At 71.9% G+C, this 113,664-nt stretch carries 100 protein-coding genes, 2 tRNA genes, 1 other RNA gene and 1 riboswitch (2 of these 104 cut by a window edge); of the genes, 38 read left to right on the top strand and 65 right to left on the bottom strand.

The genetic code is table 11. The annotated features are described in order from the left end of the window. Positions 1-1,168, top strand: partial view of a transglycosylase domain-containing protein gene (locus tag DEJ51_RS12030; RefSeq protein WP_150257596.1) — the final stretch only. Its footprint begins 1,208 nt before the window's first position; the window shows 1,168 of its 2,376 coding nt (coding positions 1,209-2,376); the start codon falls outside the window, past its left edge; the stop codon is at positions 1,166-1,168. Positions 1,169-1,183: 15 nt separating this feature from the next. On the opposite strand, the gene DEJ51_RS12035 is transcribed toward DEJ51_RS12030, so the two are convergent. The 3 genes from DEJ51_RS12035 to DEJ51_RS12045 all read right to left on the bottom strand — a co-directional run bounded on the left by DEJ51_RS12035 (position 1,184) and on the right by DEJ51_RS12045 (position 2,361). Next, complete coding sequence (locus DEJ51_RS12035; protein ID WP_030158619.1) at positions 1,184-1,504, bottom strand: DMT family transporter; 321 nt, start codon at positions 1,502-1,504, stop codon at positions 1,184-1,186. 31 nt (positions 1,505-1,535) lie between these two features. Continuing rightward, positions 1,536-1,606: riboswitch (guanidine-III (ykkC-III) riboswitch) on the bottom strand. A 49-nt stretch (positions 1,607-1,655) separates the two neighbouring features. Further along, positions 1,656-1,997, bottom strand: coding sequence for a GroES family chaperonin (locus DEJ51_RS12040; RefSeq protein ID WP_150257597.1), 342 nt, complete (start codon positions 1,995-1,997; stop codon positions 1,656-1,658). Positions 1,998-2,040: 43 nt separating this feature from the next. Next, positions 2,041-2,361, bottom strand: a complete 321-nt coding sequence (locus tag DEJ51_RS12045) for a DUF3618 domain-containing protein (protein WP_190620902.1) — start codon at positions 2,359-2,361, stop codon at positions 2,041-2,043. Between the two features lie 104 nt (positions 2,362-2,465). Between DEJ51_RS12045 and bcp the strand changes: the two genes are divergently transcribed. From bcp to DEJ51_RS12065, 4 genes are all read left to right on the top strand, one after another. Beyond that, positions 2,466-2,933 carry a thioredoxin-dependent thiol peroxidase gene (gene bcp, locus DEJ51_RS12050; protein WP_150257599.1) on the top strand — a complete coding sequence of 156 codons (468 nt, stop codon included), beginning with the start codon at positions 2,466-2,468 and terminating at the stop codon, positions 2,931-2,933. A 134-nt stretch (positions 2,934-3,067) separates the two neighbouring features. After that, the gene (locus DEJ51_RS12055; protein ID WP_150257600.1) at positions 3,068-3,715 is read left to right on the top strand and encodes an HNH endonuclease signature motif containing protein; all 648 of its coding nucleotides are present in this window, start codon (positions 3,068-3,070) and stop codon (positions 3,713-3,715) included. Positions 3,716-4,068: 353 nt separating this feature from the next. Then, positions 4,069-4,203: an HNH endonuclease gene (locus tag DEJ51_RS35830; RefSeq protein WP_411757303.1), complete on the top strand. Its 135-nt coding sequence runs from the start codon at positions 4,069-4,071 to the stop codon at positions 4,201-4,203. Between the two features lie 49 nt (positions 4,204-4,252). Further along, positions 4,253-4,339 (top strand) — tRNA-Leu (locus DEJ51_RS12065). Between the two features lie 53 nt (positions 4,340-4,392). Here the strand turns inward: DEJ51_RS12065 and rdgB are convergent. The 4 genes from rdgB to DEJ51_RS12085 all read right to left on the bottom strand — a co-directional run bounded on the left by rdgB (position 4,393) and on the right by DEJ51_RS12085 (position 6,709). After that, on the bottom strand, positions 4,393-5,007 hold the full coding sequence (gene rdgB, locus DEJ51_RS12070; RefSeq protein ID WP_150257602.1) for an RdgB/HAM1 family non-canonical purine NTP pyrophosphatase: 615 nt from the start codon (positions 5,005-5,007) through the stop codon (positions 4,393-4,395). A 25-nt stretch (positions 5,008-5,032) separates the two neighbouring features. Further along, a complete protein-coding gene (locus DEJ51_RS12075) occupies positions 5,033-5,413 on the bottom strand; it encodes a hypothetical protein (protein ID WP_150257603.1) in 381 nt (126 codons plus the stop codon). 134 nt (positions 5,414-5,547) lie between these two features. Further along, positions 5,548-6,273 carry a ribonuclease PH gene (gene rph / locus DEJ51_RS12080; RefSeq protein ID WP_150257604.1) on the bottom strand — a complete coding sequence of 242 codons (726 nt, stop codon included), beginning with the start codon at positions 6,271-6,273 and terminating at the stop codon, positions 5,548-5,550. Positions 6,274-6,385: 112 nt separating this feature from the next. Further along, on the bottom strand, positions 6,386-6,709 hold the full coding sequence (locus tag DEJ51_RS12085) for a PTS glucose/sucrose transporter subunit IIB (protein WP_263411704.1): 324 nt from the start codon (positions 6,707-6,709) through the stop codon (positions 6,386-6,388). Positions 6,710-6,847: 138 nt separating this feature from the next. Here DEJ51_RS12085 and DEJ51_RS12090 point away from each other — a divergent pair, with 138 nt between their 5' ends. Together DEJ51_RS12090 and DEJ51_RS12095 are read left to right on the top strand one after the other, a co-directional pair. Further along, positions 6,848-8,149, top strand: a complete 1,302-nt coding sequence (locus tag DEJ51_RS12090) for a PTS transporter subunit EIIC (protein WP_150257605.1) — start codon at positions 6,848-6,850, stop codon at positions 8,147-8,149. A gap of 310 nt (positions 8,150-8,459) precedes the next feature. Beyond that, entirely contained in the window at positions 8,460-9,686 is a 1,227-nt protein-coding gene (locus DEJ51_RS12095) for a PTS transporter subunit EIIC (RefSeq protein WP_190620904.1), read from the top strand. 77 nt (positions 9,687-9,763) lie between these two features. Here DEJ51_RS12095 and DEJ51_RS12100 read toward each other — a convergent pair whose 3' ends face one another. After that, positions 9,764-10,516 (bottom strand): MBL fold metallo-hydrolase, encoded by a 753-nt coding sequence (locus DEJ51_RS12100; protein ID WP_150257607.1) that lies wholly within the window; start codon positions 10,514-10,516, stop codon positions 9,764-9,766. A gap of 195 nt (positions 10,517-10,711) precedes the next feature. Between DEJ51_RS12100 and DEJ51_RS12105 the strand changes: the two genes are divergently transcribed. Together DEJ51_RS12105 and DEJ51_RS12110 are read left to right on the top strand one after the other, a co-directional pair. Next, on the top strand, positions 10,712-11,131 hold the full coding sequence (locus DEJ51_RS12105) for a hypothetical protein (protein WP_150257608.1): 420 nt from the start codon (positions 10,712-10,714) through the stop codon (positions 11,129-11,131). Next, entirely contained in the window at positions 11,128-11,490 is a 363-nt protein-coding gene (locus tag DEJ51_RS12110) for a DUF488 domain-containing protein (RefSeq protein WP_223835770.1), read from the top strand. Before DEJ51_RS12105 ends, DEJ51_RS12110 begins: the two co-directional genes overlap by 4 nt. 171 nt (positions 11,491-11,661) lie before the next feature. Here DEJ51_RS12110 and DEJ51_RS12115 read toward each other — a convergent pair whose 3' ends face one another. The 7 genes from DEJ51_RS12115 to clpS form a co-directional block, all read right to left on the bottom strand. Continuing rightward, positions 11,662-12,612, bottom strand: a complete 951-nt coding sequence (locus tag DEJ51_RS12115; RefSeq protein WP_150257609.1) for a PLP-dependent cysteine synthase family protein — start codon at positions 12,610-12,612, stop codon at positions 11,662-11,664. Further along, the gene (locus DEJ51_RS12120) at positions 12,612-12,890 is read right to left on the bottom strand and encodes a MoaD/ThiS family protein (protein WP_109782449.1); all 279 of its coding nucleotides are present in this window, start codon (positions 12,888-12,890) and stop codon (positions 12,612-12,614) included. Before DEJ51_RS12120 ends, DEJ51_RS12115 begins: the two co-directional genes overlap by 1 nt. An 88-nt stretch (positions 12,891-12,978) precedes the next feature. Then, positions 12,979-13,086: a putative leader peptide gene (locus DEJ51_RS35730; RefSeq protein WP_314252769.1), complete on the bottom strand. Its 108-nt coding sequence runs from the start codon at positions 13,084-13,086 to the stop codon at positions 12,979-12,981. A gap of 77 nt (positions 13,087-13,163) precedes the next feature. Further along, complete coding sequence (locus DEJ51_RS12125) at positions 13,164-13,586, bottom strand: Mov34/MPN/PAD-1 family protein (RefSeq protein WP_150257610.1); 423 nt, start codon at positions 13,584-13,586, stop codon at positions 13,164-13,166. A 158-nt stretch (positions 13,587-13,744) separates the two neighbouring features. Next, a complete protein-coding gene (locus tag DEJ51_RS12130) occupies positions 13,745-15,184 on the bottom strand; it encodes an amino acid permease (protein ID WP_150257611.1) in 1,440 nt (479 codons plus the stop codon). Between the two features lie 318 nt (positions 15,185-15,502). Next, on the bottom strand, positions 15,503-16,105 hold the full coding sequence (locus DEJ51_RS12135) for a DUF2017 domain-containing protein (RefSeq protein WP_150257612.1): 603 nt from the start codon (positions 16,103-16,105) through the stop codon (positions 15,503-15,505). Next, positions 16,105-16,419 (bottom strand): ATP-dependent Clp protease adapter ClpS, encoded by a 315-nt coding sequence (gene clpS / locus DEJ51_RS12140; protein WP_030010601.1) that lies wholly within the window; start codon positions 16,417-16,419, stop codon positions 16,105-16,107. Before clpS ends, DEJ51_RS12135 begins: the two co-directional genes overlap by 1 nt. Positions 16,420-16,528: 109 nt before the next feature. Here clpS and DEJ51_RS12145 point away from each other — a divergent pair, with 109 nt between their 5' ends. Next, positions 16,529-17,857, top strand: coding sequence for a nicotinate phosphoribosyltransferase (locus DEJ51_RS12145; protein WP_150257613.1), 1,329 nt, complete (start codon positions 16,529-16,531; stop codon positions 17,855-17,857). A 177-nt stretch (positions 17,858-18,034) separates the two neighbouring features. Further along, positions 18,035-18,625, top strand: coding sequence for an isochorismatase family protein (locus tag DEJ51_RS12150; protein WP_150257614.1), 591 nt, complete (start codon positions 18,035-18,037; stop codon positions 18,623-18,625). Positions 18,626-18,664: 39 nt separating this feature from the next. Here the strand turns inward: DEJ51_RS12150 and DEJ51_RS12155 are convergent, their stop codons facing one another. Next, positions 18,665-18,967, bottom strand: a complete 303-nt coding sequence (locus DEJ51_RS12155) for a hypothetical protein (protein WP_033226620.1) — start codon at positions 18,965-18,967, stop codon at positions 18,665-18,667. Positions 18,968-19,079: 112 nt separating this feature from the next. After that, complete coding sequence (locus DEJ51_RS12160) at positions 19,080-21,434, bottom strand: immune inhibitor A domain-containing protein (RefSeq protein WP_150261850.1); 2,355 nt, start codon at positions 21,432-21,434, stop codon at positions 19,080-19,082. A gap of 472 nt (positions 21,435-21,906) precedes the next feature. Between DEJ51_RS12160 and DEJ51_RS12165 the strand changes: the two genes are divergently transcribed. After that, on the top strand, positions 21,907-22,221 hold the full coding sequence (locus DEJ51_RS12165) for a hypothetical protein (RefSeq protein WP_150257615.1): 315 nt from the start codon (positions 21,907-21,909) through the stop codon (positions 22,219-22,221). 82 nt (positions 22,222-22,303) lie between these two features. On the opposite strand, the gene DEJ51_RS12170 is transcribed toward DEJ51_RS12165, so the two are convergent. Together DEJ51_RS12170 and DEJ51_RS12175 are read right to left on the bottom strand one after the other, a co-directional pair. Continuing rightward, a complete protein-coding gene (locus DEJ51_RS12170) occupies positions 22,304-23,038 on the bottom strand; it encodes an RDD family protein (protein WP_150257616.1) in 735 nt (244 codons plus the stop codon). Between the two features lie 100 nt (positions 23,039-23,138). After that, entirely contained in the window at positions 23,139-24,716 is a 1,578-nt protein-coding gene (locus DEJ51_RS12175; protein ID WP_150257617.1) for an RDD family protein, read from the bottom strand. A 257-nt stretch (positions 24,717-24,973) separates the two neighbouring features. On the opposite strand from DEJ51_RS12175, the gene DEJ51_RS12180 reads away from it, so the two are divergent. After that, a complete protein-coding gene (locus DEJ51_RS12180) occupies positions 24,974-25,453 on the top strand; it encodes an SsgA family sporulation/cell division regulator (RefSeq protein WP_150257618.1) in 480 nt (159 codons plus the stop codon). Positions 25,454-25,530: 77 nt separating this feature from the next. Here the strand turns inward: DEJ51_RS12180 and DEJ51_RS12185 are convergent, their stop codons facing one another. After that, on the bottom strand, positions 25,531-26,913 hold the full coding sequence (locus DEJ51_RS12185; protein ID WP_150257619.1) for an FAD-binding oxidoreductase: 1,383 nt from the start codon (positions 26,911-26,913) through the stop codon (positions 25,531-25,533). A gap of 96 nt (positions 26,914-27,009) precedes the next feature. Here DEJ51_RS12185 and DEJ51_RS12190 point away from each other — a divergent pair, with 96 nt between their 5' ends. Next, positions 27,010-28,509: a tetratricopeptide repeat protein gene (locus tag DEJ51_RS12190; protein ID WP_223835771.1), complete on the top strand. Its 1,500-nt coding sequence runs from the start codon at positions 27,010-27,012 to the stop codon at positions 28,507-28,509. 131 nt (positions 28,510-28,640) lie between these two features. On the opposite strand, the gene hppD is transcribed toward DEJ51_RS12190, so the two are convergent. Beyond that, entirely contained in the window at positions 28,641-29,795 is a 1,155-nt protein-coding gene (hppD, locus tag DEJ51_RS12195; protein WP_150257620.1) for a 4-hydroxyphenylpyruvate dioxygenase, read from the bottom strand. Between the two features lie 141 nt (positions 29,796-29,936). On the opposite strand from hppD, the gene DEJ51_RS12200 reads away from it, so the two are divergent. From DEJ51_RS12200 to DEJ51_RS12210, 3 genes are all read left to right on the top strand, one after another. Continuing rightward, complete coding sequence (locus tag DEJ51_RS12200) at positions 29,937-30,416, top strand: Lrp/AsnC family transcriptional regulator (RefSeq protein WP_150257621.1); 480 nt, start codon at positions 29,937-29,939, stop codon at positions 30,414-30,416. 75 nt (positions 30,417-30,491) lie between these two features. Beyond that, positions 30,492-31,103, top strand: a complete 612-nt coding sequence (locus tag DEJ51_RS12205; protein ID WP_150257622.1) for an ArsR/SmtB family transcription factor — start codon at positions 30,492-30,494, stop codon at positions 31,101-31,103. A 184-nt stretch (positions 31,104-31,287) separates the two neighbouring features. Beyond that, entirely contained in the window at positions 31,288-32,622 is a 1,335-nt protein-coding gene (locus tag DEJ51_RS12210) for an MFS transporter (protein ID WP_223835772.1), read from the top strand. Here the strand turns inward: DEJ51_RS12210 and DEJ51_RS12215 are convergent. Then, the gene (locus DEJ51_RS12215) at positions 32,552-33,349 is read right to left on the bottom strand and encodes a S16 family serine protease (protein ID WP_150257623.1); all 798 of its coding nucleotides are present in this window, start codon (positions 33,347-33,349) and stop codon (positions 32,552-32,554) included. The two genes, DEJ51_RS12210 and DEJ51_RS12215, sit on opposite strands and share 71 nt — an antisense overlap. A gap of 169 nt (positions 33,350-33,518) precedes the next feature. Next, a complete protein-coding gene (locus DEJ51_RS12220) occupies positions 33,519-34,160 on the bottom strand; it encodes an IclR family transcriptional regulator (RefSeq protein ID WP_007264382.1) in 642 nt (213 codons plus the stop codon). A 372-nt stretch (positions 34,161-34,532) separates the two neighbouring features. On the opposite strand from DEJ51_RS12220, the gene DEJ51_RS12225 reads away from it, so the two are divergent. Beyond that, on the top strand, positions 34,533-36,425 hold the full coding sequence (locus tag DEJ51_RS12225) for a hypothetical protein (RefSeq protein ID WP_150257624.1): 1,893 nt from the start codon (positions 34,533-34,535) through the stop codon (positions 36,423-36,425). A gap of 59 nt (positions 36,426-36,484) precedes the next feature. Here the strand turns inward: DEJ51_RS12225 and DEJ51_RS12230 are convergent, their stop codons facing one another. From DEJ51_RS12230 to DEJ51_RS12245, 4 genes are all read right to left on the bottom strand, one after another. Beyond that, positions 36,485-38,269: a DEAD/DEAH box helicase gene (locus DEJ51_RS12230; protein WP_052874215.1), complete on the bottom strand. Its 1,785-nt coding sequence runs from the start codon at positions 38,267-38,269 to the stop codon at positions 36,485-36,487. Between the two features lie 136 nt (positions 38,270-38,405). After that, positions 38,406-38,819: a type II toxin-antitoxin system death-on-curing family toxin gene (locus DEJ51_RS12235; RefSeq protein ID WP_150257625.1), complete on the bottom strand. Its 414-nt coding sequence runs from the start codon at positions 38,817-38,819 to the stop codon at positions 38,406-38,408. Beyond that, on the bottom strand, positions 38,816-39,016 hold the full coding sequence (locus DEJ51_RS12240; protein ID WP_150257626.1) for a hypothetical protein: 201 nt from the start codon (positions 39,014-39,016) through the stop codon (positions 38,816-38,818). The genes DEJ51_RS12235 and DEJ51_RS12240 overlap by 4 nt, the downstream gene beginning before the upstream one ends. Positions 39,017-39,117: 101 nt before the next feature. After that, the gene (locus DEJ51_RS12245; protein WP_223835773.1) at positions 39,118-40,653 is read right to left on the bottom strand and encodes an MFS transporter; all 1,536 of its coding nucleotides are present in this window, start codon (positions 40,651-40,653) and stop codon (positions 39,118-39,120) included. A gap of 180 nt (positions 40,654-40,833) precedes the next feature. Here DEJ51_RS12245 and DEJ51_RS12250 point away from each other — a divergent pair. After that, a tRNA-Cys gene (locus tag DEJ51_RS12250) sits at positions 40,834-40,905 on the top strand. A 74-nt stretch (positions 40,906-40,979) separates the two neighbouring features. On the opposite strand, the gene DEJ51_RS12255 is transcribed toward DEJ51_RS12250, so the two are convergent. The 12 genes from DEJ51_RS12255 to DEJ51_RS12310 all read right to left on the bottom strand — a co-directional run bounded on the left by DEJ51_RS12255 (position 40,980) and on the right by DEJ51_RS12310 (position 54,655). Then, the gene (locus DEJ51_RS12255) at positions 40,980-41,528 is read right to left on the bottom strand and encodes a hypothetical protein (RefSeq protein WP_150257627.1); all 549 of its coding nucleotides are present in this window, start codon (positions 41,526-41,528) and stop codon (positions 40,980-40,982) included. Then, on the bottom strand, positions 41,525-42,241 hold the full coding sequence (locus DEJ51_RS12260) for a hypothetical protein (RefSeq protein WP_150257628.1): 717 nt from the start codon (positions 42,239-42,241) through the stop codon (positions 41,525-41,527). Before DEJ51_RS12260 ends, DEJ51_RS12255 begins: the two co-directional genes overlap by 4 nt. Before the next feature lie 136 nt (positions 42,242-42,377). Further along, the gene (locus tag DEJ51_RS12265; protein WP_150257629.1) at positions 42,378-42,806 is read right to left on the bottom strand and encodes a hypothetical protein; all 429 of its coding nucleotides are present in this window, start codon (positions 42,804-42,806) and stop codon (positions 42,378-42,380) included. Positions 42,807-42,856: 50 nt separating this feature from the next. Then, a complete protein-coding gene (gene mycP / locus DEJ51_RS12270; RefSeq protein ID WP_190620336.1) occupies positions 42,857-44,035 on the bottom strand; it encodes a type VII secretion-associated serine protease mycosin in 1,179 nt (392 codons plus the stop codon). Between the two features lie 21 nt (positions 44,036-44,056). Next, a complete protein-coding gene (locus DEJ51_RS12275) occupies positions 44,057-45,508 on the bottom strand; it encodes a WXG100 family type VII secretion target (RefSeq protein WP_150257631.1) in 1,452 nt (483 codons plus the stop codon). Beyond that, positions 45,505-46,062 carry a hypothetical protein gene (locus DEJ51_RS12280; RefSeq protein ID WP_223835774.1) on the bottom strand — a complete coding sequence of 186 codons (558 nt, stop codon included), beginning with the start codon at positions 46,060-46,062 and terminating at the stop codon, positions 45,505-45,507. Before DEJ51_RS12280 ends, DEJ51_RS12275 begins: the two co-directional genes overlap by 4 nt. 168 nt (positions 46,063-46,230) lie before the next feature. Continuing rightward, on the bottom strand, positions 46,231-48,519 hold the full coding sequence (locus DEJ51_RS12285; RefSeq protein WP_150261854.1) for a xanthine dehydrogenase family protein molybdopterin-binding subunit: 2,289 nt from the start codon (positions 48,517-48,519) through the stop codon (positions 46,231-46,233). Between the two features lie 53 nt (positions 48,520-48,572). Further along, positions 48,573-50,750 carry a (2Fe-2S)-binding protein gene (locus DEJ51_RS35515; RefSeq protein WP_263411705.1) on the bottom strand — a complete coding sequence of 726 codons (2,178 nt, stop codon included), beginning with the start codon at positions 50,748-50,750 and terminating at the stop codon, positions 48,573-48,575. Further along, a complete protein-coding gene (locus tag DEJ51_RS12295; protein ID WP_150261856.1) occupies positions 50,747-51,631 on the bottom strand; it encodes an FAD binding domain-containing protein in 885 nt (294 codons plus the stop codon). Before DEJ51_RS12295 ends, DEJ51_RS35515 begins: the two co-directional genes overlap by 4 nt. Before the next feature lie 319 nt (positions 51,632-51,950). Next, entirely contained in the window at positions 51,951-53,600 is a 1,650-nt protein-coding gene (locus DEJ51_RS12300) for a beta-N-acetylhexosaminidase (protein WP_223835775.1), read from the bottom strand. 181 nt (positions 53,601-53,781) lie between these two features. After that, complete coding sequence (locus tag DEJ51_RS12305) at positions 53,782-54,066, bottom strand: DUF3039 domain-containing protein (protein WP_030010729.1); 285 nt, start codon at positions 54,064-54,066, stop codon at positions 53,782-53,784. A gap of 28 nt (positions 54,067-54,094) precedes the next feature. After that, positions 54,095-54,655 carry a YqgE/AlgH family protein gene (locus DEJ51_RS12310; protein ID WP_150257632.1) on the bottom strand — a complete coding sequence of 187 codons (561 nt, stop codon included), beginning with the start codon at positions 54,653-54,655 and terminating at the stop codon, positions 54,095-54,097. Between the two features lie 263 nt (positions 54,656-54,918). On the opposite strand from DEJ51_RS12310, the gene murA reads away from it, so the two are divergent. Next, complete coding sequence (gene murA, locus DEJ51_RS12315) at positions 54,919-56,262, top strand: UDP-N-acetylglucosamine 1-carboxyvinyltransferase (RefSeq protein WP_150257633.1); 1,344 nt, start codon at positions 54,919-54,921, stop codon at positions 56,260-56,262. A gap of 489 nt (positions 56,263-56,751) precedes the next feature. Here the strand turns inward: murA and DEJ51_RS12320 are convergent, their stop codons facing one another. The 7 genes from DEJ51_RS12320 to DEJ51_RS12350 form a co-directional block, all read right to left on the bottom strand. Beyond that, complete coding sequence (locus DEJ51_RS12320; RefSeq protein WP_007264399.1) at positions 56,752-57,033, bottom strand: HU family DNA-binding protein; 282 nt, start codon at positions 57,031-57,033, stop codon at positions 56,752-56,754. A gap of 363 nt (positions 57,034-57,396) precedes the next feature. Next, positions 57,397-58,800, bottom strand: a complete 1,404-nt coding sequence (locus DEJ51_RS12325) for an NAD-dependent malic enzyme (RefSeq protein ID WP_150257634.1) — start codon at positions 58,798-58,800, stop codon at positions 57,397-57,399. A 458-nt stretch (positions 58,801-59,258) separates the two neighbouring features. Beyond that, positions 59,259-61,565 (bottom strand): HelD family protein, encoded by a 2,307-nt coding sequence (locus DEJ51_RS12330; RefSeq protein ID WP_150257635.1) that lies wholly within the window; start codon positions 61,563-61,565, stop codon positions 59,259-59,261. A gap of 103 nt (positions 61,566-61,668) precedes the next feature. Beyond that, on the bottom strand, positions 61,669-62,241 hold the full coding sequence (locus tag DEJ51_RS12335; protein ID WP_150257636.1) for a CGNR zinc finger domain-containing protein: 573 nt from the start codon (positions 62,239-62,241) through the stop codon (positions 61,669-61,671). A 188-nt stretch (positions 62,242-62,429) separates the two neighbouring features. Beyond that, on the bottom strand, positions 62,430-63,605 hold the full coding sequence (locus DEJ51_RS12340; protein WP_150257637.1) for a uroporphyrinogen-III synthase: 1,176 nt from the start codon (positions 63,603-63,605) through the stop codon (positions 62,430-62,432). 95 nt (positions 63,606-63,700) lie between these two features. Beyond that, a complete protein-coding gene (locus DEJ51_RS12345) occupies positions 63,701-65,071 on the bottom strand; it encodes a nitrate/nitrite transporter (protein ID WP_150257638.1) in 1,371 nt (456 codons plus the stop codon). Positions 65,072-65,167: 96 nt separating this feature from the next. Beyond that, positions 65,168-66,133 (bottom strand): LysR family transcriptional regulator, encoded by a 966-nt coding sequence (locus tag DEJ51_RS12350; RefSeq protein WP_150257639.1) that lies wholly within the window; start codon positions 66,131-66,133, stop codon positions 65,168-65,170. A 94-nt stretch (positions 66,134-66,227) separates the two neighbouring features. Between DEJ51_RS12350 and DEJ51_RS12355 the strand changes: the two genes are divergently transcribed. Genes DEJ51_RS12355 through DEJ51_RS12365 form a run of 3 tightly spaced genes read left to right on the top strand, consistent with a single transcriptional unit; the run spans position 66,228 to position 68,027 of the window. Then, positions 66,228-67,463 carry an MFS transporter gene (locus DEJ51_RS12355; protein ID WP_190620908.1) on the top strand — a complete coding sequence of 412 codons (1,236 nt, stop codon included), beginning with the start codon at positions 66,228-66,230 and terminating at the stop codon, positions 67,461-67,463. A 34-nt stretch (positions 67,464-67,497) separates the two neighbouring features. Beyond that, positions 67,498-67,773 (top strand): type II toxin-antitoxin system Phd/YefM family antitoxin, encoded by a 276-nt coding sequence (locus DEJ51_RS12360; protein WP_150257640.1) that lies wholly within the window; start codon positions 67,498-67,500, stop codon positions 67,771-67,773. Further along, on the top strand, positions 67,770-68,027 hold the full coding sequence (locus DEJ51_RS12365) for a Txe/YoeB family addiction module toxin (RefSeq protein ID WP_150257641.1): 258 nt from the start codon (positions 67,770-67,772) through the stop codon (positions 68,025-68,027). The genes DEJ51_RS12360 and DEJ51_RS12365 overlap by 4 nt, the downstream gene beginning before the upstream one ends. Before the next feature lie 55 nt (positions 68,028-68,082). On the opposite strand, the gene ssrA is transcribed toward DEJ51_RS12365, so the two are convergent. From ssrA to ftsE, 5 genes are all read right to left on the bottom strand, one after another. Continuing rightward, positions 68,083-68,471: a transfer-messenger RNA gene (gene ssrA / locus DEJ51_RS12370) on the bottom strand. 82 nt (positions 68,472-68,553) lie between these two features. After that, on the bottom strand, positions 68,554-69,039 hold the full coding sequence (gene smpB / locus DEJ51_RS12375; protein ID WP_053631578.1) for an SsrA-binding protein SmpB: 486 nt from the start codon (positions 69,037-69,039) through the stop codon (positions 68,554-68,556). 18 nt (positions 69,040-69,057) lie between these two features. Next, a complete protein-coding gene (locus DEJ51_RS12380) occupies positions 69,058-70,248 on the bottom strand; it encodes a S41 family peptidase (protein ID WP_150257642.1) in 1,191 nt (396 codons plus the stop codon). Positions 70,249-70,315: 67 nt separating this feature from the next. Continuing rightward, the gene (gene ftsX, locus DEJ51_RS12385; protein ID WP_150257643.1) at positions 70,316-71,287 is read right to left on the bottom strand and encodes a permease-like cell division protein FtsX; all 972 of its coding nucleotides are present in this window, start codon (positions 71,285-71,287) and stop codon (positions 70,316-70,318) included. A 17-nt stretch (positions 71,288-71,304) separates the two neighbouring features. After that, positions 71,305-71,994 (bottom strand): cell division ATP-binding protein FtsE, encoded by a 690-nt coding sequence (gene ftsE / locus DEJ51_RS12390; RefSeq protein WP_030011324.1) that lies wholly within the window; start codon positions 71,992-71,994, stop codon positions 71,305-71,307. 234 nt (positions 71,995-72,228) lie between these two features. Between ftsE and DEJ51_RS12395 the strand changes: the two genes are divergently transcribed. Then, the gene (locus DEJ51_RS12395; protein ID WP_150257644.1) at positions 72,229-72,420 is read left to right on the top strand and encodes a hypothetical protein; all 192 of its coding nucleotides are present in this window, start codon (positions 72,229-72,231) and stop codon (positions 72,418-72,420) included. Positions 72,421-72,592: 172 nt separating this feature from the next. On the opposite strand, the gene prfB is transcribed toward DEJ51_RS12395, so the two are convergent. Next, on the bottom strand, positions 72,593-73,702 hold the full coding sequence (gene prfB / locus DEJ51_RS12400; protein ID WP_150257645.1) for a peptide chain release factor 2: 1,110 nt from the start codon (positions 73,700-73,702) through the stop codon (positions 72,593-72,595). Positions 73,703-74,016: 314 nt separating this feature from the next. On the opposite strand from prfB, the gene DEJ51_RS12405 reads away from it, so the two are divergent. Further along, on the top strand, positions 74,017-75,018 hold the full coding sequence (locus tag DEJ51_RS12405; RefSeq protein ID WP_150257646.1) for an isopenicillin N synthase family dioxygenase: 1,002 nt from the start codon (positions 74,017-74,019) through the stop codon (positions 75,016-75,018). 114 nt (positions 75,019-75,132) lie between these two features. Here DEJ51_RS12405 and DEJ51_RS12410 read toward each other — a convergent pair whose 3' ends face one another. Both DEJ51_RS12410 and DEJ51_RS12415 read right to left on the bottom strand, forming a co-directional pair. Then, the gene (locus tag DEJ51_RS12410; protein WP_150257647.1) at positions 75,133-76,380 is read right to left on the bottom strand and encodes a serine/threonine-protein kinase; all 1,248 of its coding nucleotides are present in this window, start codon (positions 76,378-76,380) and stop codon (positions 75,133-75,135) included. A 160-nt stretch (positions 76,381-76,540) separates the two neighbouring features. Further along, positions 76,541-78,316, bottom strand: coding sequence for a serine/threonine-protein kinase (locus tag DEJ51_RS12415; RefSeq protein ID WP_150257648.1), 1,776 nt, complete (start codon positions 78,314-78,316; stop codon positions 76,541-76,543). A 436-nt stretch (positions 78,317-78,752) separates the two neighbouring features. On the opposite strand from DEJ51_RS12415, the gene DEJ51_RS12420 reads away from it, so the two are divergent. The 5 genes from DEJ51_RS12420 to DEJ51_RS12440 all read left to right on the top strand — a co-directional run bounded on the left by DEJ51_RS12420 (position 78,753) and on the right by DEJ51_RS12440 (position 87,990). After that, the gene (locus DEJ51_RS12420; RefSeq protein WP_150257649.1) at positions 78,753-81,680 is read left to right on the top strand and encodes an FtsK/SpoIIIE domain-containing protein; all 2,928 of its coding nucleotides are present in this window, start codon (positions 78,753-78,755) and stop codon (positions 81,678-81,680) included. Between the two features lie 95 nt (positions 81,681-81,775). After that, positions 81,776-83,134, top strand: a complete 1,359-nt coding sequence (locus tag DEJ51_RS12425; RefSeq protein ID WP_150257650.1) for an ABC transporter substrate-binding protein — start codon at positions 81,776-81,778, stop codon at positions 83,132-83,134. A 4-nt stretch (positions 83,135-83,138) separates the two neighbouring features. Next, positions 83,139-84,515: a carbohydrate ABC transporter permease gene (locus DEJ51_RS12430; protein ID WP_190620338.1), complete on the top strand. Its 1,377-nt coding sequence runs from the start codon at positions 83,139-83,141 to the stop codon at positions 84,513-84,515. Between the two features lie 155 nt (positions 84,516-84,670). Beyond that, on the top strand, positions 84,671-85,585 hold the full coding sequence (locus DEJ51_RS12435) for a carbohydrate ABC transporter permease (RefSeq protein WP_411757391.1): 915 nt from the start codon (positions 84,671-84,673) through the stop codon (positions 85,583-85,585). A 128-nt stretch (positions 85,586-85,713) separates the two neighbouring features. Next, positions 85,714-87,990 carry a bifunctional glycosyltransferase family 2 protein/CDP-glycerol:glycerophosphate glycerophosphotransferase gene (locus DEJ51_RS12440; RefSeq protein ID WP_150257651.1) on the top strand — a complete coding sequence of 759 codons (2,277 nt, stop codon included), beginning with the start codon at positions 85,714-85,716 and terminating at the stop codon, positions 87,988-87,990. Positions 87,991-88,065: 75 nt separating this feature from the next. Here DEJ51_RS12440 and DEJ51_RS12445 read toward each other — a convergent pair whose 3' ends face one another. Then, positions 88,066-88,701 carry a TetR/AcrR family transcriptional regulator gene (locus DEJ51_RS12445; RefSeq protein ID WP_150257652.1) on the bottom strand — a complete coding sequence of 212 codons (636 nt, stop codon included), beginning with the start codon at positions 88,699-88,701 and terminating at the stop codon, positions 88,066-88,068. Positions 88,702-88,838: 137 nt separating this feature from the next. On the opposite strand from DEJ51_RS12445, the gene DEJ51_RS12450 reads away from it, so the two are divergent. Further along, positions 88,839-89,753, top strand: a complete 915-nt coding sequence (locus DEJ51_RS12450; protein ID WP_150257653.1) for an ABC transporter permease — start codon at positions 88,839-88,841, stop codon at positions 89,751-89,753. Continuing rightward, positions 89,746-90,531 (top strand): ABC transporter ATP-binding protein, encoded by a 786-nt coding sequence (locus tag DEJ51_RS12455; RefSeq protein WP_150257654.1) that lies wholly within the window; start codon positions 89,746-89,748, stop codon positions 90,529-90,531. Before DEJ51_RS12450 ends, DEJ51_RS12455 begins: the two co-directional genes overlap by 8 nt. Before the next feature lie 175 nt (positions 90,532-90,706). Here the strand turns inward: DEJ51_RS12455 and DEJ51_RS12460 are convergent, their stop codons facing one another. The 3 genes from DEJ51_RS12460 to DEJ51_RS12470 form a co-directional block, all read right to left on the bottom strand. Next, positions 90,707-95,671, bottom strand: a complete 4,965-nt coding sequence (locus DEJ51_RS12460; protein ID WP_150257655.1) for an NAD-glutamate dehydrogenase — start codon at positions 95,669-95,671, stop codon at positions 90,707-90,709. A 367-nt stretch (positions 95,672-96,038) separates the two neighbouring features. After that, positions 96,039-96,746: an HAD family hydrolase gene (locus DEJ51_RS12465; protein WP_150257656.1), complete on the bottom strand. Its 708-nt coding sequence runs from the start codon at positions 96,744-96,746 to the stop codon at positions 96,039-96,041. Continuing rightward, positions 96,743-97,243 carry a DUF6912 family protein gene (locus DEJ51_RS12470; RefSeq protein ID WP_150257657.1) on the bottom strand — a complete coding sequence of 167 codons (501 nt, stop codon included), beginning with the start codon at positions 97,241-97,243 and terminating at the stop codon, positions 96,743-96,745. Before DEJ51_RS12470 ends, DEJ51_RS12465 begins: the two co-directional genes overlap by 4 nt. Positions 97,244-97,557: 314 nt before the next feature. Between DEJ51_RS12470 and DEJ51_RS12475 the strand changes: the two genes are divergently transcribed. Next, the gene (locus tag DEJ51_RS12475) at positions 97,558-97,995 is read left to right on the top strand and encodes an Rv3235 family protein (RefSeq protein ID WP_190620909.1); all 438 of its coding nucleotides are present in this window, start codon (positions 97,558-97,560) and stop codon (positions 97,993-97,995) included. A gap of 325 nt (positions 97,996-98,320) precedes the next feature. Here the strand turns inward: DEJ51_RS12475 and secA are convergent, their stop codons facing one another. Beyond that, the gene (gene secA / locus DEJ51_RS12480; RefSeq protein WP_150257658.1) at positions 98,321-101,119 is read right to left on the bottom strand and encodes a preprotein translocase subunit SecA; all 2,799 of its coding nucleotides are present in this window, start codon (positions 101,117-101,119) and stop codon (positions 98,321-98,323) included. Between the two features lie 240 nt (positions 101,120-101,359). Between secA and DEJ51_RS12485 the strand changes: the two genes are divergently transcribed. Together DEJ51_RS12485 and DEJ51_RS12490 are read left to right on the top strand one after the other, a co-directional pair. Then, the gene (locus tag DEJ51_RS12485) at positions 101,360-101,941 is read left to right on the top strand and encodes a GNAT family N-acetyltransferase (RefSeq protein ID WP_150257659.1); all 582 of its coding nucleotides are present in this window, start codon (positions 101,360-101,362) and stop codon (positions 101,939-101,941) included. Between the two features lie 9 nt (positions 101,942-101,950). Next, positions 101,951-103,123, top strand: coding sequence for a winged helix-turn-helix domain-containing protein (locus DEJ51_RS12490; protein ID WP_150257660.1), 1,173 nt, complete (start codon positions 101,951-101,953; stop codon positions 103,121-103,123). Between the two features lie 70 nt (positions 103,124-103,193). Here DEJ51_RS12490 and DEJ51_RS12495 read toward each other — a convergent pair whose 3' ends face one another. The 6 genes from DEJ51_RS12495 to mtrA form a co-directional block, all read right to left on the bottom strand. Next, positions 103,194-103,937, bottom strand: coding sequence for a response regulator (locus tag DEJ51_RS12495; RefSeq protein WP_150257661.1), 744 nt, complete (start codon positions 103,935-103,937; stop codon positions 103,194-103,196). A 216-nt stretch (positions 103,938-104,153) separates the two neighbouring features. Further along, complete coding sequence (gene hpf, locus DEJ51_RS12500) at positions 104,154-104,849, bottom strand: ribosome hibernation-promoting factor, HPF/YfiA family (RefSeq protein WP_150261862.1); 696 nt, start codon at positions 104,847-104,849, stop codon at positions 104,154-104,156. A 326-nt stretch (positions 104,850-105,175) separates the two neighbouring features. Further along, positions 105,176-105,913 carry a ComF family protein gene (locus DEJ51_RS12505; RefSeq protein WP_150257662.1) on the bottom strand — a complete coding sequence of 246 codons (738 nt, stop codon included), beginning with the start codon at positions 105,911-105,913 and terminating at the stop codon, positions 105,176-105,178. 63 nt (positions 105,914-105,976) lie between these two features. Beyond that, positions 105,977-107,854: an LpqB family beta-propeller domain-containing protein gene (locus DEJ51_RS12510; RefSeq protein WP_150257663.1), complete on the bottom strand. Its 1,878-nt coding sequence runs from the start codon at positions 107,852-107,854 to the stop codon at positions 105,977-105,979. Continuing rightward, a complete protein-coding gene (mtrB, locus tag DEJ51_RS12515; RefSeq protein WP_190620340.1) occupies positions 107,844-109,778 on the bottom strand; it encodes an MtrAB system histidine kinase MtrB in 1,935 nt (644 codons plus the stop codon). The genes DEJ51_RS12510 and mtrB overlap by 11 nt, the downstream gene beginning before the upstream one ends. A gap of 22 nt (positions 109,779-109,800) precedes the next feature. After that, entirely contained in the window at positions 109,801-110,490 is a 690-nt protein-coding gene (gene mtrA / locus DEJ51_RS12520) for a two-component system response regulator MtrA (protein ID WP_189747360.1), read from the bottom strand. A 313-nt stretch (positions 110,491-110,803) separates the two neighbouring features. Here mtrA and DEJ51_RS12525 point away from each other — a divergent pair, with 313 nt between their 5' ends. The 3 genes in view from DEJ51_RS12525 to DEJ51_RS12535 are tightly spaced (at most 7 nt apart) and all read left to right on the top strand, a layout consistent with a single transcriptional unit that may run on beyond the window. After that, complete coding sequence (locus tag DEJ51_RS12525; RefSeq protein WP_150257664.1) at positions 110,804-112,048, top strand: glycerophosphoryl diester phosphodiesterase membrane domain-containing protein; 1,245 nt, start codon at positions 110,804-110,806, stop codon at positions 112,046-112,048. A 7-nt stretch (positions 112,049-112,055) separates the two neighbouring features. Next, positions 112,056-112,736, top strand: a complete 681-nt coding sequence (locus DEJ51_RS12530) for a DUF4129 domain-containing protein (protein ID WP_150257665.1) — start codon at positions 112,056-112,058, stop codon at positions 112,734-112,736. Further along, on the top strand, positions 112,733-113,664 hold the 5' portion of the coding sequence (locus DEJ51_RS12535) for a DUF4350 domain-containing protein (RefSeq protein WP_411757304.1). 358 nt of this gene lie beyond the right edge of the window; only the first 932 of its 1,290 coding nucleotides appear in the window; its start codon is at positions 112,733-112,735; its stop codon lies off the right edge, out of view. Before DEJ51_RS12530 ends, DEJ51_RS12535 begins: the two co-directional genes overlap by 4 nt.

Raw genomic sequence — 113,664 nt, forward strand, 5'->3', positions numbered from 1 at the left:
CGCCGCCGCCGTCGAGAACGACTCCCGCACCCAGGACGGCCGCCGGATCACCCCGAACACGATCTACAACGGCGACAACAAACGCCCGGTCACCGGCGGCCGCATCCGCTTCGCCCCCGAGAACGAGGGCCAGATCTCCTACGGCAACATCACCGTCAACACCGCCACCGACCTCTCCGTCAACGCCGTCTACGCACAGATGGCCGTCGACGTCGGCACCGGCAAGGTCAAGAAGACCGCCATCGACCTCGGCATCCCCGAGAACACCCCCAACTTCCTACCCGGCCCCGCCATGGCCCTCGGCACCCTCCAGGCCAGCGTCCTGGACATGACCCAGGCCTACGCCACCCTCGCCGACCACGGCCGCCGCACCCCCTACACCTTCCTGGAGAAGATCACCAAGGGTGGCGACACCATCGGCCTCCCCCAGCGCACCCCCACCCAGGCCATCACCCGCGAAGCCGCCGACACCACCACGTCCATGCTGGTCAGCGTCGTGGACAACGGCACCGGTACGGCAGCCCTCGCCGCCGGCCACCCCGCCGCGGGCAAGACCGGCACCGGCGAACTCGACCGCTCCGCCTGGTTCGCTGCCTACACCCCCGACCTCGTCACCGTGATCTCCATGATGGGCCAGGACCCGGACACCGGAACCCTCGAATCCCTCTACGGCGCCCTCGGCGAACCCCGCATCGGCGGCGGCGGCTACCCCGCCCGGATCTGGGCCGCCTACACCAAGGCCGCCCTGGAAGGCACCGACCCCGTCGACTTCGACCTGGAACTCCAGCCCGGCGCCGCACAGCCCCCACCACCCAGCCCGGACTCCGACCCACCACAGGAAACCCCCGGTGAACCCTCACCCAGCACCCCCGAACGCCCCACCCGGCCCTCACCCTCCAACACGACGGGCGGCCGCAACCAGGGCGGACAGAACAACGGCGGCCAGAACCAGGGCGGCCAGGACAACGGCGGCCCCGCCAACGGAGGCCAGGACAACGGAGGCCAGGACAACGGCGGAACCACCCAGGGCGGCGACCAGGGCGGAACCACCCAAGGCACCCAAGGCAGCACCCAGGGCGGAACCCGAGGCGACAGCCAAGGCAGCGCACAAGGCACCGACGCAGGCCCGGCCGAAGGCCTGCGACCACCGTCGGCGTTCCTGGAATGACCGGAGCGAACCCGATCAGTGACCGGAGGTCGCCTTCAGCCCCACCACGGCCACCAGCAACAGACAGATGAAGAAGATCCGGGCGGCGGTGACGGGCTCACCCAGCACCGCCATACCGAGCACGGCCGCACCCGCGGCACCGATACCCACCCACACCCCGTACGCCGTACCGATCGGCAGGGTCTTCGCGGCATAGGACAGCAACACCATGCTCGCGACGATCCCGGCACCCGTGAACACACTCGGCCACAGCCGGGTGAACCCTTCGGTGAACTTCATACCGATCGACCAGCCGACCTCAAGCAGACCGGCGACGAGAAGAAGAACCCAGGCCATGACGGCACCTCCGAGACGACGAGCGATACGGGGTGCGTCGTCTTGTCCTACCCGGTACGGCGCGTCTCGTCGGGGTTCTCCCCCACCGTAGCAAAAGACGGCAAAAAGGGCCGGTGACCTCGGCCACCAGCCCTTGCCGTCCCGCGTCGGATCAGAGGTACAGACCCGTGGAGTCCTCCGACCCCTCCAGCCGCTCCGCGGCCACCGCGTGCAGATCCCGCTCACGCATCAGCACGTACGTAGCACCCCGCACCTCGACCTCCGCACGGTCCTCGGGGTCGTACAGCACCCGGTCACCGGGCTCGACCGTCCGCACGTTCTGCCCGACCGCGACCACCTCCGCCCAGGCCAGGCGCTTGCCCACCGCGGCCGTCGCCGGAATCAGGATGCCGCCGCCCGAGCGCCGCTCGCCCTCCGGCGAATCGGACTTCACGAGCACGCGGTCATGCAGCATGCGAATGGGCAGCTTGTCGTGGGTGGTGTTCTCGCTCACGCCCCGAACCTACCTGTCCGCGTCCGTCCCGTACCGCTCAGGGTCATCCGCGCTTGCGGCGCGCCGACACCACGAGCAGCCCGACCAGGCCCACCGCGACCAGCGCGACGGGCACGATCCGGTCCACCCGCGGCGCCCCGTCGTCGTGACGCAGGCCGTCCTTCAGGTCCGTCACGAGCCGGTTCACCGAGGCGAAGGCCCGCCCGGCGGTCTGGTCGACGGTCGAGGCGACCCGTGCCTTCGCGTCCCCGATGATCGTCTTCGGGTGCATCCGCACGCCGATCTCGTCGAGCGTCTCGGCGAGCTGCTCACGGCGGCGGACGATGTCCGCCTCGATCTGTGCGGGGGTCCTGGCTTCCGGCACCGCGCTGCCTCCGTCGTCGTGGTCCTGTGGGGCGTAGTCCGCCATGAACAGTCTGTCAGCTTAGTCTCATGGCATACCGATCCCCTCCCGAGGAGAGTGTCACGATGAGCGAGCGACTCCAGCCGGGCGACGCCGCCCCCGCCTTCACCCTGCCCGATGCGGACGGCAACGAGGTCTCGCTCGCCGACCACAAGGGCCGCAAGGTAATCGTCTACTTCTACCCGTCCGCGCTGACCCCGGGCTGCACGAAGCAGGCCTGCGACTTCACGGACAACCTGTCCTTCCTGACGGGACACGGCTACGACGTCATCGGCGTGTCCCCGGACAAGCCGGAGAAGCTGGCGAAGTTCCGCGAGAAGGAGGACCTGAAGGTCACCCTGGTCAGCGACCCGGAGAAGGAGACGCTGACGGCGTACGGCGCGTACGGCGAGAAGAAGCTGTACGGCAAGACGGTCACCGGGGTCATCCGCTCCACGGTGGTCGTCGACGAGGAGGGCAAGGTCGAGCACGCCTTCTACAACGTCAAGGCCACGGGCCACGTAGCCAAGATCATCAAAGACCTGGGCCTCTGACTCCCGCCCCACCCCACGCAGCGGCCCGCCCCATCCGGTGCGGGCCGCTCCGCTTATCGGACGTAACTACCCGCATATCGGTTCGTTAGCCCGTACGAGACCACGAACGCGTGGCCGGAACGGAGGGGGCCGGGGTGCCGATCAGCCCGTACACGAAGGAACGCCTCGCGGAGGCGGCGCGCACGTCGCGCACGTTGTCCGAGGCACTGGAGAAGCTGGGGGTCGATCCGAAGAGCGGCTCGCGCGAGTACTTACGCAGGCGCATGAACCAGCTCGGGGTGGACGTCTCGCACTTCGAGCGAGACGGGAACCGATGGACCCGCACGGTCCTAGAGGAGGCCGTCAGCACCTCCAGCAACATGTACGCGGTTCTGCGATACCTGGGACTCGATGCAGTGGGCGGACATCACACGCACATCAGCCGCCGTGTCCGCTCACTGGGCATCGACACCTCACACTTCACCGGCCCCTCCCGAACGGAGCGGATGAGGGTCAACCATCGGAAGCGAACTGCGGACGAGATCCTTCGCGAGGATCACTCACCTCACCCCACACGCACCCCTGGCAAGGCTCTCCGACGCGCCCTGCTCGACCTCGGCGTCGAGGAGCGCTGCGCCGATTGCGGTATCGAGGCCGTCTGGATGGGAGAACCCCTCCTCCTGGAGGTCGACCACATCAACGGCGATTGGCGTGACAACCGCGCGGAAAACCTACGGCTCATGTGCCCCAACTGCCACTCCACTACGGACTCGTACCGAGGCCGGGGCAAGAGGCGTCGATGAACAGCTGGCGCCACGACCGCCCGTCGCGAGAAGAGCTGGCGCAGGCGATCGCAAACTCAACCAGCATCGCTGGAACACTTCGACTCCTGGGGTTCCCTGATCACGGCGGGCAACGAGCCCACTTGCGTTCATGGATCGCCGAGGAAGCACACGACACCTCGCACTTCCTCGGGCAGGGGCACCAGCGCGGCAAGACTCGGCCCGCACCCCCCAAGGCCGCAGAGGAGATCCTCATCAAGCGGGCGGGAGGGGAACGGACGCGCACCCCGCTCCTGCGCCAGGCCCTTCGGGACATCGGAATCCCTGAACAATGCACCCGCTGCGGAAGCCCGTCGGAGTGGCACGGACGACCGATGACATTGGAGATCGACCACATCAACGGCGACAGGAGCGACGACCGCCGCGAGAACCTGCGACTGCTCTGCCCCAACTGCCATGCAACGACCAGCACCTGGTGTCGTGGAGGGCGCCGCATCCCCACAGGCTGATCTTGCTGGACTAGTCGCAACCGCCTGCCGCTATCATGGCAGGCGGCTAGCGGCGGTGGCGCAACGGCGACGCAGCAGACTTAGGATCTGTGGCCCGTGAAACGGCTTGAGGGTTCGAATCCCTTCCGCCGCACCAAGACGGCTTGCGAATCGAAGGTTCGATTCGCAAGCCGTTCGTATGCCCGGCGCTCAGCCCAGGAGGGCCCGGACGAACGGGACCAGGGCGCGGAAGGCCTGGCCGCGGTGGGAGATGGCGTTCTTCTCCGCCGGCGTCAGTTCCGCGCACGTGCGGGTGTCGCCCAGCGGCTGGAGGATCGGGTCGTAGCCGAAGCCGCCGGTGCCGGACGGGGTGTGGCGGAGGGTGCCGAGGAGGCGGCCCTCGACGACGCGTTCGGTGCCGTCCGGGAGGGCCAGGGCCGCCGCGCACGCGAAGTGGGCCGCGCGGTTCTCGTCGGCGATGTCGCCGAGCTGGGCCAGGAGCAGGTCCAGGTTGGCCTTGTCGTCGCCGTGGGTGCCGGCCCAGCGGGCCGAGAAGATGCCGGGGGCGCCGTGCAGGACGTCCACGCAGAGGCCGGAGTCGTCGGCGACCGCCGGGAGGCCGGTGGCGCGGGCCAGGGCGTGGGCCTTGAGGAGGGCGTTCTCGGCGAAGGTGACGCCGGTTTCCTTGACGTCCGGGATCTCGGGGTAGGCGTCCGCGCCGACCAGCTCGTGCGGCAGGCCGGCGTCGGACAGGATCGCGCGGAGTTCGGAGACTTTGCCCGCGTTGCGGGTGGCCAGGATGAGGCGGCTGGGCGTCGGGGTCATGCGCCCATTATCCCGGCCGTTCCGGTCAGCCCGGGGTGCAGACCTTGGAGATCTCGCTGGCCGCGTCCGCCACGGGCTGGATGTCCGGGACGCTGTTGCCGCTCTCGATCGAGGTGCGGACGTTCTTGACGGCGGAGTTCATCGAGTCGATGGCCTTGCCCAGGTCGGCGTTGTCCGTCTGGTCGCCGATCTTCTTCAGGTTCGACTCGATCTGGTTGAGCGCGTTCTGGGCGTCCTGGGGGCTGTTGCCCGCCTGGGAGACGGCCTGCTGGAGGTCGTTGGCGCCGTCCGTGATGGCCACGGCCGTGTTCGCGCAGTCCATGGCCGTGGAGATCGCGTCGCAGGACGTCAGGGCCGGGACGGTCAGTACGGCTGCCACGGCCACGGCCGCTATGCGGAGCTTCATGCGCTTCTCCCCCAGTGGGACTTCGGTTCGCCGACAGGTGCTGGACGGTACTGGACCGTACTGGACGGGCGCACGGGGGTGACCCCGTGCGCCCGTACCGGGAAGGACGCGGAACCGCGCGCCGCGGTTGCCGTCTACAGTTCGAGCGCGTTCCGCTGGATGGCTTCGAGGTCCGCGCAGCCGCCGGCGGCGAGGTCGAGGAGGGCGTTGAGTTCCTTGCGGTCGAAGGGCTCGCCCTCGGCGGTGCCCTGGACCTCGACGAAGCGGCCGTCGCCGGTGCAGACCACGTTCATGTCGGTCTCGGCGCGCACGTCCTCCTCGTAGCAGAGGTCGAGGAGCGGGACGCCGTCGACGATGCCGACGCTGACGGCGGCGACGGTGCCGGTGAGCGGCTTGCGGCCGGCCTTGACGAACTTCTTCTTCTGGCCCCAGGCGACGGCGTCGGCGAGGGCGACGTAGGCGCCGGTGATGGCGGCGGTGCGGGTGCCGCCGTCGGCCTGGAGGACGTCGCAGTCCAGGACGATGGTGTTCTCGCCGAGGGCCTTGTAGTCGATGACGGCGCGCAGGGAGCGGCCGATCAGGCGGGAGATCTCGTGGGTGCGGCCGCCGATCTTGCCGCGGACGGATTCGCGGTCGCCGCGGGTGTTGGTGGAGCGGGGCAGCATGGAGTACTCGGAGGTGACCCATCCTTCGCCGCTGCCCTTGCGCCAGCGCGGGACGCCTTCGGTGAAGGAGGCGGTGCAGAAGACCTTGGTGTCTCCGAAGGAGACGAGGACGGAGCCCTCGGCGTGCTTGCTCCATCCGCGTTCGATGGTGACCGGGCGGAGCTGTTCGGGCGTGCGGCCGTCGATGCGAGACATGGCTCCGAGCCTAGTCGCTGCCCGGGCGGGCCGGTGCAGGTGTGCGAAGACCCCGTCCGGGGCTTGCGGGACGGGGTCTTGCGGGACTTGGCCGGGGCCTAGCGGGTCCGGGTCACATCATGTCTTCGATGTCGGCGGCGATCGGGTCGGCGTCGGTGCCGATGACGACCTGGATCGCGGTGCCCATCTTGACGACGCCGTGGGCGCCGGCGGCCTTGAGGGCGGCTTCGTCGACGAGGTCCGGGTTGATGACCTCGGTGCGCAGGCGGGTGATGCAGCCCTCGACCTCTTCGATGTTCTCGATGCCGCCGAGCCCGGCGACGATCTTCTCAGCCTTGGTGGCCATGTGTTTCTCCCTGAGTGTTTCGAAGAACGAGTCTCGGCGGCCGGTACGTGGCGTCCCACCTGCACGGTCCGCTTTGTCACGGTAACGCACGGTTGGCCCATCTACGCGAGCGCATGACCGGCCCCTGCCGAATGATGACGATCAGCAGCAACCTACCCACAACTGGTCTACACCAGTGTGCCGTACGGCTTGCGGCAGCCAAAAACGGGCCGGTCAGGGAGGACGCCGATGAGCGCGAGCAGCGCCACCGCAGTGCCGCAGCCGAATTGGCGGAACACGGCGTTCCAGGGACTGCAGAAGATGGGGCGGAGCCTGCAGCTCCCGATCGCCGTGCTGCCCGCGGCGGGCATCCTGCTGCGGCTCGGGCAGCCGGACGTCTTCGGCGCGGACGGCCTGCAGTGGACGGACGTCGCCAAGGTGATGGCGGGCGCGGGCGGGGCGCTGCTCGATCCCGATCTGGGCCTTCCCCTCCTCTTCTGCATCGGTGTCGCCATCGGGATGGCGAAGAAGGCGGACGGTTCGACGGCGCTGGCGGCCACGGCGGGCTTCCTGGTCTACCGGGGGGTGCTGCACGCGTTCCAGAAGGCGTGCCCTGCGGGGACCAAGGACATCGGGGGTGGCTGCCTGGGGCCGAACGACACGTTCGTGGCGTACACGTACCAGAATCCGGGGGTCTTCGGCGGCATCATCATGGGGCTGCTGGCGGCCTATTTCTGGCAGCGGTACCACCGGGTGAAGCTGGTGGACTGGCTCGGTTTCTTCAACGGCCGGCGGCTGGTCCCGATCGTCATGTCGTTCGTCGCGATCGTCTTCGCGGCGATCTGTCTGTGGGTCTGGCCGCCGGTGGGCGATGCGCTGGAGAGCTTCTCCGACTGGTTGCGGGGGCTGGGTGCGTGGGGTGCGGGCATTTTCGGTGTGGCGAACCGGGCGCTGCTGGTGATCGGTCTGCACCAGTTCCTGAACGTGCCGATCTGGTTCCAGTTCGGGTCGTTCACGGCGCCGGACGGGAAGACGTATCACGGCGACATCAACATGTTCCTGCACGGTGACCCGACCGCGGGTCTGTTCCTGACCGGCTTCTTCCCGATCATGATGTTCGCGTTGCCGGCGGCGGCGCTGGCGATCACGCACTGTGCGAAGCCGCAGCGGCGCAAGGAGGTCGGCGGTCTGATGCTGTCGGTGGCCCTGACCTCGTTCGTCACGGGGATCACGGAGCCGCTGGAGTACTCGTTCCTCTTCGTCGCGCCGGCGCTGTACGCGGTGCACGCGGTGCTGACGGGTGTGTCGATGGCGGTGTCGTGGGGGCTGGGCGTCAAGGACGGGTTCAGTTTTTCCGCGGGCCTGATCGACTACGTCATCAACTGGAACCTGGCGACGAAGCCGTGGCTGATCATTCCGATCGGTCTGGGCTTCGCGCTCGTCTACTACGTGGTGTTCCGGTTCGCGATCACGAGGTTCGACCTGAGGACGCCGGGCAGGGAGTCGGACGAGGAGATCGCGGCGATGCAGTCGGAGACGACCAAGGCCTGACGGGTCCCCGGCAGGGTTACCGAATGGTCCGTCAAGGGCCTCCGGATCACGATCCGGAGGCCCTTCGGCATAGCTCCGGGCATGTGATCCAGGCCACAGGAAATCGAAGGTTCCTTATCTAACCCTCACCGTGTTACAACTGGTCTACACCACGATTGGTGTAGACCACGAGGGCCTGTCTGAGCCCGCGTACCCCCGTATCTGAGACGTCGCCGTCCCCCGTTTCCCTCTGGCGTCGCCTTGCCCACTGGAGGAAGTTGTGTCCACGGCTACCGCCCCCGCGGCGGAAAAGAAGAAGGGCGCTGGCGTGATGGCCGTCATGCAGCGCATCGGCCGGAGCCTCATGCTCCCCGTTGCCGTGCTGCCTGCCGGCGCGCTCCTGCTCCGCCTGGGCGCGGGTGACATGCTCGGCGACGCCGACGTCTTCCCGACGTTCGTCACCAAGATCGCCGGCTACATGGCCGCGGGTGGTGGCGCCATCCTCGAGAACATGGCGCTGCTGTTCGCCGTGGGCATCGCCATCGGCTTCGCCAAGAAGGCGGACGGCTCCACCGCGCTCGCCGCCGTGACCGGGTACCTGGTCTTCAAGAAGGTCCTCGCCACCTTCACCGACAGCAACCTGCCCCAGGTCGAGAAGGTCATCGACCACAAGGTCGCCCTGGTGGACGCCACGGTCGACGCGGGCGTCCTCGGCGGTGTCGTGATGGGCATCATCACGGCCCTGCTCTACCAGAAGTTCTACCGGACCAAGCTGCCGGACTGGGCGGGCTTCTTCGGCGGCCGCCGCCTCGTCCCGATCCTCTCCGCCCTCGCCGGTCTGCTCGCCGGTATCGTCTTCGGTCTCATCTGGCCGGTCCTCGGTACGGGTCTGCACAACTTCGGTGAGTGGCTCGTCGGTTCCGGTTCTGTCGGCGCGGGCATCTTCGGTGTCGCCAACCGTGCGCTCATCCCGATCGGCATGCACCACCTGCTGAACTCCTTCCCGTGGTTCCAGGCCGGCTCCTTCGACACCCCGACCGGTGCCGTCCACGGTGACATCGGCCGCTTCCTCGCCGGTGACCCGACCGCCGGACAGTTCATGACCGGCTTCTTCCCGATCATGATGTTCGCCCTCCCGGCGGCCTGCCTCGCGATCGTCCACTGCGCCCGCCCCGAGCGCCGCAAGGTCGTCGGCGGCATGATGCTCTCCCTCGCGCTCACCTCCTTCGTCACCGGTGTGACCGAGCCGATCGAGTTCACCTTCATGTTCATCGCCCCGGTCCTGTACGCGATCCACGCGGTGCTGACCGGCATCTCCATGGCCCTGACCTGGGCGCTCGGCATGCGCGACGGCTTCGGCTTCTCGGCCGGCCTCGTCGACTTCCTGCTGAACCTGGGCATCGCGGAGAAGCCCTGGATGCTGGCGGGCGTCGGTCTCTGCTTCGCGGCGGTCTACTACGTCGTCTTCCGCTTCGCGATCGTCAAGTTCAACCTGCCCACCCCCGGCCGCGAGTCCGACGAGGAGCTCGCCGAGCTGCTCAAGGCCGAGGCCAAGTAACCAGCCTCGTACGACCGAAGGAGCCCCCGCTCTCCCGGAAGGGAGGGCGGGGGCTCCTCGCACGTCGTGACCGGGGGTCAGACCTCGTAGACCGCGCCCGAGTACGCCAGGTCGACCCGGCCGTCGTAGACCGCGCGGGCGTCGGCGAGGTTCTGCTCGGGGTCGGTCCACGGCGGGATGTGGGTGAGGACCAGCCGCCCCACGCCGCCACCGCGCGCGTACTCGCCCGCCTCCCGGCCGTTCAGGTGGAGGCCCGGGATGTCCTCCTTGCCGTGCGTGAAGGAGGACTCGCACAGGAAGAGGTCGGTGCCGTCGGCGAGCAGGCCCAGCTCGGGGCAGGTGCCGGTGTCCCCGGAGTACGTGAGCGAGCGGCCGCCGTGCTCGACGCGGATGCCGTACGCCTCGACCGGGTGGGAGACCCGCTCGGTGCGGACCTGGAACGGGCCGATCTCGAAGGTCCCCGACTTCAGCGTGCGGAAGTCGAAGACCTCGCTCATCGAACGCTCGTCGGGCACGTCGTCGTAGGCGGTGGTCAGGCGGCGCTCGGTGCCCTCGGGACCGTAGACGGGGATGGTGCCGCAGCGGCCGCCCTCGTGCCGGTAGTAGCGGGCGACGAAGTACGCGCACATGTCGATGCAGTGGTCGGCGTGCAGGTGGCTCAGGAAGATCGCGTCGAGGTCGTAGAGGCCGATGTGGCGCTGGAGCTCGCCGAGGGCGCCGTTGCCCATGTCGAGGAGCAGGCGGAAGCCGTCGGCCTCGACGAGGTAGCTCGAACAGGCCGATTCCGCGGAGGGGAACGACCCCGAACAGCCGACGACGGTGAGCTTCATGGAGCGTGAACCTCCGAGGACGGTCCGTGGACGGAATGCGGGCCGTGCGTGCGTCGAGCGTAAGGCGCGAAACGTCCGGTCGCTCCTCCGCGGCAGGCCGTTGTGGGGGGAATCACCTGTGCTGTCACCCGGGGGAGCGACGGTGGGCACGGGCGTTGCCATGCCGGGGCCTGCCCGCGCGGCTACGGTCGAAGCATGGACACGTCCTGGTGGCCCGCGGTGGCCGCGGTGGTGGCCGTGGCGCTGCTGGTGCTGGTCGCCGGGGGCCGCTTCGGGCCGCCCCGGCGCATGCCGCCGGCGCACGGGGCCGGTCCGCCGCCGCAGCCGCGGGTGGGTGAGCTGTGGTCCCTGGCCGACGGCCGGACGTGCCTGGTCCTCGCGGTGGGTTCGGTACGGGGCCACCGGGCGCGGGTCGCGTGGATCACCGGGAAGTACGACGACCGGCGGGCCGGGGTGATCCCGCTGCCCCCGGGGACGGTCGGGGCGCAGGGCCGGGCGGGCTTCCTGGAGGCGGACCGGCCGGCGGAGGTGTCGTTGTGGGAGTTCCGGACCCGGTTGGGGATGCTGGACCCCACGGTGTGGGACGAGGTCAAGGGACTGGGAGGCGCGCGGTGACGCGGGAGCCTGTGATCCGCCTGCGGCGGGTGTACGACCCGCCGGAGCCGGCGGCGGACGGGGTACGGGTCCTCGTGGACCGGCTCTGGCCGCGGGGCCTGGCGAAGGCCGCGGCCGGGGTGGACGAGTGGCCGAAGGCGGTGACGCCGTCGACGGAGCTGCGGAAGTGGTTCCACGACGGGGGGTCGGCGCAGGAGTTCCGGCAGCGGTACGAGGCGGAGCTGGCGGAGCCGGGGGCGGTGGCGGAGCTGGCGCGGCTCCGTTCGCTGGCCGAGGCGGGCCCGCTCACCCTGCTGACCGCGGTCAAGGACCCGGGCTCCAGCCACGCGGCGATCCTGGCGGAGCGGCTCGCCGACTAGCGGTGCGGTGTGGTGCCGCTGCGCGGAGCCTCTCCCCGCCCCGCCCTTTCGCCGTTTCCCGGGCTCTGCCCGGACCCGCGCCTCAATCGCCGGCGAGGCTGGAAGATCAGCCCCGCCGGCGATTGAGGCGCGGGGGTTCGGGGGCGGCGCCCCCGCAGCGGCGCCGCAGGGCTACGCCCAGAGCTGGCCCTGGAGGACCTCGATGGCTTCCTCGGTGGTCGCGGCCGTGTAGACGCCCGTCGACAGGTACTTCCAGCCGCCGTCGGCGACGACGAAGACGATGTCCGCCTGCTCGCCCGCGGCCACCGCCTTGCGGCCGACGCCGATCGCCGCGTGCAGGGCGGCTCCCGTGGAGACGCCCGCGAAGATCCCCTCCTCCCGCAGCAGCTCCCGCGTCCGCGTCACGGCGTCCGCCGAGCCCACCGAGAAGCGGGTGGTGAGCACGGAGGCGTCGTAGAGCTCCGGGACGAAGCCCTCATCGAGGTTGCGCAGCCCGTAGACCAGGTCGTCGTAGCGCGGCTCGGCGGCGACGATCTTGATGCCGGGGACGTTCTCGCGCAGGTAGCGGCCGACGCCCATGAGGGTGCCGGTGGTGCCCAGGCCCGCCACGAAGTGGGTGATGGACGGGAGGTCCGCGAGGATCTCCGGGCCGGTGGTGGCGTAGTGCGCGCCCGCGTTGTCCGGGTTGCCGTACTGGTAGAGCATCACCCAGTCGGGGTGCTCGGCGGCCAGTTCCTTGGCCACCCGGACCGCAGTGTTCGAGCCGCCGGCGGCCGGCGACGGGATGATCTCGGCTCCCCACATGGCCAGCAGGTCGCGCCGCTCCTGGCTGGTGTTCTCCGGCATCACGCACACGATGCGGTAGCCCTTGAGCTTGGCCGCCATCGCCAGCGAGATGCCGGTGTTGCCCGAGGTGGGCTCCAGGATGGTGCAGCCGGGGTAGAGCCGGCCGTCCTTCTCGGCCTGCTCGACCATGTGGAGCGCGGGGCGGTCCTTGATCGAGCCGGTCGGGTTGCGGTCCTCCAGCTTCGCCCAGATGCGGACGTCGTCCGAGGGCGACAGCCGGGGCAGCCGGACCAGCGGTGTGTTGCCGACCGCGGCCAGCGGGGAGTCGTAGCGCATTACTTCGATCCGCCGGCCACGGCCGGGAGGATGGTGACGCTGTCGCCGTCCTTGAGGGCGGTGGAGATGCCTTCGAGGAAGCGGACGTCCTCGTCGTTGAGGTAGACGTTGACGAAGCGGCGCAGCTGGCCGCCGTCGACGATGCGCTCCTGGATGCCCTTGTGACGCGTCTCCAGGTCGGCGAAGAGGTCGGCGAGGGTCGCGCCCTCACCGGAGACGGCCTTCTCGCCTTCGGTGTAGGTGCGGAGGATGGTGGGGATGCGGACCTCGATGGCCATGGCTGTCTCCAGTCGTCTGGGAGTGCGTGAGAAGCGTGGGGAAGTGCGGCGCGCGGTTTCGGCCCTCCGCGCGGAAGGGCTCTGGTGCTCAGAGCGCAGGACAGATGGCGCTGGCGAGGCGGCACAGGTCGACGTGCAGCCGCGCCACGAGCAGCAGCCTGCCGGGCGTCTCGATGCTCACGTCGTGGGAAACCATGCGGTCATGTTAACGATTCCCGGTCCCCGGTTAGGAGTGTGATCCCGCATCATGGACGCCCGTCGCTCACATACTGGTCAGTAGGCGTCGACGACCTGCACTTCTTCCTCGGTGATCACTCCGTCGACGATCCGGTAGGAGCGGAACTGGAACTCCCCGAGGCCGTCCTTGTCCGCCGTCGAGACGAGCACGTAGTGCGCCCCGGGCTCGTTGGCGTACGTGACGTCGGTGCGCGAGGGGTAGGCCTCGGTCGCCGTGTGCGAGTGGTAGACGATCACCGGCTCCTCGTCGCGGTCGTCCAGATCGCGGTAGAGCTTCAGCAGGTCCTTCGAGTCGAACTCGTAGAACGTGGGCGAACGGGCCGCGTTGAGCATGGGGACGAACCGCTCGGGGCGGTCGGTGCCCGCCGGGCCGGCCACGACACCGCACGCCTCGTCGGGGTGGTCCTGGCGGGCGTGCTCGACGATCTGGTCGTACAGGGCCTGGGTGAGGGTCAGCATGAGCGACAGGATAAGCAGACGGGCCCTTCCGTACCGAGGAGTGGTACGGAAGGGCCCGCATGGTGGACACGAGGTCCGTGGGAGCGCGGTTCCCGGCCGTGACAGGCGGCCGGGACCCGCGGTCTCCGGGTGCCGCGAGGCGGTGCTGCGAGCAGGTGCTACGAGGCCTTGGTGAAGGCCGCGCCGCGCGGGTCGCGGGACTTCATGACCAGGTAGGAGACGCCCAGGATCAGGCCCCACAGCGGGGCGCAGTACAGCGAGACGCGGGAGTCCTTGTCGGCGCCCATCATCACGATGACCATGCCGATGAAGAGCAGCGCGAACCAGCTGGTGTACGGGGCGCCGGGGGCGCGGAACGCGGACTGCGGCAGCTCGCCGCGGTCGGCCTTGGCGCGGTAGCGGATCTGGCAGACCAGGATCATGATCCAGGCCCACATGCCGGAGATGGTGGCGAAGGAGACGACGTAGTCGAAGGCCTTGCCCGGGGCGACGTAGTTGATCCAGACGCCCACCAGCATCAGCGCGGCGGAGAAGGTGGTGCCGATGAGCGGGGTGCCGCTCTTGGTGAGCTTGGTGAAGACCTTCGGGCCCTGGCCGTTGAGCGCGAGGTCGCGCAGCATGCGGCCGGTGGAGTACATGCCCGAGTTGCAGGAGGACAGTGCGGCGGTCAGCACGACGAAGTTGACGATCGCGGCGCCGATGCCGAGGCCCATGCGCTCGAAGGCGGCGACGAAGGGCGAGACGCCCGGCTGGAAGTGCGTCCACGGGACGACCGACAGGATCATGATGAGCGCGCCGACGTAGAAGACGGCGATGCGCCACGGCACGGTGTTGATGGCCTTGGGCAGGGTCTTCTCAGGGTCCTTGGACTCGCCGGCGGTGACGCCGACCAGCTCGACCGCGAGGAAGGCGAACATCACGATCTGCAGGGTCATCAGCGTGCCGCCGATGCCCTTGGGGAAGAAGCCGCCGTCGTTCCACAGGTTGGAGACGGTGGCGGTGTCGGCGGCGTCGGAGAAGCCGATGGTGAGGATGCCGGCGCAGATCAGGATCATGCCGACGATGGCGGTGACCTTGACCATGGAGAACCAGAACTCCAGCTCACCGAAGAGCTTCACGGAGATCAGGTTGGCGGCGTAGAGGATGACCGTGAAGATCAGCGCGTAGGCCCACTGCGGGAAGCTGTCGTGGGTCCAGTACGACATGTACTGCGCGGCGGCGGTGACCTCGGTGATGCCGGTGACCACCCAGAACAGCCAGTACGTCCAGCCGGTGACGTATCCCCAGAACGGGCCCAGGAACTCGCGGGCGTAGTCCGAGAAGGAGCCGGAGACGGGGCGGTACATGAGCAGCTCGCCCAGGGCCCGCATGATGAAGAAGATGACCAGGCCCGCGATCGCGTAGGCCAGGATCAGGCTGGGGCCCGCCTTGGAGATCGCCTTGCCGGCGCCCAGGAAGAGGCCGGTGCCGATGGCTCCGCCGATCGCGATCATCTGGATCTGGCGGGCGCCGAGCGTGCGGTGGTAGCCCTCGCCGCCCTCGCCCTGTCCGCCCTCGCCGGGCGTGTTGCCGTGCTGCTCGACCTGCACTGAGGTCATGTCTGGTGCGCCTTTCTCCACTGCCGACCCGCGCCTTGACTGGCTGCGGATCGGGTCCTCGATCCCCCCGGATACGGATGGAGTTGCACCCGGCGGTCTGCCGGTTCAAGCGGGCCGGGAGACAGGGGTGGCGTCCCTTCGGCGATCGTGAAGATTTATCACGTGCTTACGGCTGCCCGAGGGGGAGGAATGTGGCGCAGGGCATCAAAAATTCACCCCAAAGGCATAGAAATGGATCAGATCACCGCATGGCGGTGATCTGATCGTTATCCGGATTTGAGCGTCCGCTGAGCGAACGGTGTTCCCTCTTGAGGTTTCTCAAAGGGTTTCGATCAAGGTTTCCTGGAGGCCGCCCAGCCAGAGGTAGGCCATCACCATCGGCTTGCGCGGGTCCTCGTCCGGCAGCCGGAACAGCATCGCGCTCTCGTCGTCCTCGGTGATGTCGAGCCGGGCCGCGATGGTCAGCCGCAGGTCGTTGAGCGCGCCCAGCCAGCGCAGCGGCAGCTCGCCGGACAGCTCCAGCACCGCCGCCCCGTCGCCCGCCGGGGTGAGGCCGTCCAGGCTGCGTACGACGGCGAGGGCGTCCGCGCGCTTGCGGGCGCGCAGGTCGTTCTCGGTGAAGCGGCGGAACTCCGCCGAGCGGGCCGCGATCTCCTCCGGGGCCACGCCCTCGTCGCCGACGCCGTCGGGGGCCCCGTAGGCGTCGGGGAAGAGCCGGGCGAGCGCCGGGTCGGACGGGGGCTCGGAGGGGCCCTCGGCGAACAGCGCGGCGAGCGGGTCGGCGTCCTCGGCGGGCTCCGGCTCGCCGGGGCCGATCAGCTCCAGCAGCTGGACGGCCAGGGAGCGCAGGATCGAGATCTCGATCTCGTCGAGCGCGATGGCGGCGCCGCCGCCCTTCAGGGACTCGAAGGTGCCGCCCATCAGTTGCGGTCCTGCGAGAGGGTCGCCCACAGGCCGTAGCCGTGCATGGCCTGCACGTCGCGCTCCATTTCCTCGCGGGTGCCGCTCGAAACGACCGCCCGCCCCTTGTGGTGGACGTCGAGCATCAGCTTGTGCGCCACGTCCTTCGAGTAGCCGAAGTACGCCTGGAACACATACGCCACGTAGCTCATGAGGTTGACCGGGTCGTTGTGCACCAAGGTCACCCAGGGGACGTCTGGTTCGGGGACCGCGAAGGTCTCTTCGGCGGATTCGGTGCGTTCGATCTCAACGGGAGCAACACTCACTCGTCCCATGCTGCCATCTCGACCGCACCGCCGCCCAAACAGGGGCCGAACGGTCCGGTCCCGCCACCGGCCACCCACATCTCGTCACTTTGACGAAATGTGCGCTAGCATCCCTGCCATGAACCCTGCGGACCTGGGCCTGCCGGTGGACGTGCCGTCGACAGCGCTCTTCACGGATCACTACGAGCTCACGATGCTGCAGGCCGCCCTGGCCAACGGCACCGCCGACCGGCGTTCGGTCTTCGAGGTGTTCACCCGGCGGCTGCCCGAGGGGCGCCGCTACGGGGTGATCGCCGGAACCGGGCGGGTGCTGGACGCGGTGGAGAACTTCCGCTTCGACGGCGCGGTGCTGGAGTTCCTGCGCGAGCGGGCCGTCGTCGACATGCGGACGCTGGACTGGCTGGCCTCGTACCGCTTCTCCGGCGACATCTGGGGCTACCAGGAGGGGGAGGTCTACTTCCCCGGCTCCCCCGTCCTGCGGGTGGAGGGCAGCTTCGCCGAGTGCGTGCTGCTGGAGACCGTGATCCTGTCGATCCTGAACCACGACTCGGCGATCGCCGCGGCCGCCTCCCGGATGTCCTCGGCGGCGGGCGGACGCCCGCTGATCGAGATGGGCGCCCGGCGCACGCACGAGCTGGCGGCCGTCGCCGCGTCGCGGGCCGCGTACGTGGGCGGCTTCACCTCGACCTCGGACCTGGCGGCCGGATTCCGGTACGGCATCCCGACGGTCGGCACCAGCGCGCACGCCTTCACCCTGGTCCACGACAGCGAGCGGGACGCCTTCACGGCCCAGGTGGACTCGCTGGGGCGGGGCACCACCCTGCTCGTGGACACGTACGACGTGGCCGAGGCCGTCCGTACCGCGGTCGAGGTGGCGGGCACCGAGCTCGGCGCGGTCCGGATCGACTCCGGCGACCTGCTGCTGGTGGCCCACCGGGTGCGGCAGCAGCTCGACGAGCTGGGCGCGACCTCGACGAAGATCGTGGTCACCTCGGACCTCGACGAGTACGCCATCGCCTCGCTGGCGGCGGCCCCGGTGGACGCGTACGGCGTGGGCACCCAGCTGGTGACCGGCAGCGGGCACCCCACGTGCTCGATGGTCTACAAGCTGGTGGCGCGGGCCACCTCGGCGGACCCGAAGGCGGCGCTGGCCCCGGTGGCGAAGAAGTCCTCGGGCGGCAAGACCTCCATCGGCGGTCGCAAGTGGGCGGCCCGCCGCCAGGACGCCGACGGCGTCGCGGAGGCGGAGGTGATCGGCGTGGGGCCCGTCCCCGCCGCCCTGGCCGACCACCAGCTCCTGACCCAGCTGGTCAAGGGCGGCGAGGTGATCGCCCGCGAGCCGCTGGAGGCCGCGCGGGACCGCCACCGCGCCGCCCGCGCGAGCCTCCCGCTCTCGGCGACCCAGCTCTCGCGCGGCGAGGCCGTGATCCCCACCGAGTACGTGTAGCCCTGCGGGCGCGCCCGGCCGAGGGCGGTGCGGCGCCGTTGCGGGGGCTCCGCCCCGGGCGCGGAGCGCCGTGCGGGGTCCGGGTCGGAGCCCCCGTTTCGGGAAGGGGTGGGGTGGGGGAAGAGCCCCCGCAGGGCCCCCGCCGCCGTATCAGCACATCGAGCCGAAGGACACGTCATGCACCGCGCACTGATCGTCGTCGACGTACAGAACGACTTCTGCGAGGGCGGCAGCCTCGCGGTCACCGGCGGAGCCGACGTCGCCGCCGCCATCACCGAGCTGATCGGGCAGGCCACCGCCGGGTACCGGCACGTCGTCGCCACCCGCGACCACCACGTCGACCCGGGGTCGCACTTCGCGCACCCGCCGGCCGAGCCGGACTACGAGACCTCCTGGCCCGTGCACTGCGTCGCCGGGACCGAGGGCGTGGGCTTCCACCCGAACTTCGCCCCCGCCGTGGCCTCGGGAGCGGTCTCCGCCGTGTTCGACAAGGGCGCGTACGAGGCCGCGTACAGCGGTTTCGAGGGCGCCGACGAGAACGGGACCACACTCGGCCAGTGGCTGCGGGACCGCGACGTCACCGAGGTGGACGTGGTCGGGATCGCCACCGACCACTGCGTGAAGGCCACCGCCCTCGACGCCTCCCGCGCCGGCTTCGCCGCCCGCGTCCTGCTGGACCTGACCGCCGCCGTGGCCCCGCACACGACCGCACGGGCCCTGGACGAGCTCCGTGCGGCCGGGGTGGTCCTCGTCGGCGGTCCGGCCTGAGGGGCGGTCCGCAAAGCACTGCCTGCCCCGCGACGCCCCCTAGGTGCCCAGCAGGGCCCGGATGGGGTGCCAGAGCTCCTGCGCCCGGTCCGGTGCGCCGCGCCACAGCAGGCCGTCCGGATGGTGCAGGACGGCCGTGACCTCGTCCGGCGTCGGCGGGTGCGCGTTGCCCCGCAGGTACACGGCCCGCATTCCGAGGTTCCGCAGCCTGGTCAGGGCGCGGGCCCGGTTCGCGGCGTGCACCAGCACGCGGACATTTCCACCTTCTCCGGACGGCCTCGGCAGTGTGAGCGCAACCACCACACTGCCGCCCGGCAACCTCACGAAACCTCCGCCTGGCATCGCTGTCATCTCCCCCGTCAATAAGACACTCGTACCGGGCATCTAAACGCGAACGGCCGCCGCCCGCTAGGGGGCGACGGCCGATCATGCTCTGACCTGCGGTTTTAACGAGTTACTTCGAGGAGGGGCCGACCTCGATGGTCATGACCTCACCGTCGTAGGACTCCTTCAGGATCTTGATCTTGGTGTTGGTGTCAGTGACCTTCACCGATCCGGTCGGGTTCTCGTCGTAGTAGTACTTGCCCTTGTGGTCGTCGAAGACCAGGTTCGCGGGCTTCGGCTTGAGGAAGAGCTCCTCGCCGTTCTTGTGCAGGGTGATCGCATCCGTCGAGTACGCGCTGAAGGTGGCGTCGTACGGCTGGATCTTGTTGCGGAGCAGGGTGCCGTCCGCCCACTTCATGGGCTTGGCGTTGGCGTCGATCGGCAGGATCAGGCCCTGGCCCGGGTGGACGCTGGTGTTGTTGTCCTTCTGGCTGGTGTCCCACTGCCAGATGAGCAGACCGTCCTGGTACGGGTAGTGCTCGACCCAGTCCGGCTTGGTGTTGCCGAAGCCGAAGTTGTACGGGCCCACCTTGAGGGTGGAGTCGTACGAGACGTAGCGGCGGTTCTCGGCGATGTAGCGCTGCGCGTACTCCTTGGAGAAGTCGGCGCCGATGCGCGAGAAGCCCTTGCCGGTCCAGCCGTTGTCGCCGTTCTCGGCGCCGTCGGTGAACAGCGCGGAGCCGTCCGCAGTCAGGGTGATGGCGTCGGCCGTGAAGCCCTTGCCGCCCGCGCCGCCGTCCGTCTGGTAGCGGAAGCGCAGGTCGACCTTCTTGCCCGCGTAGGCGTCGAGCGGGAAGTTCAGGTTCTTCCAGGCACCCGAGACACCGGTGAGCGACGGGCTGCCGGAGGCGTCGGCCGGGAGGGCCGTGCCGTCGGCGGTGCCGGCCAGAGCGGTCCAGGTGGCGCCGCCGTCCGTGGACACCTCGGTGTAGAGGTAGTCGTAGTCGGCCTCGATGTCCCACCAGCCCTTGAGGGACAGGGCGGCGGACTTCTTGCCGGTCAGGTCGACCGAGCGGGTCAGGGTGTTCTTGAGGTCGTCACCCATGTTGCTCCACCACTGGGTGGAGCCCTCGGCCGGCTTGACGACCTCGGTCTTGACCTGCTTCTTCGGCAGCTCGACGACCAGCGCCTGCTTGTCCTTGGTGTTGAACGCCGACACGCCCAGCTTGTGCGTGGACTTCGTCGCGGCCTTGGCCGTGTCGTAGTTCAGCCAGCCCAGCTGCAGCTTGTCCCAGGCGGTCATGTCGCCCGGGGTGTCGCCGATGGAGTCCTTGCCCTTGCCGAGCCAGGAACCGGCCGACATCAGGGACCAGAAGCCGACGCTATTGTCGCCGCCACCGGTGGTGTCGTAGAGGTCCGGCAGACCGAGGTCGTGACCGTACTCGTGCGCGAAGACACCGAGGCCGCCGTTCTCGGGCTGCATCGTGTAGTCGCCGACCCAGATGCCGGTGTTGCCGATCTGGGTGCCGCCGGCCTTGTTGTTGTCCGGGCCGGTCTTGCCCGCCGCGGTGCCGTAGGCGTACCAGCGGTGCGCCCACAGCGCGGTCGTGCCCTGCACGCCGCCACCGGCCGACTCGTCCTCGCCCGCGTGGACGATCTGGAAGTGGTCGATGTAACCGTCGGGCTCGTTGAAGTTGCCGTCGTTGTCGAAGTCGTAGCGGTCCCACTGGTCGTACTGGGACAGCTGCGCCTTGATCTGGGCGTCGGTCTTGCCGGCCTTCTTCTGGGCCTCCGACCATGCGGTGACGCCGTCCTTGACGGTGTCCCACACGTTGGAGCAGTTGGTCTGGCCGCAGTAGTTGGAGCCGTAACGGCCCTCGTTGTACGGGACCTTGACCCAGTCGGCGACCTCACCCTCGACCGAGTAGCGGCCCGAGGAGGTCTTCTCGTAGTAGGTCTTCAGCGAGTCCTTGCCCTGACCCGTCGCGAAGTACAGGTCCTGGAAGTACTGACGGCTGAAGTCCTTGCGCCAGGCGGTGCTGTTGTCCTTGGCACGGTCCGGCTGGGCGATCTGGTTGTGCAGCGGACCGGGGGTACCGCCGTACTTGGGGACCTCGGGCTTGGGGCCCGGGCCGTCCGGGTCGTACATGGTCGTGTTGTCGACCTGGTCGCCGAACTCGACGAGGATCGTGAAGATCTTGTCGGTCTTCTCGCGGCCGAGCTCGACGTACTTCTTGTCGTCGAGCTTGACGACCTTGGAGGCGCCGCGCTGCTCGACGCCCTTCTTGCCGGTCAGGACCTGGTCCAGGGCGGCCGCGCGCTGCTTGGCCTGCTGGTCGCTGAAGGGGCCCTTGAGGTCGTGCTCGACGACCTTGGACGGCGCGGTCGGGTCCTGCCGGTCGGCCGCCGGGGCGGCCGGAGCCTTGCCCTCGGCCTGAGCCGCGGTGACGGTGAAGAAGGTGGCGCTTGTCGCACAAGCGGCCATGGTCACGGTGACGGCGGCAGCGCGTATCGCACGCCGTCTGGCGGAATTGCTGGTCACTTGATGTGTTCCCCTCCCGCGGCCGCAACGTTGGTCGGAACTTCTCCATAGGAGCGGGGGGTTCCGCGCGGCGCGCGTCTCAAGTGACGACATTTGACCGGAGGGAAGCGAGAAAAGACAGACCTTGACTTGACCCTTACAACTGCACTATGCGGGCAGGGAGTTCCGCTATCCGGACGTTCCACAGCCATACGGGGCGAAGGGCCCTTCCCGACCCGTCGAGTGGTCCGTCCCGTCCCCCTTTCTCCCCCTGCCGTCGCCCGGAAAATGACCCCGTGCGCCCCCCGTGCTCCGGCACCGTGTGTTAGGTCACGCTTACCGGCGGTCCGACTCGGGCATCTCCCGTCATAGAGTCACTTGACGCGCGAACTGGTTGAGCCGACTCCCCCTCCCCTCACCGAGGACGGATATCGCCATGCCGCGTCCGACTGCCGCACAGCTCGCGTACGGGTCCGCCACGGTCGTCGTGTCGACGATCGCCATGCTGCTGCTCTCGCAGACGAGCACCGGGCTCGGAGTCGCGGTCATCTCCGCCGCCGCGCTCGCCCTGGGTCTCCTCGTCGCGCTCACCGTGCCCATCCCGCGGCGCCGTGGCCGCCACGCGGCGCGTACGGGGTCCTCCGCGACCGCCGGGGCCTCCGGGACCGCCGCGGCCCGGGAGGGCGCGGCAGGGGCCGCACGGGTGCCCGAGCCCCGGACGGCATCGGCCGAACACCCGGTACACCACTGACGGTTGACGCCCGACGCGGCGCGGGCGGCCTCCCCGGAGGGACGGCCGCCCGCGTCGCGATGCGTCATGTCTGCGCACCGGCCTATCTGTTGGCCTGGACCACCACGGTCTTGGCGACCTTGTCGTGCAGGCCCTGCTTGTACGGCTTGTCGACCAGGATCGAGACGACCAGCGCGATCGGCCACAGGCAGGCGCAGCAGATCAGGGTCGGCAGCCAGAGCACGGCGGCGCGCGTCAGGGAGGCGTTGGAGTTCGGCACGCTGCCGTCGTTGAGCATCGCGACGCGCAGGTTCATCGCCTTCTTGCCGACCGTCTGGCCGTTCTTCTTGGTGAACCACCAGTCGTAGCCGACGTACGCGACGATCGAGATCAGGGTCATGATCAGGCCGCTGCCGCTGTACGACTTGCCGACGACCTCGCTGATGTCCTCGCCCTGGTCGGTGTCGAACCGGTAGCGGTTCGTGCCGAAGGCCAGCTGGATGAGGGCCAGCGGGATGGCGATGATCACGACGTCGATGATGCGCGCGAGGAGCCGCTTGCCGAAGTCGGCGAGCGGGGGCATCCCGGCGAGCGGATCGGGCATGCCGTAGCCGCCGCTCCCGCCGTACGGGTCTCCGCCGCCTCCGTACGGGGGCGGCGGGGGCGGGTATCCCCCACCACCGCCGCCGCCGCCCGGGCCTCCGGGCGGGGGCGGCTGACCGCCACCGGGGGGCGGCGAGCCGTACGGCGAACCGCCCGACGGAGGCGTCGGTTCCTGGGGCTTCTTGAGGAACGGGTCGTCCTCGGGCGGCTGGCCCGGCGGCTGGTCGGTACTCATGGCCCGAGTCGAACCCGGCTCCGGCACCCTCGCAACGGGACCGCGTCCATTCGGGGGCAGACGCGGGGCCGGACTGCGGGGCCGGGCCCTCCGGGCGGGCTCAGCGGGCCACGTACGTGCCGGCCGCCTTGTCGTGCCAGGCCTGGCGGCGCGGGCGGTCCACGAGGGACCAGAGGCTGCCCGGGAGGCCGAGGACGGCGTACACCAGCCAGCGGCGCAGGGCCGCGCCGAAGGTGGGCGGGCGCAGGGTGGCGGTGGCCAGGACCCGGACGCCCAGCAGCTTCTTGCCGGGGGTGCGGCCCCAGCGTGCGGTGGGCAGCACCTCGTAGAGGATCCCGAAGAGGAGGACGGCGCCGACGACCAGGCCCAGCAGGCCGGCGATGGTCCCGTCGAGGAGCCAGACGGTGGTGGTGCGGCCGCTCGCCCGGGCGGCGTCCACCTTGGCCTCGACGTGGGCGGCGGCCTCGGGGAGGAGCCGCAGGGCGACGGCCGCGGCGACGGCCGCGTAGAGGAGCGAGTCCAGGGCGCGGGCCACGGCCCGGCGGGTGAACCCGGCGGGGCGCACGGCCCGCTCGGCCATCCGCTCGAACACCTCCCGGGGTGTACGGGCCCCCGCGGGTCGGGAGCCGGAGCCGCCCGGACGGTCCTCCTCGGGCCCGCGCGGCTCCTGGATGCGGGACTGCGGCCGGGGCTGGGGCTGGGGCTCCGCCGGGGCGGGCGCGTCGGGCCGTGCCGTGATCCTCGGGCGGACTCCGGCGGGGCGCGGGGCCCAGACCTCGGGGCGGTCGGCGGCCGGGGCGGCGGGCGCGGCGGGGCGCGGCCGGGACGGGGCCGGTGCCGGGGTGGGAGCCGGAGCGGGTGGGGCGGCGACCGCCTCGGGCCAGGAGGAGGTGAGCCCGGATCCGCCCGCTCCGCCGGTTCCGGGAGCGTCGGGCCACTCCGGGGCGGGGGCCGGGGCCGGGGCAGGGGTCTGGGTCCTTGCGGCCGGGGCCGCCGGTGCCGGGGCCGGCGGTGCCGGGGCGGCCGGTTCCGGGGCCGCCGGGGACCGCACCGACAGGATCCCGGCGGCGGCCTGCTCGGGGAGTCTCGCGGGGGCTGCCGCCGGGCCCGCCGGGGCCGCCGCGGCGGCCGCCGTACGGGCCAGGGAGATGCCCGCCGATCTCGGGGACGGTCCGGGTTCGGGTTCCGCTTCGGGTTCCGGTTCGGGCCGCGGCACGGACTGCGCGGCGGGTTCCGGACGCGGCGCGCTGCCCCACGAGACCCGGTGGTCGCGGGGCCCGCCGAAGCCGGCCTGGTGCACGGGATCGGCCTGCCACACCGCGGGCTCGGCGACGGCCGCCGGGGCGGGCGCCGGCGCGGCGGCCGGCTCCGGGAGCGTCTCGGTCGCGGAGGTCTCGTCGAGGAACACCGGCCCCGTCTCGTCCGTGCGCAGGGCGCGCCCGTCGTGCCCGCCGCGGACGGCCGGTGCGGCGACGGGTGCGGGCGCGGGCGCGGCGGGCACGGCGACGGGGGCCGGAGCGGGGGCGGCCTGCGCGGCGGGTGCCGGATGCGGGGCAGGGCGGCTCGTACCCGGAACCCAGGCCGCTCCGTTCCAGTAGCGGATGTACCCCGGGATGGACGGATCCGGGTAGTAGCCCTCGCGGGCCGCGTGCTCGCCGTCACCAGGGGAGGCCGTCATGTCCCCAACTCCGATCGTGGCTTGAGGCTTGTGCAAGGGAGGACCATAGCCAAGAACCGCCCCCCGACAGGTCCGGTAACGGGAGAATCCAAGCAAACGAGCGAACGTCACCCTGCACGACGGTTTTCGGTCAGCCGAAAGAAATCGGCCAATCTCCGCTTCGGGGCCCGAAGTCGCGTCATGCCCGGGCACACTGCCGCTCTCTCCGGGTGTGGGGCCCCGTCCGGCCCCGCGCACCGAACCGAAGTGAGGCCGTCATGCACTACCCCGTCATCGAGCGCGAGCTGGAACTGAAGCTGGTCCTGTCCCCCGAGCGCAGCATCCCCGTCCCGGCCCGGCTCATCTACCTCACGCACGACCCGTACGCCGTCCACATCACCTTCCACACCGGCTCGAACACCCCCGTCAACTGGACGTTCGCCCGCGAACTGCTCGTCGAGGGGGTGTTCCGCCCGTGCGGACACGGGGACGTCCGGATCTGGCCCACGAAGGTCGACAACAAGGCCGTGCTCTGCATGGCGCTCACCTCCCCCGACGGCGACGCCCTGCTGGAGGCCCCGGCGACCGCCGTGTCGGCCTGGCTGGAGCGCACGCTGCGCGTCGTTCCGCCCGGCACCGAGACCGAGCGCCTCGGTCTGGAGGACGCGCTGGCCGAGCTGCTCACGCCGACCCCGGCCGACGACCTGTGGCTGCGCGACCCGTGGCCGTCGGACGAGTCGGCGGACGGGGACCTGTGATGCCCGGCGGCCTCGGGCGGGGCGGGTGGGCTCCGGGCCGCCGCGGGCGTACGCCGGGCGGCCCGTGCCGGGAGGCGTCAGAAGAGCTTGCCGGGATTGAGCAGCCCGAGCGGGTCGAAGGCCTGCTTGACGGCCCGCTGCATCTCCATTCCCACGGGGCCGAGTTCGCGGGCCAGCCACTCCTTCTTCAGCACCCCGACCCCGTGTTCGCCGGTGATGGTCCCGCCCAGGGAGAGGCCGAGCGCCATGATCTCGCCGAAGGACTCGCGGGCCCGCCGCGTCTCGTCCTCGTCCGCGGGGTCGAAGCAGACGATCGGGTGGGTGTTGCCGTCCCCGGCGTGCGCGCAGACCCCGATGAGCAGGTCCTGGGCGCGGGCGATGGCGGCCGTACCGTCCAGCATCTCGCCGAGCCGCGAGCGCGGTACGCACACGTCGTCGATCATCGTCGCCGGCCGCAGCGCCTCCAGCGCGGGGAAGGACATCCGGCGGGCCTGGAGCAGCAGTTCGGACTCCGCCTCGTCCTCGGCGGGGACGACGGCGGTGGCTCCGGCGGCCGTGCACAGCTCGCCGACGGCCGCGAGGTCCCCGGGGGCGTGCGGGGTGTCGAAGGCGGCCAGCAGCAGCGCCTCCGTGGTCTCGGGCAGTCCCATCTTCCCGAGGGCGTTGACGGCCCGGACGGTGGTCCGGTCCATCAGTTCCAGCAGCGAGGGGGCCAGGCCCGCCTCCATGACGGCGCAGACGGCCTCGCAGGCCGCCGCGACGGAGGGGAACTCGGCGGCCAGTGCCAGCTGCCGGGGCGGCGCGGGCCGCAGGGCGAGGACGGCCTGGACGACCACGCCCAGGCTGCCTTCGGATCCCACGAAGAGCCGGGTGAGGTCGTAGCCGGCCACGCCCTTGGCGGTACGGCGGCCCGTGCGCAGCAGCCGCCCGTCGGCCAGGACCACGTCGAGGCCGAGCACGTACTCGGCGGTGACCCCGTACTTGACGCAGCACAGGCCGCCCGAGGCGGTGCCGATGTTGCCGCCGATGGTGCACTGCTCCCAGCTGGAGGGGTCGGGCGGGTAGTACAGGCCCTGTTCGGCGACGGCCCGTGAGAGCACGGCGTTGACCACGCCCGGCTCGACCACGGCGATCCGGTCGACGGCGCTGATCTCCAGGATCCGGTCCATCTTGACGAGCGAGAGGACGATGCAGCCGTCGGAGGCGTTGGCTCCGCCGGACAGGCCCGTGCGGGCGCCCTGCGGGACCACGGGGACGCGTAGGGCCGTGGCGGTGCGCAGGACGTGCTGGACCTGTTCCACGGTCCGGGGCAGGACGACGACGGCCGGGGTGCCGGCGGCGCAGAAGCTGGCCATGTCGGTGGCGTAGGAGGTGGTCACCTGGGGATCGGTGAGCAGGGCCTCGGCGGGGAGCCCTTCGAGCAGGCCGGCCCGCAGACGTGCGAAGAGATCGTCATCCATGGGACCAGCGTGGCAGCCGGGGCCATCGGTGTGAACACGGCCGCGCTCTCCTTCGGACACCTCGGCGAGCTCTTCATATTGACGCACAGTGACCCCATGGACCGTATCGACGAGGAATCGCAGACGCCGGCGCCGCCCGTGACCTTCACCGGCCGCAAGACGCTCGTGGCGGCCGCGGTCGCCGTGGTCCTGATCGCCGGGGCCCTGCTGATCCGGCCTGCCAGGACCGGGGACGACGCCCGTCCGCCGGAGCCGAGCGAGCGTGCCGCGTCGGCGGTGGGCATGGGCGCGCCCGCCGCCGCGGTGGACCTGACGGCGCTGGTGGCGGACCGGGAGAAGTGGCTCGCGGCGCATCCGGACGATGACGCCTCGTGGGCCGTGCTCGGCTCCGCGTACCTCGAACAGGCGCGGCGGACGGCCGAATCCGGCTGGTACCCGAAGGCGGAGAAGGCGCTGAAGCGCTCGCTGGAGATCCGGCCGGCCGAGAAGGGCAACTTCGACGCGATGACGGGCATGGGTGCGCTGGCCAATGCCCGGCGGGACTTCGGGACGGGCCGCAAGTGGGGCGAGCTCGTACGGGCGCAGGCGCCCAAGCGGTGGTCGGCGTACCCGGTGCTGGTGGACGCGTACACCGGGCTCGGCGACTACAAGGGCGCGCAGAAGGCGATGGAGCTGCTGCTGGAGATCCGGCCGGGTCTGGCCGCGTACGTCAGGGCCTCGCAGGTGTACCGGGACCGGGGCTGGCGCGAGGACGCGGTGGTGTCCATGGAGCACGCAGCGGGCGCGGCGAAGACCCCGGCGGAGAAGGCGTACGCGCTGTTCCGCCTCGGGGAGCTGTCCTGGGAGCGGGGCGACGCGGCCGAGGCGCTGCGGCAGTACGAGGGTGCGCTGCGGACGGATCCGGCTCAGGCGGAGGCGCTCGGCGGCCGGGCCCGGGCGCTGGCCGCTCTGGGGCGCGGCGGGGAGGCGGTACGGGACTACCGGCTGGCGCTGGGCCGGGCGGCGGTGCCGCAGCTGGCGCGGGAGCTGGGTGAGCTGCTGGACGCTCTGGGGCGGCCCCAGGAGGCGCGTGCCCAGTACGAGGCGCTGGCCACGATGGTGGCCCGGGACAGCGGGAACGGGGTCGACGACGCGGTCCTCCTCGGGCTGTACGAGGCGGACCACGGCGATGCGGCCGCGGCGGTGCGGCGCCTGTCGCAGGAGTGGTCGCGGCACAAGAGCGTGCAGGTCGCGGACGCGCTGGGGTGGGCGCTGCACCAGAGCGGCGAGGACACCGCGGCGCTGGAGTACGCGAAGAAGGCCATGGAACCTGGGCTGCGCAGCGCCGACTTCGCCTACCACCGGGCGATGATCGAGCAGGGCCTCGGTGACGAGGAGGCGGCCCGCCGCCACCTCCAGGAGGCCCTGCGGACGAACCCGCACTTCTCGCCGCTGCGCGGGCCGCTGGCGAAGCAGGCCCTGGCGTCGATCGCGCAGCTGCCGCCGGGAGGCCCGGAGAACATCCGGCCGACGGCTCCGTGGGTGGAGCCGGAGCTCCCGAAGGCGGCGAAGCCGACGCCGACCCCTACCCCGTCGCCGAAGCCGACGGGGCGCTGACACGACGGCGCCGCACCCGGGAACGGGTGCGGCGCCGGGCCCCCCTCGGGCCGTGTCGTGAGGACCCGCCGCGTGGTGCACCCGGGGAGAGGCGCGTGCGGCGCGTCGGAACCGGCGGGCCGGGCCGGAGGCTAGAGGTTGCCGCGCTTGTCCTGCTCGCGCTCGATCGCCTCGAACAGGGCCTTGAAGTTGCCCTTGCCGAAGCCCATCGAGCCGTGCCGCTCGATGATCTCGAAGAAGACCGTCGGGCGGTCCTGCACCGGCTTGGTGAAGATCTGCAGCAGGTAGCCGTCCTCGTCGCGGTCGGCCAGGATCTTCAGTTCGCGCAGCTCGTCGATCGGCACGCGGGTGTCGCCGACCCACTCGCCGAGGGTGTCGTAGTAGGTGTCCGGGACGGACAGGAACTGGACGCCCGCAGCGCGCATCGAGCGGACCGTCGAGACGATGTCGTTCGAGGCCAGCGCGATGTGCTGGACACCGGGGCCGTTGTAGAACTCCAGGTACTCGTCGATCTGCGACTTCTTCTTCGCGATCGCCGGCTCGTTGATCGGGAACTTGACCTTCTTGGTGCCGTCCGCGACCACCTTGGACATCAGCGCCGAGTACTCGGTCGCGATGTCGTCGCCCACGAACTCCTTCATGTTCGTGAAGCCCATGACCTTGTTGTAGAACGCGACCCACTCGTTCATCCGGCCGAGCTCGACGTTGCCGACGCAGTGGTCGATGGCCTGGAAGGTGCGCTTGGCCGGGGGCTCGACCATCGGGTCGACGGCCTCGTAGCCGGGCAGGTACGGGCCGGTGTAGTCGCCGCGCTCGACCAGCGTGTGGCGGGTCTGGCCGTAGGTCGCGATCGCGGCCAGCACGACGGTGCCGTTCTCGTCCTTGACCTCGTACGGCTCTTCCAGGCCGCGGGCGCCCTGCTCGACGGCGTACGCGTACGCCGCGCGGACGTCCGGGACCTCGATGGCGAGGTCGATCACGCCGTCGCCGTGCTCGGTGACGTGCTCGGCGAGGAAGCGGCCGTGGTCGGTCGTCGCCTTGATGACAGAGGTCAGCACGAAGCGGGCGGAGCCGTTGGTCAGGACGTAGCTGGCCGTCTCGCGGGAGCCGGTCTCCGGTCCGGAGTAGGCCACGAGCTTCATGCCGAAGGCGGTCGAGTAGTAGTGCGCGGCCTGCTTGGCGTTGCCGACGGCGAAGACGACCGCGTCCATGCCCTTCACCGGGAAGGGGTCGGCCTCACGCGCGGTGTGCGGGGTGGTTTCGAGGTTCGCCAGGGACTCAGTCATGAGCGCAGAGTCCCGCCGATCCACAAGCTGCGCAATAGTTTCCTCATTGACTGTACAAACTGCACAGGATGACCGCAGGCTGAGTGAAACATCTGTGCACTATGACCACCCGCGAGCACGCGTGGGCACCCGGAGGCATCCATGGGCATCGACGAACTCGACGGCCGGCTCATCGTCCTGCTCGCCCGCGAGCCGCGGATCGGGGTCCTGGAGGCCTCGCGGCGCCTCGGCGTGGCCCGTGGAACCGTCCAGGCACGCCTGGACCGGCTCCAGTCGAACGGGGTCATCCGCGGGTTCGGCCCGCAGGTCGACCCGACGGCCCTCGGGTATCCGGTGACCGCGTTCGCGACGCTGGAGATCAAGCAGGGGCAGGGGGCGGACGTACGGGCGCACCTGGACGGGGTGCCGGAGGTGCTGGAGCTGCACACCACCACCGGGCACGGGGACATGCTGTGCCGGCTGGTGGCGCGGTCCAACGCGGACCTGCAGCGGGTGATCGACCGCGTGGTCGGCTTCGAGGGGATCGTGCGGGCCTCGACGGCGATCGTGATGGAGAACCCCGTACCGCTGCGGATCATCCCGCTGGTGGAGCAGGCGGCGGAGGACGACACCCGGGACTGAGGCCCGCTCCGGGGCCGGGGAAGTAGTTGCAAAGAAACACTTGCATAGAACTCTTTGCAACTCTATCGTCGAGCCATGCCCGAGAAGCCGCAAGAACCGCAAGAACCGGAAGCACCCACAGGGCCCACCGAGCCCAACGTCCGTACGCTCGACGCCCGTTCACTGCGCGGCCTCGCCCACCCGCTGCGCATCCGCCTGCTGGCCGCGCTGCGCCACGACGGCCCCGCGACCGCGTCCCAACTGGCGGACCGGCTCGGGGAGTCGAGCGGAGCCACCAGCTACCACCTGCGCCAGCTCGCGGCCCACGGCTTCGTCGAGGACGCGCCCGAACACGGCAAGGGTCGCGAGCGCTGGTGGCGGGCGGTGTACGACGGCACGGCGTTCGACGAGACGCTGACCCTCGACGAGGACCCGGCCGTGCGCGGTGCGGCGGACCTCTTCCTGCACGAGATCGCGACGATCCACACGCAGGAGCTGAGCACCTGGCTCGGCAACGCCCACGACTGGCCCACGGAGTGGCGGCGCGGCGCGGACATGAGCGACTTCACCCTGCACCTGACTCCCGCGCAGAGCCACGAGCTGATCCACAAGATGCACGACCTGATCAACAGCTATCGCGACCTGCCGGCCTCGCAGGACACCAAGGCGGTCCGCTTCCACACGCACGCCTTCCCGCGCCAAGCCTGACCCCGGCGGGAACGGCCCGCACCGTTCCGGCCCCGCCGGCGTTCGAGACGCGGGCCCGGGCAGCGCCCGGCACCCGCCCGGCACCCGCCCCGCACCCGCACCCGCCCCGCCCCCGCCCCGCACACGAGAACACCCTTGAGCCGCCCGCAGGGCACCCGCACACGACCCGTCCGAGGAGTCCCCCGTGCACGCCTTACTTCCCCACCGTCCGCCCCGCAGGGACCGGCGCCCGCTGGTCGGCGTACTGGCCGCCAACACCGTCTCCATCGCCGGGAGTTCGCTCACCCTCATCGGCGTCCCGTGGTTCGTGCTCCAGACCACGGGCAGCGCCGGCCGGGCCGGGGTCGTCGCCTTCTGCGCGACCCTGCCCGTCATCGTGGCCGCCCTGATCGGCGGACCGGTCATCGACCGGATCGGCCGCCGCCGGGTTTCCGTCGCCTCCGACCTGATCAGCGGCCTGTCGGTCGGTGCGATCCCGCTGCTGCACCACGCCGGCGTGCTGGAGTTCTGGATGCTGTGCGCCCTGATGGCCGTCGGCGGCCTGGTGCACACCCCGGGCCTGACCGCCCGCGCCGTGCTCCTGCCGAATCTCGCCGAGCACGCCGGCACCACCATCACCCGGGCCGCCGGCCTCTACGACGCGGTCTCGCGCGGTGCCCGGATGATCGGGGCCGCGGTGGCCGGCCTGCTCATCGCGGGGTTCGGCGCCGAGACCGTGCTGCTGCTGGACGCTGCGACCTTCGGGGCGTCGGCGCTGCTGGTCGCCGTCTTCCTGCGCGGGGTGCCGGCCGCCGAACCGCAACGCACCACCGGGAAGGTGTCCCTCACGGCCTACCGCGCCGAACTCGCCGAGGGCTGGGCCTTCATGACCCGCACCCGACTGCTGCTGGGCATCACCGTCATGGTCATGATGACGAACGGGCTGGACCAGGGCTGGTCCGCGGTCCTGCTTCCCGTGCACGGCCGGGAAGATCTCGGCGGCGCCGCCGCCATCGGCCTGATGATCTCCCTCTTCGGCGGCTTCGCCCTGCTGGGCGCCCTGCTCTACGGGATGTGGGGCGAGCGCTTCCCCCGCCGCGCGGTGTTCACCGCGGCCTTCCTGCTCTCCGGGGCGACCCGGTACGTGGTGGCCGCCCTCACCGACACGACGCTGCCGCTCGCGGTGACGATGGCCCTGGCCGGACTGGGCGCGGGCATGCTCAACCCGATCCTGACCACGATCATGTACGAGCAGGTGCCGGAGGCACTGCGCAGCCGCGTCTCGGGCGTGGCCACGGCAGGCTGCGAGCTGACCATGCCGATGGGCGGGCTCGCGGCGGGCCTCCTGGTCGACGGCTTCGGGGTCACCACGGCGCTGCTGCTGTTCGGTGGCACGTACCTGCTGACGACGCTCGCCCCGATGGTCTTCCCGGCCTGGCGCGCCATGGACCGGCCGCCGGCCGCCGCCCTCAGCAGGACGGAGCCTGCTCGCCCCGGTTCAGCGCACGAAGAGAGTTCACCGCATCCGTCAGCGAGGTGACGGGGACCAGCCGCAGCCCCTCGGGGAGTTCCGACAGGGCGTCCGCGCACTCGGCCTTCGGTACGAGGAACACGCTCGCCCCGTCGCGCCGCGCGGCCTGGGTCTTCAGGGCCACCCCGCCGACCGCTCCGACCTTGCCGTCGCCGGTGATGGTGCCCGTACCGGCGACGCTGCGGCCGCCGGTGAGATCGCCGCCGCTGCCGTCACCGTCGAGCTTGTCGATGATGCCGAGGGAGAAGAGGAGCCCGGCGCTGGGGCCGCCGACGTCGGCGAGGTTGAGCTCGACCTTCACGTCTTTCGGGTCCTTGTGGAGGAAGCCGAGGGCCGCGTCGGTGGCGGCCGACTGCGACTTGGCCATTTCCTCCAGGTTGTGCTTCTCGATCTCCTCGTCGCTTCCGCCGGTGGAGTAGACGGCCTCCCTGGGCATGACCGCCTGATCGGTCTTGAACCAGTGGCCGACGAGTTCGTGCAGTTTCATCGTCGAGGACGGGCCGGTGGCCCGGATGGTGGTCATCCGGAGCTCGCCCTTGGTGTCCCGGACCGGGGCACCGGTCACGGTGATGACCGGCTTGCCCTGGTCGGAGCCCAGCACGTCGGCCGTGAGCCCGGGAATGGCGACCACGAAGGGCAGCGGCGCGAAGGCCGCGGCGGCGAACAGCCCGAGCACGGGGGCGGCGCAGACGGCCAGGGCAGCGGGACGCGGCAGACGTGAGAGGCGTGAGAGCACCCGCCCAATCTATCCGGCCCGCCGCTCCCCACCCCCGGCACACCCAGCCCCGGCACACCCAGCCCCGCCGGCGTTTGAGGCGCGGGGGTCCGGGGGCAGCGCCCCCCGGAAACGGCGCCGCGCCCGGCAGCGGACCGCCACCCGGCACGGGAACCGCCAAGCCCGCGGCCTAGCGAAGGGCGTCGGCGACCTCGCGCGCCGCGTCGACCACCCGCGGCCCGACCCGCTCCGGCACCGCGTCCGCCAGCATGACGACGCCGACGCTGCCTTCCAGCCCGGTGATGCCCACGAGCGGCGCGGCAGCGCCACTGGCGCCCGCTTCCAGTTCCCCGTGCGTCAGCGTGTACCCCGGCTCGATCAGGGAGCCCTGGCGGGCCGCCAGGATGGCGCGCCCGGCGGCCCCGCGGTCCAGCGGGTGGCGGAAGCCGGCCCGGTAGGCCACGTGGTAGTCCGTCCAGGTCGGCTCCACGACGGCGACGGCGAGCGCCTCGGTTCCGTCGACGAGGGTCAGGTGCGCGGTGGCACCTATGTCCTCGGCGAGGGACCGCAGCGCGGGCAGGGCGGCCTCGCGTACGAGCGGGTGGACCTGCCGGCCCAGCCGGAGCACTCCGAGCCCGACCCGGGCCCGGCCGCCGAGGTCACGGCGGACCAGGGCGTGCTGTTCGAGGGTGGCGAGGAGCCGGTAGACCACGGTGCGGTTCACACCGAGGCGGTTGGACAGCTCGGTGACGGTCAGACCGTGGTCGGTGTCGGCGAGCAGTTTGAGGACTCTGAGCCCTCTGTCGAGAGTCTGGGAGGTTTCCGCGGTCACGACGCCTCTCCCTCTTTCGGTGAGCGGCGGTGACTCTCGGGGCGGCACGCCGCCGGTCCCGCGGCGACGCACGGAGAGGCCGCCGGTAGCGGCCATTGCACCGGCTGCGCTCCCGCGGCGGCGCTGCCACGGTGCGTTTGTTGCGGGGACAGTAGCGAGCAGGTTCGCTCAGCGGAAGGGCTCGTCCAGAATCCGGGCGCCTGCTACCCGTTTATGCCGTTTCCTGATCGGGCTCGGTGTCAATTCGTGACCTCGATTGACACAGGAGCCCTTTACCACCCCATTACTCTGAGCATGTTCAAAACGACTGTGATCGGCTCCAGGGGGGTTGCGTCCACACGCACCTGGAGCCCGTAGGGGGAAGCACCACTCATGAAGCTCAAGCGCATCGCCGTCGTGGCCGCCGCCGCAGTGGTGGGACCGACGGTCCTGATGACCACGCCCGCGATGGCCGACGAGGTCCGCAATCCCGCGGTCACCACCCCGGACGCGGAGCCCAAGGGCGACGCGGCCGGCGACCAGACCCCGGCCGGGACCGGGAAGCCCGCCGAGACTCCCGCCGAGACTCCCGCCGAGACCGGGAAGCCCGCCGAGAAGCCCGCTGCGGCGCCCGCCAAGGCCCCCGCGAAGGCCGCGTCCCAGGCCCAGGCCGGGCCGGGGCTGTCGATCTTCAGCCAGCCGCAGGCCTTCGCCGCCGGCGGCGACTGGGCCGAGTTCAACGTGTCCATCGACAACACCGGCAACGAGGCCGTGCAGGGCTTCGACCTCGGCCTCAACTTCCTGGGCACCGACGTCAAGCTGTCCGGCAAGCACATCGAGCTCGAATACCAGTCCGGGAACGGCTGGACCGCCGTCCCGCAGATGCCGGGCCTGGACGCTCCGCACTTCGACCTGGTGGCCGGCGCGACGATCGGCAAGAACGCGGGCAAGACCGTCCGGGTGCGCGCACGCGCCTCGGCGGACGCTCCCGCCACGGCCGTCACGATCACGGCCACCGGGACCAACCACACCTCGGTCGACTCCAAGCCCTTCTCCCGCCAGTCGAAGATCACCCGGGCGGGCGAGCAGGTCCAGTCCCAGGCCCCGGTGCTCAGCCTGACCGGCCTGCCCGAATGGGGCTTCAAGGCCGGGGACGACGTCGGCACCGAGCTCACCCTGAAGGTGGACAACTCGGCGCGCCCCGGCACGGGCGAGTACTACCTCGGGGTCGACCTCGTCTCCGCGGACACCTCGCTCCGCGCCGACCAGGTCGTCGTCGAGTACTACGCCACGACCGTGAACGGCGAGTCCTTCTGGCACCCGGTCGAGGTCAGCGGCGACAACGGCAAGCTGCGGATCTTCGACTACGGCGGCGAGTACGCGGCCGGCGAGCAGCGCAACCTGGTCTTCCGGGTCAGGCTCGCGGCGGACGTCCCGGCCGGCGACGTCAAGCTGAACGTCTCCGGCCAGGGCAACCCGCACCACGGCGGCCTGGTCTCGAAGACGGTGAGCTACAGCTCCTCCATCGAGGCCGCGAGCGCGCCCGTGGACGTCGAGGGTCCGAAGATGACCCTGACCGGCATCCCGGCCGGAGGCTTCAAGGCGGGCGCGGACTGGCAGGAGCTCGCGCTCACGCTCGACAACGCCGGGCTCGCCGGCATCGAGGACTACCTCGTGTCGTTCCACATGGGCCGCGGCTTCGACCAGGGCCCGTGGGTGGAGCCGTCCCAGATCCACCTCCAGGCCTTCGGCGAGGACGAGCACGGCAAGGAGGGCTGGTTCGACATCGAGATCGGCGGCAGCGAGGAGTCCATGGGCGGTGACATCGGCCTCCAGTCGATCGCCGCGGGCGACAAGGCCGTCGTGAAGCTCCGCCTGCGCTTCGACAAGGGCACCCCGGCCGGCGGCTTCATGATGGGGGCCTCGGGCTACAAGGAGCAGGAGTCGGGCCCGTTCGTCTGGTCCTCGACGGGCGCCCACAGCACCAGGATCCTCGCCGCCGACAGCGGCAACGGCGGCGGGAACGGCAACGGCAACGGGGGCGGCACCGGCAACCAGCCGAAGCCCGACGGCGGCACCACCACACCGGTCGTCGACGGGAACGGGAACGGCGCCGGAAACGGCACCGGCACGGGAACCGGCACCGCGCCCACCACCGGTGGCGCGCTGGCCGAGACCGGCTCCGACGCGGCCACCAGCTGGGCCCTCGGCAGCGCCGGCGTCGCGCTCGCCATGGGCGCGGCCCTGGTCGCCGGCACCGGCCGCCGACGCCGCCCGACCGCGTAACGACGGAACGGGGTCCGTGCGAACCTCCGCACGGACCCCGTTCCGCATTCCGTAGGAACTCACCGCATCCGGGTGGCCCACTCCTGCACCTTCTTGATGCGTTCGCGCAACTGCCCCGCGGTCGCCTCCGCGCTCGGCGGCCCGCCGCACACCCGGCGCAGCTCCGTGTGGATCACCCCGTGCGGCTTCCCGCTCTGGTGGACGTAGGCGCCGACCATCGTGTTCAGCGACTTGCGCAGCTCCAGCAGTTCCTTGTGCGAGACCACCGGCCGCCGGTCCGCCGGCAGCTCCAGCAGGTCCGCCTCGGCGTCCGGCTTGCGCCGGCTGTGCGCGATCTGCCGCGACTGCCTCTTCTGCAGCAGCATCTGCACCTGGTCCGGCTCCAGCAGCCCGGGGATGCCGAGGTAGTCCTGCTCCTCCTCGCTGCCGGGGTGCGCCTGCATGCCGAATTCGGCGCCGTCGTAGAGGACCCGGTCGAAGACGGCGTCGGACTCCAGCGCCTCGAAGGACATCTGCTCGTCCTCGCCGGTGTCCTCGTCCTCCTGCTTGTTCGCCTCGTCCATCTCCTTCTCGGACTCGGCGTACGGATCCTCCTCGCCCTGCTTCTTCGGCTTGTCGAGGACGTGGTCGCGCTCGACCTCCATCTCGTTGGCGAAGCCGAGGAGATAGGGAATGGTCGGCAGGAACACGGACGCGGTCTCGCCGCGCCTGCGCGAACGCACGAACCGGCCGACGGCCTGCGCGAAGAACAGCGGCGTCGAGATGGTCGTGGCGTACACGCCCACCGCGAGGCGCGGTACGTCGACGCCCTCGGACACCATCCGGACCGCGACCATCCAGCGGCTGCCGTCCTCGCTGAACTCGTCGATGCGCTTCGACGCGCCGGTGTCGTCGGAGAGCACCACGGTCGCCTTGCTGCCGGTGATCTCCCTCAGCAGCTTGGCGTAGGCGCGCGCCGAGTCCTGGTCGGAGGCGATGACGAGGCCGCCGGCGTCCGGGATGCCCTTCCTGACCTCCGTCAGCCGCTGGTCGGCGGCGCGCAGCACGTTCGGCATCCAGTCGCCGCGCGGGTCCAGCGCCGTGCGCCAGGCCTGGGAGATGGCGTCCTTGGTCATCGGCTCGCCCAGCCGGGCGGCGATCTCGTCGCCGGCCTTGGTCCGCCAGCGCATGTTGCCGCTGTAGGAGAGGAAGATGACCGGCCGGACGACGCCGTCGCCGAGGGCGTTGCCGTAGCCGTAGGTGTAGTCGGCGGAGGACCGCCGGATCCCGTCGTTGCCCTCCTCGTACGTGACGAAGGGGATCGGGTTCGTGTCGGACCGGAAGGGCGTTCCGGTCAGGGCCAGGCGCCGGGTCGCCGGATCGAAGGCCTCCAGGCAGGCCTCGCCCCAGGACTTCGAGTCACCGGCGTGGTGGATCTCGTCGAGGATGACGAGGGTCTTGCGCTGCTCGCACCGGTTGCGGTGCAGCATCGGGCGCACGCCGACACCGGCGTAGGTGACGGCGACCCCGTGGTAGTCCTTGCTGAGCGGTCCGGCGGAGTACTCGGGGTCGAGCCGGATGCCTATCCGGGCCGCCGCCTCCGCCCACTGCTTCTTCAGGTGCTCGGTCGGCGCGACGACGGTCACCTGCTGCACGACGTGGTGGTGCAGCAGCCAGGAGGCGAGGGTGAGCGCGAAGGTGGTCTTGCCTGCGCCGGGCGTGGCGACCGCGAGGAAGTCCCGCGGCTGGTTCTGGATGTAGCGGTCGAGCGCCCCCTGCTGCCAGGCACGCAGCTTGTTGGCGGTACCCCAGGGGGCACGGCCGGGGAAGGCGGGTGAGAGATGGTGGGAGGCGGTAGTAGTCACGGTCTCCGGTTCGTGCTCTCGGCGTATCTGGTACGGGTGGCAGGCAGTCGTACGTAGGACAACCGGGCCACCCTACCGGCCCGGGCCCGCCCCTCGCGGAGGGACAGGCCCGTGACCTCGGCGGGTGCGGCGAGCGTCACATCGGCGGGGTGAGGAGCGCCCGGAGCCGCGCCGCGATCCGCCCGACTGCGCTCTCGCGTCCGGCGGCCACGTCGACGACCAGCCGGTACGCGTCGTCCTGGTCGACGCCGCCCGGATCGGCCCCGTTCACGGCGAGGAAGGTCGCCGCGGCGAGCCAGGCGGTGCGCTTGTTGCCGTCCACCAGCGGGTGGTTGGTGGCGATGCCGTGGAGCAGCGCGGCTGCCTGCTCGTACGGGTCCTCGTAGGCCGGGGTCCCGAGCATCCTCGCCCGGGGCCGGTGCACGGCCGACTCCAGCAGTCCGGGGTCGCGCAGCTCGACGGGCTGGTCCTGGGCCAGGCAGGCGTGCCGGGCCAGGTCGAGGACCTCGGCGAGCGTGAGGTGGCGCACGGGGACGGCGGCGGCGGTCATGCGCCGAGCCGCTTCAGCAGGGGCGCGTGCTGCCGCGCGAGCCGCTGCGCCTCGGCCCCGACCCGGCCGCGCTCGGCCCGCAGCAGTGCCCGCAGGGCGTCCAGCGCGAGCTCCTCGGGCGACCGGCCCGTCGCGTCGGCGAGGTCGGCGCACTCCTCGCGCTCGGCATCGGACAGTCTGATGATCAGCTCGTTCATGGCGGCCACGGTAGGGCTGCCACCGGCCCCGACGCAGCCGAATTCCCCGGGCCCCGGCCTCGCCCTCGGTCCTGGCGGCAGGCCGCGGGCGGTCACCGCGGTCACTTGTCGGCGGGCTCCGGGCGGTTCTCGGCGGACTCCGGGCGGGTCCCGGCGGAGTCCGGGCGGGTCCCGGCGGGCTCCGGGCGGGTCCCGGCGGGCTCCAGGCGGGTCGCCACCCAGGCCCCCACCAGCGCCACGCAGGCCATCGGCAGGAACACCACGGCGAAGGCGGCCGGGTGCGAGGCCGACGCCCCTTCGGTGACGGCGTGGGAGGCACCGACCGCGCCACCGCCCAGGGCGGCGAACGCGGCGCCCCCGCCGGCCAGCAGCACCACGTTGGCCAGCGCGTCCGAGATCTGCAGCGCGGCGGAGTTGGCCCCGGCCTCCTCCGGTGCCGACAGCTGGAGCAGCAGCACGCTGGTGGAGCCGATCACCAGGCCCATGCCCAGGCAGCCGACCGCCCAGGCCAGCGCCAGCGTCCACACCGGCACGGACTCGATCAGCACGGCGGGCGCGGCGGCGATGGCCAACGCCACCAGCACCATGCCGCCGATCATCAGCCGTTCCCGGTAGGGGGCCGTCCTGTTCCGGGACTGCACCCACGAGCCACCCGCCCAGGTGAGCCCGCCGAGCGCGAGCGAGAAGCCGGCCATCGTCGGGCTCAGCCCCCGCTGGGTGACGAGCATCAGCGGGACGAAGCTCTCCGCGGCGATGAACGACCCGGCGGCGACCCCGCGCAGCAGCACCACGGACGGCAGCCCGCGCCGCGCCCGGTAGGTCCCGCGCGGCAGCAGCCCCAGGACGGCGGGCACCAGCAGGGCCGCGCCCGCGATGCCCGGCGCGAGCGAGAGCCACCGCAGGTCCTGGGCGGCGTACTGGAGCAGCCCCGCCCCCACCGAGATGCCGAAGGCGAGCCGGATCCGCCGCCGGTCGAAGGCCACGGGCGGGGCGTCGGGGTCGACGGGCCCGGACGCGGTCCGCCGTATCGCGGGGAGCGCCACCACCAGGGGGACGACCACGAGCGCCGGTATCCCGAGGAAGACCCACCGCCATCCGAGGTGCTCGGTGACCGTCCCGGAGGCCAGCGGCCCGACGATGGAGGGGACCACCCAGCTGGCGGCGAAGGCCGCCATGATCGCGGGGCGCAGCCGCTGTTCGTAGGCCCGGCTGACGACGACGTAGAGGGCGACGATGACCAGCCCTCCACCGAAGCCCTGCACGGCCCGGCCGAGGACGAACACCCACATGACCCCGGCGGTGCCGGAGATCACGAGCCCGGAGGCGAAGGCGGCGATCCCGATGGTCAGCGGCCGCAGCGGCCCCTGCCGGTCGGCCCACTGGCCGGCCAGGACCATGCCGAAGAGGCTGGTGGTGAAGTAGGCGGAGAAGGCGAAGGCGTAGAGCCCGATCCCGTCGAGCTCGCGGGCGGCGACGGGCATGGCCGTGCCGACGGCGGTGGCCTCGAAGGCGATGAGGAAGACGACGGAGATGATCCCGATGCTGAGCGTCCGGTACGCGGGCCCGAGAATCCCGCCCGGGGGCGGGGGCGGGATCGGTGCGGCTAGGTCGGACACGCTGTGTTCAAGGGCGCTCATCGCCCCAGAGTAAGGTGCGTAGCCCCGGAGTGACCCTGTCAATTCGACGGATCCCGCGCTCGTCCGCCGGACCTAGGTCCGGCGGACCGTGAACGCAGCATGGCAGTCGCGTTGCAGGACCTGCGATCCCCTTCCCCGCCCCCACAGGCCCCCGTAGCGTCATGCACGTCACCACCACACAGCCGTGTGCCCGAGTGGTTGAGGGACTCGCCTGCAAAGCGAGTTACGCCGGTTCGATTCCGGTCACGGCTTCGCGGCGGGCCGCTCGGGGGCAGGCGCACCCCTGAGCGGCCTTCGCCTTTTCCGGCTCCGGCTCCGGCTCCGGCTCAGGCACCGCATCCGGTCTGCTGCCTGGCGAAGTCCAGGTACTTCTTCATGAGCCCCGCGAACAAGGGGCGGCGTTCCTTCTGCTCGATCTGCTCCGTCGACCCGTCGAGCCACAGCTTGAGCTCGAAGGCCTCGGTGGGGCCCTTGCAGGAGAGGAAGATCGCGGCGCCGCCGTCCCACAGCTTGCCGTTCTCCGCGAAGGGGAGCGGCTCCGGCTTCTGCTCGTCGACCGCGGGCGCCCAGAAGAAGTGCTGTCCCTGCGGCAGACGCTCCGCCGACGCGAAGAACCGGGTCTTCCCGTCCACGTAGATGTTGCAGATCGCGCTGTCGCGGCCGGCGGTCAGCCGCGCATCGGCCGGCGCGTCCACCCGCACTTCCTTGCCCGTGCCCACGAAGGGTGCGAGTTCCGTCGGGGTGAAGGCGCCGAAGCACGTGGACGCGGGGAGCTCGGGCGCGGCCGACGGCTTGCCGTCGGAGCAGCCGGCGAGCAGTGCCGCTCCCGCGACGACCGTGGCCGCGGCACGGTGGGTGCGAGGACCGGCCATCATGATCCGCCGTTCATGGTGGCGACCAGATCCCGGCCGACCGAGTAGGCGTTGGCCGTCTCCGTGGACGCGACGCCCGCGTAGGAGTCGACGGTTCGCTCGGACAGTCCGGATCCGCGGGCCGCGATGCGGACCGATGCCGCGGCCGAGTCGGACGCACCGGTCTGCGCGCGCACGTACTCCTCGCCCGCCTTCTGGTTGCTGTCCTCGACCTTCTTCGCGGCGTCCTTCTCGGCCCCCTCGACCACGCTCTCCGTGATGTCCTCCTGGAGCCATTCGACGACGTCGCCGGCCAACGGCACCAGTTCGAGGTACTTGCCGCCCGCCGCGGTGATACCGCGGTTGACCCACTTGGCGTTGTCCTCGACGCCCTTGACGTACTCCTCCTGCTTGTGGGCGTTGTCGCCGAACGTGCCCTCCGCCCGGGCCTCCGACAGCATGCCTGCGATCTGGCCCCCCGGGTGCACCGCGACCTTGACGGCCGCGTCGACGTCCTCGTACTCGCCCCGATGCGTGAAGACGTCATTGACCAGGGCCGTGGTGAAGGTCCGCTGGGCCGTCGTCATCGCACCGTAGGCGTCCGGATCCTGGCCCACCGCCCCTATGAACCGTGCCATGCCGGCCTTGTCGAACTCGGCCATCTCGCCGTTGGCCTTGATCGTCCCGCTGCCGTTCTCCGCGGCGGCCTGGAGGTCCGGCATGTATTCGGCCGCCATCTGGCCGAAGTGCCCGGACAGCCCGCCCAGCGGCCCGTCCGGTTCCTTCGGGTCCGCGTCGACCAGTCGGTGACGGCCATCTGGAGCTTGCCCAGCGGCGCGTTCATCACGCTCTCGTACGTCAGCATCCCGGCGCCTACTTCAGGTACTCGTCTATCGCGGACGCGGTGAAGTCAGCGTGGAGCTGCTGCTCGTCCTTGGCGTGGGAGGCGAGCGAGTAGTTCAGCCCGTTGGAGATGTTGGCGCAGGCGGCCACGAGGGTCTTCACCTGGCTCTCCCAGGCACTGTTGGCCTTGAGCAGCGCCGCCCCGCTCGCGAAGCCCTCCTTGGTGAGGGCCCCGGCCGCCTCGGCGGTGGCGGTGGCGGCGTGCTTGCCGTCGGTCTGCAAGCACGTGTGCAGCTTGTACGCCTCGGAGCCGATCGCGCCGATCTGGTCCTGGTTGAGTTCGAGGTCACCGCCACCGCTGCCGCCACCGCCGGGATCGATAGGCACCTGATTGAGGCGCATGGTGCCTCCGGCGGCGGCCGTGGCGCGAGCCGCCGACCATTCCTCGTCGAACGACATGGCGTGGACTCCTGAAGGCAGGGTGCAGGTCCGGTCGGATCAGCCCCGGGTCAGCGGTTACGTCGTACGACGACCACGGCCACGGCTCCACCGATCAGCACGCAGGCTCCCAGACCGAGCGCGATCCAGGGAAGGGAACTCCCGGTCTTCTTCTCCTCGGCCTGAGCGGCCGGCTTGGACGCCGCCGCTTCCGGGGCCTTGGCGTCGCCGGATGCGGAGGGCTTCTTGGCCGCCGCATCCGCCGCCGCGAGGTCGGGCAGCGGATAGACGTCGGCGGGGCCGGGGTCGCCGGGGTTGGTAAGCGCGACACGGGGGCGAACGATGCCGTACCCGATGTAGTCGTTGCGCTCAACACCATCGGTGGGCTTGCCCGCAGTGTTCAAGAGCACGCGCAGGACCTGGTTGTTGCTCCAGTCAGGGTGGGCGGACCAGATGAGGGCGGCGGAGGCGGAGGCGAGGGCCGAGGCATCACTGGTGCCGTGGTTTTTACATAGGCCGGTCTTGCCTGCGCATGCTGTAACCATGTCGACGCCCGGGGCCGACAGATCAATTTGCGGACCGTGCTGCGACTCCTTGGTCGCTAGCCCTTTGACGTCCGTTGCTCCAACGCCCACCACTCCGGGCGTCGCGGCCGGGTAGAGGACCTGGTTGGTCGTATCACCGTCGTTGCCGCCGCTCGCAAAGATCAGTTTCCCTTTGGAAAGCGCGTACTTCACTGCTTCCCGCCGAGATTGATCATCTTCCGGTGTGCCGTCCACGCCCATGGAGATGTTGATGATCTTAGCTTCCGAGTCTGCCGCGTATCGAATGGCATCGACCCAGGACGGGGTTTTCCGACTCTGCTCGTTCGGAACACGGATGGGGAGGATTTTGGCGCCGTGCGCCAAACCGAACGATCCATCGCCGCTGGGGTGCCTTCCCGAACCAGCAACCAGCGCGGCCATGGTCGTGCCATGGTTGTCGTAGTCGGAGCGCTCGTCACCGTCGTACGACGTCGCAAAATTCTTTCCTGGGAGAACCTGTCCCTCCAGTTCCGGAATCTTGGCCACACCGGAGTCAATGATCGCGACGGTGACGCCCTTACCCGTGCTGGCCTTCCAGATCTCATCGGCTTTCATTGCGTCGAGATGCCATTGCTGCGCTCGAATGGTCTCCGCATGGGCCGGGGTCGCGGCGACCCCGGCCAACAGCAAACCCACCAGGGCCGAGGTCGCCTTACGCATGCGCATCCGATGCAACGTCCGTTCTACTTAGTCGATCACGGGCGGAACAACACGACGGCTGCCCTGCCAGGTCTCTTCGTCCTCAGCCAGGTAGTCGGGGCGTTCGCCCCCCTGCTCGTCCCGCCGCTTACCCGGAGTCTGCGGACGTGCACCCGCATGTCCCATGGCACCCGCGCCGCCGGCGGTGCCATTGCGCACCAGACCCGAACCGCCCTGGGTAAACGCCTGTCCGCCGGAAATCGGGCGACCGACCGCACCGGTCTGACGGCCTCCGACGACACCGCCCGGCTCCGAAGCCAGTCGCCGACCTGCTGCGAAGCTGCCCTGGCTGCCGTGGGCACCGCCACCACCGTGGCCCATGCCTCCGCCACCCAGGGGGCGGCCCGCCTGGGCTGCGCCTTCGCCGATCACCGTGCCACGCGGGATACCTGAGCTGGGGCCCGTCGACGTCACAGGCCGACCACCCATGATGCCGCTGTCACGCGTGGGCAATGCAGGTGTGCCAAGCACCTTGCCGCCAGAAGGAGGCAAGCCAGGACCGCCCAGAGCCGGATAGGGACCGATACCCGGACCGGTCAGGCCGGGCGACTTCAAACCGCCAACCTGAGGAAGGGCCAAGGGCGGAAGTGCGGGCCCGGGAATGGGACTGACAGGACTCGTGGGCAACGGGCCGGGAGTGGTCGTCACTGGCGGCAGTGTCTGACTCGGGGGCAGCGTCCCGACCGTGTCGAGGTCCACGTCCACGTCACGGTCAGGAGTCACCGGCGCAGGCAGAGTCGCTGTCGGCAGCGTGTTGTCCGGCTGCGGCTGGCGTACCGGATCCCATCCCGTCTCGTTGGAGGAACCGGTGTTGCCACCATGCGTCGACGATGCGTACCCCGGGCTTCCCACCTGACTTCCCGTTCCCGAACTGCCCCCCGTCCGAGCCATGTCAGATCCGCCATCGAGCTTCTCTGGCAACAGCACCGGAGGCGGCGCCGGGAACGTCGGGATCGGTGCCTTGTCCATCTCGGCCGACGACAACTGGTATGACTGCGCCAGGTTCGTCATCAGCCGGATGGCCTCGCGGCGGTCCGCGTCCAGAATCGTCTGCGCCTCCGAGCGGGTCTTCGCCGCGTCCGGGTCGTTGTGGTGCTCGATGGCCGCTGCGAGGTTCTTCGTCGCCGTCGCGTCGACCGCGGTCATCTTCGTGGCCTCGGTCATCGTCTGGACGACCTTGCCCATCCACTCCCCGCCCTTGGCGCTGTACTCGCCCAGGCGCAGCGTCGCGTTGCCCGTGCGGCTCACCCAGTCCTGGAAGGCGTCGGCTCCTTCGCCTTCCCAGCCGGTCACGACGTGCCACTTGAGCGACTCGCCGATCGCCTTGATCTTCTCAGCGGCCGAAGCCAGCTGGTCCGCGCGCGTCTGGACCGAAGTGGGGTCCAGCGAAGCGATCATGTCGCGCATCTGCTGGTGCGTGAAGTCTTCGAAGTTGGTCATGAGTAGCTACCTCCCGACGTGCTGGGCGACGGAGTCGGGGTCGCGCCCGGGTGCGCCTCGCCGGAGGCCTCGCGGCGGCGCTGTTCCGCCACCCACAACGGGTCACGTTCCTTGACGTACTGCGCCTTCGCCTCGCTGGCGATGGCCACCAGGCGCCGCTTGGTCTCCTCGTCCACGCCGCCGTAGCCCTTGCCCGCCGACAGGACCGCGATGCCCAGGGCCTCGATCTGCGCCGCCAGTCCCTTCGAGAGGTCCTGAAGCTGGTCGATGACCTTGCCGTACGAGGTGAACAGCGTGTCGACCTCGGTGAAGCCCTTACCGAGCTTGCTGACCGGCAGTTTGCCGTCCGCCAGCTTCCTGTGGTCCGCGTCCGAGCCGGTGAGGTCGTCCAGAAGGCCGTCCACCATCTTCTTGTACTCGGTCATCGAGTCGAACTCGACCCGCAGCGCCGCGGTGGCAGCGTTGTACGCCACCCCCGCGATCGCGCCCATCGGGCCAGCGATCCCCAGCGTGAGGGCCGTTGCTACTTGGCTCGCCCCGTTGTCGTCTGCCACGTCGGCCTCCCCGACTCCCCGTCATCCCCGTGAGAGTGGCGCCAGCGCCGCTCCCCGTCCCCGTTCGCACCCGTGTCCGCGCGTACGCGCACACCGGTACCGATCACTCTAGCGACCGGTACCGACAGGCCCAAGTCCGGGGTTGCACGTGCAATGCGGGTCACACGGTCACGAGTTGGGCGATCCCACCGCCGCAGACGGCCGGATCGGGAGGCGGTTCACCGGGCGGCCCGTGGCCGCGCGGACCGCCGAGGCCACCGCCGCCGGGGTCGTCACCACCGGGACCGCGCTCGCCGCCTTCGCGCCGAACGGGGCCACCACGTCGCGCTCTTCGACCAGCTTGACGATGCGGACCGCCGGGGCGTCCAGTGCCGTCGGCAGGGCGTAGCCCGTCAGGTCCGGGTGGCGGATCAGGCCGGACACCGTACGGAGGTTCTCCGTCAGGGCCGCGCCCACGCCCTGGGTGACGCCCGCCTCGATACGGGCCTCCAGCTGACGGGGGTTCAGGATGCGACCCACGTCCTGGGCCACCGCCAGTTCCACGACGCGGACCGAGCCCAGTTCGATGTCCACGTCCACCACCGCGCGGATCGCGCAGAAGGCGAGGCCCACGAAGGCGTCGCCCTGGCCGTCCGCGTCCAGGGGTTCCGTGGGGTGGGGGCGGCACTGGGCCGTCGCCCAGAGCTCCTTGCCGGCCATCGCCTCCGCCACCGACATCGAGAACGCGCCGTCGTACGAGGTGATGCGGCCGTCCTGGATCTGCAGGAGCTCCGTCGACATGCCCAGCTTGTGGGCCATCGGCTGCAGGAGCTGGGTGCGGACCATCTTGGCCGCCCGCTCCACGGCGCCGCCCGACACCCACGTGTGGCGGCCGTGCGCCGACGGGCCGGCCGGCGGCTGGTCGGTGTCCACCGGGGCCATGGCGACCTCGTCGACGCCCAGGATCTCCTGGACGATCTGCCGGGCCAGCGTGGCGAAGCCCTGGCCGGTGTCGACGGCCGCGCAGATGACCGTGGCCGCGCCGCCCACCACCTTCACCGTGGCCGTGGAGACCTCGTCGGATCCCTCGGCGCCGAGCATGTGGACCATGCCGACGCCGTAGCCCACGCCGCGCCGTACGGCGCCGGGCTCGCCCGCGCCCTCCGGGCCGCCCGGCAGCAGCCACTCGTCCTCCGGGGCGTCCTTGGGGAGGGCGGGCAGTTCGAAGTCGCGCACCGCGCGCAGGAGTTCCGCCACCGGGGCCGGGCAGGTCACCGTCTGGCCGGTGGGGAGGAGGTCTCCCGTCGCCAGGACGTTGCGCATGCGCAGTTCGGCGCCGTCGATGCCGAGGGCGGCCGCGAGCTTGTCCATCTGGCCCTCGTACGCGGCGCACACCTGCATGGCGCCCTCGCCGCGGACGTGTCCCGACGGCGGGTTGTTGGTGCGTACCGCCCAGCCCTCGACGAAGGCGTGCGGGACGACGTACGGGCCGCAGGCGAAGGCCACCGCCGCCGCCAGGGACTCGGAGGAGGAGTCGGCGTAGGCGCCGGCGTCCATGAGGATCTGCGCCTCCACCTTGACCAGGCGGCCCTCCGCGTCCGCGTGGTGGCGGTAGCGCAGCAGGGTCGGGTGCCGGTGGGTGTGGCCGAGGAAGGACTCCTCGCGGGTGGCGGCCAGTTTCACCGGGCAGCCCGTGCGCAGGGCGAGCAGGCCGAGCGGGAGCTGGAAGGCGGCGTCCTCGCGGTCGGCGGTCGCGCCGGGCACGCCGGTGACGACCACGCGTACGCGGTCCGGCTCCAGTCCGAAGCAGGCGGCGGCCAGGTCGCGGTCGGTGTGCGGGTCGGTGGACGCGGTGTACAGCTCCACGCCGCCGTCGGGGCGCGGTACGGCCAGTCCGGCCTCGGCGCCGATGGGGGCGGGGTCCTGGCGGCCGATCCGGTACAGGCCCTCGACCACCACGTCGCCGGTGGCCTCCGGGTCGCCGTAGCGGAGCGGGATGTGCCGGATCAGGTTGCCGTCGGGGTGCAGGGCGGGCGCGCCGAAGGCCTGCTCGGGGTCGGTGACCGGGTCGAGGAGTTCGTACTCGACCGCGATCGCGGCGGCGGCGAGCCGTGCGGTGTCGGGGTGGTCGGCGGCGACGGCGGCGATGGCCTCGCCGTGGTGGCGCACGACCTCGTGCGCGAACACGGGCCGGTCGGCGATCCGGCGGCCGTGCGTGGTGGCGCCGGGCACGTCGGCGTGGGTGACGACGGCGCGGACGCCGGGCATCTGGGCGGCGGCCGTGGTGTCGATGGACAGGATGCGGGCGTGGGCGTGCGGCGAGCGCAGCACGGCGGCCCACAGGAGGCCCTCGGCCCACAGGTCGGCGGCGTAGGGGAAGGTGCCCTCGGTCTTGGCGCGGGTGTCCGCGGCCGGGACGGAGGCTCCGATTCCGCGTGGGACCTGCGGTTCGGAGGTCTCGGCACCCGGGGCGGCCATGGCCGTCACCGTGGTGTTGACCGTCGTCGTCGCCGTCGCCGCGTCCTGCCCGCTCACGCCGTGCCTCCGTGGTGGATGCCGCCCTCGCCGGGCGCTGCCTGGTGCGGGATGCGCGGCTCCGGTGCGCCTGCGCCTGCGCCCGGGGTCGCGGGCTCCGCGGCCGCCGCCTCGCGCTCGGCCACGACCTCGCGCACGGCGTCGACGACGCCCGCGTAGCCGGAGCAGCGGCAGAGGTTGCCGCACAGCGCCTGACGGGTCTCCAGCTCGCTGGGGGCGTGATTGCCCTCCAGCAGGTCGTGGATGGTCATGGCCATGCCGGGTACGCAGAACCCGCACTGCACCGCACCCGACCTGCACAACGCCTGCTGGACGTCCGAGAGTTCCCCGTCCGTCGCAAGACCCTCGACGGTGCGGACCTCGCTGCCGGCGGCCGTCGCGGCCGGTACCAGGCAGGAGGCGACGAGCCGGCCGTCGACCTGCACGGCGCAGGCGCCGCATTCGCCCTGCGAGCAGCCGTCCTTGGCGCCCGCGAGGCCGAGCCGCTCGCGCAGCACGTACAGGAGGGACTCGCCGATCCAGGCGCCGGTGACGGGCCGGTCGGCGCCGTTGACGCGCAGGACGTACGAGGCCGACGGGTGCTCGTGATGGGCGACGGCCCCGGCTTCGGCTTCTTCCTCGTACGTCGCTACCTCGGCCGGGAGCCCTTCGCCGGTTCCCCGGGCCGGGAGTGCGACCTCGCTGTCGGCGGTGTCCGCGTGCGGCGTGGGGTCGGCCGGGGGCTCCTGCGCGGCCGGCCCGTCCCCGCTGCCGGGGTCGGGCTCCGGAGCGACGGGCTCCGCCCCGTGTGCCGCCCCGTGCGCGGCGCTGTGTGCGGCCTCGTGCGCGGCCTCGTGTGCCGCCCCGGGCACGGCCTCGTCCGCGGCCTCGGGGCCGGGCTCCGGCGCGTGGCCGAACGCGGTGAAGCCGTGGCCGTCGGTGCCGTCGCCGCCGACGGGCTGCGCGGGCCCGGCGGCCGGCGCCTGGGCGCGCACCCCGCCGAAGAGGTCCAGTTCGGGCGGAGCCGCCGGCTGCGGCTCCGGTGCGGCGGCGTGGGGGGCGGACGGCTCGGCGTACCCGGCCTGCTCCGCGTAGCCGGCGTACTCGCCGTGCCCGGCCCCGGCGTACTCCCCCGGGACCGCGTGCCCGGCGTACTCGTCCTGCCCGGCGTACTCGTCCCGCCCGGCGTACTCGTCCTGCCCCGGGTACTCGTCCTGCCCCGTGTGGTCCGCGGCCCTGGCGCCCTCGGCCTGCTCCGCCGCCGGGCCGTGCGCGGCCTCGATGTCGTGCGGGGCCTGGTGCACCGGCTCGCCCTCGGGCAGGGCCGTGCCCACCCCGGGCCCGCCCAGCACCCGCGGCCCCCGTCCCGCGGCGCCCACTCCGGGCCCGCCGAGCAGCCGCCCGGCGGCATGCGCGGTCGCGGCGGCGGCGGCCGAGGCAGCGGCGGCCTCGTCCGTACCGGGCAGCACACCGGCAGCGGCCCCGGCGGCACCGGCACCCGAGGTGTCGGTGCCGGGCTCCCCGGCCGGCTGCTGCGTCAAGTACGCCCACGGCGCCGGAGCACCGCCCGGCAGCGTCGCCGGGGCCTGGCTCCAGTCGGCGTCCAGAGCGCCCGGGCGGTAGTCGTTCTGCCGTTCGGCGAATTCGTCGAACTCGGGGACGGCCCACTGCCCGGTCGCCGGACCGGCCTGCTCGGGCTCGTGCGCCGCCTCCGGGAACCGCCACTCGGCCGTCGCGCTCGGATCGGCCACCGGCTGCTCCGGCTCCGCCTCGGCGAACGCCGCCGCGACCGACGCCGGGATGGGGATCGACGCCGGGATCGGCCCGCCCACCGACCCGGAGCCGGGACCGTGACCACCGGCACCCGCACCCGCGGCACCCGCCGCGCCCGCCGGACCTGCCTGCGCCGAACCGTCCGCCTCCGGCCACTGCACCGGAATCGCCCACGTCCCCGTGGCCGCGGGATCCGTACTGGCGGAGCCGAGCGGCACGATCATCGGCGGCGGCACGTAGCCGTGCCCGGGCGCCGCCAGGGGCTCCCCGGTGCCGAGCGCGTCCAGCATGTCCTGCGGCAGTTTCACGAAGGCCGTGGCGTCCGAGTCGTACTCGCCGCCCTGCGGGACCGGTTCCCAGCCCCAGCCCGCCGTGCCGTTCCCCTGGGTCACGTTCTCGTTCTCGTTCTCGTTCTCGCTCATGAGGTCAGTGCCCTCCCCAGGGCCCTGCGCGCCAGCACGGCCACCGTCCGCCGCAGGTGCAGTACTCCGGGAGCCACCGGCTCGCCCTGGTCGGGCACGCACGCGGCCGCGACGTACTCGCCGAAGGCTTCCAGCGCCTCGGGGGCCAGGGTCCGCCCGCCGTCCCAGTCGATCAGCGAGGCCACCCACTGCTCGGCCTCCAGCGGCCGCAGCGGCATCGGGGCCACCGCGCCGATGGCGCAGCGCACGCCGCGGCGCGCGGGGTCCAGTACGAGCCCCACGGACGCCACGGCACGCCCCGGCCCGGTGCGGCCCGTGGCCTTCAGGAACACCTGCGGCGCGTGCAGCAGCGGCACCCGTACGAAGCCGATCAGCTCACCGGGCCGCAGCATCTCCCGCCCGGCCAGCAGGTACGACACCGGGATCTCCCGCTGCCCGCCCGGGCCGACGATGACGAGGACGGCCTCCAGCGCGGCCAGCACGGGCAGTGCGTCACCCGTGGGCGCGGCGGTGGCGATGTTGCCGCCGAGGGTGCCGGCGTTGCGGATCTGCGGCGGGCCGGCGGCGCGGGCGGCGGCAGCCAGCGCGGGGATCAGAGCGGCGAAATCCGGCCGTCCCATCCGGGCGTGGGTGAGGCCCGCACCGAGCAGCGCGTGGCCGTCCTGGTACTGCCATCCGCGGATCTCGTTGATCCGGCCCAGGCCCACCAGTGCGGCCGGCCGCAGCAGCCCGGCGTTGACGGCGGCCATCAGGTCGGTGCCGCCCGCGACCGGCACGGCGGCGGGCATGGCGGTGAGCGCCGCCACGGCCTCGTCGAGCGAGGCCGGCAGCGTCACGGACTGCGCCGCCTGCGGGCCCTGCGGCCCCTGAGGTGAATCCAGTGCGTGCGGTGCGTGCGTGGTCAACCCAGCTGCCCCTTCCCGATGTCCCGGTTCCGGCGCTCACGCCTGTTCCGCCGTACGGTACGTCCTCACCGCCGGGACGTGGCAACTCTGGCACATCTTCCGGGCCGCCCGGCGCGAGGGTCCGCCCGCCGCGGCCGGCCCCGGGCGCGGTGCCCCGTACGGGCCGTACGGCCCTGTCGCACCGCCTTCGACGACCCTCCTCCCCGATTGCCCGATTTTCCCTGTATCCGGGGAAATTGAGGGAGAGTTCCACTCCTGTTCCCTTTCGGTTCGGGTCGGTGTCGTCAGCCACTTGTCACACGTTCGGGGGCGCGCCTTCGATCGGGCGGCCGAGCACCCCGGGCCGCCGCTGCCGCGGCAACGGCCCGCCCGGCGGCCGGTAATCGACCCCCTGCGCGGCCAACCGCGCGTAGTGCGAGGCCATCCGCTCCTCGAACCGGGCGAAGTGGCGCTCCTCGGGTGCCGGCTGCCACGACCACACCACCTCGGCGAAGGCGACCAGCCTCGGGAACACCTGGTAGTCGACGCGGTCCTGGTTCTCCATGACCTCGGTCCAGACGTTGGCCTGCGCGCCCAGCACGTGGGCGGCGGCCTCCGGCGACAGCTTCGGCGGCACCGGCTCGAAGCGGTAGACGTCCTCCAGCGAGCGCACGTACCCGATGGGCACCGGCTCGTCCGCGCCGCCCGCCTGCCGGTGGTCCAGGTACACCTGCTGCTCGGGGCACATGACCACGTCGTGCCCGGCCTCGGCGGCGGCGATCCCGCCCGCGTAGCCGCGCCAGGAGGACACCGCGGCCCCCTCCGCGAGCCCGCCCTCCAGGATCTCGTCCCAGCCGATCAGCCGCCGGCCGCGCGCGGCGAGCCAGCCGTCGAAGTGCCCGACGAACCAGGCCTGCAGCCCGTCCTCGCCGTCCACACCCAGCTCCCGGATCCGTTCCTGGGCGGCCGCGGAGGCCTTCCACTGCGCCTTGGGGCACTCGTCCCCGCCCACGTGCACGAAGGGTGAGACCTCCGCCGGGAACAGGTCCAGCACCTCTTCGAAGACCCCCTCGTAGAAGCGCAGCACGGCCTCGGTGGGCGCGAGCACGTTCTCGGTGATGCCCCAGTCCTCCCAGACCCCGAGCGCGGCGGTGTCGACGACGTCGGTGTTGCCCAGCTCCGGGTACGCGGCGATGGCGGCCTGCGAATGCCCCGGTACGTCGATCTCCGGGACCACCCGGACGTGCCGCTCGGCGGCGTAGGCGACGATCTCGCGGATGTCGTCCTGGGTGTAGTACCCGCCGTGCGGGGTCTCGTTCCACAGCGGCGAGGCCCGGTGGCCCCACCGGCTGCGCGGGCGCCAGCCGCCGACCTCGGTCAGCCGCGGGTGGCGCTTGATCTCGATCCGCCAGCCCTGGTCGTCGGTCAGGTGCAGGTGGAGCACGTTGAGCTTGTGCGCGGCGAGCAGGTCGATGTAGCGCAGCACGCCGTCCTTGGGCATGAAGTGCCGGGCCACGTCCAGCATCATCCCGCGCCAGCCGAACCGCGGGCCGTCCGCGACCGAGGCGTACGGCAGGCTCCACGCGCGGCCGGGCAGCGGCGCCCGGCGGTACGCGCCGGGACCGAGCAGCTGACGCAGCGTCTGGGCGCCCCAGAACAGTCCGGCCGCGCTCGCGCCCGTCAGCTCCGCGCCGTCCGGGCCGATCTCGATGCGGTACGCCTCCGGCCCCGGGTCCCCGGCGCCGTCCGGGTCGACGCGCAGCCGCAGCTCGGCGGTCACGCCGGCCCCGGCGGCGGGCAGCTCCCAGCCGGTGGCCGCGCCCAGTTCGCGCCGCAGCCAGCGGGCGACCCCCGCGGCTCCCGGCCCGGCGTCCAGGCGCGGCTCGGGCCCGAACGCGAAGCGGCGCCCGCCCTCGTCGAGCAGTACGACCCGGGGTTCGGGGATCAGGTCCATGCGCAGGTCCATGCGTCAGCCCTTCGCGACTGCGTGCGCGTATTGCGTCCTGCGCAACGCTCGTTCCGCAGGGCGCTCGTCGCGCCGACCCTAACGGGCCGCGCGGGCACGGCAAAGACCCCCGGACGCGCTGTAGCGCACCGGGGGTCTCGGTCGGTCTCGGTCCCGCGGAAGACGGAGGGCCGGGGGCGGCCTACTTGTCCTTGCCGCCCTTGTCCTTGTCCCCGCCGGGGCCCATGGACTCGTAGATCTCCTTGCACATGGGGCAGACCGGGTACTTCTTCGGGTCCCGGCCCGGTACCCAGACCTTGCCGCAGAGCGCGACGACGGGGGTCCCGTCGAGCGCGCTCGCCATGATCTTGTCCTTCTGGACGTAGTGGGCGAAGCGCTCGTGGTCGCCGTCACCGTGCGACACCTGCGGCGTCGGCTCTACGAGGGTCCCCGTGCCAGTCCCGCGCTCGGGCTCAAGAGTGCTCATGGACCCAGGGTACTTAACCCCGCGCCAGTCAGTTGAGCGACGGGTCGTCCGGATAGGTGGCGACCATCGCGAGCTCGCTGCGCTGGCGCCGCAGCACCGCCCGCCACAGCCGCTCCGGGTCCGGGAAGGACACGTCCCCGGGCTCGGACTCCACCACGTACCAGGCGCCCTCGCCGAGCTCGGCCTCCAGCTGGCCCGGCCCCCAGCCGGAGTAGCCCGCGAAGATCCGCAGGCCGCCCAGGGCGGCGGCCAGCAGCTCCGGCGGCGTCTCCAGGTCGACCAGTCCGATCGCCCCGTACACGCGGCGCCACCCGAGCGGACCCTCCTCGCCCGGGATCACCGCCACGCCCAGGGCCGAGTCCATGGCCACCGGCCCGCCCTGGAAGACCACCCCGGGGTCGCCGGCCAGCGGAGCCCAGGGCAGCAGGACGTCGCCGACGCCCACGGGGGTCGGCCTGTTCAGGACCACGCCGAGGGAGCCCTGCTCGTCGTGGTCGAGCAGCAGCACGACCGCGCGGTCGAAATTCGGGTCCGCGAGGGTGGGGGTGGCCACGAGCAGCCGCCCTGTGAGGGAGGACACCTCGGTCATGCCGCCATGATCCCGCACATCCGCCGTTTCCGGGGAGCGAGCGGGAAGATCGGATCGATCGCAGCTCAGGGCGCACGGCAGCAGCGAGGAGCGCGCACGGACGGCGTAGGCGGAACGCAACACTCCGCCATGTGGTGGATACGGAGGGTGTTGTACCGAATTCATGACAGTCCTACGGCCACGTCGGCCTTACGAACAAGGGGGTGGTGGCCCTTACCCTTTTCCCTGGCCCCCTGCCCACCCCTCTCCGGAACGCGAGATTCATGACCGGCATCAGTGACGATGTACTGCTTGTCCACGGCGGTACCCCGCTCGAGGGCGAGATCCGTGTCCGTGGTGCGAAGAACCTCGTGCCCAAGGCCATGGTCGCCGCTCTGCTCGGCAGCGAACCCAGCCGGCTGCGCAACGTTCCCGACATCCGTGACGTGCGCGTCGTCCGCGGGCTGCTCCAGCTGCACGGGGTGACGGTCCGTCCCGGCGAGGAGCCGGGCGAGCTCGTGCTCGACCCCACCCATGTCGAGAGCGCCAACGTCGCGGACATCGACGCCCACGCGGGCTCGTCGCGCATCCCGATCCTCTTCTGCGGCCCCCTGCTGCACCGGCTCGGCCACGCCTTCATCCCGGGCCTGGGCGGCTGCGACATCGGCGGCCGGCCGATCGACTTCCACTTCGACGTGCTCCGCCAGTTCGGCGCGACCATCGAGAAGCGCGAGGGCGGCCAGTACCTGGAAGCCCCGCAGCGCCTGCGCGGCTGCAAGATCCGCCTCCCCTACCCGTCGGTCGGCTCGACCGAGCAGGTGCTGCTGACGGCCGTTCTGGCCGAGGGCGTCACCGAGCTCAGCAACGCCGCGGTGGAGCCGGAGATCGAGGACCTCATCTGCGTCCTGCAGAAGATGGGCGCGATCATCTCCGTCGACACCGACCGGACCATCCGGATCACGGGCGTCGACCGCCTCGGCGGCTACAACCACAAGGCCCTCCCGGACCGTCTGGAAGCCGCCTCCTGGGCTTCCGCGGCGCTCGCCACCGGCGGCAACATCTACGTGCGCGGCGCCCAGCAGCGCTCGATGATGACGTTCCTGAACACCTTCCGCCGCGTCGGCGGGGCGTTCGAGATCGACGACGACGGCATCCGCTTCTGGCACCCGGGCGGCCCGCTCAACGCCATCGCGCTGGAGACGGACGTGCACCCCGGCTTCCAGACCGACTGGCAGCAGCCGCTGGTCGTGGCCCTGACGCAGGCCTCCGGCCTGTCGATCGTCCACGAGACGGTCTACGAGTCCCGGCTCGGCTTCACCTCGGCGCTCAACCAGATGGGTGCTCACATCCAGCTGTACCGCGAGTGCCTGGGCGGCAGCGCCTGCCGCTTCGGCCAGCGCAACTTCCTGCACTCGGCGGTCGTCTCCGGCCCGACCAAGCTGCAGGGCGCCGACCTGGTCATCCCCGACCTGCGCGGCGGGTTCTCGTACCTGATCGCGGCCCTGGCCGCCGAGGGCACCTCGCGGGTCCACGGCATCGACCTGATCAACCGCGGCTACGAGAACTTCATGGAGAAGCTCGTGGAACTCGGCGCGAAGGTCGAACTCCCGGGCGGCGAGCTCGTCTGAGCCGTCCCCGGACGTACGCACCAAGCCCCCCGGGCCCCGCACAGGGCCCGGGGGGCTTTCGCGTGCCCCCGGACGGGGCCGCGGACAGGGCTGGCCAAGGCCCGCACGGGCAGGCTCGGCCGGGGCCGCGGACAGGGCTGGCGAAGGCCCGTACGGACAGCGCCGGCCGAGCCCGCGGACAGGGCCGGCCGGGGCCCGCGGCAAGGCCCGGCGAAGGCCCGCAGGGAGCCGTACGGAGCCGGACGGCCGCCCGGTGGGACGTGCCGGTGGCATACCTGGGCCCCGCCAGGCCCCTGACGGGCCCTCACAGGGCCTGCCAGGCCCGCCGGGAGGCCGGGGGCCGCCCCGGCCCGTCCGGTCCCACCGGCCCGCGTCCGGCCCCGGACGTGCCGAAGGGCGGCCACCCCGCCCGGGGGTGACCGCCCATCGCCGTTCTGCGTACTACTGCCGTTCCAAGGACCTGCGCGGTCCTCGGCGCCGGGGCAGGACTTACTTGCCCTTGGCGGCTTCCTTGAGCTTGGAGCCCGCGGAGACCTTCACGCTGTAGCCGGCCGGGATCTGGATGGGGTCGCCGGTCTGCGGGTTGCGCGCGGTGCGAGCGGCACGGTGGGTGCGCTCGAAGGTCAGGAAGCCGGGGATGGTGACCTTCTCGTCGCCCTTGGCGACAATCTCGCCGACGGTCTCGGCGAGCGCGGCCAGAACGGCGTCGGCGTCCTTGCGGGTCACCTCGGCGCGCTCGGACAGAGCGGCCACCAGCTCACTGCGGTTCATGTTGTACTCCCGTGTTCAACTTGCCTTAGAGGCGTGAGATCGAAGCCGATGCTGCCAGGGCCCTAGGACAGTCCCCGGACCCGGGTCTGAACGTCAGACCCTCTCGCCCGGTTACGCATCCTGCCCCCACCAGCGGCGGGAAAGCCAATCCGGCACCCGTCGGGGTCACACGAAAAGCGCCACAGTCACATCGCGGTGACGCTCCGTCCACGCCCTCGCTCACACGCCGCTGCGGACCGCGGACCTCGCGGGCATCCCCGCAACCCTAGAGGCGGCCCGTCGGGCCCGCATCTCGCGACGCGCCGGGATCGTGGCGCCGTGAGGGCCGTCACAGCCGGGCCCGGCAGCCGGACGCGCGCGGCGTCAGACCCCCGAGGCCGCCTTGCGGACGGCACCCGCGACCGCACCCGCGACCTTGTCGTTGAACACCGACGGGATGATGTAGTTCGCGTTCAGCTCGTCCTCGCCCACGACATCCGCCAGCGCGCTCGCGGCGGCCAGCATCATCTCCGTGTTCACGGTGCGGGACTGGGCGTCCAGCAGACCGCGGAAGACGCCCGGGAAGACCAGCACGTTGTTGATCTGGTTCGGGAAGTCGGAGCGGCCGGTGGCCACCACGGCGGCGGTCTGGCGGGCGACGGCCGGGTCCACCTCGGGGTCCGGGTTCGCGAGCGCGAACACGATCGCGCCTTCGGCCATGGCGGCGACGTCCTCGCCGGACAGCACGTTCGGGGCCGAGACGCCGATGAACACGTCGGCGCCGACCACGGCTTCCTTCAGCGTGCCCGTGTAGCCCTCGGGGTTGGTGTTGTCGGCGATCCAGCGCAGCGGGGAGTCCGCGGCGGCGTCGACGAGGTCGGGGCGGTCCGCGTGCACGACGCCGTGGATGTCGGCGCTCACCGCGTTCTTGACGCCCGCCGCGAGGAGCAGCTTGAGGATGGCGGTACCGGCCGCGCCGGCCCCCGACATGACGACCTTGACATCGCCAACTGCCTTGCCCACCACGCGCAGTGCGTTGGTGAGCGCCGCGAGCACGACGATCGCGGTGCCGTGCTGGTCGTCGTGGAAGACGGGGATGTCGAGGGCCTCGCGGAGCCGGGCCTCGATCTCGAAGCAGCGCGGCGCGGAGATGTCCTCCAGGTTGATGCCCGCGAAGCCGGGGGCGATGGCCTTGACGGCGGCGACGATCTCGTCGGGGTCCTGGGTGTCCAGGCAGATCGGCCAGGCGTCGATGTCCGCGAAGCGCTTGAAGAGGGCCGCCTTGCCCTCCATGACCGGCATGGCGGCCATCGGGCCGATGTTGCCCAGGCCCAGCACGGCGGATCCGTCCGTCACGACTGCGACGGTGTTGCGCTTGATGGTGAGGCGGCGGGCGTCCTCGGGGTTCTCGGCGATCGCCATGCACACGCGGGCCACGCCCGGGGTGTAGATCATCGAGAGGTCGTCACGGTTGCGGATGGGGTGCTTGGACGCCATCTCGATCTTGCCGCCGAGGTGCATCAGGAAGGTGCGGTCGGAGACCTTGCCGAGGCTGACGCCTTCGATGCCGCGCAGCTTCTCGACGATCTCGTCCGCGTGCGCGGTGGAGGTCGCGGCGATGGTGACGTCGATCCGGAGCTTCTCGTGGCCGGATGCGGTGACGTCGAGGCCGGTGACCGATCCGCCGGAGGACTCCACGGCGGTGGTGAGCTGGGAGACCGCGGTTCCGCTCGCGGGCACTTCCAGACGGACCGTCATCGAATACGAGACGCTGGGCGCCGTTGCCATGGCCGTGTTCCTCTTCTGTCCCTGGTTCGCTGTAACACACAGGGCCCCGCTGCACAGCCGGTGCGGCAGGACCTGTTGTCCGATCGTCCCACCTACCAGCCAGTACAAGGTAACCAGCTACAAAATTCGGAAAGACTCTTCCACCATACGAGATTCGAGAGGTGTTCGGAATGGTGGGGTCATACGAAACAGGTCCGCGCCCCCCACAGGTGGGGGACGCGGACCTGTTGATTCACACGTTTGAAGACACCGACCCGCCATGCTCGCCTCGCGGCAAGTGGTCGCTCTGAGCGACGAAGGTTGGGCCCGGGGGCTTGGATCGAGTCGGTGCCGTACCCAGGCTAACAAAGGATCGCCGAAAGTGATCCCCCTGCTCGCGTACGTATCGGAGCACCACGCTCCCGGCCGCCGCCCATCCGGACGTACGAGGCCCCGGGGGCCGCCCCTAGGGGTGTCCGCTAGGGCGTGAGCAGCTCCGGCACCCCGTCCGCGTCCGGCTTGTCCCGTTCGGCCGAGACCACCGTCAGCTGCTGCGTCGCGCGCGTCAGCGCCACGTACAGCACCCGCAGGCCCGCCGGGGACTCGTCCGCGATCTCCGCCGGGGAGACCACCACCGTGGCGTCGTACTCCAGGCCCTTGGCCTCCAGGCTGCCCAGCGCCACCGCCCGCTCGCCGAGGTCCGCGAGCCAGCCCGCGGCCTCCGCGCGCCGGTCCATCGCCACGACCACGCCGACCGTGCCGTCCACCTGTTCCAGCAGCCGCCGGGTCTCCTCCCGGACCGCGTGGCCCAGATCGCCGTCGGCGGCCGTGAAGCGGGGCTCCAGGCCCGTGGAGCGCACCGCCGACGGCGGCTCCATGCCGGGCATCGCCAGGCGCAGCACCCGGGAGGCCACCTCGGCGACCTCGGCCGGGTTGCGGTAGTTCACCGTCAGGGTGAACCGCCTGCGCGGGCGGCTGCCCAGGGCCTCGTCGCGGGCGGCGGCCGCCTCCTCGGGGTCCGTCCAGGAGGACTGCGCCGGGTCGCCGACCACCGTCCAGGTGCCGTGCCGGCCCCGGCGGCCGACCATCCGCCACTGCATCGGCGTCAGGTCCTGGGCCTCGTCCACGATGACGTGCGCGTACTCGGTGCGCTCCGCCGCGAGCCGCTCGGCCCGCTCCCACTGGGTCTCCTCGCGGGTCGGCATCAGCTCCTCCAGCCCGCTGAGCTGGTCGAGCGGATCCATCTCCCGTCTGCGCTTGGGCCGCGCGGGCGCGCCGAGCAGCTGCTGGAGCTCGTCCAGCAGCGCCACGTCGTGCACCGACAGGGGGCCCTTGCCGTCCGGGCCCACCCGGCGCAGCGAACGCGCCAGCTGGCGGCTCTCGCGCGGGCCCAGGTCGCGGCGCGACCAGCGGCCGAGGTGGCGCTCGTCGGCGAGCGCGGCGAGCACCGCCCTCGGGGTCAGTTCCGGCCACCATGCATTGAGGAAGTCGATGAAGGCGTCCTCGGTGGAGATGTCCTCGTCGAAGGCGGAGCGCAGCTCGGCGGCCAGCTCCGGGTCGCTGTGCCGGCCGGCCCCGCCGGACTTCGCGTAGAGGGCGTCGAGCAGCAGCTTGCGGGCGCGCGGGCGCAGCAGGTTGACCGGGGCGGTGCCGCCGAGCACGTTCTGCCGGATCCGGTTCAGCTCGTCGGCCTCCAGCTCCTGGCGGCGGCCGAAGGCCACCACGCGCAGCCGGTCGGGGGCGCCGCCGAGCTCCAGTGCGCCGCGTACGGCCTTGCGGAGCACCTTGAGCATCCGGGAGGAGCCCTTGATGCGGGCCACGGCCGGGGAGTCGTAGGTGGTGGCCTCCGCGCCGTCGACGAGCGAGCCCAGCGCCCGGATGGCCACCTGGCCCTCCTCGCCGAGCGAGGGCAGCACGCCCTCGGTGTACGCGACGAGCAGCGGGGTCGGCGAGACGATCAGGATGCCGCCGGAGTAGCGGCGCCGGTCCTGGTAGAGCAGGTAGGCGGCGCGGTGCAGGGCGACGGCCGTCTTGCCGGTGCCGGGGCCGCCCGCGACCTCGGCGACGGAGGCGGCGGGGGCCCGGATGACCAGGTCCTGCTCGGCCTGGATCGAGGAGACGATGTCGCGCATCGAGTGCGTACGGGCCCGCCCGAGGGCGGCCATGAGCGCGCCGTCGCCGATCGCGGGCAGCTCGCCGCCGTCGAGGAAGGCGGTGACCTCCGGGCGCATCAGGTCGTCCTCGACGCCCAGCACCTTGCGGCCCTTGGAGCGGATGACGCGGCGGCGCACGACCCGGCCGGGCTCCTTGGGCGTGGAACGGTAGAACGGCGCGGCGGCCGGCGCGCGCCAGTCGATGACCAGCGGCGCGTAGTCGGAGTCCAGGACCCCGATGCGGCCGATGTGCAGCGTCTCGGCGATGTCGGCGGTGAGGTCCTCGCGGATCGCGTCGTCGGCGGGCTCGACGGAGGTGTACGCGCCGTCGGCGCCGCGCTCCCCGTCCTTGCCGAGCACCAGGTCGATGCGGCCGAAGAGGAAGTCCTCGAACTCGTTGTTCAGCCGGTTCAGGTGGATGCCCGCCCGGAAGACCTGCGCGTCGCGCTCGGCGAGCGCGCCGGGTGTACCCACCTGGCCGCGCTTGGCGGCGTCGTTCATGAGGAACTCGGCCTCGTGGATCTTCTCCTCAAGGCGTCGGTACACCTGGTCGAGATGCGTCTGCTCGACCGCGATCTCCCGATCGCGGACGGAATCCGCCGTGCTGTCGACAGCGGCATTCTGCGCGGCCACCAAGGCCCCCTTCTGACGTGCATGGGCGACCGTCAACCGTACGCGAACCGGCCCCCTGTCCGCACGCCCGTTCCGGAACCGGTCTCGCGTGGTGGTACGCCTCTCACCGGGACCCCTGGCCGGCCCCGGCCGCCAGGACGCGGCGGCGGTGCCGGGCGACGCGCTCCCGGTTCCCGCAGCGCTCGCTGGAGCACCAGCGGCGCCGGTGGCCCCGGGAAGTGTCCAGGTAGACACGGGTGCAGCCGTCGCCGGCGCAGGCCCGCAGCAGCGCCCGGTCGCCGGGGTCGGTCAGCAGCTCCACCGCGTCCCGGGCGACGGCCGCGAGCAGCGCACCGCACTCCACGCCGCCGCACAACTCCCGTACGAGGTGCCCCTCCTGGTCCCGTACGGCGCACAGCCCCGGGGGTGGTCCGGCGGCCAGCGCGTTGACCCGGGCGAGGGCGTGTTCGTCGGGGTCGGTGCCGAGCAGCTCCGCCCGTACGAGCGTTTCCACGTCGGCGCGCAGGGACCGGAAGGCCTCGGCCCAGTCGGGCCCCACCCGGGCGAGGGGCGTCCGGTCGGGTACGAGGCCGGCGCCGGCGAGCCACAGCCGCAGCTCGTCACCGTCCGGGATCCCCTCATGGGGGGTGAAGGTGGCCACCAGGTCCAGACAGACCCGCCCGGAATCGAACCGCATGCCGTCAGCCTCCCGTCGTGGGGTGCCGTACCAGACTGCCGCCCGGCGGGTCCCAACGGAAGCCCCCGAACCGGTGGGCCCGCCAACCCACCGCATCGGCCCCGCATCCGGCTCCGCCGACCGGTCCAGCCCCGCCGACCCACTCCCCGGCCCCGCCGGCGTTCGAGGCGCGGGGTCCGGGGCGGGGGTCAGCCGACGACTCCGCGGGCCGTCACCGCGTCGACCGGGAGCTCCCCGTACTTGGCCTCCCCGCCCGCGTCCAGCGACAGCCGGTACCCCCGCTTGACCACCGTCTGGATCAGGTTCGGCGCCCCGAGGGCCACCCGGAGGCGGGCCATCGCCGTCTCCACGGCGTGTTCGTCCCGCCCCGCACCCGGCAGCGCCCGCAGCAGTTCCGCGCGCGGCACCACCCAGCCCGGCCGCCGGGCCAGCGCCCGGAGCAGGGCCATCCCGGCAGGCGGTACGGGCCGCAGCCGCGCGTCGACCAGGACCGCGTGCCCCCGGATCTCCACCCGGTGCCCGGCCACCGGCAGCACCCGGGCCCGGCCGGGCAGCTCCTGGCAGAGCACCTGCACCAGCGGGCCCAGCCGGAAGCGCTCCGGCTGCACCGTGTCCACCCCGTGCGCCTGCAGCGGCAGCGCGGTCACCGGCCCGACGCACGCCGACAGCACCCCGCCGCGCAGCGCGTCCAGCACGGCCTCCCGCAGCCCCCGCTCCTCGGCCCGGGACAGCAGCGAGGCCGCCGCCGGCGCGGAGGTGAAGCTGACGGCGTCGACCCCGCCGCCGGTGATCGCGTCCAGCAGCCGGTCCAGCGGCGCGAGGTCCTCCGGTGCCATCCACCGGTACACCGGGACCACCACCACCTCGGCCCCGCCGGCCCGCAGCGCCTCGACGAAGCCGGGCAGCGGCTCCCCGTGCAGCTGGAGCGCGATGCGCCGGCCGGCCACCCCGTCCGTCAGCATCCGTTCCAGTACCTCGGCGAGCGATTCCGAGTCCGGGGACCAGGTCTCCACGAGCCCGGCGGCCCGGATGGCGCCCTTCACCTTCGGCCCGCGCGCCAGCAGTTCGGCCGCCCGCAGCCGCTCCAGCAGTTGCTCGCCGACGCCCCAGCCGTCGGCCGCCTCGATCCATCCCCGGAACCCGATGGCGGTGGTGGCCACGACCACGTCCGGCGCGCAGTGGATCAGTTCCTTCGTCGCGGCCAGCAGCTCGCTGTCGTCGGCGAGCGGCACGATCCGCAGCGCCGGCGCGTGCAGCACCTGCGCCCCGCGACGGCGCAGCAGCGCGATGAGCTCGTCCGCACGCCGGGCGGCCGTGACCCCGACGGTGAAGCCCGCGAGCGGGCCGGTGTTCGTGTCGTCCATCGTGACCTGCCTAGTGACGCATGTGGGGGCGGTACGGGTGAACCGAGTCTGCCCACACGTCGTGTCGGACTCGGTTCACCGGTATTTCGCCCCGGTTACACCGACGTGAGCTGCGGTTTCGTCTCGACCCCGATCGTGTGGACCGCCGGGGCCGCCGGGCGGCGAAGGTATACCGCCCAGGTGACCGCGCAGCACAGGGCGTAGAAGCCGAGGAAGGTGACGAAGGCCGCCGTTCCGGATCCGGAGCTGCGGAACGCCTCCCGGAACGCCAGGTTGATGCCGAGTCCGCCGAGCGCGCCGACCGCCCCGATGAGTCCCATGGCGGCGCCGGAGAGCCGCCGCCCGTACGCGGCCGCGCTCTCGCCGCTCATGCCGCGTGCCAGTGCCTTCGCCTGGAAGATGCCCGGGATCATCTTGTACGTCGATCCGTTGCCGAGCCCGCTCAGGACGAACAGGGCCACGAACCCGACGAGGAAGACGGGCAGCGAGGACCGCTGCGAGGCGAACACCACCACTGCGGTGGCTCCCGCCATCGCCACGAACGTCCCCAGCGTGATCCGTGCCCCGCCGAACCGGTCGGCGAGCGCCCCTCCCACCGGCCGGATCAGCGATCCGAGCAGCGGTCCCATGAAGGTCAGCGAGGCGGCCTGCAGCGGGGTGCGGCCGAACTGGGTCTGCAGCACGAGGCCGAAGGCGAAGCTGTAGCCGATGAAGGACCCGAACGTGCCGACGTAGAGGAACGCCATGATCCAGGTGTGCGCGTCCTTCAGTGCCTCGCGGACCGCGCCGGTGTCGTTGCGCACGGGCGCCAGGTTGTCCATCCGTACGGCCGCCAGGACCGCCGCGGTGACGACCAGCGGGACGTAGGCGGCCAGCAGGTACCGGGGGTGCCCGGCCCCGGCGGTCGCGATGACCAGGAGCCCGGCCAGCTGTACGACGGGCACGCCGATGTTGCCGCCGCCGGCGTTCAGGCCGAGTGCCCAGCCCTTCTTGCGGAGCGGGAAGAAGGCGTTGATGTTGGTCATGGAGGAGGCGAAGTTGCCGCCTCCGACGCCGGTGAGGGCGGCGACGACCAGGAAGGTGCCGTAGGAGGTCCCGGGTTCCATCACCACGATCGCGGCGACCGTCGGCGCGAGCAGCAGCAGCGCGCTGAGGACGGTCCAGTTCCGGCCGCCGAAGCGGGCGACGGCGAAGGTGTACGGCACCCGTACGAGCGCGCCCACGCAGGTCGCGGTCGCGATCAGGAAGAACTTCCCGGCGGGGTCGATCCCGTACTCCGGTCCCATGAAGAGGACCATCACGGACCAGAGGGACCAGACGGAGAACCCGATGTGCTCGGAGAACACGGAGTAGAGGAGGTTGCGGCGGGCGGTCCGCTCGCCGGTCTCCTTCCAGAAGGTCTCGTCCTCGGGATCCCACCGCTCGATCCAGCGGCCCCCCTTGCGCGGTGCGGTCGTACCGGTCATCACACGCCTCCACAGCTCTCGCGTCCGTGGAACGACCGTAGGAAGGGCGCGTTTCGGCCCCGGTCCCTGCCGGATGACCGCCGGGAAACCTTGCTCTCACCCGCCGCCGGGCGCACCTGTGAGCGCGGCCGGGAGCCAGCTCGCCGGGGGGACTTCCAGCCAGCCGCGTTCGCCGCCGAGTCCGGACGCGGCCCGGTGCAGTGCTTCGAGTCCGGGGTGGCCGAAACCCTTCCGCCACACCATGGACAGCGGGGACAGCGGTACGGGGTCGACCAGCGGCCGCTTCACGGAGCCGGGCATGTCGACGAAGTCGACGGTCACCAGCACCGGATTGCCGGTCTTGGCCATCACCCGGCGGAACTCGTCCTTGCCCATGGCCACCGGCGCGGGCGGTGCCATCAGGATCCCCCGCCCGGCGAACAGCTCGCGCGCGAGACCGGTCCACTCCAGGGTGCGCGGGTTCCCGGCCCCCGCGTACACGCTCTCCCCGGCCAGCGCGTCCAGCGGTACGGCCGGCAGCCCGGCCAGCGCGTGTCCCTCGGGCAGCAGCACGGCCAGCGGTTCGTAGCGCACGAGCCGGTGCGCGATGCGCGAGCGCCACACCGGGTCCAGCCCGTCGGCGTACCCGAAGGAGACGTCGAGACGCCCGGCGGCGACCTCGGCGGCCGCATGCGTCAGCCCGCTCTCCCAACGGGCCATCAGCTCGCATTCCGGGGCCAGCTCGCGGGCCCGCTCCAGCACGGTGCGCGCGGTGCTCGGCCCGTCGGTGTTGAGGTCGACGAGCAGCGCCCGGGGTGCGGCGAAGGCGGTGGCGACGGCCTCGTGCGCGGCCAGCACCCGCCGGGCCAGCGGCAGCAGCCGCTCCCCGTCGGGGGTCGGCTCGACGGCGCGGGTGGTCCGGACGAACAGCGTGGTGCCGAGGGCCTCTTCGAGCCGCCGTACGTCCCGGCTCAGCGCCTGCTGGGCGACGTACAGCCGGGCGGCGGCGCGGGTGAAGTGCAACTCCTCGGCCACGGCGACGAACCCGCGCAGCAGCCGGGGATCCACGTCACGGGGCATCATCCCCGGAGACTAACAACAGATCGGCGTGAATGGCCGCCGGACAGGTGTTGGACGGCCGGCCCGGTCCCGGCCGAGGGTGGTGGTCATGCCCCTCATGACCGTCACCGGCAGCACCCTCGTCCTCGCCGCCCCGCCCGCCGCTCCCCGTGCCCCCCGCGGCCCGCTGGCCCCCTACCGGCGCCTGTTCGCCCTGCCCGGTACGCGCGGCTTCACCGCCGGGAACCTGCTGGCCCGGCTCCCCATGGGCATGTTCGGGGTCAGCGCGGTCATGATGATCGCCGGGCAGCGCGGCTCGTACGCCCTCGCCGGCGCGGTCACGGCGACCGGCCTGGCCGCCACCGCACTGGTCGCGCCGTGGACCGCCCGGCTGATCGACCGGCACGGCCAGGCCCGGATCGCCGTCCCGGCCACCCTGATCGCGGTCCTCGGCTCGCTCTGCCTGGTCGCGTGCGTGCGCACCGGAGCCCCCGCCTGGACGCTCTTCGCCTCCTACGCCGCGACCGCCACCACCCCCAACATCGGCGGCATGTCCCGCGCCCGCTGGACCCACCTGCTGCGGGACTCGCCGGGCGCGCACCACACCGCGATGTCCTTCGAGCAGGCCGCCGACGAGCTGTGCTTCATGCTCGGCCCGGTCCTGGCGGCCTTCCTCTGCTCGGCCGTCCTCCCCGAGGCCGGCACCTTCACGGCGGCCGCCCTGCTGCTGACCGGCATGCTGGTCTTCACCTCCTGCCGCGCCACGCAGCCCCCGGTGACGGCCGGCCCCCGCCGCGGCTCGCCGCTGCGCACCCTGGCGCCGCTGCTGCCCCTCTTCCTGGCCACGGGTGTGGTCTTCGGCTCGATGGAGATCGCCTCGATCGCCCACCTCGACGCGCTGGGCCTGGGCGCCGCCTCCGGCCCGGTGCTGGCCCTCCAGGCGGCGGGCTCCTGCGCGGCCGGCCTGCTCTACGGCACGATGCGCCCGCGCGGCCTGCGCACCTGCCTGATCGCCCTGGCCGCCGCGATGACCCTGCCCTGGGCGGCGGCGGCCACGGGCTCGCTCCTCCCCCTGGCGTGCGCGCTGCTGCTGGCGGGCATGGCCACGGCTCCGACGATGGTGACGGCGATGTCCCGCGTCCACGCGCTGACCCCGGAGGGCCGCCTCAACGAGGGCATGACCCTCGCGGTCACCGCCATCTTCGCGGGCATCTCCCTGGGCGCGGCCACGTCCGGCACCGTGATCGACCACCTGGGCACCACCACCGCCTACGCCCTCCCGGCGGCGGCGGCCGTTCTCGCCCTCGCAGCCACGAAAGCCGTACCGGTTTCCGGTACCGGAGACGTACCATAAACTCGTACGAGTACGACGTGGAGAGGAGCGCACCATGTCCATAAGCGCCAGCGAAGCCAGGGCGACCCTGTTCCCGCTGATCGAGCGCGTGAACACCGACCACGCCCCGGTGCGCATCACCTCCAAGAGCGGTGACGCGGTCCTCATGTCCGCCGACGACTACGACTCCTGGCAGGAGACCGTCTACCTCCTGCGCTCCCCCGCCAACGCCCAGCGGTTGATGGAGGCCGTCGCGCGTGACCGCGAGGGCGCCTCCTCGGTCGTCAGGACGCTGGACGAGTTGAGGGAGTTGGCCGGGGGCGAGGAGTGAGGAGCGTCCACTTCGACCCCGCGGCCTGGGAGGACTTCCTGTTCTGGCTCTCCTCGGACCGGAAGATGGCTCGCCGGATCACCCGCCTGATCGGCGAGATCCAGCGGGACCCGTTCACCGGCATCGGCAAGCCCGAACCGTTGAAGGGCGAGTTGACGGGCTACTGGTCCCGCCGCATCGACGACGAGCACCGCCTCGTGTACCGGGCCGACGACAAGGAAGCGAAGATCCTCAAGGCGCGCTACCACTACTGACGCATGACAAAGGCCCCGCAGCCGAGAGGCCGCGGGGCCTGTGCCCACATGGGATGAGTGGAGATGGCGGGAATCGAACCCGCGTCCAACGGTGCAGAAGCAGGGCTTCTCCGAGCGCAGTCCGCTGCGCTTTTCTCGGCCCCGGAGATCACACGGACAAGTCTCCGACGGGCTCAGTCACTGTTTGATTTCCCTCCAACCCCCGTGACCGGGGCTAGAGGTTTAGATCCCTAGTTGACGCCAGGATCCGGACCGGGACCACTTCCGGGCTGACGCTCCTCACAGAGGCTTCAGCTCACTGTTATTAGGCAGCGAGGGTGAAGCGGGAGTTATCGCTCTTGGAGTTGGCGATTATTTTTTGCGACATGTGGTTAGCGAGATCATTGCCGCTTCCTCGGCTCGCTTCCCCTGCATCGACATCCGCTGTCGAAACCGATCATCCCCATGTTTTTTTAACAATGTGCTCCACCCCGGGGGGCGGTGCTGACGCCATGGTACGCGAAGTGGACCACCGCGTGCCAGGTGATTAAACCGTGCCGCGCTGCTTGCGACGGATGGCCGAGATCGCCCGGTTCGTCTCGCGGGTGTCCTGCTTCTCCCGGAGGGTCTGCCGCTTGTCGTACTCCTTCTTGCCCTTCGCCAGCGCGATCTCGACCTTCGCCCGGCCGTCCTTGAAGTACAGCGAGAGGGGCACGATCGTGTGGCCCGACTCGTCCGCCTTGCGCTCCAGCTTGTCGATCTCCTCACGGTGCATGAGGAGCTTGCGCTTGCGCCGGGCGCTGTGGTTGGTCCAGGTGCCCTGGCTGTACTCCGGCACGTGCACGTTGTAGAGCCAGGCTTCCCCGCCCTCCACCGACACGAAGCCGTCGACCAGCGAGGCCCGGCCCTGGCGCATCGACTTCACCTCGGTGCCCGTGAGCACGAGACCGCACTCGTAGGTGTCGAGGATCGCGTAGTCGTGACGCGCCTTCTTGTTCTGGGCGATCAGCTTGCGCCCTTTTTCCTTAGCCATAGTGCGGTCATTTTCGCACTACGGACCCACCCCGAGGCCACCCAATACCGTGACGGCCCGCTCCTCGACCGCCGCGCCCGCCGGTACGTCCGGGGTGATGCCCGCGCCGTCCAGGCTGCGGCCCGCCGGCGTGCGGTACGTACCCACCGTCAGCTCGGCCACCGAGCCGTCCGGGAGTTCGGTCGGCATCTGCACCGAGCCCTTGCCGAAGGTCCGGCTGCCCACCGCCACCGCCCGGCCCCGGTCCTGCAGGGCGCCGGTCACCAGTTCGGCGGCGCTCATCGTGCCGCCGTCGACCAGGGTCACCAGCGGCCGGGTGGTGTCCCCGCCCTCGGCCGCGTACAGGACGCGCTGGTCGCCCCGTACGTCGTACGTGGCCACGAGCCCGCCGTCGAGGAAGGCGGAGGCGGCGGTGACCGCCTCGGTGACCAGACCGCCCGGGTTGCCCCGCAGGTCGAGTACGACCCCCTCACCGGGCGGGGCCGCCCGGACCGCGGCCTTGACGCGGTCGCCGGAACCGCGGGTGAAGGAGACGACCTTGATGACCGTGACCCCGTCCGGGCGCTGCCGTACGGTCACCGGCTCGGTGCGCAGCTGCTCGCGGCGCACGGTCTCGGTGAGGTCGGCGCCGTCCCGGTTCAGGTTCAGCACGACGGGGGTGCCGGCGTCGCCGCGGAGCAGGGCGACCACGGCGGTCACGGCGAGGCCCGTCACGGCGTGCCCGTCGACGCTCAGCAGCCGGTCCCCGGCGCGCAGTCCGGCGCGGGCGGCGGGGCTGCCGGGCTGGACCCTGTCGACCTTGATCATGCCGTCGGCGGCCTTCCCGGCCCACACCCCGACGCCGGTCCAGTGGCCGTCGAGGCCCTCGGCGAAGGCGGCGTACTCGCCCTGGTCGTAGACGGTGCCCCAGCGGTCGCCACTGCGGCTGACGACCTCCTGGGCCGCCTTCTTGCCGGACTTCCCCTCGGCGACGGCCTCGGCGGCGGCGCGGGCGACGGCCTCCCGGTCGGCGGTGCCCGCCTCACGCGGCGTCTCGGCCGCGGGGGCACCGGACGGGGACGCGGCGGCCCCGGCGGCCTCCTCGCGGTCCCAGCAGCCGGTGTACGCACCGGCGCCGACGGCGGCGAGGAAGGCCATCGTCAGAACGGCCCCGCGACGCAGGTCGCGGGGCCGGAGACTGAAGGCGGGAACACTCGGCAAGCCCAGCATGGCGCCGAGTCTAGGACAAGCCCCGCGCCGGTACGGGTGGTTGGCCGTACCGCTCACGGGGCGCTTGTCACACCTTCAGGTACTTGCGCAGGGCGATGAAGGCGGCCATGGAGGGCATCAGGAGGCCGATGAAGAGTACGTACGGGAGCTTGGCCAGCACCGATCCCCAGCCCATGAAGTCGATGAGCTGGATCTTGTCCCGCAGTCCCACACCGTGATCGATCACGAAGTACTGCCCGGACATGAGCATGGCGCAGGCGAAGAGCGCGCCGATGAGGCCGGCGACGGCCGCCTCCATGATGAAGGGGACCTGGATGTAGAAGCTGGAGGCGCCCACCAGCCGCATGATCCCCGTCTCACGCCGCCGGCTGAAGGCCGAGACGCGCACCGTGTTGACGATCAGCAGCAGCGCCACGATCAGCATGATCAGCATGATGGCCAGCGCGGCGATGTTCAGGTAGTTGAGGATCTTGAAGAGGTCGTCGATGGCCTGGCGCTGGTCGTCGACGGTGTGGATGCCGTCACGGCCGACGAAGGCGGAGGTGACGACCTTGTACTTCTCCGGGTCCTTCAGCTTGACCCGGAAGGACTCCTGCATCTGGTCCGGCGTGATGGAGGAGGCGAGCGCCGTGTTCCCGAACCGCTCCTGGTAGTGCTTGTACGCCTCGTCCGCCGACTCGTAGGCGACGGACTTCACCAGGGACATCTGCTTGAGCTCGGACTCGATCTGCTTCTTCTGCTCGTCGGTCACCGCGCCCTTGGCGCAGGTGGTGACGCCCGAGGAGGCCGTCGTGGAGCCGTCGGCCTTCTTGGCTGCGGCCTCGCTCGCCTCCACCGCGTCCTGCTTGTTGCAGAGGTAGATGGAGACGTTGGCCTTGTCGTACCAGTAGCCCTTCATCTTGCTCACCTGCTCGCTCATGAGCATGGAGCCACCGAACAGGGCCAGGGAGAGGCCCACCGAGATGATGACCGCGAAGGTCATGGTGAGATTGCGACGGAGACCGACGCCGATCTCCGACATGACGAACTGGGCGCGCATTGCGTCTCAGGGACCTTTCAGTGCTGGTAGCCGTAGACGCCGCGCGACTGGTCGCGCACGAGTCGGCCCTGTTCGAGTTCGATGACGCGCTTGCGCATCTGGTCGACGATCTGCTGGTCGTGGGTGGCCATGATCACCGTGGTGCCGGTCCGGTTGATCCGGTCCAGCAGCTTCATGATCCCGACCGAGGTCTGCGGGTCGAGGTTGCCGGTGGGCTCGTCCGCGATCAGCAGGGCGGGGCGGTTGACGAAGGCGCGCGCGATGGCCACGCGCTGCTGCTCACCGCCGGAGAGCTCGCCCGGCATCCGCTCCTCCTTCCCGCCCAGACCCACGAGTTCGAGGACCTGCGGTACGGCCTTGCGGATCTCGCCCCGCGGCTTGCCGATGACCTCCTGGGCGAAGGCCACATTCTCGGCCACCGTCTTGTTGGGCAGCAGGCGGAAGTCCTGGAAGACGGTCCCCAGCTGGCGCCGCATCTGCGGAACCTTCCAGTTGGAGAGCTTGGCGAGGTCCTTGCCGAGGACGTGCACCTGGCCGTGGCTCGCCCGCTCCTCGCGCAGGATGAGCCGCAGGAAGGTGGACTTGCCGGAGCCGGAGGAGCCGACCAGGAAGACGAACTCGCCCTTCGCGATGTCGAGGGAGACTTCTCTGAGTGCGGGACGGCTCTGCTTCGGGTAGGACTTGGAGACACTGTCGAATCGGATCACGGGTGCACCACGGTCGCCGGGAGTAGGTGTGCGTGACCATACGCGAACGGGCGCGAGGTGTGGACCCGGCCTCCGGACTTGCCCGATATATCCCCTGGTGCGGGTGCCCGGGATCGCGATTGCCCGGACGGGCCGCGCCGAATGTCGGGGAAGCTGGCACAGTGGTAGGGGGAACGCTCCGGTTCCCCGCGCCGTTATAGGCAGCAGAGACCGAGGGGACGAGAGGAGGAGCGCATGACATATGACCGGCTCGTGTGCGCGAACTGCGCCGCACCCGTCAGCCAGGGCCGCTGCCCGGTGTGCCGGGCGAACCGGGAGCGCCTCCAGCAGGAGGGCCCCTTCTCCGGACTGAACCCCGTGACGCTCATCGTGCTCATGGTGGTCCTCGTGACAGCTCTGGTCCTGGTGGCCCAGCACACCACCTAGGGCCCGGCACACCACCCGGGGCAACCGGCCCGGGCCCGGCACACCGGCCGGGCCGCGCGGTAGAGGTGCCCCGCGGGGCAGGCCTCGTGCCACGTACCGATCACCCACACGAGAAGGGCCCGGACACCCCTGGTGTCCGGGCCCTTCCGCGTCGTCCGCGGGTACGGGGTGGTTACGCGGTCTGCTCCTGCTGCTTGCGCCAGCGGATACCGGCCTCCAGGAAGCCGTCGATCTCGCCGTCGAGCACCGCCTGCGGGTTGCCGACCTCGAACTCCGTCCGCAGGTCCTTGACCATCTGGTACGGGTGCAGGACGTAGGACCGCATCTGGTTGCCCCAGGAGCTGCCGCCGTCCTTGAGGGCGTCCATCTTGTCCTTCTCCTCCTGGCGGCGCCGCTCCAGCAGCTTGGCCTGGAGGACGTTCATGGCGCTCGCCTTGTTCTGGATCTGCGAGCGCTCGTTCTGGCAGGAGACCACGATGCCGGTCGGGATGTGCGTGATGCGGACGGCCGAGTCCGTGGTGTTGACGCCCTGGCCGCCGGGGCCCGAGGCGCGGTACACGTCCACGCGCAGCTCGGCCTCGTCGATCTCGACGTGGTCGCTGGTCTCCACGACCGGGAGCACCTCGACGCCCGCGAAGGACGTCTGGCGGCGGCCCTGGTTGTCGAAGGGCGAGATGCGCACGAGGCGGTGGGTGCCCTGCTCGACGGAGAGCGTTCCGTAGGCGTACGGGGCCTTGACGACGAAGGTGGTCGACTTGATGCCGGCCTCTTCCGCGTACGAGGTCTCGTAGATCTCGGTCGAGTAGCCGTGACGCTCCGCCCAGCGCAGGTACATGCGCTGGAGGCGCTCGGCGAAGTCGGAGGCGTCCACGCCGCCGGCCTCGGCACGGATGTTGACCAGGGCCTCGCGCTCGGCGTACTCGCCGGAGAGCAGGGTCCGGACCTCCATCTCGTCCAGCGCCTTGCGGACGGAGACCAGCTCGGCCTCGGCCTCGGCCAGGGTGTCCGCGTCGTCCATCTCCTGGGCGAGGTCGAAGAGCACCCCGAGGTCGTCGATGCGCCCCCGCAGCGTTTCGGTCTTCCGGACCTCGGCCTGGAGGTGCGAAAGCTTGCTCGTGATCTTCTGGGCGGCCTCCGGGTCGTCCCACAGGGACGGCGCGGCGGCCTGCTCCTCAAGCACGGCGATTTCTGCCCTCAGCTTGTCGAGGTCCAGGACGGCCTCGATCGACCCCATGGTCGAGGAGAGGGACTTCAGCTCTTCGGAAACATCGACGACTGCCACGGGTCCAGCGTAGCCGGTCCCCGGACAACGCCGTCCGGGCAGGCCGAATCACCCGTACTGATGAGGGATCGTACGGGCGTACTCTCTCCGTATGACCGTTCTCCTCGTCAAGCGCCGCCATGTCGACCACATGCGTGTCACGACGACGAGCTGTCCGCCGCCGGACCGAACCCAAGCCTGATCCACCACGATCCGACTTGGTCCTGTACGCGGCACCCGCGGTCCCGGCACCATCCCCGTCGGAGACCCTCCCCGCCCGCGGCCCCCGCCATCACCGGGGAACAGGACCCCGTGACATCCGAAACGGAGCCGTCATGCCGTCCGCGCACACTCTCCCGGTCCTGGACCTCTCCCAGGCCGACGACCCGGCCCAGCGGGCCGATTTCCTCAAGCAGCTGCACGCAGCCGCCAGGGACACCGGTTTCCTCCACCTGACCGGGCACGGCGTCACCGCCGCCGAGAGCGCCCGCATCCTCGAAGTGACCAAGGCCTTCTTCGCCCTGCCGGAAGCCGACCGGCTCGCCGTCAGCAACCTGAACTCCCCGCACTTCCGCGGCTACACCCGGATAGGCCACGAACTGACGGGCGGTGCCTCCGACTGGCGGGACCAGCTGGACGTCGGCGCGGAGCGTCCGGCGCCGGTCGTGGGACCGGACGACCCGGCGTTCCTGTGGCTGGAGGGCCCGAACCAGTGGCCCGACGCCCTCCCCGAGCTCCGCACGGTGGTCCTCGACTGGCAGGCCCGGCTCGCGGCCGTCGCCCACCGCCTGCTGCAGGAGCTGCTGGTGTCGATCGGCGCCCCGGCGGACTTCTTCGACGAGGCCTTCGCGGACCGCCCGCACCTGCACACCAAGCTGATCCGCTACCCGGGATCGGCCCCCTCCGGCGCCGACCAGGGGGTCGGCGCGCACAAGGACTACGGCTTCCTGACGCTCCTGCTGCAGGACTCGGTGGGCGGCCTCCAGGTGGTCCGGGACGGCGGGTACGTGGACGTGCCGCCGATGCCGGGCGCCTTCGTGGTGAACCTGGGCGAGCTGCTGGAGATCGCCACCGAGGGATACCTGACGGCGACGGACCACCGGGTGGTCAGCCCGCCCGGCGCGGTGGAGCGGTACTCGGTGCCGTTCTTCTACAACCCGCGGCTGGACGCGGTCATCGAGACCGTCCCGGGCGACTACCTGCGTTCCGCGCCCGGTGTCGCGCACGACGAGTCGAACCCGCTGCACGCCGAGTACGGCCGCAACGAACTGAAGGGCTGGGTCCGCGCCCACCCCGCCGTGGCGCGGCGCTGGCACCCGGAACTGGCCTCGGTGTAGCCGTTCCGGACCGTGTGACGGGGTGGACGTATCCGTCGCGCGGAGCCTTCCGGGCTCCCCCCGGACCCGCGGGTCCGGGGGCGGGACCCCCGACCGCGGAGGCGCCGCGCGACGCTACGGAACCCGCGGTACCGACTGCTTGCTGTCCTGCGGCGGCGGGGCCTCGTCTCCCGAGACGGCGAGCCAGGTACCCAGCCCGACCGCCGCCACCAGGGCCACCGCCCCGGCGGACAGGGCCAGCCTCCGCTTGCGCGCGACCTCGGCCCGGTGCCGTGCGGAGCCCGGGCGGTGGCCGCCGGCCGGGCGCGGCACACGGGCGGTGCCCAGCGCCCCGCCGGCCAGCTCGTCCGGCCCCGGCACGCGCATCGAGGTGTGGGTGTCCCGGTTGGAGTCGGTCGCCGAGCCCGGCACCAGCGGGACCACGCCCCGCCTGCGGACCGGATCGGCCGCCGGTTCCTCCGAGGGCTCGGGGTCCGGATCCGCGTCGTCCGGCTCGTCCACGTCCAGCGGCGGCATCCCGGCCAGCATCGGCAGCAGGTCCCGCAGCCGGACCGACAGCTCCGAGGCCCGCAGCCGCGACGCCGGGGCCTTGGCCAGGCACTGCACCATCAGCTGCCACAGCTCGTCGGGGATCCCCGGCAGCGGGACGACCGTCTCCGTCACGTGCCGCCGCAGGACCGCGCCGGGGTGGCCCCCGCCGAAGGGGGTGAATCCGGCCAGCAGCTCGTAGAGGACCGTGGCCAGGGCGTATATGTCCACGGCGGCCCGCGGGGGCAGGCCCTCGACGATCTCCGGCGCCAGGTAGTCCGGGGTACCGATGATCCGGGTCGTCGGGGCCGAGGCGCGGCCCGTGGAGGCCCGCCTCGGGGAGTCGATCAGCTTGGCCACGCCGAAGTCGGTCAGCAGCGCCGGGTGCGAGCCGCCGGGGCCGAGCCGGCCCTGCATGTCCAGCAGGACGTTCTCCGGTTTGACGTCCCGGTGGACGACCCCCGCCGCGTGCGCGGCGGCCAGCGCGTCGGCGACGTCCGCGACGATCGCCACGGCCGCCTCGGGGGCCAGCCTGCGCTCACGGTCGAGGCGCGTGCGCAGGTCCGTACCGCGGACGAGGTCCATGACGAGGGCGAGGTCGTTGCCGTCCACGACGAGGTCGCGGACGGACACGACGTGCGGATGCTCCAGGCCGAGCAGCGCGCTGCGCTCCTGGACGAACCGTCCGACGAGTTCCTGGTCGGACGCGAGGTCCTCACGCAGCAGTTTGACGGCGACGGGCCCCTCAGGCCCCTCGCCCAGCCACACCGTGCCCGCGCTGCCGCGCCCCAGGATCTGGTGCGCGGTGTACCGGCTGCCGATCTTCCGTGCCACGACTGCTCCCTCAGCGGCTGGCCTACGCACCAAAGCTACGCGGCCGGGTGGGCATTGGAGGCCAGCAGGGGTCCGGATTCGCGGCGACCTTCACTTCTGCGAGCGAAATCATGTCCCAGAAGTCGACAAATCCACGAAGTCGGAGCTACGAGGGCTCTTCTCAGGGCTTGGCGGAGCCCGAGGAGCCCGCCGAGTCCCCGATCGTGCCGACCCAGTCGACGATGTTGCCGCCCCAGGTCCAGACCTGGTCCCACCAGCCCCGGCCGGTGCCGATCCACTCCTGGAGCGGGGTCAGCTCCCAGACCAGCCAGCCGGCGACGAAGAACACCAGGATCAGCACCAGGCAGCCCTTGAGGCAGCCGAGGCCGGGGATCCGCACCGGGTTGGCGCTGCGGCGGCGCGGCTCGCGCGGCTCCCGGGGGGCCGGCCGCTGCTGCGGCGGGGCCTGCGGGGGCTGCTGCTGCTGCGGGGGCTGACGGTACTGGGGCTGCGGCGGCTGGGCCTGCTGCTGGTACGGCTGCGGCTGACGCTGCTGCGGCTGGTAGTGCTGCGGCGGCGGGGGCGGCGCGTACTGCTGCTGAGGCGGCTGCTGCGGCTGGCGGTACTGGGGCTGCTGCGGCTGCTGGTACTGCTGCTGCGGGGGCGGCGGACCCTGCCGGTACTGCGGCGGCTGCTGCGGCCGGTGCTGCGGCGGGGGCGGCGCCTGCCGCTGCGGGCGGCGGCGCAGGGGGTCCTCGTTCGGGTCGAGGTACTGGATCTGCGTCTGCTCGTTGCGGTCGCGGGCGGCCTGCATCTGCGACTGCCACGGGTGGGGCGAGTCGGGCCGCTGCACCGGGGGCATCACGGAGGTCGGGTCGGCCCCGGGGCCCCCGGTGCTCGGCAGCACCGAGGTGGCGTCGGCCGCGCCGACCGGCGGCAGGACGCTGGTCATGCCGTTCGGGTCGTACGCGCCGGCCTGCGCGCCCGTGGAGGGCAGCATCTGCGTCGGGTCGGCGGCGCCGGGGGTCTCGGGGACCGGCGCCGGCGAGGGGTCGGGAGCGAGCAGCGCGCCCACGCCGAGCGCGGCCTCCACCTCGGCGGCCGAGGAGTGCACGCCGATGCCGGAGGCCACCACGCGCAGGGCGCGGGCCAGGCTCTCGGCGCTGGGGCGCTCGTTCGGCTCCTTGCGCAGGCAGCGCTCGACGACCGTCCACAGCGGCTCGGGCACGGTCTGGGGCCGCTGCGGGTCCTCGCTGAGGTGGCGGTGGAGCACTTCGAGCGCGGTGCCGCCGGCGAACGGCGGGCGGCCGGTGAGCAGCTCGTACAGGAGGATGCCGGCGCCGTAGATGTCGACCGCGGAGGTCTGCGGGCGGCCCTCGGCGGACTCGGGGGCGACATAGGCCGGGGTGCCGACGAACTCGTGGGTGCGGGTCAGGCCCGGGGAGTCGGCGAGGCGGGCGATGCCGAAGTCGGTGAGCATCGGCTTCATCTGCCCGCCGCGCTCGTCGAGCAGCACGTTGGCCGGCTTCAGGTCGCGGTGGACCACTCCGTCGGAGTGGCTGGCGGCGAGGGCGTCGGCGATCTGGGCGGTCAGCAGGCTCGCGGCGACGGGCGTGAAGGGGCCGTTCTCGCGGAGGTAGCGGTGCAGGTCCGGGCCGTCGATCAGGTCCATGACCAGGGCCAGCAGATCGCCCTCGACGACGAGGTCGCGGGTGCGCACGATGTTGGGGTGGGTCAGGCGCAGCAGGACCGAGCGCTCCCGCAGGAAGCGCATGACGATATCGGGATCCTGGGCCAGCTCCTCCTTGAGGACCTTGATGGCCACGGTCTCGCCGGGCTGTCCCGCGACGGCCGCCTCCGCGCCGGCGGCCTCCCTCTGGCGTGCACGCCAGACAGTGCCCGTGGCGCCGCGCCCGAGCGGCTCCTCGAGCAGGTACTTGCTGCCGACTGGCCGCACGTCTCGCGCTCCCCTGCTGTCGTCGGATGTGGTCGATCCGCTGATTGGTTTTCCGGCCCACTCTAGGGGGTGTCCCCCGGGAAGACGCCGGTCCCCGGAGGTTGGTTGCCGCACATATGTGCGGAGGGTGATGTTTGCGGGGTATGCCGGAGGCGATTTTCCCCGTCTTCCGCCGCCTTGGTGTCCGGATCCGGCCGGGGTCCGGCACGGGTCCCGGCACATCAAGATCATTTGTTGCCGGGTGCCGGGCGTGTTGTCCGTGACAGGTGCGAGGATGCACCTGTACGGACGGCACGGGACGGGAGCCCCGCCTTCCGGGCAGACCTGACCGGACGACGCGTCCGTGCCGGGTGGGGGGCGACCGGACGGTCATGTCACGGGATTCCCCTGCCGGGCGCACACACCGCGCACCGCGCAGAAGGGACCGCTGACGGCGATGCAGATCCGGCTGACCGTCCTTGGGTCGCGCAGCGGCCACCAGACCGCGACCGCCCCCGCGAGCTGTGACGTGCTCGTCACCGCCCCCGTCGGCACCGCTCTGGCCGCGGTCGCCTCCGGGCTCGCGGCGACCGTCGGCGGCCCCGACACCGGGGGCACGGTGGTGCTGTACGCCGGTTCCGAGCGCCTCGACCTCCAGCGGCGGGTGCTGGGCGAGCCGCCGCTCGTGGACGGCGCCGTACTGGCGCTGCACGGGCCCGTCCCGGACGTGCTGCCGGAGGACGGCCTCGGCGCGGCCCAGCTGCACGTCGTCGCCGGCCCCGACGCGGGCGGGGTGCACCTGCTGCACAGCGGTCAGATCATGGTGGGCCGCTCCGCCGACGCCGACGTCCCCCTCGACGACCCCGACGTCTCCCGGCTGCACTGCGCGGTCACGGTGATCCCGGACGGGCGGGTCGCGGTGGCCGACCTGAACTCGACGAACGGCACCACGCTGGACGGCGCCCCGGTGGGGGCCCAGCCCGTCGCCCTGCCCCCGGGTGCGCTGCTGCGGGTCGGCGAGTCCACCCTGCGGCTGGCCGCCGCGGGTGCTCCCGTACTGCCGGTGGCCCCGGACCTCCAGGGCCACCTCTCGGTCGCCGCCCGGCCCGCCCCGGAACCGCTCCCCGACGCCGGACCGTCCGCATCCGGGCCGGCCGCATCCGGGCCGACCGCACCCGGGCCGACCGCATCGGGACCGGCCCCGTCCGGGCCGACCCCGGACGCACCCGTCCCCGGCGCCCCCGCCGCCTTCCACGAAGCCGGGCCGCAGGACGCGCCGCCGAGCCCCGGGCGGCGCAAGGGCCTCGGTGCCTGGGCCCGCAAGTGGGTGCGCGGCGAGGAGCCCGCCGAGGCCCCGCGGGAACCGGCCGCCGCCGCACCCGACCCCGACGATCCCGCCGCGGTGCTGCTGGCCGCGCTGGGCCCCACCGAGCGCCTGTGGTCCCGTACGCCCGGGCACCCCGCCCTGCTGGACGTCGGGCTCGGCGCCGGGAGCCGGGTGTCCCTGCCCGCCGTCGGCGGCCTCGGGCTCGCCGGGCCCCGGGCCCGGCTGGCCGGAGTCGCCCGGTGGGTGGTGGCGCAGCTGGCGGCACTGCACGCTCCGGGGCAGCTGGAGATCGTGCTCGTCTCCGCCGACCGGGCGCGCGGCCTCGCCGACCGGCGGCGCGACTGGGGCTGGCTCGGCTGGCTGCCCCACGTACGCCCCGCGCACGGCCAGGACTGCCGGCTGCTGCTCGCCTACGACCGCGACCAGGCGACCGCCCGCACGGGTGAGCTGACCCGGCGCCTCGACGAGGGCCCGCTGGGCGTGCACTGGGCCGCCGCCGACGCCGGTCAGGTCCGGCGGGCCGCCGCCGTCTACGAGGGCCCGTACACGCTCGTCGTCCTGGACGGCGATCCCGGGGCCGGCCCGCTGCGCGACATCACCGGGCGGCTCGCCTCGCACGGCCCGGCCGCCGGGATCCACGTGCTCGTGCTCGCCGAGGCCCCGGCCGCCACCCCCGCCTCGCCGGTCGAGGAGACGTACGAGGCCGCCTGCGCGAGCTCCCCGGCGTTCCGGGACTGCGGCGCGGTCGCCCTGCTCAGCGGCGATGTGGCCACGGCCGTACGCACCTTCACGATCAGCGGTGGCCGGCCCGTCCCCGCCGGGGGCACCGCCACCACCGACGCCGTCTCCGCCGCCTGGGCCGAGCGCTTCGCCCGGGCCCTGGCCCCGCTGCGCACCGCCGAGGGCGGCTGTGCCGAGCCCCACCGGCCGGCCGCGGCCGCCCTGCCCGCCACCGCGCGGCTGCTCGACGAGCTGGGGCTGGCCCGGGCCACCCCGGCCTCCCTGATGGCCCGCTGGGCCGCCGCCACCGACCAGGGGCAGGGCGTCGGCGGCCTCGCCGAGATCGTGCTGGGCAGCGGCCGCCGCGGGCCCGTCGGCACCGAACTCGTCCACGACGGCCCGCACCTGCTCATCGAGGGACCCGCCGGGAGCGGGCGGACCGAGCTGCTGCGCTCGGTGGCCGCGTCGCTGTCCGCGGCCGCCCGGCCCGACCGGCTCGGGCTGCTCCTGCTCGACGGGGCCGGCGGCGAGCGCGGCGACGGGCTGCTGCCCTGCACCGAACTCCCGCACGTCTGCGCCCACCTGGTCGCCTCCGATCCGCTGCGCATGCGGGAGTTCGCGCAGGCGCTGGGCGCGGAGCTCAAGCGCCGCTCCGAGCTGCTGGAGGACATGTCCTTCGCCGAGTGGCACGCGCAGCGCGAGGTGTCCGACCGCATGGTCTCGCCCCGCCGGCCCACCCCGGGCGAGCAGCGCGGCGACCTCGACCCCCAGCGCACCGGCACGCTGCGGCTGCGGGCCGCGACCACCCGGACCGAACCGCCCGGGCCCAGCCCGCTGCCGCGCCTGGTGGTGCTCGTGGACGACCTCGACGCGCTGGTCGCACCGGGGCTGGGCAGTACGGGCCGCCCCGCCGCGGGCTCGGTGGTCCGGGCGCTGGAGGCGGTGGCCCGCGAGGGCGCCCGACTCGGGGTGCACCTGGTGGCCGCGAGCGCCCGCCCGGACCGTACGGCGGACACCGGCCTGGCCCGGCTGGCCACCCTGCGCGTGGAGCTCGACGCCCCCGACCAGCCGGGTCCGGGCCGCGGCCTGCTCCGTTTCGGCGACGGCCGGACGGTCCCCTTCCAGGCGGGCCGGGTCACCGGCCGGATCCCCCGTACGGCGACCCAGCGGCCGACCGTGGTCCCGGTGGAGTGGGAGCGGATGGGCGATCCGCCGGCCCGCCGACCGGTGCGTGAGCTGGGCAACGGGCCCACCGACCTCGCCCTGCTGGCCAGTGCCCTGGACCGGGCCTCGCACCTGGTCTCGGCGATACCCGTGCTGTTCCCGCCCGCGCCCTGACCCGGGCGCGCCCCCGCGAGGCGGTATTGCGGGGGCGCACGGCTCGGCGTAGACCTTGTGGTCCAGGACACACCACGGGCATCGGGGGCAGAGCCATGCGCAGGCACGGAACGAGCCGTACGACACTCACCTGGACGGCGCTCGCCGCGGCGGCCGCCCTCACCCTCTCGGCGTGCGGGGACGACGGCACGCAGGAGCCGCGAGGGCCCGAGGGCAGCACGGCCGCGCCCCGGGTGCAGTTACCGAAACTGCCCGGCGAGAAGATCGAGGTCGCCGCGGTCTGGACGGGCCCGGAGCAGGAGAACTTCACGAAGGTGCTGAAGGAGTTCGAGAAGCGGACGGGTGCCTCCGTCACCTTCGTCCCGGCACAGGACCCGATCGTCACCTTCCTCGGCACGAAGATCGCGGGTGGTGCGCCGCCGGACGTGGCGCTGCTCCCGCAGGTCGGGGCGCTGACGGCGGCGGTGGAGAACAAGTGGGCGCAGCCGCTGGGCCCGGAGGCCGCCGCCCAGCTCGACGCGAACTACTCGAAGGGCTGGAAGCAGCTCGGCGCCGTCGGGGGCACCCAGTACGGCGTGTACTACAAGGCCGCCAACAAGTCGCTGATCTGGTACAACGCGAAGGCCTTCGAGGCGGCGGGGGTCAAGCCGCCGAAGACCTGGAAGGAACTGATCGCCGCCGCCGACACGCTGTCCGCCTCCGGCACCCCGGCCGTGTCGGTGGCCGGTGCGGACGGCTGGACCCTCACGGACTGGTTCGAGAACATCTATCTCTCCCAGGCCGGGCCGGAGAAGTACGACCAGCTGGCCAAGCACCAGATCAAGTGGACCGACGACAGCGTCAAGCAGGCGCTGACCACGCTCGGCGAGCTGTTCGGCCGCAAGGACTTCCTGGCGGGCGGGCCGAGCGGGGCCCTGGCCACCGAGTTCCCGAAGTCGGTGACGCAGACCTTCACCGGCGGCGACCGGCCGGCCGCCGCGATGGTCTTCGAGGGCGACTTCGTGGCGGTGAACATCGCGCAGACGGAGGCGAAGGTCGGTGAGGACGCCCTCGTCTTCCCCTTCCCGGCGGTCGGCGAGAAGGCCCCGGTGGTATCGGGCGGCGACGTGGCGGTCGCCCTCAAGCCGTCGAAGGGGGCGCAGGCCCTGCTGACCTTCCTGGCGTCGCCGGACGCGGCGGAGATCCACGCCCGGCAGGGCGGTTTCGTCTCCCCGAACAAGGCCGTGGACCCCGGTGCCTATCCGAACGCCATCCAGCGGGACATCGCCAAGGCGCTGATCGCCGCGGGTGACGACTTCCGCTTCGACATGTCGGACCAGGCGCCGGCGGCCTTCGGCGGGACCCCGGGGGCGGGTGAGTGGAAGGCGCTCCAGGACTTCCTGGCCAACCCGTCGGACGTGGCGGGCACCCAGGCGAAACTGGAGGCGGACGCGGCGAAGGCCTACGGGAACTGATCCCGTGCCGGCCCCTGCCGCTCCCCCGGCCGGCTCCGTCCCCGGCCCTGCCACCGGACCTGCCACCGGCCCCGCCCCCAAGGGTGTCGTCTCCGCGGAGGCCCGCCGCCGCCGGCTGATCGCGGCGGCGTTCCTCCTGCCGGCGCTCGTGCTGCTCGGTGCGCTCGTCGTGCACCCGATCGGCTACTCCCTCTACCGCAGCTTCTTCGACCGGTCCGGCGACACCTTCGTCGGCGGTGACAACTACCGGGAGATCCTGAGCGACGACACGATCCGCACCGCCCTGAAGAACACGGCGCTCTGGGTGGTGTTCGCCCCGGCCATGGCCACCGCCCTCGGCCTGGTCTTCGCGGTGCTCACCGAACGGGTGCGCTGGGGGACGGCGTTCAAGCTGCTGGTCTTCATGCCGATGGCGATCTCGATGCTGGCCGCGGGCATCATCTTCCGGCTCGTCTACGACCACGATCCCGACCGCGGGGTCGCCAACGCGGTCTGGGTCGGGGTCCACGACACCTTCGCCCCGTCCTCGGCGTTCCCCAAGGCCCGCCCGGGCCGGGACTCGCCGCTCGTGGACGCGGGCGGCGGTGCCTTCGTCACCCGCGATCCCGTCCGCGCGGGTACGCCGGTGCTGCTCCCGCTGGTCGGCGTGGCCCCGGAGGCGCTCCCGGAGGGGACCCGTACGGCGGGCAGGCCGGACGCCGTGCCGGGGAAGGTCACCGGCACCGTCTGGCAGGACTTCACCCGGGGCGGGGGCGGTTCGTCGAACGTGGTCGACCCGGCCGAGCAGGGCTTCTCCGGGATGCGGATCGAGGCGGTCGAGGACGGCCGGGTGGTCGACACGGCGACGGCCGCGGCGGACGGCACCTTCACCCTCTCCGCGAAGGCCGACGGGGCCCTGCTGCGGCTGCCCGCGGCCAACTTCCGGGAGGCGTACGCGGGGGTGGAGTGGCTCGGCCCGGCGCTGGTCACCCCGGCGGTCATCGGGGCGTACGTATGGATGTGGGCCGGTTTCGCGATGGTGCTGATCGCGGCCGGGCTGGCCGCCGTACCGCGTGAGCTGCTGGAGGCGGCGCGCGTGGACGGGGCGAACGAGTGGCAGGTGTTCCGGCGGATCACCGTCCCGCTGCTGGCGCCCGTCCTGGCGGTCGTGCTCGTCACCCTCGTCATCAACGTCATGAAGATCTTCGACCTGGTCTTCGTGATCGCGCCGGGCGCGGTCCAGGACGACGCGAACGTGCTCGCGCTGCAGCTGTACCGGACCTCCTTCGGCACGGACGCCGATCCGGGGCTGGGCAGCGCCATCGCCGTGCTGCTGCTGGTGCTGGTGATCCCGGTGATGCTCGTGAACATCCGTCGGCTGCGCAAGGAGGGGTCCCGATGAGCGGTACCGACGCGACGCCGGACCCCGCGCGGAGGGCCACGGCGGGCGGCGCCGGACGGCCGCACCGCACGGAACCAGACCCGGGGAGGACGCCCGGCCCCGCGAAGGCGGCGGGGCCGGTGACGGAAGCGGGGCCGGTGACGGAAGCGGGCCGGGTGACGGATGCGGGCCGGGTGACGGATGCGGGCCTCGAAGGGCGCCGCGCCCCGGCAAGGACCAGGGTCCCGTTCGCCGAGCGGGCCGCGGGCCGGCTGGCCGCGGGCGCCCTGCGCGTCTTCCTGGTCGTGATGGCGCTCTTCTGGCTGCTGCCCACGCTCGGGCTGCTGCTCTCCTCGTTCGTCTCCCCCACCGACCTCAACAGCGGTGGCTGGTGGCAGGTGTTCACGGCGCCCTCGCGGCTGACGGCCGACAACTACGAGCGGCTGCTGGCGAACGACACCATCACGGGCTCCCTCCTGAACACGTTCGCGATCGCCGTGCCGGCCACCCTGCTGGTCGTGGCCCTGGGCTCGTTCGCCGGATACGCCTTCGCCTGGCTGGAGTTCCCCGGCCGGGACTGGCTGTTCCTCCTCGTCGTCGGACTGCTCGTGGTCCCCGTACAGGTGGCGCTGATCCCGGTCTCCGAACTCTTCGGTTCCATCGGGCTGTTCGAGACCACGGCGGGCGTGGTCCTCTTCCACACCGCCTTCGGGCTCCCCTTCGCCGTCTTCCTGCTGCGCAACTTCTTCGCCGAGATCCCGCGCGAACTGCTGGAGGCGGCCCGCCTGGACGGGGCGGGTGAACTGAGGCTGTTCGCACGGGTGGTGCTGCCGCTCGGCGGGCCGGCGATCGCCTCGCTCGCCGTCTTCCAGTTCCTGTGGGTGTGGAACGACATGCTGGTGGCGCTGGTGTTCGCCGACTCGGCCCACCCGCCGGTCACCGTCGCGCTCCAGCAGCAGGTACGGCAGTTCGGGAACAACATCGACGTGCTCGCGCCCGGCGCGTTCCTGTCGATGGCGGTCCCGCTCGTCGTCTTCTTCGCCTTCCAACGGCAGTTCGTCTCGGGGGTGATGGCCGGGGCGATCAAGTAGCTCCCCCTCCGCACACCGCCTGACGTGGCCCTTCGGCACCGGGTAACCCGAATGCCGCACACCGCGTAACCCGATCGCCACGCCGGGGGTTCCTGGGCCATATGCCCGCGCCGACCCCTGGATGTGCCGTGCCCCGGTTCAGCGTCATCGTGCCCGCGTACAAGGTCCAGGCCTACCTCCAGGAGAGTCTGGACTCCGTCCTGGCTCAGTCGTACCCGGACCTGGAGCTGATCGCGGTCGACGACGCCTCCCCGGACGCCTGCGGTTCGATCATCGACGAGTACGCGGCGCGCGACCCCCGGGTGACGGCCGTCCACCTGGCGCACAACCTGGGCCCGGGACCGGCGCGCAACGCGGGTCTGGCGCGGGCCACCGGCGACTACCTGATCTTCCTCGACGGCGATGACACGCTCGCCCCCGGCGCCCTGCAGGCCATCACCGACCGGCTGAAGGCCACCGGCTCACCCGACGTCCTGGTCTACGACCACGCGCGCACCTTCTGGTCGGGCGAACTCGTCCGCGACCGCCTCGGCGACCGGCTGTCGCAGGAGGGACCGGCCAGCTTCCGGCTCGCCGACCGTCCGGCCCTCCTCGGCATGCTGCCGGCGGTCTGGAACAAGGCCTACCGGCGCGAGTACGTGGAGCGCGAGGGACTCGCGTTCCCGCCCGGCTTCTACGAGGACACCCCCTGGACCTACCCGGCCCTGCTGGCCGCGGAGTCCGTCGCCGTCCTGGACCGGGTCTGCGTCCACTACCGGCAGCGGCGCACCGGCTCGGTCCGCACCACCACCAGCCGCCGCCACCTCGACGTGTTCGACCAGTACGACCGGGTCTTCGGCTACCTCGCCGGCCGCCCCGGGCTGGAGCGCTGGCGCCCCACCCTGCACCGCCGGATGGCCGAGCACTTCTGCGCCCTGTACGCCGACCCGCGCCGCCTCCCGCGCGCCGCCCGGGCCGAGTTCTTCGCCCGCGCCTGCGCCCTGCTGCGCCGCCACCACGTCCCCGGCGGCAGCAGCGCCCTGCCGCCGTCGCCGGCCCGGACCGACCGGGTCCGGCACACGCTGATGCGGCTGGGCGCCCGGCGCACCTACCGGCTGCTGTCGGCGCTGTGCTCGGCGGGGCCGGCACTGGGCCGCGCGGCCGCGGCGCTGGGGCGGGGCCTGCGGGAAACGGCCCTGCGCCTGCACTACCGGATCCAGCGCCTCCTGCCCGTGCGCCGGGAACTGGCGGTCTTCTCCGCGTACTGGCACGGCGGCTACGCCTGCAATCCGGCGGCGATCGAGGCCAAACTGCGGGAGCTCGCGCCGCGGATGCGCACGGCGTGGATCTGCGGACCGGAGCACGCCCCGACCCTGCCCCGCGAGACGACGGCACTGCGCCCGGGCTCGGCGGCGTACTGGACCGCCCTGGCCAGGGCCGGCTACCTGGTCACGAACGTCAACTTCGACCGCGCCCTGGTCAAGCGCCCGGGCCAGACCCTCGTCCAGACCCAGCACGGCACCCCGCTCAAGCGCGTGGGCCTCGACCTCCAGGACCGCCCGGCGGCCACCCCGACGACGGACTTCGCGGGCCTGCTGCGCGGCGCCGACCAGTGGGACTACCTGCTCTCCTCGAACCGGCACTCCACCCTGGTGTGGGAGAAGGCCGTCCCCTCCTCCTACACGACGCTGGAGTACGGCTACCCGCGCAACGACGTCTTCCACCGGGCGGGCCCGGCCGAGGTGCTGGAGCTGCGCGAACGCCTCGGCATCCCGGCGGACTCGACGGCCGTGCTGTACGCGCCCACGCACCGTGACTACCGGCGCAGTCGGCCGGAGCACCTGGACTTCGAGCGGGTGCTGCGGGACCTGGGCCCGCGCTTCACGATCCTGGTCCGCAACCACCTCACGTACGCGGACCTCCCGCCCTCCCCGGACCCGCACCCCCGGCTGATCGACGTCTCCTCCCACCCCTCGGTGGAGGAGCTCTGCCTGGCTTCGGACGCGCTGGTGACGGACTACTCGTCCCTGATGTTCGACTACGCGGCCCTGGACCGGCCGATCGTGATCCACGCGGACGACCGTGAGGCGTACGAGGCGGCCCGCGGCACGTACTTCGACCTGCGGTCGTGCCCGCCCGGTGCGATCGCCCGGACCGAGGACGAGCTGGTGGACATCTTCAGCACGGGCCACTGGCAGGGCTCGCGCTCCGCGCAGCTGCGGGCGGCCTTCCGCGCGCGCTTCTGCTCGTACGACGACGGCCACGCGGCGGAGCGGGTGGTGCGCCGGGTCTTCCTCGGGCAGGCGGCCCCGATCCCGGCGGTCATCCCCCTGGAGGACCGCCGCCCCACCCCGCCGTCCGCGCCCCCGACCCGCACCCCGGAGCCGGCACTCGCCCCGCTGACCGCCCCGCTCCTCTGGCAGTAGCCGGTCCGCGTCTCCCCGGCCGCTCGGGGGATTCGGAGGGCGGCCGGTCCGTCGTCGAACCCCGGCGCGGGACGGTCAGGGCGTGGGTGGGGTGGCCGTCAGGCCGGCCACCACCGACCGGGCCAGGTCGTCGAGGTATCCGCGGGTGACCTCGTCACGGACCACGACCTGGCGCCAGTACAGCGGCCCGATGGCCAGGTCGAGCGCCCGCCCCGGGTCGGTGCCCTCGGCCAGCTCGCCGCGCGCCACGGCGCCGGAGACGATCCCCTCCGCCATGCGGCGCTGTCCGTCGAGCAGCGCGCCGCGCACCGCTTCGGCGATCTCCGGGTTGCGCGCCGCCTCCACGAGCAGGTCGGGGATCACCGCGGAGGCCACCGGGTGCCGCAGCACGTGTGACATGACCTCCAGCAGGGCCCGTACGTCCCCGTACAGCGAGCCGGTCGCGGGCACCGGCAGGCCGTCCACCGCGAAGGCCCCCACCAGGTCCAGCACCAGGTGCAGCTTCGACTTCCACCGCCGGTAGACCGCGGTCTTGCCGACCCCCGCCCGCCGGGCGATGCCCTCGATGGACATCTTCGAGAAGCCGACCGCGGCCAGTTCCTCCACCACCGCGTCGCGGATCGCCGCCGTCACGTCCGCGCGCAGGACGGCGGCCCCGGCGGGGGCTCTACGGGCGGGGGCGGACGTGGTGGCGGCGGAATCCGGGGTCATGCGGAGAGCATAGCCGCGCCCTCGTCACGACGATACGGTTGCGTTCCGACGCGGCACGTCCTAACCTCACCGTAGCGACGATACGGACCCGTTCCGACCTCGGCAGTGACGTACCGACCCCGTCGAAAGCGAACCCTGTGACCACCGCGACCGCACCCAAGACCGCGCCCCCTCCCGCGCCCTCCGCGGAACTCGCGCGGCTCGCCGCCGCCCACGGCCTCACGCTCAGCGGCGCCCGCCCCACACTCCCCCGCTACATCGCGGAGCTCTGGGACCGCCGCCACTTCGTGACCGCGTACGCGACCGCCCGTATGCAGGCCACGTACAGCACCGCCAGGCTGGGGCAGCTCTGGCACCTCGTGACCCCGCTGCTCAACGCGGCCGTCTACTACTTCATCTTCGGCATCGTGATGAAGGCCAGCCACGACGTGCCCGACTACGTGCCCTTCCTGATCACCGGCATCTTCGTCTGGGACTTCATCGGCAGCTCCGTCAACGCCGCCACCCGCTCCGTCCACAGCAACCGCGGCCTGGTCCGCGCCCTGCACTTCCCGCGTGCCAGCCTGCCCATCTCCACCGTCGTCCAGCTCTTCCAGCAGCTGCTCGTCACCATGGGCGCACTGGTCGTCCTGCTGCTGGCCTTCGGCCAGCGCCCCGCCTGGTCCTGGTTCCTGGCCGTACCCGCCCTGCTGCTGATGGCCGTCTTCGCCGCGGGCTGCGCGATGGTCATGGCGCGCATCGGCAGCAAGAGCCCGGACGTCAGCCAGCTGATGCCCTTCGTCCTGCGGACCTGGATGTACTCCTCGGGCGTCATGTGGTCCATCGACCAGATGATCAAGTCGGACCATCTGCCGCACTGGGTGCTCATGGCGCTCAAGTTCAACCCCGCGGCCGTCTACATCGACCTGATGCGCTTCTCGCTGATCGACAGCTTCCAGGCGCACTCGCTCCCGCCCCACGCGTGGCTCGTCGCCCTCGGCTGGGCCCTGCTGGCCGGCGTCGGCGGCTTCATCTGGTTCTGGAAGGCAGAAGAGGAGTACGGCCGTGGCTGACACCGCGACGAAGACCGACACCCGGGTACCGACCGTCATCGCCGACGGGGTCCACGTCATCTACAAGGTCGGCGCCGGCGCCCGCAAGGGCGGCGCCACCGCGGCGCTCAGCCGGGTCTTCTCCCGCAAGCAGCCGGCGGGCATGAAGGAGGTGCACGCCGTCAAGGGCGTCACCTTCACCGCGTACAAGGGCGAGGCCATCGGCCTCATCGGCACCAACGGCTCGGGCAAGTCCACCCTGCTGGCCGCCATAGCCGGCCTCCAGCCGGTGGCCCACGGCCGGATCTACTCGCACGGCCAGCCGTCCCTGCTCGGCGTGAACGCGGCCCTGATGAACGACCTGACCGGCGAACGCAACGTCGTCCTCGGCGGCCTCGCGATGGGCATGTCCAGGCAGCAGATCCGCGAGCGCTACCAGGGCATCGTCGACTTCTCCGGCATCAACGAGAAGGGCGACTTCATCTCCCTGCCCATGCGGACGTACTCCTCCGGCATGGGCGCCCGGCTGCGCTTCTCCATCGCCGCCGCCAAGGACCACGACGTCCTGATGATCGACGAGGCCCTGGCCACCGGCGACGCCGCCTTCCAGCGCCGCAGCCAGGCCCGCATCGAGGAACTCCGCGAGCACGCCGGCACCGTCTTCCTCGTCAGCCACGGCATCAACACGGTCCGCGAGACCTGCGACCGCGCGATCTGGCTGGAGGCGGGGGTGCTCCGCATGGACGGCCCCTCCGACGAGGTCTGCGACGCCTACGAGGCCTTCACGTCGGGCCGCTGACCAGCCCCGCTCAGACCTGCGCCTCAATCGCCGGCGGGGCTGGAAAATCCAGCCCCGCCGGCGATTGAGGCGATCTTTCAGCCCCGCCGGCGATTGAGGCGCGGGGGCCGACGCGAACGGGCCGGGCCCGGGACCACACGGTCCCGGGCCCGGCCCGTTCGGCGAAGCCGACCGATCAGCTGTGCACGCGCAGCAGCGACCGCATCGTCCGCATCGCCACCGACAGGTTCGCCAGGTCGAAGTCGTCCGACCCCTGGATCTCGTCCAGAGTCGTCCGCGCCCGCCCGATGATGGCCGTGTTCTTCTCCTCCCACGCCTGGAAGCGCTCCTCGGGAGTCGACGTGCCGTTGCCCACCGACAGCACGTCCGCGGTCAGCGCCGCGTGCGCCGCGAACAGGTCCTCGCGGATCGAGGCGCGGGCCATCGACTGCCAGCGGTCGGACCGCGGCAGCTCGATGATCCGGTCCATCAGCTGGGTGATGGCCAGCCGGTCGGCGAGGTCGTAGTACACCTCGGCGACCTCCAGCGGGTCCACACCCGTGCGGTCCGCGATCGCGACGATGTCCAGCGCCGGGAAGGCGGAGGAGAACCCGGCCACCTTGGCGGCCAGTTCCTCCGGGACGCCCTCGCCCGTCAGCTCGTCCAGGATCGACTGGTACCACTCCAGGTCGGCGCCGCGCACCAGCTTCGGCAGCTCGGCCCAGACCTGGCCCACGCGCTCCTGGAAGAAGGCGATGGTCTCGGTGATCTGGAGCGGCTGCGGCCGGTTGTTCAGCAGCCAGCGGGTACCGCGCTCGACCAGGCGCCGCGAGTGCAGCCGCACCCGGGTCTGGACGTCGGCGGCGACCTTGTTGTCGAGCGCCTCCACCGCGTCCCACACGTCGGCCAGGCCGAAGATCTCGCGGGCCGCGAGCTGCGCGCGCACGATCTCCTCCGTGGAGGCCCCGCTCTCCTCGCGCAGGCGGTGCAGGAAGGTCGAACCACCCGTGTTGACGGTGTCGTTGACCAGGAGGGTGGTGATGATCTCCCGGCGCAGCGCGTGCGCGTCGATCTGCTCGGTGAGCCGCTCGGCCAGGGCGGCCGGGAAGTACGCGAAGAGCAGACGGCGCAGGTACGGGTCGTCCGGCAGCTCGGTGGCGATGAGCTCGTCCGCCACCGTGATCTTGGTGTAGGCGAACAGCACGGCCAGTTCCGGCTGGGTCAGGCCCTTGCCGCCGCTCAGCAGCTCGCGGATCTGCCGGTCGGTGGGCAGGAACTCCAGCGCCCGGTCGAGGCGTCCGTCGCGCTCCAGCCGCCGCATGTAGCGCTGCTGGGCGTGGAGCAGGCTCGGGGCCTGGGCAGCGCCGTTGGCGAGTGCGACGTTCTGCGCGTAGTTGTTGCGCAGCACCAGGCGGCCGACCTCGTCGGTCATCTGGGCGAGGAGCTTGTTGCGCTGCTTGACGGTCATGTCGCCTTCGGTGACGACCGCGTTGAGCAGGATCTTGATGTTCACCTCGTGGTCGGAGGTGTCCACGCCCGCGCTGTTGTCGATGGCGTCGGTGTTGACCTTGCCGCCCTCGCCGCCGGCACCGGTGCGGGCGAACTCGATCCGGCCGAGCTGGGTCAGGCCCAGGTTGCCGCCCTCGCCGATGACCTTGGCCCGCACGTCGGAGCCGTTGACGCGGATGGCGTCGTTGGCCTTGTCGCCGACGTCGGCGTGCGTCTCGGCGGTGGCCTTGACGTACGTACCGATGCCGCCGTTCCACAGCAGGTCCACGGGGGACTGCAGGATCGCCTTCATCAGGTCGGCCGGGGTCATCTTGGTGACGCCCGCCTCGATGCCCAGGGCCTCACGGACCTGCGCGGTGATCGGGACGGCCTTCGCGGTACGCGGGTGGATGCCACCGCCCGCGGAGATCAGCGAGGTGTCGTAGTCGGCCCACGAGGAGCGCGGCAGCTCGAACAGGCGCCGGCGCTCGGCGTAGGAGGTGGCCGCGTCCGGGTGCGGGTCGATGAAGATGTGCCGGTGGTCGAAGGCGGCGACCAGGCGGATGTGCTCGGAGAGCAGCATGCCGTTGCCGAACACGTCACCGGACATGTCGCCGACGCCGACGACCGTGAAGTCCTCGGTCTGGGTGTCGTGGCCCAGCTCGCGGAAGTGCCGCTTGACGGACTCCCACGCGCCGCGGGCGGTGATGCCCATGCCCTTGTGGTCGTAGCCGGCCGAGCCGCCCGAGGCGAAGGCGTCGCCGAGCCAGAAGCCGTAGGACTCGGCCACGCCGTTGGCGATGTCGGAGAAGGTCGCGGTGCCCTTGTCGGCGGCGACGACGAGGTAGGTGTCGTCCTCGTCGTGGCGGACCACGCCCTTGGGGGGCAGGACCTCGCCGGCGACCATGTTGTCGGTGATGTCGAGCAGCGCCGAGATGAAGATCTTGTACGAGGCGATGCCCTCGGCGAGCCAGGCGTCACGGTCCACCGACGGGTCGGGAAGGTTCTTCGCGACGAATCCGCCCTTGGCGCCGACCGGCACGATGACGGTGTTCTTGACCATCTGCGCCTTGACCAGGCCGAGGATCTCCGTACGGAAGTCCTCACGGCGGTCGGACCAGCGCAGGCCGCCTCGGGCGACCTTGCCGAAGCGCAGGTGGACGCCCTCGACGCGCGGGGAGTAGACCCAGATCTCGAAGGCCGGACGCGGCGCCGGCAGGTCCGGGATCGCCTGCGGGTCGAACTTCATCGACACGTAGGAGTGCTGCTCGCCCACGCCGTTGAGCTGGAAGAAGTTCGTGCGCAGCGTGGCCTTGATGAGGGTGAGGAAGGCCCGCAGGATGCGGTCCTCGTCGAGCGAGGCGACCTGGTCCAGGGCCCCGTCGAGCTCCTCCAGCATGGCGTCCACGAGCTCGCTGCCGGCGGTCTGGCGCACGGGCGCCATCCGGGCCTCGAAGAGCGAGACCAGCAGGCGGGTGGTGTGGACGTTGTTGCGGAGGGTGTCCTCCATGTAGTCCTGGCTGAAGGTGGACCCGGCCTGGCGCAGGTACTTGGCGTACGCGCGCAGGACGACGGCCTGTCGCCAGGTGAGGCCGGCGCTCAGCACCAGGGCGTTGAAGTTGTCGTTCTCGGCGTCGCCCTGCCAGACCGCGGCGAAGGCGTCCTGGAAGCGCTCACGGGCGTCGTCGCCGAGGTAGGCGTCCCCGTTGCCGGTGACGGGCATCCGCAGACCGAAGTCGTAGATCCAGGCGCTGACCCGGTCGGAGCGGCGCAGCTCGTAGGGGCGCTCGTCGGTGACCTCGACGCCCAGGCGCTGCAGCACCGGCAGGACCGCGGACAGGGAGACCTGGTCGCCGGTACGGAAGATCTTGAAGCGGCGCTCGCCGGGGCCCGCGCCCACGGGCTCGTAGAGCGAGAGCGCGAACTTGCTGTCGCTGGCGGCGAGCCGCTCCAGGTGGACCAGGTCGGCGACGGCCGCGCGCGGCGAGTGGTCGGCCTTGTAGCCCTCGGAGAAGGAGGTGCCGTAGCGGCGCAGCAGCTCGGCGGCGCGCTCCTCGCCGCATTCGGCGATCAGCGCTTCCTGGAAGCCGTCGGACCAGGAACGGGCGGCCTCGACGAGACGGCCCTCGATGCGCTCGACGTCCGAGTCGGTCAGCGCGGGCAGCTCGGTGCCCTGCGGGACGCGGACGACGAAGTGGATGCGGGAGAGGATCGACTCGGTGTTCCACGCGGTGAAGTCGACGCTGATGCCGCCGAGCTCCTCGCGCAGGATGTCCATCAGGCGCAGCCGCACGCCGGTGGTGAACCGGTCGCGGGGCAGGTAGACGAGCGCCGAGTAGTAGCGGCCGTACTCGTCCTGGCGCAGGTACAGCCGCAGCCGACGGCGTTCCTGGAGGTACAGGACGGAGGTGACGATGGCCTGGAGCTGGTCGACCGGGGTCTGGAACAGCTCGTCGCGCGGGTAGGTCTCCAGGATCTGCAGGAGGTCGCGGCCGTCGTGGCTGCTCGGCGCGAAGCCCGCGCCGTCGAGGACCTCGACGACCTTGCGGCGGATCACCGGGACGCGGCGCACGGACTCGGTGTACGCGGCGGAGGAGAACAGGCCGAGGAAGCGGCGCTCGCCGACGACGTTGCCGTCGGCGTCGAACTTCTTGACGCCCACGTAGTCGAGGTACGAGGGGCGGTGCACGGTGGAGCGGCTGTTGGCCTTGGTCAGCACCAGCAGACGGTGTTCGCGGGCCTTGGCGCGGGCGTCGGCCGGCAGCCGGTTGAAGGACGGCGAGACCGGGTGGCCGTCGTCCTTGCCGCTGTGGTGCGGGTCGGAGCGCAGGATGCCGAGGCCGGTGCCGGGCACGGCGGCCAGGGAGTCGCCGTCGACGAGGTTGTACTCGCGGTAGCCGAGGAAGGTGAAGTGGTCGTCGGCGAGCCAGCGCAGCAGCTCACGGGCCTCTTCGAGCTCGTACTCGCGCAGGTCGGGGGCGGTGTGCTCCTCGGGCAGGCCCTCGGCGATGCGCAGCGCGGCGTCGCGCATCTTCTCCCAGTCCTCGACGGACTCGCGTACGTCGGACAGGACGCGCAGCAGGTCGGCGTTGATCTGCTTGAGGTCGGCGCGGTCGGTCTCGCGGTCGATCTCGACGTGGATCCAGGACTCGACGAGGGAGTCGTGGGGGCGCGCCGTGCGGGGACCGTGGGCGTCGCAGTCGGGGCCGAGGATCTCGATCAGCTTGCCGGTGACGTCACGGCGGACGACGACCTGCGGGTGGATCACGACGTGGATGCCGCGGCCCTGGCGGGACAGCTCGTTCGTCACGGAGTCCACGAGGAAGGGCATGTCGTCGGTGACGACCTCGACGACGGAGTGGCTGGAGGTCCAGCCGTTCTCCTCCACCGTGGGGGTGTGCACGCGTACGTTCGCGGTGCCCTGCGGCCGGTTCTCGGCGAGCCGGTAGTGCGAGAGCGCGGCTCCGAACACGTCGACCGGGTCCCGGTCCGCGAGGTCCTCGGGCGCCGTGTGCAGGTAGTAGCGCTGGAGGTAGGAGAGAACGGTGTCCTGATCCGGACGCTCTCCCCGCTCGGACCCAGTCGGAAGTAGCCCCCCGGCCGGGCTGTTCTCAGCTACCCGTGCCGCCCGCGCGAGCAGCTCGGCCTTTGCTTCGTCCAGCTTGGTCTGCATGTCCTCTGGCTCCTGTCGCGCGCCATTGCGTGACGTAGGTGAAGGAAGGAATGACATAGCGCCGCGAGGCGGGGTGTCCGTTCGGGATCGACGCTATGCCGTCGAGAGAGCCGACCGGGAGGGAATGAGCCATGATCGGCAGAACGTCCCGGGGGCGGGGATCAGCGAAGGCCCGGGCACGGTCGTGCGCCGGGCGCAGGCCGGAGGCTCCAGTGCCCCCGATGACTATCGCGCTGATCACGGGTACAAGGCTATCCCGACCTACCCCCAGGACGTCATTCGCTGCATCTGTACAAATCTTGGGGTGGAACTTTGACACTCTGGCCAGCGACGTGACCGCCCGTCCGTGCAGCGGCCTGTCCAGTCCTTATCCGGCCAGCTCGCGAGCTGTCCGGACGGCCTCGGCCAGGCTGTCCACGACCGGCACTCCGGCTGATTCCAGACTGCTGCGGCTGTGCGAGCCGCCCGTGTAGAGAACCGCCCGGGCGCCGACGTGGGCGGCGGCGAGGGCGTCGTCCACGGCGTCTCCGATGAGGACCGTACGGTCCGCCGTCACGCCCGTCCCGTCGAGGGCCGCCAGGTGGCGTACGAGGTGTCCCGCCTTGGAGGTGTGGGAGGGGCCGACGCGGCCGTCGACGCGCAGGAAGTGCTGGTCGATGCCGTGGGCCCGGACCAGTGGCACGAGCTTGTCGTGGGGCGCGAGGGACAGCAGGGACTGGGTGAGTCCGTCCAGCTGCCAGTCCCGGAGCAGCTCGCGGGCACCTTCGGTCAGCCCGGAGTCCGCGGCGGCGGCCCAGTAGTGGCGGTGGAAGGTGTCGTCCATGACGAGCCATTCCTCGTCGGTGGGCAGCCGTCCCATGAGGCGCTCGTAGAACCTCGGCACCGGTACGACGTACAGGTCGCGGTAGGTCTCCAGGGTGATCGGCGCGAAGCCGAGCTCGGCGAAGGAGGCGTTCGTCGCGACGATGACGGCGTCGATGTCGTGGAGGAGCGTCCCGTTCCAGTCCCAGACGATGTGGTTCGGGAGCGTCGTGACGGCCGTCGTGTCGGCGGTCGTGGCGGTCGTGTCGGTCACTTCAGCAGCCCCGGAATCTCCTGCACGCCGAACCACAGCAGCTCGTGGTCCTCGGCGGCGTCGACGGTGGACTGCGCGTCCGCGTCCCCGGCGTCGGCGGCCTCCAGGGCCCGCGCGGCGGCCGCCACGTCCTCCTCGGCGTCATCGGCGTCCACGTGCACGGCGGCGGCCACGGCGAGCCGCACGGCGGCGGCCAGGGCCACCCGGCCGAGGGCGGCCTCGTCGGCTCCGGGGGTGGCGGTGGCGGCCTTGTCGTCGACGTCGAGGGCGATCACCACGCGCCGGCGCGGGGCGCCCGCGTCCGCGGCGACGAGCCGCAGGGAGGCGAGCGCGGCGCGGTTCAGGGCCGCGTACTCCAGCTCCTCCATGTCCTCCGACACGTACCACTCGCGGAGCCCGGGGGTGACGGCGTACGCCAGCAGCGGGGCGGGGCCCAGCTCACCCGCCTGGTGCACCTCGGCGAGCCCGGGGAGGGTCAGGGGGACGTACACGCGCATGGCCGGCTGCTTTCGGTAGTCGGAAACGCCCTCAGGATACGACTCGGGCGGGGCCGGGCGGGTGACGGACTCCGTCCCCCTTCGGGGCGCCGGACCGGGAACGGCATCCGTCCACCGGGGTACGCGGACGGGCGCCGCCCGGGGCGGGGGACCGGCCGCCGCCCACCCGGATAGGTGAAGCGGGCCGGCCGCCGCGGGCGCTGCGGGCGTGGTTGCGGAGCGTGTGCGGCGGCCGTAGAAGATCCCCATCAAGTTACCGCCCGGTACCACTCCGGGCCCGGCCTGTTCGGGGGCAGCTGGCGATGGACACCACGATGCGCGGCACGACGACCGGCAACGACGGCGGCCGCCGGCGGCCGCCGGGCCGGGCCCGGACCCGGCCCGCGGGCCGGCGCGACCAGCGGCGCCCGGCCGGCCCCCCGCGCACCCTGCGGCTCGGCCCGCACCACTGGTTCGCCGAACGCCTCCTCGCGGTGGTCAGCGGCCTGCGCCCGGTCCACTCGCTCCTCGGCCACACCATCGGCCCGGCCTACCAGCAGCTGATCACCCTGGCCCCGACGGACCCCCTCCGCGACCGGCTGCGCCCGGTCGTCCGCCAGTGCGGCCGCTTCACCCCCGGCCCGGGCGTCATCGAGGCCTTCGCCCGCATCGCCACCGGCGACCGCCTCACCGCCATGGCCTTCCGCCTGGAACAGGGCCCGGACCTCCGCTGGCGCTGCGCGGCGGTGGAGATCCAGGGCCCCCGCCCGTGACCTGCCGCCGGCCCCGCACGTTCCCGCCCCGGCCCGGGACCACCCCCACTCCGCCGTGCGTCCCCTGCAGCCCCGCCGAGGCACCCTTCCAGCCCCGCCGAGGCACCCTTCCAGCCCCGCCGGCGTCTGAGGCGCCCCTTCAGCCCCGCCGGCGTTTGAGGCGCGGGGGTCCGGGGGCAGCGCCCCCGGCAACGGCGCCGCACCCACGGCACCGGCACAACCACCGGCACCGGCACCGGCACCGGCACCGGCACCACACAACGCGGCCGGGGCCGGACACCCCACGGTGTCCGGCCCCGGCCGCATGCCTCAACCCGGCGGCGGGTTACTTCTTCCGGCGACGCCCGCCCGCGGCCTTCTGCGCCTTGCGCCGCTCCGCCCGCGTCATCCCGTCACCCTCACCGCCGGCGGAGTCACTGTCGAAGTCGCCCTCGATGACACCGCCCTCCCCGTCCACCGTCGGGGCGGAGAAGTGCAGCCGGTCCGGCCGCTGCGGAGCGTCCAGCCCCTTGGCCCGGATCTCCGGACGCGCCCCCGCGGGCTCCTTCGTCAGCGACGGCGCCGCGTCCTGCACGGGAAGCTCCTCGACCTGCTGCTCGACCTGGACCTCCAGGTTGAACAGGTAGCCGACGGACTCCTCCTTGATGCCTTCCTGCATGGCGTTGAACATGTCGAAGCCCTCGCGCTGGTACTCGACCAGCGGGTCCTTCTGGGCCATCGCACGCAGGCCGATGCCCTCCTGCAGGTAGTCCATCTCGTACAGGTGCTCGCGCCACTTGCGGTCGAGCACCGACAGGACCACGCGCCGCTCCAGCTCACGCATGATCTCGGAGCCGAGCGTCTTCTCACGCGTCTCGTACTGCTCGTGGATGTCGTCCTTGACGGACTCCGCGATGAACTCGGCGGTGATGCCCGCACGGTCGCCCGCGGCCTCCTCCAGCTCCTCGATGGTGACCTTCACCGGGTAGAGCTGCCGGAAGGCGCCCCACAGGCGCTCCAGGTCCCACTCCTCGGCGAAGCCCTCGACCGTCTCGGCCGCGATGTACGCGTCGATGGTGTCGTCCATCATGTGGCGCACCTGCTCCTGCAGGTCCTCGCCCTCCAGGACGCGGCGGCGCTCGCCGTAGATGACCTCACGCTGGTTGTTGAGGACCTCGTCGTACTTCAGGACGTTCTTGCGCGTCTCGAAGTTCTGGGTCTCCACCTGCGACTGGGCCGACGCGATCGCGCGCGTCACCATCTTGTTCTCGATCGGCACGTCGTCCGGGACGTTCGCCATCGCCATGACGCGCTCGACCATCTGGGCCTTGAACAGGCGCATCAGGTCGTCGCCCAGCGACAGGTAGAAGCGGGACTCGCCCGGGTCGCCCTGTCGGCCGGAACGGCCGCGCAGCTGGTTGTCGATGCGGCGCGACTCGTGGCGCTCGGTGCCCAGCACATACAGCCCGCCGAGCTCCTTGACCTCCTCGAACTCCGCCTTCACCGCGGCCTCGGCCCGGGTGAGCGCCGACGGGAGGGCGTGCGCCCACTCCTCGATGTGCTCCTCCGGGTCCAGCCCCTGCTGGCGCAGCTCGGCCTCGGCCAGGTCGTCCGGGTTGCCGCCGAGCTTGATGTCGGTACCGCGGCCGGCCATGTTCGTGGCGACCGTGACCGCGCCCCGGCGGCCGGCCTGGGCGACGATCGTCGCCTCACGGTCGTGCTGCTTGGCGTTGAGCACCTCGTGCGGGATGCCGCGCTTGGAGAGCTGCTGGGAGAGGTACTCGGACTTCTCGACCGACGTCGTACCGACGAGGATCGGCTGGCCCTTCTCGTGCTTCTCCGCGATGTCGTCGACGACGGCGGCGAACTTCGCGACCTCGGTCCGGTAGATCAGGTCCGGCTGGTCCTTGCGGACCATTCCGCGGTTGGTCGGGATCGGGACGACACCGAGCTTGTAGATCTGGTGGAACTCGGCGGCCTCGGTCATGGCCGTACCGGTCATGCCGGACAGCTTCGAGTAGAGGCGGAAGAAGTTCTGCAGGGTGATCGTGGCGAGGGTCTGGTTCTCGTCCTTGATGTCCACCCCTTCCTTCGCCTCGATCGCCTGGTGCATGCCCTCGTTGTAGCGGCGGCCGGCGAGGATACGGCCGGTGTGCTCGTCGACGATCATGACTTCGCCGTCGATGACGACGTAGTCCTTGTCGGCCTTGAAGAGTTCCTTGGCCTTGATCGCGTTGTTGAGGTAACCGACGAGCGGGGTGTTCACCGACTCGTAGAGGTTCTCGATGCCGAGCCAGTCCTCGACCTTGGCGACGCCGGACTCGTGGATGGCGACGGTGCGCTTCTTCTCGTCGACCTCGTAGTCGCCGGTCTCCTCGATGCCCTTCAGCGGCTGGCCGGCCTCGCCCTTGGTCAGGCGGGTCACCAGCTTCGCGAAGTCGCCGTACCACTTCGTGGCCTGGTCGGCGGGGCCGGAGATGATCAGCGGGGTACGGGCCTCGTCGACGAGGATCGAGTCGACCTCGTCTACCACGGCGAAGTTGTGGCCGCGCTGGACGAGCTCGTCCTGGGACCACGCCATGTTGTCGCGCAGGTAGTCGAAGCCGAACTCGTTGTTCGTGCCGTAGGTGATGTCACAGCCGTACTGCTCGCGGCGCTGCGCGGGCGACATGTTCGCCAGGATGCAGCCGACCTCCAGGCCGAGGAACTTGTGCACCCGGCCCATCAGCTCGGAGTCGCGCTCGGCGAGGTAGTCGTTCACCGTGATCAGGTGGACGCCCTTGCCGGACAGCGCGTTCAGGTACGCGGGCAGCGTGCCGACGAGGGTCTTGCCCTCACCGGTCTTCATCTCGGCCACATAACCGAGGTGCAGCGCCGCTCCACCCATGATCTGGACGTCGTAGTGCCGCTGGCCGAGGACGCGCTTCGCGGCCTCGCGTACGGTCGCGAAGGCCTCGGGCAGCAGGTCGTCCAGGCTCTCGCCGTCCTGGAAACGCTGCTTGTACTCGTCCGTGAGCGCACGCAACTCGGCGTCGGAGAGGTTGACGAAGTCCTCTTCGATGGAGTTGACCTGGTCCGCGATGCGGTGCAGTTTGCGCAGGATCTTGCCTTCGCCTGCACGCATGAGCTTGTTGAAGACGGACACCGAGGTTTGTCTCCTTGCCGGTCGGGCCTGGGCACTGTACGTACACGGGCACGGCAGGTGGGCCCCACCGCAACGGCCATCGTAAGCGAGGACGTGGCCGCGTCGGGAGGTCCGCCGTTCCCGTGAGGGCACGGGTGCCCGGATTGAGAACGTACGGGGGACACCGAAGGTGCCGCACCGCCCTGAGGGATCACCGGAAATTGTTCGCCCCGGATACCGGCCCGGCAGCAGAATTCGTCCATGGAGCCGAAGACACTCAGCACGGACCGACTGGTATTGCGGCCTTTCGTCCCCGCGGACGAGGCCGAGGTGTACGCCGCCGCGCAGGACCCCGACATCCAGCGCTGGACGCTGGTCCCGTCCCCCTACGTACGCGCGGACGCGCACACCTGGGTGACCGAGACCGCGCCGAACGGCTGGCGCAACGGCACCGCCTTCCCCTTCGCCGTACGCCTCGGGGCCGACGGGCCGCTGGTCGCCTCCGTCGGCCTGCACATCAACAGCCCGGAGAGCCACGAGGTCGGCTACTGGGCGGTCCGGGAGCACCGCGGCCGGGGCTACACGGCCGAGGCCGTCCTGGCCGTCGCCCGCTGGGCCTTCACCGAGCTGGGCACCGGGCGCCTGGAATGGCGCGCCGAGGTGGGCAACGCGGGCTCCCGCGCCGTGGCCGAGAAGGCCGGCTTCCGGATCGAGGGGACGCTGCGGGCCGGCATCATCCAGCGCGGCACGTACCGCGACTGCTGGATCGGCGCCCTGCTCCCCGGTGACCTCGGCCTGCCCTCGCGGCAGCCGTACCTGCCCGCTGTCGGTGGCACGTCCTAGTCTTCGGGGATGACTTCGGGTACCGCCTCCCTCTCCCTGTCCGCCGACGAGGCCCGGCGCATCGCCCTGCGCGCACAGGGCTTCCTCGGGGCACCCGACCGGCGCGGCGGGGTCCGCGGGGTCCTGCGCCACCTGGGCGCCGTACAGCTGGACACCATCTCGGTCCTGGCCCGCTCGCACGAGCTGATCCCGTACGCGCGCCTGGGCGCGGTGGGCCGGGACACCGTGGAGCGGGCGTACTGGTCGGACCGGCACGCCTTCGAGTACTGGTCGCACGCGGCCTGCATCCTGCCGATCGAGGAATGGCCGCATTTCGCGTTCCGCCGCCGGGCCCGCCGGGACCGCGGTCACCGCTGGCACATCCTCCAGGACAAGGAGCGCTCGACGCGGTCGGTGCTGGACCGGCTCCGCGCCGACGGCCCGCTGACCTCCACCGAGCTCGGCGGTGCCAAGAACGGCGGCGAGTGGTTCGAGTGGTCCGAGACGAAGATCGCGGTGGAGTGGCTGCTGGACACCGGTGAGGTGGTGTGCAGCGAGCGCCGCGGCTGGAAGCGGGTCTACGACCTCCCCGAGCGGGCCGTTCCCGGCGCGCTGCTCCACGACGACCTCGACGACCGTGAGTGCCTGCGCCGACTGGTCGCCCTGGCGGGCCGGTCCCTGGGTGTCGGCACCCGCGCCGACATCGCGGACTACCACCGCCTCAAGGGCGAGGAGTTCGATGCGGTGGTGGCCGACTCCGGGCTGGTGCCGGTCGAGGTGGAGGGCTGGTCCAAGCCGGCCTGGGCGGACCCGGCGGCCCTCGCGCAGGCGCCCGCGGGCCGCCACCGCACCACGCTGCTCTCGCCCTTCGACTCCCTGGTCTGGGACCGGCCGCGGACGGAGCGGATCTTCGGATTCACCCATCGTCTGGAGGCGTACGTGCCCAAGCCGAAGCGCATACACGGGTACTTCGCGATGCCGCTGCTGGCGGGCGGCCGGCTGCAGGGCCGCGTCGACCCGGCGCGCGAGGGCCGCACCCTGGTCGCCCGGCAGCTGTCGCTGACCTCCCCGAAGGCCGCGGGCCCGATGGCGAAGGCCCTGCGGGAGGCCGCGGAGTGGGTCGGCTGCGAGGACGTACGCGTCGAGCGCGCGAGTTCGCCCGCGGAAGCGGCGGCCGTCACCGCGGAACTGGCCGCGCTGTAAGGCCCGGACGGCCCGGACGGCCCGGAACCGGTACCGGAACTGAAAACCAGAACCGGAAAGGTGCGTGCGCCTAGCGGATTTCGAGGATCTTTTCCCGCATCGCGTAGACCACGGCCTCCATCCTGGAGTGCAGCTGCAGCTTCTCCAGGATGTTGCGGACGTGGTTCTTCACGGTGTTCTCGGAAATGAACAACTCCTTCGCGATATCGCGGTTGTTCATACCGGTGGCCACCAGTTTCAGGACCTCCAGCTCCCGGTCCGTCAGCCGCGGCGCGGGCACGAGCCGCCGCTCGTCGGTCCGCTGGATCATCGACTTGAACTCGGTGAGCAGCTTCGACGCCATCGACGGGCTGATCTGCGACTGGCCGTCCGCCACCGCCCGGATCGCCGTGGCCACCTCGTCCGTGGAGATCTCCTTCAGGAGGTACCCGGTCGCGCCCGCCTTGATCGCGTCGTAGAGGTCGGCCTCCTCGTCACTGATCGTCAGCATGATGATCTTCGCGGAGGGGGCCACCTCCTTGATCGAGGTGCACGCCTCGATCCCGCCGCGCCGGGGCATCCGCACGTCCATCAGCACGATGTCCGGAAGCAGGTCGGCCGCCTTGTCCACGGCCTCCGCCCCGTCCCCGGCCTCACCGACGACCTGGATGTCCTCCTCCTGCGCGAGGACGATCTCCAGTCCCCGCCGGAAGAGCGCGTGGTCGTCGACCACGAGCACCCTGATGGGCTCCCGGGCGGTCTCCTGCGAAGGGTCCGTCCCGCGGCAGCCCGCGGCGCCGCCGTCCCCGTGCACCGGCCCGAAGCTGTCCGCCATCGTTCCTCCCCCTGCATGTGCTCAGCCGCTGGTCCAACCGGACACACACCGCGGCCGGTTGACTGCACGCCATGATTCCATGCCCGCACCACGCCCCGGGGGCCAAAAGCGCGCCACCTGGCGCATATCCGTCGCACGCCCGTCATGCAGGTGCCCCCGCACAGGCGCCGGAGCGCCTGCCCGGGGGCGGTGAACAGATGTGCTGGGGCCTCGGCCTCAGCCGCCGAGCGCGCCACCGGCGCCGCCCCGCGGCTCCTCCGAGCTGGAGGCACCGTCGGGGTTCACGTGGATGACGCCGTAGTCATAGGCATGACGGCGGTAGACGACACTGGGCATTTTCGTCTCGGAGTCGACGAACAGATAGAAGTCGTGGCCGACCAGTTCCATCTCGTACAGAGCCTGGTCGAGCGACATGGGTGCGGCCGAGTGGGTCTTCTCGCGGACGATGAGCGGGCCTTCGCCCTGCACCTCGATGGATCCGATCCGGGTGATCGGCACCCCGTCCGTCTTCTCCTCCGACACCGGCTGGCCACTGCCGTTCAGCGAGGCGACGCCCGGTACCACGTCGGCGACCTCCGCCGCCGAGAGCCGGCCGTTGCCACGGCGGGTGTAACGCTTGTCGTGCTGCTTGCGCAGCCGGGCCTCCAGCTTGTCCTGAGCAAGGTCCAGCGCCGCGTACGCGTCGGCGGCGGCGGCCTCGGCACGGATCACCGGGCCCCGCGAACGCAGGGTGATCTCCACGCGGTCGGAACGGTCGGCCTGACGCGGGTTGTGCTCCTTGGACACCTCGACGTCCAAGCTGATCACCTTGGCGTCGAGCTTCTGGATCCGCTCCGGATTCAGCTTCTCGGCCACGTGCTTGCGGAACCGCTCGGGCACCTCGGTCTTGCGGCCCTTGACGACGATGTCCACGCAGAACTCCGTTCCCGGATAGCTCCGCCCGACGGGGCGAAGCGTCTCCCTTTCGCACCAGGCTCCGGTGAAGGCCGGAGCCTCGGACTTGGTGACTTTCACCGCCTCCTCCCCCATCGGCAAGATCAAAACCCCACCGACTTCGGAGTCGGGAGCCAGCCTCCTGAGTTCCTTACAACCGAACATATCCCTCTCGGGCGGTTGTCGGCACCCGCTACCGGAATGTACTTCCATCCAGGTGGCTGTTCCCTCTTACTACCTGCAACGATGGGCCTTCCCCGCCAGTTCCAAATCTATTCACAAGATTTTTGTTCTGTCCGAGTTGCTCAAACGCCCGGCGCCCGTTCGATCCGCCTGAACGAGTCCGCCGGCGCGGCCACCACCGCCGCCCGCACCACCGCCCCCGGGCCCCCCACCAGGCCCGCGGCACGCACCGCGCGGGCCGCCTCCGCCAGCGTCGCCCCTGTGGTGATCACATCGTCCACGAGCACGATCCGGGCCGCGCCCGCCAGGAGCCGCCGCCCGCCCCGGCGCACCGCGAGCGCCCCCGCGAGGTTCTCCCGGCGCTGCCGGGCCCCCAGACCCGCCTGGTCCGCCACCGCCCGCCGCAACCCCAGTACGGGTGCCACGCGCGCGGGCACACCGGCCCGCCGCAGCCGTCCCGCGGCCGAGAACGCGATCCTGCGCGCCGGATCGTGCCCCCGCGCCCGGACCTGCCCGCGCGCCGACGGGACCGGGACCAGAGCCACCTCCCCCGCCCCGCCCGCGGCCCGGCAGCCGCCCGCCAGGACGGCCGCCGCGAGCGCGCCGCCGAGCACCCCGGCCAGCGGCAGCGCCCCGCGCTCCTTGTGGGCCAGCAGGAGGCTCCGTACGGCTCCCTCGTAGACGGCGGCGGCCCGCACCACCGGCAGCCCCGCAGGGCTGGGAGACAGCCGCACCGGCCCCTCCCCGGCCCCGCTCAGCACCTCCCGGCACCCGGCGCACACCAGCACCCGCAGCGCCCCGCAGCCGGCGCAGTCGACCGGCAGGACCAGCCCGGCGAGCTCCTGCCACCACCCCCGCATGGCTCCACCCTGACGGGCGGGCGCCCAGGGCGCGACCCCTGTGGACGACCGTGCGCGAGCGGGTCAGCCCGGGTACACCGGCGACCGGCCGCCCGCCGCCACCGTGCGCCACTGCGCACCCGGCGGCAGCCACACGATCCCGTCCTCCGAGTACGCGACCACCGGCTTCGGCTTCGCCTCGTCCTCCGTGGCCGCGACCGCGACCTCCGACAGCCCGGTGGCCCCCGGCAGGCTCGCCGCGACCATCGAACCGTCGGCCAGCATGTAGCGGGCCTGCTGCACGCCGCCGTTCTCCCGGCCCACCACGAGCAGCCGCCCGCGCGGCGCCCAGCTCATCGCCGTCACGTCGACCATCTGCGGAGCCGCCGGACGCAGCTCGCGCACGGACACCGCCGAGGAGTCCGTCTTGCCGTCGGGCCGCTCGATCCGCCCGACGTAGAGCACCTTGCCGCCCTCGGGCGGCTCCACCAGCAGCGCGATCCGCGCCCCGTCGGCGGACGCCTTCAGCGAGGCGATCCGGCGCCCGTCCAGCCCCGCCACCTGCACCTTCTCGGGCGTTCCGGCACCACCGGGCACCCGCCACAGCCCCGGGGACTGCGGATCCCGGTCCGCGACCCACAGGTCACCCGAGGCGTCCCAGCTCGGCGCGGTCAGCAGCGCCGCCTTGCCGCCCTTGCCGATCGGCAACGGCTGCGGCATCGCCCCGCCCCCGACCAGCGCCACGACGTACAGCGCGTGCTCGTCCTCGGAGACCACGGCCGCGTGCCGCTCGTCGTGCGAGACCGCCGCCGACCTGACCTTGAACCCGGGCGGCGTGGTCAGCGGCCCCGGCACCGGCTCGGGCTTGGCCTGCTGGTCCTCGCTGCTCGTGTCCAGCTTCATCCGGACCAGCCGCTTCTCGTTGTCGACGAAGTACTGGTACTCGGGGATCTTGGGCCGGCCCGCGATCGCGGCCGCGCTCACCTCGCTCACCGAACACAGCGAGGTCGACTTGCCGCCCGCCCGCACCAGTTCAACCTGGTCGAGCCGGGAGCCCGTCAGATCCTTGACCGTGTACAGGAGTTGGGTCGCCATCTTCTTGCACTGCGGCTGCGCGACGTTCTCCGCCTTCTCGTTGAGCGGCACGCGCAGCGTGTTCTGCCCGTCGTACGAAAGGGACTTGGTGCCCGGGCTCAGTTCCGTACCCGTGGGGAAGCTGGACTCCACGACCGGCGCCAGCCACCGGGACGGCCCCGCCAGCAGCGACTGTACGGTCTGCGTGGTCGGGTCCATCCGCGAGTCCGGGTCGGTGCGCTGACGCACGTAGACCGGGTCGGCGACGAGCGTGCCGCCCGCGAAGTAGTACTTGTTGACCGGCATGTAGATGCGCTGGAAGTCCGACTCGCTGAGGACGAGCCCGCTCGGCGGGGTCGAGATCCGCCACTGCTTGTCCTCGTTCTGGACGAGCTGCAGGAACTCCTCGTACTCGCTGGCCCCGGTCTGCGGCTGGTACGCACTGTGCTCGTCGACCGTCGCGAGCTTCTTGCCGGTCACCTTCCAGCGCGGCCCGTCCGGATCCTTCTCGCCCCGGTTCGGAACCCGGTTGAGTCCCGAGGAGAGCACGGTGACGGCGGAGCCGGGCTTCCAGTTCTCCGCCGCGGCCTTGGTGAGGTACTTGCGGGCGGTCTCCAGCTGCGGGTCGTCGCTGGTCATCGCCTCCAGGAAGCCGTCGACGATCTCCGCCGGGCTGGCCTTGTCCGCGGGCGGTACCCCGAACACCCGGACCTGCGAGTCCACGCCCTGCGAGGCCTGCACCGGGCGGATGTCGCCCCGGTCCGGCATCGACGCGCAGCCCGCGAGCAGCAGCCCGGCCGCCCCGAAGGCGTACGCCCGTACGGTACGCAGCCGTCGCCGCCGCACCCGCGCACGCCCCGCCCACGCGTCCAAGGGCTCAGCGTCCATCGGCTCGGTCCTCCTGTTGTGCCTGCTCGGCCGGGCGGGCCACGACCCGGGCCCCGTTCCCCGGCAGGGCCGTCGGGTCGGCGGGCACCGGCATCGCCCCGGCGACGGGCGAGCGCGGCGGTATCGGCGAGCGGTCGCCCGAGGCCGCCGGCGTACGCTCCGCCGCGCCGCCCGCGGCCTCGGCGGCGGCCCGGGCCCGGTTGCCCCGGGAGTCCTCGGGCTCCAACGGGATGGGCGAGCCCCGCAACGGCTCGTCGGCCGTGCGCGGCAGGGTCAGACGGAACTGCGAGCCGCCGCCCGGCTCGCCCCACGCCTGCAGCCAGCCTCCGTGCAACCGGGCGTCCTCGACGGCGATGGACAGGCCGAGGCCGGTCCCGCCGGTCGTACGCGCCCGCGCCGGGTCGGCCCGCCAGAAACGGTTGAAGACGCGGGTGGCCTCGCCGGGCTTCAGCCCGACCCCGTAGTCCCGTACGGCGACGGCGACGGCCCCTCCCGCGGACGCCAGCCGGACCACCACGTCGCGGCCCTCGCCGTGCTCCACGGCGTTGACGACCAGATTGCGCAGCACCCGCTCCACCCGCCGGGCGTCCGCCTCGGCGATGACCGGCTGGGTGTCGCCCAGGACCCGGATCCGGGTCCCCTTGTGCTCGGCGAGCGGCTCGGCGCCGTCGATGACCCGGCGCACGACGTCACGCAGGTCGATGGGCTCGGCCTCCAGGGCCGCCGCCCCGGCGTCGAAGCGGCTGATCTCCAGCAGGTCGGCCAGCAGCGACTCGAACCGGTCGAGCTGCCCGGCGAGCAGCTCGGCGGAGCGCGCGGTGATCGGGTCGAAGTCCACCCGCGCGTCGTGGATGACGTCGGCGGCCATCCGTACCGTCGTCAGCGGGGTACGCAGTTCGTGCGACACGTCCGAGACGAAACGGCGCTGCATCCGGGACAGCTCCTCCAACTGCTGGATCTTGTTCTGGAGGTTCTGCGCCATCTTGTTGAAGGCCTCGCCGAGGCGCGCGATGTCGTCCTCGCCGGTGACCTTCATCCGCTCCTGCAGCCGCCCCGCCGAGAGCCGCTCGGCGATCCCGGCGGCCATCCGGACAGGGGTCACCACCTGGCGCACGACGAGCCAGGCGATGCCGCAGAGCAGGACGACGACGAACAGACCCGCGGTCACGATGGTGACCTTGATCAGGTTGAGGGACTCCTCCTCCTGCGTGAGCGGGAAGAGGTAGTACAGGTCGTACGGGTCGCCGTTGATGTCCGAGAGCCGCTTGCCGATCACCAGTGCCGGCTCGGGCTCCTTCGCCCTGTCCCCGCTCGTGTACCGGATCTCGGAGAAGGTCTTGAAGGCACCGGTGGCACGGTTGACGGCCCGGCGCAGCGGCAGCGGCACACTGGCGGTCGGGTCCACGTTCCCGGAGGCCCGGGCGCCCTTGACGCCCTGCGTCCCGGGCAGCGCCTCGTCGCCCGTACCCGCGCCCAGCGCGACGACCTCGAAGGCCGTCTGGCCACCACTGGCCAACTGCTTGACCAGGGAGTTCATCCAGGTACTGGCGTCCCGGCCGACCTTGTTGTCGGTGGCGTCGGGCCCGTCCACCGTGGCCGGGGCGTTGGCCTTCTCCTGCGCCACCGCGAACCCGCCCGCGGCCTGGCTCTGCGCCGCCTCCTCCTTGGCTTCGAGGAGACCCCTGCTGACCTGCGCGATGACGACGAACCCCAGCGCGAGGACCACGGCGAGCGAGATCAGCAGGGTGGCCGCGACCACCCGCAGCTGGATGTTGCGCCGCCACATGCGGACAGCCGGAAGCAGCGGCCGGCGTGCCAGGCGCACGAAGAGCCGCAGCACCCGGCTGCTCGACGCCCGGTCCCGGAAGAGCCGGCCGAGGCGCAGCCTCCACGGGCTGAGGCCGCCCGGGACCCTGCCGGACATGCCGGACGTACCGGACTGCACGTCAGCTGGGTCCGGCCTTGTAGCCGACACCACGCACCGTCACGACGATCTCGGGGCGCTCCGGATCCTTCTCGACCTTGGAGCGCAGACGCTGCACGTGCACGTTGACCAGACGGGTGTCCGCCGCGTGCCGGTAGCCCCAGACCTGCTCCAGCAGCACCTCACGGGTGAAGACCTGCCAGGGCTTGCGCGCGAGCGCGACCAGCAGGTCGAACTCCAGCGGGGTCAGCGCGATCGAGGCACCGTCCCGCTTGACCGAATGCCCGGCCACGTCGATGACCAGGTCACCGATGGCCAGCTGCTCGGGTGCGGGCTCCTCCGACCGCCGCAGACGGGCCCGGATGCGGGCCACCAGCTCCTTCGGCTTGAACGGCTTCACGATGTAGTCGTCGGCCCCGGACTCCAGACCCACGACGACGTCGACCGTGTCGCTCTTCGCGGTGAGCATGACGATCGGCACACCGGACTCCGCCCGGATCAGGCGGCAGACCTCTATGCCGTCCCTCCCGGGCAGCATGAGGTCCAGCAGCACCAGGTCCGGCTTCGCCTCCCGGAAGGCAGCAAGTGCCTTGTCACCGTCCGCTACGAACGACGGCTCAAAACCTTCTCCACGCAGCACAATGCCGAGCATCTCGGCCAGCGCGGTGTCGTCGTCGACGACAAGGACGCGTCCCTTCATGGTTGACATCATCCCATTAGCTATTCGTTACCCGGCGGTGAGCTGTCCCACAGCCAAAAGGGCTGGAAATCGACCCTCGGACCTGCGTCGGGAGCAGCCCCACCAGTCTGCCCCCGATCGGGGCGACTATTGAAGGTACGGGCTGCGAAGACCCCGCAACACCGCCCGTGACCGTCCGACCGGTCGGGATCGCCCCGGCGCGACCCCTTCCGACCCGCCACCGCACCCGATCTGCCGCCAACCCCCTACTCCGTTCGGGCCCCCCACGTGGCACGATGGCAGCGACCAGCGCCCCGCCGCGGCAGGCGCACATGAAGGAGTGACGATGAACGACTCTCCGGGCTGGGCTACGCCCGGATCCTCTCCGTCCGACGGCGAGCGGCCGGGCACCGAAAGCGGCGCGCGCGAGCAGCCCGCCCAGGCCACACCGCCCGCCGCCGACCCCAAGTGGTCCGCCGAGCAGCCACCGCCCGGTCAGTGGTCGAGCCCGGGCACCACGCCGCCCGCCGCTCCCCAGGCGCAGCCCGGGCCCACGGGCTGGGGACAGCAGCCGGGCACCCCTCAGACGGGCCCGTACGGCTCCCAGTACGGCTACCCGGGCGGCCCCGGCCAGTGGGGCCAGCCCCCCGCCGCCAAGCCCGGTGTGATCCCCCTGCGGCCCCTGGGCCTCGGCGAGATCCTCGACGGCGCGGTCGCCACCATGCGCACCCACTGGCGGTCGGTACTGCCGATCACCCTCGTCGTGGCCACCGTCGTCCAGGTCATCAGCGTGATCGTCCAGAAGTTCATGCTGGACGACCTCGCCTTCGCCGCGACCCCGGAAGCCGGCCCCGACGAGCTCATCGACTCGCTCGGCAGCACCCTCGGCGCGTCCGCGGTGATCCAGTTCATCCAGTTCCTGGGCACGATCCTGGTCACGGCGATGCTCACGATGGTCTTCAGCCGCGCCGTGCTCGGCCAGCAGTCCTCGGTCTCCGGCGCCTGGCGCGAGTCCCGCCCGCAGCTGCTGCGCCTGATGGGGCTCACCGTGCTGATGGCCCTCGGCGCCGTCCTGCTCGGCGCCGTCCTGATCGTGCCCGGCATCCTCGCCGAGTCCGTCGGCCTCGCCTTCCTCGGCCTCGCCCTCTGGGTCCCGCTCCTGTTCTGGCTCGGCATCAAGTTCGTCCTGGCCTCACCCGCCCTGATGCTGGAGAAGAGCACCGTCCTCAAGGCCTTCGCGCGCTCCTCCAAGCTCGTCAAGAACACCTGGTGGCGCATCTTCGGCATCTCGGCCCTCACCACCATCATCGCCTTCTTCGTCTCGGCGATGATCGTCGCCCCGTTCCAGATCATCAGCCTGCTCGCCTTCAGCGGTGGCCTCGACGCCATGGAGGACGGCAGCGGCATGAGCAACTGGGGCGTCCTGATCGGCCCCGCGATCGGCCTGATCATCGCGCAGACCATCGTCATGCCCTTCCAGTCCGGCGTCACCGTGCTCCTGTACGTCGACCAGCGCATCCGCCGCGAGGGACTCGACCTGGAACTCGCCCGGGCCGCCGGCCTGGAGAACTACGGCACGACCGGAGGCTGACGCACAGATGATGAGTACGGGGGGCCTCATCACCCGCGCCGCGGCGCTCCTGCCGAGCGCCGAGACACCACCGGTGACGACACCGCGCGAACCCGCCAGGGAAGCGGCCGAACGCGAACTGTCCAAGCCGATGTACCACGAGAACGACCCGAGCCTGTTCGACCGCGCCCTGCGCAAGTTCTTCGACTGGCTCGACGACATGCTCGGCGCCGCCTCCGGGGCGACCCCCGGAGGCGGCTTCGGCCTCCTCGTCGTCCTCGTCCTCGTGGTCCTCGCCGTCGGCGCCCTCTGGTGGCGCCTGGGCACCCCCGGCCGGATCACCACCGGGACCACCGCCCTCTTCCCCGACGGCACGCGCAGCGCCGCCGACCACCGGACCGCCGCCGACGCCCACGCCGCCGCCGGCCGCTGGACCGAAGCCGTCCAGGAACGCATGCGCGCCGTCGTCCGCTCCCTGGAGGAGCGCACCCTCCTCGACCCGCGCCCCGGACGCACCGCCGACGAGGCCGCCGCCGAAGCCGCGCTCTCCCTCCCCGACCACGCCGCGGAACTCCACGCCGCCGCCCGTACCTTCGACGACGTCACCTACGGCGGCCGCACCGCCGACGCCGACACGTACGCCCGCCTGCGCGCCCTCGACCTCACCCTGGACCGCGCGAAGCCGCTGCTGACGGGACCCACCGCATGACCGGCCCGACCGATCCGGCGCCGCCGACGGCCATGGAGGCCCGACCGGCCCCCGACACCCGCGAAGGCACCCCCGGCCACGACCCCGGCCCCGCACCCGCGCCCGCGCCCGCCATGGCCGGCGACCCGCGCACCCGCCGCCTGCGCGGGATCCGCCGCGCCCTCACCGCCGTGGCCGTCCTCGCCGCCGGCGCCATCGCCGTGGCCGCCCTCGGCTCCGGCAGCCGCCACGGCTACCTCGACCCCCGCACCACCGACCCCTTCGGCAGTCACGCCGTCGCCGAGCTCCTGAAGGACCGCGGCGTCACCACCCGCGTGGTCACCACCGCCCGCGAAGCCGCCGACGCCGCCGGCCCCCGCACCACCCTCCTGGTCACCGACCCCGACCGGCTCGGCGCCACCCAGCGCGACGTCATCCGCTCGGCCATCGACCTCTCCGGCGGCCGCACCGTCCTCCTCGCCCCCACCACCCACAGCCTCACCGGCCTCTCCCCCGGCGTGCGCACCGCGGGCGACGCCGACACGGACCGCCCCGACCCCGGCTGCACCCTGCCCGCCGCCACCTCGGCCGGCCGCGCCGACACCGGCGGCGGCCTCGCCTACAGCACCGCCCTCCCCCGGGCCACCGCCTGCTACCCCAGCGGCGGCCACCCCACCCTGCTCGTCCTGCCCACCGGCCCCACCGGCGGCGACACCGTCGTCCTCGGCTCCGAGACGATCCTCCTCAACGAGTCGCTCGCCGACGAAGGCAACGCCTCCCTCGCCCTCCAGCTCCTCGGCTCCCGCCCGGACCTCGTCTGGTACCTGCCGTCCCTCGCCGACTCCGACGCCGACTCCGCGTCCTCCGACGAGGACCAGAGCCTCTTCGACCTCATCCCGGCCGGCTGGTCCTGGGCCCTGCTCCAGCTCTTCGTCGCCGCGGCCCTCGC

Source organism: Streptomyces venezuelae, from assembly GCF_008642275.1.
Taxonomy (GTDB): domain Bacteria; phylum Actinomycetota; class Actinomycetes; order Streptomycetales; family Streptomycetaceae; genus Streptomyces; species Streptomyces venezuelae_E.

Bases quoted from the DNA above. Each gene is read 5' to 3' on its own strand.
- DEJ51_RS12035 (WP_030158619.1), bottom strand. From the start codon at position 1,504: ATGGCCTGGGTTCTTCTTCTCGTCGCCGGTCTGCTTGAGGTCGGCTGG.
- bcp (WP_150257599.1), top strand. From the start codon at position 2,466: ATGAGCGAGCGACTCCAGCCGGGCGACGCCGCCCCCGCCTTCACCCTG.
- DEJ51_RS35830 (WP_411757303.1), top strand. From the start codon at position 4,069: ATGACATTGGAGATCGACCACATCAACGGCGACAGGAGCGACGACCGC.
- rdgB (WP_150257602.1), bottom strand. From the start codon at position 5,007: ATGACCCCGACGCCCAGCCGCCTCATCCTGGCCACCCGCAACGCGGGC.
- DEJ51_RS12075 (WP_150257603.1), bottom strand. From the start codon at position 5,413: ATGAAGCTCCGCATAGCGGCCGTGGCCGTGGCAGCCGTACTGACCGTC.
- rph (WP_150257604.1), bottom strand. From the start codon at position 6,273: ATGTCTCGCATCGACGGCCGCACGCCCGAACAGCTCCGCCCGGTCACC.
- DEJ51_RS12090 (WP_150257605.1), top strand. From the start codon at position 6,848: ATGAGCGCGAGCAGCGCCACCGCAGTGCCGCAGCCGAATTGGCGGAAC.
- DEJ51_RS12095 (WP_190620904.1), top strand. From the start codon at position 8,460: ATGGCCGTCATGCAGCGCATCGGCCGGAGCCTCATGCTCCCCGTTGCC.
- DEJ51_RS12100 (WP_150257607.1), bottom strand. From the start codon at position 10,516: ATGAAGCTCACCGTCGTCGGCTGTTCGGGGTCGTTCCCCTCCGCGGAA.
- DEJ51_RS12105 (WP_150257608.1), top strand. From the start codon at position 10,712: ATGGACACGTCCTGGTGGCCCGCGGTGGCCGCGGTGGTGGCCGTGGCG.
- DEJ51_RS12115 (WP_150257609.1), bottom strand. From the start codon at position 12,612: ATGCGCTACGACTCCCCGCTGGCCGCGGTCGGCAACACACCGCTGGTC.
- DEJ51_RS12120 (WP_109782449.1), bottom strand. From the start codon at position 12,890: ATGGCCATCGAGGTCCGCATCCCCACCATCCTCCGCACCTACACCGAA.
- DEJ51_RS35730 (WP_314252769.1), bottom strand. From the start codon at position 13,086: ATGGTTTCCCACGACGTGAGCATCGAGACGCCCGGCAGGCTGCTGCTC.
- DEJ51_RS12125 (WP_150257610.1), bottom strand. From the start codon at position 13,586: ATGCTGACCCTCACCCAGGCCCTGTACGACCAGATCGTCGAGCACGCC.
- DEJ51_RS12130 (WP_150257611.1), bottom strand. From the start codon at position 15,184: ATGACCTCAGTGCAGGTCGAGCAGCACGGCAACACGCCCGGCGAGGGC.
- DEJ51_RS12135 (WP_150257612.1), bottom strand. From the start codon at position 16,105: ATGGGCGGCACCTTCGAGTCCCTGAAGGGCGGCGGCGCCGCCATCGCG.
- clpS (WP_030010601.1), bottom strand. From the start codon at position 16,419: ATGGGACGAGTGAGTGTTGCTCCCGTTGAGATCGAACGCACCGAATCC.
- DEJ51_RS12145 (WP_150257613.1), top strand. From the start codon at position 16,529: ATGAACCCTGCGGACCTGGGCCTGCCGGTGGACGTGCCGTCGACAGCG.
- DEJ51_RS12150 (WP_150257614.1), top strand. From the start codon at position 18,035: ATGCACCGCGCACTGATCGTCGTCGACGTACAGAACGACTTCTGCGAG.
- DEJ51_RS12155 (WP_033226620.1), bottom strand. From the start codon at position 18,967: ATGCCAGGCGGAGGTTTCGTGAGGTTGCCGGGCGGCAGTGTGGTGGTT.
- DEJ51_RS12160 (WP_150261850.1), bottom strand. From the start codon at position 21,434: ATGGCCGCTTGTGCGACAAGCGCCACCTTCTTCACCGTCACCGCGGCT.
- DEJ51_RS12165 (WP_150257615.1), top strand. From the start codon at position 21,907: ATGCCGCGTCCGACTGCCGCACAGCTCGCGTACGGGTCCGCCACGGTC.
- DEJ51_RS12170 (WP_150257616.1), bottom strand. From the start codon at position 23,038: ATGAGTACCGACCAGCCGCCGGGCCAGCCGCCCGAGGACGACCCGTTC.
- DEJ51_RS12175 (WP_150257617.1), bottom strand. From the start codon at position 24,716: ATGACGGCCTCCCCTGGTGACGGCGAGCACGCGGCCCGCGAGGGCTAC.
- DEJ51_RS12180 (WP_150257618.1), top strand. From the start codon at position 24,974: ATGCACTACCCCGTCATCGAGCGCGAGCTGGAACTGAAGCTGGTCCTG.
- DEJ51_RS12185 (WP_150257619.1), bottom strand. From the start codon at position 26,913: ATGGATGACGATCTCTTCGCACGTCTGCGGGCCGGCCTGCTCGAAGGG.
- DEJ51_RS12190 (WP_223835771.1), top strand. From the start codon at position 27,010: ATGGACCGTATCGACGAGGAATCGCAGACGCCGGCGCCGCCCGTGACC.
- hppD (WP_150257620.1), bottom strand. From the start codon at position 29,795: ATGACTGAGTCCCTGGCGAACCTCGAAACCACCCCGCACACCGCGCGT.
- DEJ51_RS12200 (WP_150257621.1), top strand. From the start codon at position 29,937: ATGGGCATCGACGAACTCGACGGCCGGCTCATCGTCCTGCTCGCCCGC.
- DEJ51_RS12205 (WP_150257622.1), top strand. From the start codon at position 30,492: ATGCCCGAGAAGCCGCAAGAACCGCAAGAACCGGAAGCACCCACAGGG.
- DEJ51_RS12225 (WP_150257624.1), top strand. From the start codon at position 34,533: ATGAAGCTCAAGCGCATCGCCGTCGTGGCCGCCGCCGCAGTGGTGGGA.
- DEJ51_RS12235 (WP_150257625.1), bottom strand. From the start codon at position 38,819: ATGACCGCCGCCGCCGTCCCCGTGCGCCACCTCACGCTCGCCGAGGTC.
- DEJ51_RS12240 (WP_150257626.1), bottom strand. From the start codon at position 39,016: ATGAACGAGCTGATCATCAGACTGTCCGATGCCGAGCGCGAGGAGTGC.
- DEJ51_RS12245 (WP_223835773.1), bottom strand. From the start codon at position 40,653: ATGAGCGCCCTTGAACACAGCGTGTCCGACCTAGCCGCACCGATCCCG.
- DEJ51_RS12255 (WP_150257627.1), bottom strand. From the start codon at position 41,528: ATGATGGCCGGTCCTCGCACCCACCGTGCCGCGGCCACGGTCGTCGCG.
- DEJ51_RS12260 (WP_150257628.1), bottom strand. From the start codon at position 42,241: ATGGCGGCCGAATACATGCCGGACCTCCAGGCCGCCGCGGAGAACGGC.
- DEJ51_RS12265 (WP_150257629.1), bottom strand. From the start codon at position 42,806: ATGTCGTTCGACGAGGAATGGTCGGCGGCTCGCGCCACGGCCGCCGCC.
- mycP (WP_190620336.1), bottom strand. From the start codon at position 44,035: ATGCGCATGCGTAAGGCGACCTCGGCCCTGGTGGGTTTGCTGTTGGCC.
- DEJ51_RS12275 (WP_150257631.1), bottom strand. From the start codon at position 45,508: ATGACCAACTTCGAAGACTTCACGCACCAGCAGATGCGCGACATGATC.
- DEJ51_RS12285 (WP_150261854.1), bottom strand. From the start codon at position 48,519: ATGGCCGCCCCGGGTGCCGAGACCTCCGAACCGCAGGTCCCACGCGGA.
- DEJ51_RS35515 (WP_263411705.1), bottom strand. From the start codon at position 50,750: ATGAGCGAGAACGAGAACGAGAACGAGAACGTGACCCAGGGGAACGGC.
- DEJ51_RS12300 (WP_223835775.1), bottom strand. From the start codon at position 53,600: ATGGACCTGCGCATGGACCTGATCCCCGAACCCCGGGTCGTACTGCTC.
- DEJ51_RS12305 (WP_030010729.1), bottom strand. From the start codon at position 54,066: ATGAGCACTCTTGAGCCCGAGCGCGGGACTGGCACGGGGACCCTCGTA.
- DEJ51_RS12310 (WP_150257632.1), bottom strand. From the start codon at position 54,655: ATGACCGAGGTGTCCTCCCTCACAGGGCGGCTGCTCGTGGCCACCCCC.
- murA (WP_150257633.1), top strand. From the start codon at position 54,919: ATGACCGGCATCAGTGACGATGTACTGCTTGTCCACGGCGGTACCCCG.
- DEJ51_RS12320 (WP_007264399.1), bottom strand. From the start codon at position 57,033: ATGAACCGCAGTGAGCTGGTGGCCGCTCTGTCCGAGCGCGCCGAGGTG.
- DEJ51_RS12325 (WP_150257634.1), bottom strand. From the start codon at position 58,800: ATGGCAACGGCGCCCAGCGTCTCGTATTCGATGACGGTCCGTCTGGAA.
- DEJ51_RS12335 (WP_150257636.1), bottom strand. From the start codon at position 62,241: ATGCGGTTCGATTCCGGGCGGGTCTGTCTGGACCTGGTGGCCACCTTC.
- DEJ51_RS12340 (WP_150257637.1), bottom strand. From the start codon at position 63,605: ATGGACGACACGAACACCGGCCCGCTCGCGGGCTTCACCGTCGGGGTC.
- DEJ51_RS12345 (WP_150257638.1), bottom strand. From the start codon at position 65,071: ATGACCGGTACGACCGCACCGCGCAAGGGGGGCCGCTGGATCGAGCGG.
- DEJ51_RS12350 (WP_150257639.1), bottom strand. From the start codon at position 66,133: ATGATGCCCCGTGACGTGGATCCCCGGCTGCTGCGCGGGTTCGTCGCC.
- DEJ51_RS12355 (WP_190620908.1), top strand. From the start codon at position 66,228: ATGACCGTCACCGGCAGCACCCTCGTCCTCGCCGCCCCGCCCGCCGCT.
- DEJ51_RS12360 (WP_150257640.1), top strand. From the start codon at position 67,498: ATGTCCATAAGCGCCAGCGAAGCCAGGGCGACCCTGTTCCCGCTGATC.
- smpB (WP_053631578.1), bottom strand. From the start codon at position 69,039: ATGGCTAAGGAAAAAGGGCGCAAGCTGATCGCCCAGAACAAGAAGGCG.
- DEJ51_RS12380 (WP_150257642.1), bottom strand. From the start codon at position 70,248: ATGCTGGGCTTGCCGAGTGTTCCCGCCTTCAGTCTCCGGCCCCGCGAC.
- ftsX (WP_150257643.1), bottom strand. From the start codon at position 71,287: ATGCGCGCCCAGTTCGTCATGTCGGAGATCGGCGTCGGTCTCCGTCGC.
- DEJ51_RS12395 (WP_150257644.1), top strand. From the start codon at position 72,229: ATGACATATGACCGGCTCGTGTGCGCGAACTGCGCCGCACCCGTCAGC.
- DEJ51_RS12405 (WP_150257646.1), top strand. From the start codon at position 74,017: ATGCCGTCCGCGCACACTCTCCCGGTCCTGGACCTCTCCCAGGCCGAC.
- DEJ51_RS12420 (WP_150257649.1), top strand. From the start codon at position 78,753: ATGCAGATCCGGCTGACCGTCCTTGGGTCGCGCAGCGGCCACCAGACC.
- DEJ51_RS12425 (WP_150257650.1), top strand. From the start codon at position 81,776: ATGCGCAGGCACGGAACGAGCCGTACGACACTCACCTGGACGGCGCTC.
- DEJ51_RS12445 (WP_150257652.1), bottom strand. From the start codon at position 88,701: ATGACCCCGGATTCCGCCGCCACCACGTCCGCCCCCGCCCGTAGAGCC.
- DEJ51_RS12460 (WP_150257655.1), bottom strand. From the start codon at position 95,671: ATGCAGACCAAGCTGGACGAAGCAAAGGCCGAGCTGCTCGCGCGGGCG.
- DEJ51_RS12470 (WP_150257657.1), bottom strand. From the start codon at position 97,243: ATGCGCGTGTACGTCCCCCTGACCCTCCCCGGGCTCGCCGAGGTGCAC.
- DEJ51_RS12475 (WP_190620909.1), top strand. From the start codon at position 97,558: ATGCGCGGCACGACGACCGGCAACGACGGCGGCCGCCGGCGGCCGCCG.
- DEJ51_RS12485 (WP_150257659.1), top strand. From the start codon at position 101,360: ATGGAGCCGAAGACACTCAGCACGGACCGACTGGTATTGCGGCCTTTC.
- DEJ51_RS12490 (WP_150257660.1), top strand. From the start codon at position 101,951: ATGACTTCGGGTACCGCCTCCCTCTCCCTGTCCGCCGACGAGGCCCGG.
- DEJ51_RS12495 (WP_150257661.1), bottom strand. From the start codon at position 103,937: ATGGCGGACAGCTTCGGGCCGGTGCACGGGGACGGCGGCGCCGCGGGC.
- DEJ51_RS12505 (WP_150257662.1), bottom strand. From the start codon at position 105,913: ATGCGGGGGTGGTGGCAGGAGCTCGCCGGGCTGGTCCTGCCGGTCGAC.
- DEJ51_RS12510 (WP_150257663.1), bottom strand. From the start codon at position 107,854: ATGGACGCTGAGCCCTTGGACGCGTGGGCGGGGCGTGCGCGGGTGCGG.
- mtrB (WP_190620340.1), bottom strand. From the start codon at position 109,778: ATGTCCGGCAGGGTCCCGGGCGGCCTCAGCCCGTGGAGGCTGCGCCTC.
- mtrA (WP_189747360.1), bottom strand. From the start codon at position 110,490: ATGATGTCAACCATGAAGGGACGCGTCCTTGTCGTCGACGACGACACC.
- DEJ51_RS12525 (WP_150257664.1), top strand. From the start codon at position 110,804: ATGAACGACTCTCCGGGCTGGGCTACGCCCGGATCCTCTCCGTCCGAC.
- DEJ51_RS12530 (WP_150257665.1), top strand. From the start codon at position 112,056: ATGATGAGTACGGGGGGCCTCATCACCCGCGCCGCGGCGCTCCTGCCG.